The sequence below is a fragment of the Christiangramia sp. 3-2217-3z genome, assembly GCF_051195275.1.
In the GTDB taxonomy this organism is placed as follows: domain Bacteria; phylum Bacteroidota; class Bacteroidia; order Flavobacteriales; family Flavobacteriaceae; genus Christiangramia; species Christiangramia marina.
Map to the genome: position 1 here is coordinate 346,029 of NZ_JBNJLI010000003.1, position 114,539 is coordinate 460,567.

Below are 114,539 nucleotides of genomic sequence, written 5' to 3' on the forward strand. Positions count from 1 at the left end.
CAACAGGTAGAATATCCCAGTAATTATCTGCATAGTTCTGGTTGATCTCTTCTTTTCCCTGTTCAAAAGCAAGACCACCATTGTAAAGCGTATTATATTCCGAAGTGATCGCGTGATAATTTCGGTATACAAAAGAGTTCTTTTTCCTGGAGCAGCTTAGAATTGCCGCGGCAGTTAGTATAAACAGTGAAATTCGGGTAAACGTATTCAATATGAACCTTTTATGGTATCATGAATAACTTTGATACAGCTGGTTTAGTATGTAAAAGTAAACTTCTTTTTGCAAAGTCCAATAGCTGCAATTCCTAGGCCTCAACGATCTCACTGGAAAAATAATCTTCCAGTTCTTTCAGGGTAGCTTCGGAAGTAGTTATATCACGAACCGGCACTCCCCTGTCCAGGACCACGATCCTTTCGCAAACTTCAGTAACATGGATAAGATCATGACTGGAAATAAGGACCGTTGTTCCAGAGGTATTTGAAAGTTCTTTCAGTATTTTTTTTAATCTGATTTGTGTGGTTGGATCCAGATTTGCAAATGGTTCGTCGAGAATAACCACTTCAGGATTCCCGATCAATGCGGCTACGATACCTACTTTTTTTTGGTTTCCTTTTGAAAGATCCCGAAGATATTTCTTGCGACCAATGATCTCTTCATTGAAAAAATCCTGAAACTGCGTTAAGAACGAGTCTACATCTGCCCGATTCCTATTCCGAAGATCTCCAATAAAGTAGAAATATTCTTCTGGAGTCAGGTAACCAATAAGAAAACTTTCATCGATAAAGGAAGAAGTAAAACTTTTCCAATCCTCGCTTTCGCTTACCGTAATATCCTTATTGAAGATGTTTCCGGAAGTGGGCTGAATTAGATCCAGCAGCAGGCTGAAAAATGTAGTTTTACCCGCACCATTGTTACCTACGAGTCCGAAATTTTGTCCTGAAGGAATTTCCAGATGCTCGATATCAAGCACTTTGTTTCCGTTATATATTTTTGAAAGATTGGTTGCTGTGATCATATTCCTATAAGTTTATTCTCCTTTTTGTTTAAATCCCTGGATCGTTACATATTTACGTCTTCGGTATCGTTGCGTAAGATAAGTTAGTAGTACCGGACGCAAAATAATACCTATAACACCCATTCCTGCAATGGTTCCCACGGCAACTTCATAGCTTATGAATTTATTTACCAGCCAGAAAATGAAGACTGGAAATGCCATAACCGGAATTCCAACGAGCCATTGTGAAACACCCATTCCCTGGTAGTTCATCACCGGGCTTTTGTCCAGATCGATGCTCTTCTTATTAAAACTTCCGGAGAAAATTAGCATAGGAACGTTCACTCCAATATTATAGATCGCGGCAGTAATGTTGAGCAAAACCACTTCCCATCCAAAGTATATATAGGGAGTTGTAAGAATTAAAAGTACCACCACACTTACCGTGATCAACCCCATTTTAGAAGCCAGGTATTGTCTCATGGGTATGTTTTGAGACATGATCATGGAGTAATAAGACGAATCCCAGGATGGTACAAATTGACCAAAATTCATCATAAATACCCCGGTCATAAAAATCCCCACAAATAGAAAGAATGCCGGCATATCCTGGTAGGTATCGTTCGGGTAAAAAATTAGTCCATAGCACAACAGCAACAGAGACATGAAAATGGTTGTTTTCGCTCTTTTATTCCGAAGAATAAGTTTGATATCCAACTGCAGGAAAGGTGCAATACTTCCAAATCTACGGGTCCAACCAAGATCCTGGGTGTTCACTTCCTTTGATTTAGCTTTTAGATCACGGTCGAGATAGAATTTTTTCCTTAGATCTGAAAGATTCCACTGATAAAGAATAATCAAAAGGATGAAAGGGATCACTGCTAAGTACGGTTGGTCATATAAATAATCTAGAGCCGCACCAAAGTAACTTCCAATATCGAATACACCAAAGTAGTCCAAAGCAGCGAGCATTGCCACACCTATGATAACCGGAATTAATTGCTTAAGACTTTCGTTGAACTTCTTCTTGACTATAAAATTAAAATAGTTTACACATAAAATAATAGCGTAAAACCCGAGCATCCAACCAAGTACATTCCAGGCAGGATAATCATACTTCAGGATACTTACCAGCCCGAAAGGAATGATCCAGAGCAGCGGCAGGATATTATAGAATGAGTATAGTGATTTTAGAAGTATGTAATTGACCGCTTTTTTCTTGGATACAGGAATGACCATAAGCGGTTTGATATTCATTACCGGCAGGCTTTGCAGCATAAACCGGAAAACAAACTCGAAGCCTAAATAAGTCAAAGCAAATTTATTCACGATCGCTAAGGGATCCTGTTCGGGAAAAGATTCTTTTAGCAGCGGGAATAATGCTACGCCCAGAAATAAAAACATGGCTGAAAAATAGAGCGCCAGGAATATCATGAGGATCTTTAATCCAAGACTTTTTCCAAAACTGGCCGACCTTGTGAATGATTTCCATTCCAGCCAGAGAAACTTACTAAACATAAAATCTGCTGTTTATTTAGATAGGTAGAGAAATTTAAACTTTTGTTACATTTTTAAAAGCTTCATACTTTGTATTTTTACGCCCAAATATTAAAAAATGAGTAATTTTTACCCGCTAAAAATAAAGGAAATAATTCGTGAAACTTCCAAGGCGGTGAGTTTATCTTTCGATATTCCTGAAAACTTGAAAGAAGAGTTCAAATTCAAGGCCGGGCAGTATATCACAATTAAATATGATGCTGAAAATGGGGAAATAAGAAGAGCCTATTCTCTTTGTTCGGCTCCTGCTTCTGAAGATTTCAAGGTAACCGTAAAAGAAGTAGAGGGCGGTAGTTTTTCAGTGATCGCAAATAATAAACTTACAGCCGGAGATATTCTGGAGGTGCATCCACCGGAAGGAAAATTTCTCTTTGAACCTGGAAACTCCGCTAACGATTACGCTGCTTTTGCAGCGGGAAGCGGAATTACGCCGGTACTTTCCATCATCAAATCTGTTTTGGAACAGGAACCTGAAAGTCGGTTTGTACTAACCTATGGAAATAAATCTGTAGACGATACGATCTTTTTTAAGGAGCTTCTGGAATTACAATCTAAGTTCCCCGAAAGACTTTTCGTCGAGTTTATTTACAGCCGTACGCGCGAAGAAAATGCACAATTTGGAAGAATCGAAACAAGCACGGTAAACTATATCCTGAAGAATAAATTCAAGGATCGCAATTTTGAAACATTCTATCTTTGCGGACCCAAAGAAATGATCGATCATGTTACCGAAGTATTGAAGAAGAACGATGTTCGTGATGAGCAGATCAAATTCGAGTTGTTCACGAGCACTTCAGAAGAAAAAGTGATCGAAGGCGATACTGATGGAAAAACTTCAGTAACCATTGTTGTGGATGATGAAGAGTATAGCTTTTCTATGGATCGTAAAGATGTGGTTCTGGACGTTGCACTGGAAGAAGATATCGATGTGCCTTATTCCTGCCAGGGCGGGATCTGTAGTAGCTGTATGGCTCGAATTACTGAGGGTAAAGCTGAAATGAGCAAAAACCAGATCCTTACAGATGCAGAGATCGAGGAAGGTTTTATTCTTACCTGTCAGGCGCATCCAACTACTTCTACGTTAAAAGTAGATTTTGATGATGTTTAAGAATTATTCAGCAGCTGCTGAATTTTAGAAACTACAACTTCCGGAGGAATGCTACGCATGACATCTTCGTAGCCCTCCGGAACTTTATTGCCATAAGCCGAAGTTGGGATCTTTGGATATTTTTCAAGATCCGGTAAGATACAATTCTCCATAGGCTGATTAAAAGCAGCAAATCCCATATAAGGATGGGTAACGCCCCAGATACTTAGAACCGGAATCCCGAATATCGCTGCGATATGAGCATTTCCACTATCCATGGATAACATCATGTCAAGGTTAGAGATAAGACTTAGTTCTTCTGCAAACCTCAACTTACCAACCACACTCACACAATTTTCAAATCTGGATTCCCATTCTTCCAGCTGTTTCTTTTCAGTTTCCCCCCCTCCAAACAGGAAGATTTTGGTATTTGTTTCCGAAGAAAGCTTGGAAATCACCTGTTCCATGAGATCTACCGGATAAAATTTTGAACTATGCTGCGTAAATGGCGCGATTCCAAGCCATCTTACGTTTTTCCGCTTACCGGTAACATCAGAAATTCTTGGAAGTATTTCCCTCCTTGCTGCTGCTGTGTAATTGGAAAGATCTATCGGGTATCCTAGTTTCTCAAAAACTTCAGCATAACGCTGATGTGTTGTTTTCAGCTGTTGAAAAATCTTATTGGTATCCCTTGTAAGAGCTTTCTTTTCAGCTCTGCCCTTATCTATTTGTTCGAAAGGAATTCCGTAGAAATAAAAAACTGATCGTAAAACATTAGTTCTTAGAACATCATGAAGATCTGCGACCATATCGATCTCCTCATCACGAAGTTCCCGGGCCAGGGTACCAAGTCCCAGTACACCTTCATGAACGCCATCGACATCTGCCTCGTAGAGACGCACATTTGGTAAATGACTGAACAGCGGAAAAAAGAAAGATCGTGTAAGTACTGTAATTGTTAGCTGTGGATAGGTTCTAACCAGAATGCTCAAAACAGGAACCACCATCGCCACATCTCCCATGGCAGAAAGACGAATCACCAACAGATGTTTATTTTCTGAAGTTGATGGATGCTGATTGCTATTCTGATCTTTCATTTCTACTTATTACCTCTTAGCACAGGGTTAAGCTCATCGTCATTGTACATCTTCATTTGCTTATACACTTTCATATACTTTTCACCTTTTTCGATATCTTCCAGAAGCTGATTGATCGCCGCAGAAAGGTCTACACGTTGTTCCAGAAGTATATCTAATTTAGCTTTACAGGCAATCTGGTGCTTTTCTGAAGCATCTGTACGCTGGGCTTCTTCGTTCATATGATAGATCTTCAGCGCGAGAATAGACAAACGATCGATCGCCCATGCCGGACTTTCAGAATTGATCGTAGCATCTGTATTTGCCTTTACATCCTTATATTTCTCAAGAAAGTAACTATCAATATACTCCACAGTATCGGTTCTATCCTGATTGGAAGCATCGATCTTACGCTTTAAAGTCAATGCTGCAACCGGGTCAATGTTTTGATCGCGGATAATATCTTCATAATGCCATTGAACGGTATCTATCCAGCATTTTCTGAAAAGTAAATGTTCCAGAAGATTCTTTTCAGCATCATAAGGATTTTTGAAATCCTGTTCTACGCTATCTTTTTGATGATAGAGTTCGATCACTTCTCTAAAAATAGTATTGGCTTTATCTGAAAACATAAAGTTATTTTAAATATAAATTGAATGCAAACTGGCCTGAAATACTCAGGTTTTGCAAAGATATTATTTTTATAAAGAGATTCCGGTGAATCTGAAGGAAATGGTTTAATCCAGGAAAACCAGGATAAATGGCATAAGAATTAGCACTGCCAGTAGTATTTCCTTGAATATGCGATCCTTCTTGCTATCAAAATAGTTAGAAGCAATGATACTAAGAGGTACGAAGAAGAATATAAGTTCACTTCCATTTTTAGTAGGCGCGAAGATCGCAACAGCAATAGAAATCACCAGGCAGAACAAGATCATGCTTAATACCGGTCTTCTGGTAATACTTGCCTTCTGTATCGCACTGAAATACTGAATAAGAGTCCAGAAAAGCAAGCCCAGAATAATACTCAATGGAACTAGTATCGATGCTACATTATACCGACGAAAGTCAAAATTACTGGTTTGAAACCAGTTATTTAAGGTGTATAATTCGTCATACACGAGTAGATGAAAAGTTACCGTTAGCATGGCTACCGCAAGGAAAGCTACAAAAGGTACCAGCCAGTTCTTGAATGCTGAAGCAAAATTAAGAATCGCGAAGAATATAAGCAGAAAGAATAATACCGACCAGAAATTATAAAGGGTGGCAATGGCTATCCAGAAAGTGGCATCAAAGATCTTTTGCTGTACGAATTTATGTGATTTGAGACTAATGATCCTCCTTAAAGCCAGCAGGATACAAAGATTGGAAATGATTACCGGTGTATTGGCCAGAAGTTCACTAAAACTAATCGCGAAAATTGCAAAAAGTAGGGTTTTATAAGCACTCCGCTTTGTGAGTTCATTTTTCTTTGCGATAAAATTGAGCACGAACAAGCTTAGAACAAGCAGACCCAAAACACCTATTTTTTGTAGTAAATCCAGTATCTCAAAACCATTTTCCAAGTGAAAAAAGTTCACGCCGGTATAAAAGATCACCAATAGCAGAACGATCACCGTTAAGTTAATAGGTTTGGATTTGCTAAAAAAGCTTGTTAGCATTGGTAGTTTTTATATTTTTGTAGTCACAATTAATGATACGATCATGAAAGATTTTTTTGAAGGAATAGAAGATTTGTTTGAGTTACTCCTCGCTCCATTAGACGAATTGAGAGCTTTGGAACTTGATTCCTGGTTTCTTGCCAATGGACTGAACTGGATCTTTATGGCTATTGGTTTTCTTGCTTTTCTTTACTGGATGAAGCAGCTAAAAACCTTTAACGATAATAACGAAGAAAACAGAGAATCTACTTCACATTCATTCTTAGGATAGGTCAAAACCTAAATCCTTTCTAAAATACATCTTATCAAATTGCAACAATGCTGCACTTTGGTAAGATTTTTTTAGTGCCTGCTTGTAATCATCCCCGAAGGAACTTACCGCAATTACGCGGCCACCACTAGTTACAACTCCTTCTGCAGTTCTACTCGTTCCTGCATGGAATACGAGAGATTCTGTCACCTTATCCAATCCTGTGATAGGATTTCCTTTTTCGTAAGATTCCGGATAACCTCCAGATACCAGCATCACCGTTGTCGCAGACCGTTCGTCAATTTCAAGACTTGCAGTATTTAGTTCACCTTTCCAGGTAGATTCCAGTAAGGCAACCAGATCAGACTTTATTCTTGGTAATACGACTTCAGTTTCAGGATCACCCATTCTAACATTATACTCGATCACATAAGGCTCATCGCCTACTTTGATCAAACCTATAAAGACAAAACCTTTATAATCGATATCTTCAGCTTTAAGACCATTTATCGTTGGTTTTACGATACGGTCCTCGATCTTTTTGATTAGACTTTCATCTGCAAAAGGTACAGGTGAAATTGCCCCCATACCACCGGTATTAAGCCCGGTGTCGCCCTCGCCTATTCTTTTATAATCTTTTGCAGTTGGAAGGATCTTATAATTCTCACCATCGGTTAGTACAAATACACTTAACTCAATCCCATCCAGGAATTCTTCGATCACCACCTTCTCACTAGCCGCACCAAATTTCCCTGAAAGCATGTTTTCCAGTTCCTTTTTAGCTTCGTCCAGATCTTCAATAATAAGCACTCCCTTCCCTGCAGCCAAACCATCGGCTTTCAACACGTAGGGAGGTTTTAAAGTTTCCAGAAAACGTTTCCCTGCCTGTAAACTTTCAAAACTGAAACTTTCATAGGCAGCAGTAGGTATATTATAGAGAGCCATGAATTCCTTAGCACGTTCCTTACTACCTTCGAGTAAAGCTCCACGCTGTGAAGGCCCGATCATTTGAATATGCTTTAATTGATCATCATTCTTAAAGAAATCCACGATTCCTTTTACCAGAGGATCTTCGGGTCCAACCACGATCATATCAATATTCTTTTCCAGGGCAACTTTTCCTACCTGTGCAAAATCAATCGGATTGATATCCAGGTTTTCAGCAATAGCTGCTGTACCGGCATTCCCGGGTCCTACATATAGTTTATCGCATAGATCACTTTGGGTAATCTTCCAGGCAAAAGTATGCTCGCGTCCACCGGAACCAAGAATGAGAATATTCATAGCTTCAAATTTTAATTGTTGCATCAAAAATAAATGTTTGTACATTGAAGCACCAATAAATTCGTTAAAAAAGCGCTTCTACACTTGGATTGGTTCAGATTATCTTTACAACTCAATAAATTCCCTATTCAGCGGGCTCAGAAAAAACTCGAGGAGGTTAAGAACATCCCCGAAGCCGAATATGAGAAGTATCAATACCGGCAGAGAAATCTATTGCTTGACTATCATATTCAGCATAATGATTTTTACCGCGACTTTTTCAAATGGGAAGGTTTTGACGATTGGAGCAAAGTCCCGATCATGAAAAAATCTGATCTGCAACAACCGCTCAGGGATAGGTTAAGTTCTACGTACACAACGAAGTCGGCTTATGTCGGAAAAACTTCAGGAAGCAGTGGGCATCCATTTATATTTGCTAAGAACAGGTTTGCTCATGCCTTGAGCTGGGCCGGTTTTCAGGATCGTTATTCCTGGTATGGGATCGATCTTAACACCTCTTTACAGGCCCGTTTCTACGGAATCCCTCTTGATTTCTTCGGAAACGTGCAGGAAAGACTGAAGGATAGAATAAGTCTGAGGCGGAGGTTCAATATTTTTGATCTTAGTGAACAGAAAATGGAATCTTTTCTTGAACGTTTCAAAAAGGCAGATTTCAATTATCTGAATGGTTACACCAGTGCCATCCTGCTATTCGCAAAATTTTTAAAGGATCGCGAAATCCTGCTGAAGTATCTTTGTCCAAGTCTCAAAATATGCATTGTAACTTCTGAAAGACTCTTTGAAAAAGATAAAGAACTGATCGAAAATGTTCTGGGAGTCCCTGTGATCAATGAATACGGCGCAAGCGAGGTTGGACTTATTGCTTTCGAGGATCCTAAACATGACTGGATCGTAAATTCTGAAGATCTTTACGTGGAGATTCTCGATGCGAATGAAAGGGTATTGCCCTATGGTGAGGAGGGCCGGATCGTGATCACGGCTTTATATAACTATGCTCACCCAATGATACGCTATGATATTGGGGATACAGGGGCTTTATCTACCAGAAGTACTCTTAAAAAGCCTGTTCTGGAAAAATTAGTGGGTCGTACTAATGATATCGCCCGTTTACCAGATGGGAAAGTAGTTCCAGGACTAACTTTCTATTACGTCACGAAAACCATTATAGAAGACAGCGGAAATATCAGGGAATTTATTATTACTCAAACCAGCCTGGATACTTTTCATATAGATTATGTGAGCGATATCGAACTTTCTGAGGTTCAGAAAAAAGGTATTATGAAGGCGATCGAAATGTATGTGGGAAAAGATCTGAAGATCGGCTTTCAGAAAAATGAGGTACTTAAACGCACTAAAAGCGGGAAACTAAAACAATTTACCTCGCTTATTCAATAGTTAGTTTCTGTTTCGATTTCACGAAGAATTGCTCATTCAGGAAAATAAGCATTTTTTTAAGCGATGCTCTTCGGCCAAAGCCCGCAAGCCGGTAAACCTTGTAATTATATTTCAGCATTTCCAGTTTATTGCCTGAAATGGAATTTTTCCGAAGTCTATAATAGGCCAGTGATTCCCAGATTCCTTCCATAGGTCCACCTTCTTCAATAACTCTTAGCCACATTGCCCAGTCCTGGCGCTTCCGAAGGTCTGGAGCATAGATCTTTCCTAACAGTCCGGCATTATAAATCCCAGTTAAGTTCCCAACATAATTTGCTTTGAGCAACCTGCGATGACTTAGAACTGGTAAGGCTTGAATGATAATATTGCTTTTTTTGCCAGTTTCATGCATTAACTGGTAACTGGAGAAACAAGCTGCGACATTAGACTTGGAAAGAACTTCTAGCTGCCTTTTAAGCTTATTTTCCTTCCAGAGGTCATCTGCATCCAGAAATGAGATAAACTGTCCCTCTGCAGCTTCAATCGCTTTGTTGCGGGAGTACGCGGTACCTTTATTCGCCGAATTGTTAAAAACTCTGATCCTATTTTCTTCGGAATTGAATTTCTGCAGGATCTGTGCGGTGGAATCATTGGAGGCATCATTTACGATAAGCAGTTCCCAATTATGGTAAGTCTGGGAAATTACAGAACGAATCGCATCAGCAATAAATGCTTCGCTATTGTATGCAGGCATTATGACAGACACCAGTCCCTCCTTCATTCTATCGTCTAATATGTGCTGAAAAATCCTTATGCTCTCTCTTATCCAGTTCCTCTTTACTCAAACTTCGGAAGTGGTCATAGGTGATCTTCATACCCTCACTCCTTGAAACTTGAGGTTCCCATCCCAGAATTTCCTTCGCTCTCGTAATATCGGGCTGGCGTTGCATTGGATCATCCTGCGGCAGTTCCTGAAAAATAATTTTCTGATCTGTTCCGGTTAGTTTAATGATCTCTTTGGCGAAATCAAGGATGGTGATCTCATCAGGATTTCCAATATTTACGGGATAGGTATAATCGCTAAGTAAAAGTCGGTAAATGCCTTCTACCTGGTCATCAACATAGCAGAAAGAACGAGTTTGCGAACCATCTCCAAAGACGGTAAGGTTCTCTCCCCTCAATGCCTGACCAATAAAAGCTGGGATCACTCGACCATCATTTAGTCGCATTCGTGGACCGTACGTATTGAATATTCTCGCAATTCTTGTTTCCAGTCCGTGAAATCGATGATACGCCATGGTGATGGATTCCTGGAAACGTTTTGCTTCATCATAAACTCCTCGAGGGCCTATCGTGTTCACATTCCCGTAATAATCTTCGTTTTGCGGATGTACTAAGGGATCTCCGTAAACTTCAGAAGTGGAAGCAATAAGAATCCTGGCATTTTTTTCTTTTGCCAGACCAAGACAGTGATGGGTTCCAAAGGAACCAACCTTCAAGGTTTGTATAGGAATTTTCAAATAATCTATAGGACTCGCGGGAGAGGCAAAATGCAATATATAATCAAGATCTCCGGCTACATGAACGAATTTGGTGATATCATGATGATGAAATTCGAAATTCTTTTCCTTGATGAGATGTTCAATATTCTTAAGATCACCAGTAATGAGATTATCCATTCCAATAACAGAATAACCTTCTTTAATAAACCGGTCACATAAATGAGATCCTAAAAATCCCGCTGCTCCCGTAATAAGTATTCTTTTAGCCATATTCTCGTTTTTAGACAACCTCATCGATCAAATCCTGCAGACTTTTCTTCCACTCTTTGATCTCACCGATCTCTTTGATTGCTTTTTCCTTGGAAAGCACACTATATTCAGGTCTTTGAGCCAAGGTCTTAAAAAATCCTGTTTTATTTAGAACTACCTGGTCTATTTTTCCTGAGTAATTCAATATTTCTTCGGCAAAATCATACCAGCTCGCCTGTCCCAGATTACTAAAATGGTAAATGCCGGTTGCAGACGAATCTTTCTGAATGCCATCGAGAACATACTTAGCCAAGTCGTTGGCATTGGTTGGAGTACCAAGCTGAGTGGTCGTAATATTTAAGCTTGCTCTTTCAGCAGCCTTTTTTAAAATGGTGCAGAAGAAATTATGTCCAAATTCTGAATACAACCAACTCGTTCTGAAGATCAAATGCTCATCAATAACTTCAGCGATTTGTCTCTCCCCCGCTAACTTGGATGCTCCGTAAATATTGATAGGGTTTACCTCATCGGTTTCCAGATAAGGTTCGGTTTTGCTTCCGTCGAAAACATAATCGGTTGAGAAATGGATCATTTTAACCTGTTTTGCAGCACAAACTTCTGCAAGTTTACCTGCCGCTTCAGCATTGATCTGGAATGCCTTCTCCTTCTCAGATTCAGCTTTTTCCACATTGGTATAAGCCGCGGCATTAATACAGAAATCGTAAGATTTCGAAGAGAATAGCCTTTCTACTTCTGCAAAATTGCTAATATCCAACTCCGCTGAACTTTTGAAATCAAAGTTAAAATCGGGAAATTTTTTCTTATGCTTTCTAAAACAAGAACCTAACTGACCATTTGCACCGGTTACCAGGATATTCTTCAAAATACATCTTTTAGAAATGGAAGCTCTTTGTCTTTATCTGATAAGATCATTTGATCTTCAGGAAAATTCCAGTCGATGTCCAAATCGGGATCATTGTATCTTATTCCGGCTTCAGAGCCCGGAGTATAATAGTGATCACATTTATATGCAAAAACAGATCGTTTGGAAAGCGTTACAAAGCCATGTCCAAAACCTTTCGGGACGTAAAGCTGAATCAAATTCTCATCGTCCAGTATTACTGAAAAAGTCTTTTTAAAACTTGGAGAATCTGGTCGTAGATCCACCACCACGTCCAGAACCTTTCCGTGGATCACTCTTACAATTTTGGTTTGAGCGAATTCTCCCTTTTGATAATGCAGACCCCGTAAAACACCATAATGCGACATGGATTGATTATCCTGAACAAATTCAGCATCAATACCACTAAAATCTGCCAGTCTCCTGCGATGATATGTCTCCAGAAATAAACCGCGATGATCTTCAAACATGGTAGGTTTGATGAGCAGGCAATCCTTTAGCGGAGTTTTTTCAATTTGCATACGTGGTTTTTAGGAGTTGAAGATCTGTTCCAGGATCTTTTCAGTAATGAGATAGGTTGGTTTTACTCCAGAAGTCCCAAGTCCTCCAGAAGCAAGTGTACTTCCTGTTTCTAATGGATTATCTGATGCGTAATAAGCATATCTTACCTGAACATCTTCATCAATACTTCCTCGTAATCTGGAAGCTGCCTGTATCGCCTTTTGATAATGCGCACCTTCCATTTCCAGTCCGCAAACGTTCCATGTAGAATCATGGAAAAATCTTAGGATATCCTTATTCTGAAGTGATGTACCCAGAACAGTGATCATTGCTCCGTCTACCACGCTAATTCCCTGGCCTTCAAGATCAGATTTCTTTAACTGGTTTTCGAAAGGGTAATTATCTGCTGTTCCTTCAAATAAATGCGCATCAGGAATCATAATATCTCCCTTTCCACCTTCAAGAATTCCGGCTTTCCCCATGATAGAAACCGACTTCACATTAAGCTTGATCTCTTTTCCGTCGTTATCAAATGGTTTAAGCAATTCATCCATAGTTTCATAGGCCTGCTCACCAAATGCGTAGTCCATGACCAAAAGCACCGGTTTTTCTGAAAGATCTATATCAGCGAATTTATCGGTTTGGAAACCACCTTCCAGTTGCGCAGTATCAAAGATCTGCACATCGATATTGGTTCCGCTTTTATCTTCAAGAAAGGTCATTCCATTATCCAGAGCAAACTTTGTAATCTTAGTTCTAAGGTTGCCATTGCCACTATCACTTAGTTCTTCGTAAATATCAAGGGGCTTTTTCTTTTTCAGCTCTGTTTTAAAAGCGCACGGAGTATACAAAGTGTTCATGACACTGTGCATATTAGCAGAAATGATATGAATTGGTCTTTTAATAAGTTCTTCTTTGGTAAGAAAACTCTTTATATCATTCGCCCAGACTTCTCCGTGAATGTGATGTCCCAGTCTTTCCCGCAGCACTGGGCTAAAAGTGATGATCCTTTTTTCATTCTGAACCGCTTCCTTGATCGCCATTTTTCCCAGTGACCAGATCACTCTAAGAAATCTATCCGGATTGTCTGGTGTACTGAATTTAGGATATAGTTTATTGATATCTGAAAAAGTTCTTCCCAAGATACTGGCGGTATGGGTAAGAGCTATTTCCCTCTGTGATTGTGTAAGCGGATCTTTTTGAGTTACTGCAAAATCGAGTTTTTCCCAGTCCCGGTTCACGCTCCCGTCTTCATCAATAATCACTCTTTTCATGATCTTATGCGATTCTATAAATAGAAAAGTAAGATGTGTAAGAATATCATAGATCTCTGAGCGGCCACGAGTGATCTCAATGTTCATTTGCTCATCATCGATTCTGTAGCAGTTTCTACGTCTTTTAGGCGGTATAATAGCCTTAAAATGCGAATTCCCATAACCTTCATCACTGGTAAGGTTTATAAATCTGCATTCTTCGATACCGTGTGGCAAACGATCTATAACATATAGCAAACCTTCCAGTTCTGCTTTTTCGTTCGCGATAGATCCATAAATTTCAGGACGAAGTGTAAGTAAGGATTCCCTTAAAGTTTCTCCGGAAACACCCATAGGCTTATAAAAACCACGGTTGAAAAGGTGTCTCATGGTGATATACATTCGTTCAATCGCTCCTGAACTTTCCTGAGCTCTTGTTCTTCCCTGTAACTTTAATATTGACATAGTTTTATTTTATATAATCTCGTTTAATTTATCAGCAATCTTCCTGTCGTTGGATAATCTTGGTAGTTTATTCTGTCCTCCAAGCTTTCCAATGGATTTCATGTATTGCTGAAATGTATTTGGTGGCAATTTAGTAATCTTGAGCCTTTGAAGAATGCTTCCATCTATAAGATCCTTATAATATGAATTTTGCTGTTGCATCGCTTTATCAATAACTCCGGCAAAATGATCCATATCCTGCGGTTCTTTTTCAAATTCTATAAACCATTCGTGGTACGGTAATTCATCATCATCCGGACTAATTTGTGGTGCTACCGTAAACTCGCTAATAGCAGCCTGTGAATCTTTTACTGCTTCCTGCAGGGCCTCCTCCACTTCCTTAGCGATGACATGTTCTCCAAAAGCTGAAATAAAATGCTTGATCCTTCCGGAGACTATGACTCTGTATGGCTTTACTGAAGTGAACTGTATCGTATCACCAATATTATATGCCCATAGACCAGCGGTAGAACTTATGATCATGACATAGTTCACCCCAATCTGTACATCCTTCAGAAGCAAACGTGGTGCATTTACTTCAAAAAATTTATCTGCTTCAATGAATTCATAAAAAATCCCGGAGTCCAGCTGAAGCAGCATACCATTAACATTCTGCTTATCCTGAAAAGCAAAAAAACCTTCCGAAGCAGGATATAATTCAATACTATCTACCCTTCTGCCAATTAATTTTTCGAATTTGGCGCGATAAGGTTCGTAATTAACTCCGCCATAAATGAACAGGTCAAAATTTGGAAAAATTTCTCCTACCTTTTTGCCAGTCTTATCGATCAGTCTTTCAAAATACATCTGTACCCAGGACGGAATCCCGCTTATTACCGACATATCTTCCTGTACAGTTTCCTCCACGATCGCATCCACCTTGGTTTCCCAATCGTCGATACAATTAGTATCCCACGAAGGCATTCTGTTCTTTTGAAGATAGCCTGGAACATAATGCGCCACGATACCTGACAACCTGCCTAATTTTACTCCGTTTTTCTCCTGTAACTCCGGACTTCCCTGCAGGAATATCATCTTACCATCCACAAACTTACTATTCCCGGTATCATGGATATAGCATAAAATCGCATTTCTGGCAGCTTCTATATGCGTGGGCATACTGTCTTTGGTTAGCGGAATATATTTAGCTCCACTGGTGGTTCCTGATGTTTTCGCATAATACAAAGGTTTTCCGGGCCATAATACATCCTCTTCTCCCGAAACCATCAGGTCCATATAATTCTTTAATTCTTCATAATCTCTTACCGGAACCTGCTTTGTGAAATCCTGATGAGTGTTGATATTCTGAAAATGGTGATCCTTACCGAATTTAGTATCTGCTCCTTTTTTCAATAATTGCTGAAAAACTTTCTCCTGAGTATCATGAGGATTCTCAGCCCATTTATTTATTTTATTTCTAACATAGGAAGCAAAGATCCCGGCAGCAAAAGATTTTATAGACATAAATTAATTGAAATCAATATATTCTGAAGGATCCACAGGGTTTCCTTCGTTCCAAAGTTCAAAGTGTAAATGCGGTCCTGTAGTAAATTCACCTGTATTACCAGCAGTAGCGATCACCTCGCCAGATCGCACTATATCTCCCTGACTTTTACTCAGAGAAGCATTATGTTTGTATACCGATAGCAAACCATAACTGTGTTCGATAATGATCACATACCCGGTTTCAGCAGTCCATTCTGCAAAGATCACCCGCCCATCTGCAACCGACTTTATTGGCGAATTCCTGGTGGTAACGATATCTATAGCATAATGCTTATTTTCGATATTATATCTTTCAGAAATAGTACCTTTTACTGGCGGAAACAGTGAAAAGTTGATGTCATCTGTAGCCGTTGGCAGGATATTATATTTGTCCTCCTGAGCTACTTCTTCACGCAACAGACTATCTGCCTTGATCCGGTTAATTTCCTGATATTCCAGTTCAGTGATTGGCTGGCTTAGAATAGAATCCCTGTCCAGTTGCTGTACATCAAAATCTCCTCGTAATGCGTCCTGTATAGATTGCAAATACTGGTCGTTCATGCGCATCTTATTTTGCAGGGAATCTGAGGTATAAGCCAGTTTTGTAGCCTTTTCCTTTAATGCTGGGGAAGAATACCCAGGAATATACTCTCTCAAGGGTGTAAACGCGATCAGGAAGGTAGTCATAGCGATCAATAAAATTGCTGAAATCCCAACAGCTACGAAAACGTTCAATCTGGTTAGACGAAAGGAGAACCTTTCTTCAAAAGTATCTTCGTTAAGAACCACCATGCGGTACTTATGCAGCAGTTTCTTAGTGAACTTCTTTTTAGGTTTTGTGTTTTCAGCCATAGCCGTGATTGAGTATTACAAAGATAAATTAAAATAATTCGAATTCCTGAACGACCATGACCGTTATTATGAGTGAGCAGGTATACATCAATTTATTGTCTTATTAACGTTTATATTAGGTTATTCTTGTTAAGTTTGTAGAACAAAATTATAACACATGAACGCATTTATCTTGCCTTTGGCTATAGGAGCACCACAAATTATCCTGATTGTAGTGGTAATATTGTTGCTTTTTGGAGGACGAAAGATCCCGGAATTAATGAGAGGCCTTGGTAGCGGAATTAAAGAATTTAAAGACGCTTCTAAGGATGACGAGAATCCTGCAACTACAGACGATAGTAAAAAAGTACCGGAAGAGAATAAATAAGCCGGTTTTTTATAATATACAAAAGCCCAACTTTGCAGTTGGGCTTTTTTTAATTTAGTTCAGTTTAGCCGATCGCAATATAGCATCGAGCTCGAAGATATTATCCCGTTTTGCTCGCGATGGTGAGAATACAAATCCTTCCAGAATTAAATATCTGTTATTTGCCTCATCCTTAACCGCGTAGTTCACAAAGGGTCCAGCCATGAAATCATTCTGTACTTCCCAGGTACCTCTTGTTTCATAAGCAAATTTGCCATCAACTGTAGATTCGAATAAATATGGAGCATATGCTTTTTCAGTGATCATATAAGAATCCTCCAGTCGGCCTGGGATCATCGACTCTCCAATAGAATCACGCATTTTAATGATATTCGCAACCACGCTGGAGTCATTATCTATGGAACTCATAGGAACCTCGTAAATTAGAATTTCCATGCTTCCTTTTGGGATCTCTTTTCTTATCCAGCTGAATTTATCCTCTTCCTTAGCATATCTGTAAGCTGAAGGAAACTTTAGATCTATACCAAATTTCTCTTTCAATGCTACGTCATCTGAAAGTGATTTTCTAATTCGGCGCTGCTTCTCTATTAGTTCGGTTTGTTTTAGAATGTCTATAATAGTATCAGACTTTCTTTTAATCACATCAATGATATCCTGTGAATTTTTCCCTTGAAGTACGATTCCTTTTTGTGGACGGGAAAACTCATCACTTATTACAGCCATTCCCTGTCTGCCATTTTCGATCTTTAAAAAGATTCTACTGTTACGTACAAATCCGGTGAATGTTTCTGGTGGTATCTGGCTTAAGCTGAAAAGTGGTTCTTCCTGGGGCAGTCCGTCTACCGGAGCTGCAAATCTGGTTCTTATGGTCTCTCCAACTTCACCTTCCCACATTTGGTTATCGATCACTACTGTGAGCTGATTGATGTTACCGGAAGAATCTGATAGGATTCGGGTGTCTTTCTTTTGATCTTTACTTTCCTCGCAGGCAAAAAACAGGAAAATACTGGCTAATACTAAAAGGCTACGTTTCATTTTTTCGGATTAGGTTTTTTTAGAACCTTAACCTTTGGAAATCTTGATCTTCATTCCAGGTTTAAGGCTGTTGGTATTCATATCATTCCAACTCCTCAAATTCTGTACCGTAACTCCCGGGAACTTTTTTGAAATGCTCCAGAGACTGTCTCCACTCTTAACCGTATAGATCTTTGCATTCGATGAATTAGAGGCTGTAGAAGTATTTGAAGAGGATGCTACGGGCTTTCTGGGATAGATCGTTAGATACTGTCCTATTCTTAAATTATTGCTACGCATGTTATTCCAACGCCGAATACTACTAACACCAACACCGTATTTTTCTGCGATCTTACCAAGGTAATCGCCTTTTCGCACTCTATAACGAACCTTATCCTCGGTTTTCACCAATTGAGGTAGTTCCTTTTCCTTTTCTTTTGCCTGAGTATCTACAAAATCATAGATCGCATTTTCATTGGATACGAATTTACCAATCGCAGGTTTAGGCAATCTTAACGTATATTTTTCGTCTTCAAGAAATGGAATGATATCAAGCTTATAACTAGGATTTAAAAACTGAAGCATTTCTTTCTCTACTCCAGTTACTTTAGATATCTGATCGAAAGTGATCAACTGCTTCACCTGTAATGTATCTGTTTCAAAGAACACAACATCTGGATTTGCAGGCTGGAACTTATGCTCATCGGCATACTCAAAAAGATATAAAGTAGCCAGAAATGCAGGAACATAACCTGCCGTTTCACGTGGAAGGAATCTTCTTAAGTGCCAGTAATCTGTAGATCCACCGCTTCTTCGTATTGCTTTAGATACATTCCCGGGACCTGAATTGTAAGAAGCAAGTACAAGGTTCCAGTCACCAAAAACCTTATATAAACTTGAAAGATATTGTGCTGCAGCTTCCGTAGATCTTGATGGATCCATACGCTCATCTACATAAGAACTTACATCAAGTCCGTGCATTTTCCCGGTTGGAAACATGAATTGCCATAAGCCTGTAGCTCCAACTCGTGATTTAGCTCTGGGATTTAAAGCCGATTCTACAATAGAAAGATATTTGATCTCTAAAGGAACATCGTATTTGTCCAATTCCTGCTCATAGAGCGGAAAATAGTAGGTACTTAGCGCCATAAGTCGCTCCATTCCCTTTTTATTCCTTTTCAGGTATGATTTTATGACCGATTCCAGTAGTGGATTATACTCTACGTTAAAAGGCGTTCTCGCATTCAGCCTGGCTAATCTTGCCTTGAGAGTATCTGTAGGAAGTTCATCATAAACTACTTTTTCATAATCCTGATCTTCTATAGACTTTTGCATGGTCTCAAAAAGATCTGAATTTGTTAGCTCCAGCCTCCAGAGAGAATCTATGGTCTTTGCTTTTGGAAGATCTGAAAGCGCCACTTTCGATGAATCCCTAATCACTGCGGAAATAGGCAATTTATTCTGAAATTCCGGATCTGGTTCGGTCAGTTTGATTTCAGTATCATCACTTTTCTGAAATATCTGAACTCTGAAATTCGCCTTTTCCTCACGAATCTTCTTATCTTTTTCCTGAGCAAAACCAGAAACTCCTGCTAATAGCAGCACTGCAAAAAATCTTCGTTTCAGCATAAAAATGTTTTGAATAACAAACGGCAATTAATCAAATTTCGTACCCGATTAATTCTTAATTGCCTCGATACCCGGAAGTGATTTTCCTTCAAGCATCTCCAGCATCGCTCCACCACCGGTAGAAACGTAACTCACCTTATCTGCAAATCCAAATTGTTTCACAGCAGCAACTGAATCTCCTCCTCCAACTAATGAGAAAGCACCATTTTCTGTAGCTTCTACGATCGCTTTACCAAGTTCTATAGTTCCTTTAGCAAAAGTTTCCATTTCAAAAACACCTAATGGACCATTCCAGAGAATGATCTTGGAATCCTTGATCACATTTGCAAAATTCTTAACCGTTTTTGGTCCTACATCAAGTCCCATCCATCCATCAGGAATATTATCCACACTCTCAACCTGTGTGCTTGCCTGTTCAGAAAAACTATCTGCGATCACTGAGTCTACCGGTAAATGAACTTCCACGCCTTTTTCCTTGGCCTTCTTAAGGATTTCAAGAGCCAGTTCCTGTTTATCATCTTCCACTAGTGAAGTTCCAATATGCCCGCCCTGAGCTTTAATAAAAGTATAGGTCATCCCTCCACCAATAATGAGGTGATCGATCTTATCAAGAATATTCTCTATTACGGTGATCTTAGAAGACACTTTTGCACCACCAAGTACAGCTGTCACCGGCTTTTCACTACTGTTTAAAACCTTGTCGAGACTTTTGATCTCTTTAGCCAATAAATAACCAAAGCACTTATCTTCAAAGAATTTTGCTACAATGGTTGTAGAAGCATGCGCTCTATGCGCAGTTCCAAAAGCATCGTTTACATAAATATCACCAAGTTTGGCCAGTTTTTCAGCGAAAGCTTCATTCCCGGCAGTCTCTTCCTCGTGAAATCTAAGATTTTCCAGTAAAAGAATCTCTCCCGACTTCAGGTCATTTGCAGCTTTTTCAACTTCCTCCCCAGTACAGTCTTCAACAAATTTCACACTTACTCCAAGAACTTCAGAAACCTTATCCTGTATATGTTGTAACGAGTAATTACTTTCTTTTCCTTTTGGACGACCCAGGTGGGACATCAAAACTACGCTCCCGCCATCTTCAAGAATTTTGATGATTGTTGGTTTAGCAGCCTCTATCCTATTGGCATCCGTCACTTTCATTTCATCATTCAAAGGCACGTTAAAATCTACTCGAATTAAGGCCTGCTTATTCTTAAAGTTGTAATCGTCTATAGTTTTCATAGGTTTGCTTTGTTACAAATATAAATTTTTCCGAAGATAATAAAGCTTATATAATTTTATATTTGCCTATGCTTTTTAGAGAAATAATAGGCCTTCCGCATATAAAAAATCATCTTGTAACCACGGCAGACCGGAGAAGAATTCCGCATGCTCAACTTTTTTCCGGAAAGGCTGGTAGCGGTACTTTACCCATGGCGATCGCCTACGCTCAGTATATATTATGTGGTAATTCCAATGGAGAAAATGATTCAGAAAGTGCAGCTTCCTGCAATCTGAAATTCAATAATCTTTCTCATCCAGATCTGCATTTCGCATTCCCGGTTGCAACCAATGAAAAGATCAAAAAGCATCCCGTTTCCTCACATTTTCTCGAGGAATGGCGACAGTTTGTTCAAATGAATCCCTACGGAAGTTTATATGACTGGTATCAGAGTCTTGGAATTGAAAACAAGCAGGGCAAGATTGGTGTAGATGAAGCTCATGAAATCGTAAAATCACTCTCCTTGAAAAGTTATGAAGGTGGATTTAAAGTGATGATCATCTGGATGCCTGAAAAGATGAACAATGAAGCTTCTAATAAGTTGCTGAAATTGATAGAAGAGCCGCCAAGCAAAACCATCTTTTTACTTGTTACTGAAGCTGAAGAACAAATTATTCAAACTATTAGGTCCAGATGCCAGCGTTTGCATTTTCCACCTCTTGGAGAATCTGATATAGAAGATTTTCTAATTCGCAAAGAAGATTGCGATCCAAAAATCGCCAGGAAGATTGCACATCAAGCTAATGGGGATTACACCAGGGCAATGCATATCCTAAGAAAAGATGCGGGAGACGAACAGTTTCAGGCCTGGTTTATTCAATGGGTACGGAGTGCATTTCAGGCTAAAGGGAACAAAGCTACAGTATTGGAGCTAGTAGCCTGGAGTGATGAAATAGCATCTCTTAATCGCGAAACTCAGAAAAGCTTCCTTCGATATTGTCTCGACTTCTTCAGGCAGGCAATGTTGCTAAATTATAAGGCTAAAGACTTAGTTTATATTGATATTAAACCGAAAGTCTTTAAATTCGATAAATTTGCCACTTTTATAAATGGTAAGAATATTGGAGAAATTTCCGAAGCAATAGAAACTGCCATTTATCATATTGGTAGAAATGGAAATGCTAAAATTATTCTGACCGATCTTTCTATTAAACTAACCCGATATCTACACAAAAAATAACGAATTATGGAAAATCTGAATACCTATATCACTGAGATTCTAATACTTCTATTCATTCTAATTACATTTCTACAATCTGGAGTGGATAAGATGATGGACTGGAGTGGAAATACTGGTTGGCTAAAGGAACATTTCTCAAAAACCTTTCTGGCAGGAATGGTTCCCCTCATGGTTGGAATTATCCTGGTGATCGAAGTACTAGTAGGACTTCTGGCGATTGCAGGTATCTACACATTAATATCTAATGGTGATTCTGGATTAGGGCTACTAGCTTCAATTCTGGCATGTGTTACCTTGCTTATGCTGTTATTTGGACAGAGAGTGGCTAAAGATTATGCTGGTGCATTTACGCTTACCGGATACTTTATCGTGTGTATCTTGGGTGTATGGATGATGAACTAGAAAAAAGGATTTAAATAAAAAAAGCTCCTTGTTAGGAGCCTTTTTCTTTATAAGCTATTCGTAGAAATTAGTCTTCTACTTCTTCATTTTCTTCAGTAGCAACATCAGATCCACCGTATTGCTCGTTTAATTCAGCGAGGACATCCTGGGTAATATCAAGACCTTCTTCAGCATACATAATATTTGCAGATTCATTGGAACCAAAAATATATGTATATCCATTATCCTTTCCGTAGTCTTTCACATAACCCTTTACTTTTTCAACTAAAGAATCCATAGCGGCCGTACTTTGCTCTCTAAGACGATTACTTTGCATTTGCTGTTGTTGTTGTAGCATTTGCTGTTTTTGCATAAGTGTACGTTCTTTTTCCTGTCTCTGAGCATCAGACATAGAATTCATTTCAGACTGGTAAGCCTGAACTTCTTCCTGGAAAGATTTTGCAACAGAATCCAATTGTTGACGCACTGAGTCTGATTTGGAAGTGAACTCGGCTTCCACTTCTTTCATTTCTTTATATTCTTGTACCAATACTTTAGTATCTACATAAGCTGTTTTTTGCTCGTTACAGGATACCATTAAAATTGCAACTGCAGCAATTCCGAAAACTTTTTTGATCATAGTTAAAAAATTTGATTGGCAAAGGTAAGAAACTAATCTTAGAGTGAAATAGGAGTTTGAATAGTTGTTATCGATAAGATTAATCAAATATACAAAGATTATAAGATTACTTTATAAATAATGAAGTATTTAGATTCGTTTTAAGAGCCTTTAAGTAATTTTTCAGGATTGATATCATAAGAACATATATACTGCTCTTAAAAGAGCTCAAATAAGCTTATTTATGACTTTCTGTACAAATAGGCGATGGAAGAGTATTCTCCGGTAGATCTTGCTTTAAGGTTGGAGATTAGACCGCGCCAGAATGCATTAATTTTAGAAGGCTTTGATTTTTGATTCTCCTCGCTTAATAGACTCACATAGAAGGAATCGAAAATTAATGGTTTTTCGCATACTTGAATAAGGTCGTTCGATTTCAAAAGTTGAGAAATACCACTTCTCGAAAAATGCCAGAGATGTCTTGGAACGTCCCAGGCAGCCCAATGGCTTTGATAGTAATAAGCATCATAAGATCTATGGTTAGGAACCGCAATTATAAGTAGCCCATTTTTGTTCAATTTAGCTACCAGTCTTTTCAGCACTTCCTCATAATCTGGAATATGTTCCAGTACATGCCACAGGGTAATGACGTCAAATGTTCTAGCATCCAAGCTATCCAGATTGTCCTCAATTGTGATTCCTTTTCTCGAAGCTAAATCCCTGGCATCTTCATTTGGTTCCACCCCAAAAACATTCCAGTTTCTATTTTTCATGTAGGCGAGAAAATCACCGGTTCCCGCACCGTAGTCCAGAAGTTTACATCCCGCGGTTTCCTGTTCAATCCACTTTGCTTTTTTCAAAAGCATTTTAGACTTTACAAACTGATAGATTTTATCCTGAAAATTTTCTTCTGAATCGGTGTGAGATATGTACCGATCACTCTTATAATATGCCGGTAATTTCTCTGGGACAGGAGATGTTTTCAAAATCCCAGGTTCGCTTTCCAATATAGAAAAGCATTCCTGCGATACAAGATGATCTTTACAGGTAAGTATAACTTCCTGTGTTTCCGGAGCTGATTTTATTTGATTCGATTCTATCAAAATACTAATTGTTCCACGTGGAACATGAGTAAATTACCGACCCATGTAAACCAATAATACTGAAATGTCGTTAGGACTTACTCCACTAATTCTAGAGGCTTGAGAAACGGTAGCAGGTTGTACTTTCTTTAATTTCTCCCTGGCTTCGTATGACATACTTTTTATACTGGAATAATCAAAGTTTGATGGAATACGTACATTCTCCAAACGATTTAGCTTATCGGCATTGTTTTTCTCCTTCTCGATATATCCAGAATACTTAACCTGAATTTCAGTTTGCTCTATCATTTCATTGTTAAGGTCATTCTCAAAAATAAACTCATTTACTCCAGAAAAACTACGTACATCTTCCATCGTGATTTGTGGTCTTGAAAATACTTTAAAGACTTTATCACTTTGTTTCATGGGTGAAGAATTTCTTTTCTCCAAAACAGGATTGGCTTCTTCTGGGACTACACTAAGATCTTTTAGATGCTGAACGAACTTGAAAGATTTCTCTTTCTTTTCCTCCATTTTCCTCATCCGTTCTACAGAAGCTAGACCGATATTATAAGATTTTTCAGTTAACCTGAAGTCGGCATTATCCTGTCTTAATAGAGTTCTATACTCCGCTCTTGAAGTGAACATTCGATAAGGTTCTTCTGTACCTTTTGTGATTAGATCATCTATAAGAACACCAATATATGCCTCGTTACGCTTCAGAATAAATTCTTCTTTTTCCTGCACTTTTAGAGCTGCATTAATACCAGCCATCATACCCTGGCAAGCCGCCTCCTCGTAACCTGTAGTTCCATTGATTTGGCCCGCCAAATATAAACCGTCAATTAGCTTGGTCTCCAAAGTATGCTTCAACTGAGTTGGTGGAAAATAATCATATTCTATTGCGTAACCAGGTCTGAAGAATTTCACATTCTCAAATCCAGCTACAGATCGTAAAGCATTAAATTGAACATCTTCCGGAAGTGAAGTCGAAAATCCATTCACATAAACCTCTACGGTATTCCAACCTTCGGGTTCTACAAACAACTGATGTCTGTCTTTGTCTGCAAATCTATTGATCTTATCCTCTATGGAAGGACAGTATCTAGGACCAAGACTTTTTATACGTCCGTTAAACATTGGAGATCGATCAAAACCATCTTTGAGGATCTCATGCACTTCATTAGAAGTGTAGGTCATATAACAGCTACGTTGTCTTTGTAATGGCTTAGTCTCATCAGAATAGGAGAATTTGGAAGGGATTTCATCACCAGGTTGCTCGGTCATTTTAGAATAATCCAAAGATCTACCATCCACACGCGGAGGAGTTCCTGTTTTCATTCTTCCAGCTTCAAATCCAACGTCAATCAAATCCTTGGTGATTCCAGTCGCAGCTCTCTCCCCTGCTCTACCACCACCAAATTGCTTATCACCTATATGGATGAGTCCGTTTAAAAATGTTCCATTAGTGCATATAACAGATTTGGAGCGAACTTCCAGACCTAGGGAAGTTCTTACGCCAGTAATCCTATCATTTTCGATAATCAAACCTGCTACCATCTCCTGATAAAAATCAAGATTTGGGGTTTGCTCCAGCTTTAAACGCCAGTCTTCAGCAAAACGCATACGATCACTTTGAACACGAGGACTCCACATTGCAGGTCCTTTAGATTTATTCAACATCTTAAACTGGATAGCACTGGTATCACTCACAATTCCACTATAACCACCCATCGCATCAATTTCTCTTACGATCTGACCCTTTGCAATACCACCCATGGCAGGATTACAGCTCATTTGAGCGATATTCTGCAAATTCATTGTAATTAAAAACGTACTACTACCCATATTAGCGGCAGCGGCGGCCGCTTCACTTCCTGCGTGACCAGCTCCAATTACTATAACATCATATTCCTTATCGAACATAAAATTCTCTTTTCATTACGATTGTTCCACGTGGAACATTTCCATTTTCTCGTCTTCCTTACGTCGCATTAATTCACTCTCACTTTCAGATTTATCCTTATATCCACATAAGTGTAACATACCATGAGCTATTACTCTTTTAAGTTCCTGAAGAAAATCTACATTATATTCCGCAGCATTCTCCTCTACTCTCTCTGTACTTATGAAAATATCTCCGTTTAAAGAATTACCTACAGTATTGTCAAAGCTGATAATATCTGTATAGGTATCATGATCTAAATAATTCTGGTTGATCTCCAATAAGTAATCATCATTACAAAAAATGTAATTGATCTCGCCTATATTCTTATGCTCAGATTCAGCAAGCCTGAATAACCAGTTTTGAAATAATACCTCATCCTTCAGGCTGAAGTTGTTTTCGTTGAAAAAATTAATCGTTCCTTTTACCAAAATATTCCTTAACCTTAGATCTGTAAATTTGCTGCAAAGGTAAGACTTGTCTGTTTAAAATTTCAGTTGAATGGAAATATTCTTTAGCGGTATTTATCTGGTTTTGAAGCCTGTTCTCATAGATCAGAGTATTCATGTTTGCTTTCCTCTTATTATCAAATCCCTGTTTTTGCGCAGCGCTCTTCATTTTCATTAATTCATAGTCCAACTGCTTCATTCTTTCAAGGGTTTTCCCATCCAAACCCTTCTCCAAAAGATCCTCCTCAATTTGTTGCATTTTCTTCTCGAGAGCGTTAGATGAATCATTATCCATTATTTCGTTTAATTTACGTCTGATGTTTTGCTGACGTTTATAAATTTCAAATATCTCACCTGAATTCTGCTGATCAGGCTTTCCTGATTTCTCAGGAATATCCATGTTTTGTTGCATATCCTGCTGAAGTTCTTTTTGCTCATCAATGATCTGTTGCAATTGAAATTCCTGTCCATCACCAGAACCAGATTGAGGACTGGACATCATGTCCTGCATAGAATCCAGAATATCAGAAAGCATGACTGCAAGATCATTTGCCCCGGTGACAACATATTGCTGACTAGCGGTACCCTGCCCTATTTGAATTTCAGCTAATCTTTCCAGCGATTTTTCTATATCAAAATCTATATCTGTAAGTTTGGAAGTTATCTTACTTGAGAACATTGGATTTTGTAGCGCGAGGCTGTAAATACTATCATCAATATGTTCGAAGTTCTCTCGTAGTTCACTTTGCTCATTTAGTTTGTTTGCGTAAGCAGGACTTGTTTGTTTGATACTCTTAAAGTCCTCTAACAGTTCTTCCTGTATCAAAGAAAATTTCACCAGATTATTCAAAATTTCGCGTAAAACCTTAGCATCTGCTTCCAACTTCTGCATGTCTGCCTGCATACCGGATTGTTGCATTTTAGCACTCAATCGTCGCATTTTCTTAGCAGCATTCTTTTGTTCCTGGCTGGCATTCTTTTGCTGTTGCAATTTTTCTGATGCCTTCTTTTGATCTTCTGAAATTTCCTTTTCTATTGCTTCATAGCGAGCTAAGGATTTTGGTTTCTTTAATTGCTGGTTATCCTTGGACAAAGCATCCATTTGCTGCTGAATCCTATCGAACTCATTATTAAGATTTTTCTGTTCTTCTGAAGTTGATTTAGATTCGTTTGAAATTTTCTCCTGTTCATCTGCAAGACGATTTAGATCCCTTGCTATCTTTCGCCGTTTCTCTTCAATATAATATCGTTTGGTTAGTTCTAAAAGTTGCTCAAGATTGCGCTCATTGTTCTTATTTTTCTTCGCCAGATCCTCCAACTTTTCTCCAAGATTTTCTACCTCGATTTTATGTGTATACTCCTGAAGTTCCTTTAATAATTCCTCATTCTCCTTTAGACTATTTTCGTTCTCATCAAGCCTTTTTTGTAAATCTTCTTTACTAGAAGATGGTTGCTCATTAGATTGTTCTTCTATGCTTTGCTGAAGTTCCTTGCTATGCTTTTGCATGAGCTTATTCTGAATCTTTTGCCTTTCTAAAAATTGATCCAGTCGCTGCTTCTCATTGTAATTCAGGTTTCTATTCTCCTTATTTATTCTCTGCAACTCTTCAAGTTCATTCGCATCTTTTCTAAATTCTTCCAGTTCTTCGGAAAATGTTTCGATAGAGTTTTGTTGTTTCTCCAGGTTTTGATCTTCCTTTTCAGTTTGGGTAATCTTTCGGAAGTTAAGGATCTCTGACCTGCACGATTTAGCGCCATTTACACCATCATTGTCAAATACTTCAAAATAATAAGAATAGGATATACCAGGTTCGAGGTCCAATTCATTTGGAAAGCTATAGTAGAATTCATCTACAAGAGCTGAGCTAACATCTAACTTTTGAATACGCTTTTTCTGAATCGAATCCTGCGGATAATATACCAACTGCAAGCTTGAAAGACCATGATCATCCTCTACCCGACCTTTTATATAAGTATTTTGTGAGTCTAAGCTATCTTTTGTGTGTTGCAAGCTTATTTCAGGATTAAGGTCGCGAACGACTTCAATTAGAAAATCTAACTTTTCATGATCAGTTTTATTAGCATTGGAAGAACTAACTGAATAATTAAAATCTCTAAATATTTGTTGCTCTATTTCAGCTTGCTGCTGACTTACTGGTAGGTTGCGGACTGAATCATTACTTTCAAATTGCACAAAATCTGTAGCTACAGTTGAGAAGTTCCAGGATAATTTTGAACCCTCAGGCACCTGAAAGGATCCTATACCTTTGAATACCTGGTCATCAAGATTTAGATAATTGGGGTAATTCACCTCAACGTCCATATTTGTGATCAACGGTAAAGCCAGAACCTTTAACTTATAAGTCCTAGAACTTATGCCTGCGCCAATCAATCTGAAATTTAGAGAGTTGTCTACGTTTTCGAACTTATATACAAAGCGTCCATGCCCTTCAGTAGTCAGGATACGTTTGTAGTCATCTGTAATGAGATGTAACTCTTCAGGAATCTGGTCTCCTTCAATCTGTACTACCAGTTCAAAATCTGAATTCTGAAATGTTTCCAGTTTATCATTCAGTATTATAAATTGAAATGGAGCTGGTTGTTCGTAAACCTGATCATAATTACTTATTCGATCAAATCCATCAGTAAAAACATGAGAGTTATTAGAGATCCATAAGGCAAGTATGATCAGCACAGGAAGAATGACCACCGGTAAAAATTTGAGGTTCTTCTTTAGCTCAATTGCCTCTGAAAAATTAAAGATCTTTAGACTTTCAGCTTTTTGATCGATGCTTGCAATAAGTAATTCAGATCTTTCAGAAGTACGATCAAGTTGTAATAAATTGAGTAACCTATCTCCTATTTCCTGAAAATGTGTTCCTATAATTTCTGAAGCCTGTTCTTTATTTATTCCCTTCCGAAGTTTAAAAAGTTTCAAAAGAGGGAACCCAATAAAGTAAATGAACAGGATAATTTCTATTGAAATAAATAACCAGAATAGAAATGCTCTCACAGATTCACTAAACCAGAAAAGGTGCTCGAGGCTTGCGGTAAGGAGAAAATACAACAACCCGATACCTGCAAAGAGCATCATGCCCTTTAGTATCTGGCTGAAATAATATTTTCGAACGAAAGCATCAAGCCTGGAAAGTATGCGATCAAAATTACTGGTCACTAGTTCTATAGTTTGTTTAAAAATACGACAATTAAGACACTTTAATTAGTAGTTGGCTGAGTTTAGGATTGCTTGAATAAGGTTGTATCTTTGCTTAAAAATTCACTATTTATGTCTTCTAAAGTTAGAGTAAGATTTGCTCCGAGCCCTACGGGACCGTTACATATTGGTGGTGTAAGAACCGCTTTATACAATTATCTATTTGCCAAAAAACATGGTGGTGATTTCGTTCTTCGTATTGAGGATACAGATCAAAACAGGTACGTGGATGGAGCTGAAGATTATATTATCGAATCCTTAAACTGGTGCGGAATACCTTACGATGAAGGACCGGGCAAGGAGAAAGGTTTTGGACCATACAGGCAGAGCGAGAGAAAAGACAAGTATCGCGCTTATGCAGAAGAATTGATAGCTTCTGGAAATGCTTACTATGCTTTTGATACTTCAGAAGAGCTGGACGCACATAGAAAGGATCACGAAGAAAAGGGTAAAACCTTTATTTATAACTGGCATAACAGAGAAAAGCTCAATAATTCCCTTACACTCTCTTCCGAAGAAACCAGGGAGAAAATTGAAAATGGCGATGCATATGTGATCAGGTTCAAATCTCCGCAGGATGAAACCTTACATTTAAAGGACGTGATTCGCGGTGAAATGGAAATTGATTCCAATATTCTGGATGATAAAGTTTTATTTAAAAGTGATGGAATGCCAACCTATCACCTCGCCAATATCGTGGATGACCATTTAATGGAGATTACACATGTAATTCGTGGTGAGGAATGGCTACCTTCTCTGGCTCTACACTATTTGCTCTATCGTGCGTTTGGATGGACCGCACCAGAATTCGCTCATTTACCACTTATTCTGAAACCTCAGGGTAAAGGGAAATTAAGCAAACGAGATGGTGAAAAAATGGGCTTCCCGGTATTTCCTCTTGAGTGGAAAGATCCCGCATCAGGCGATGTTTCTGCAGGATACAAAGAAGATGGTTATTACCCTGAAGCGGTGGTAAACATGCTGGCATTTTTAGGCTGGAATCCAGGAACAGAGCAGGAATTTTTTAGTCTTGAAGAGTTAACGAAGGCTTTTGAACTGGAACGGGTTCATAAAGGAGGTGCTAAATTTGATCCGGAAAAAACAAAATGGTTCCAGCAGCATTATATGCAGGAAGCAGATGAATCGCAGGTTACAAAGGAATTTCAAAAGATCCTGAAGGAAAAAGAGATCATGGTAGAAGAATCCTATGCTAAAAACGTTGTTTCCTTGATAAAAGAAAGAGCAGTGTTTGTAAAAGATCTCTGGGATCAGGGATATTTCTTTTTTATTTCTCCTACCTCTTTCGAGCCAAAAGATACCAAAAAAGCATGGAAAGAAGGTTCAGCAGAATTGATGAACGAATTAAAAACCTTTCTGGAGGGACAGGAAAATTTTGAAACCGAACAACTGCAGGCTGATGTCAAGAACTGGATTAAAAGTAAGGAGATTGGTTTTGGAAAAGTGATGATGCCCTTGCGTCTCGCACTGGTTGGAGCATTACAAGGTCCAGACGTTTATGAAATCGCAAGCTATATTGGAAAACAACAAACTTTAAGCAGGCTTACTAAAGCCATTGAAACTCTGCGATAATTGATCCTGAATATTATTTAAGCTGGTAAGAAATTTGATCTTACCAGCTTTTTTATGCTGATTAAATGCTGAAGAATACCTATTTTCAGTAAAAATTCTATTAGCATGATAAATTTTGTCTTAATACCCATATTCGCCATTTTTCTGTTGCTGCTTATCTTCTCCGGAATCTTTATAGTTCGGCAGCAAACTTCAGCAGTAGTAGAGCGCTTCGGAAAGTTTACCAGTATCCGGAATTCCGGATTACAATTGAAAGTTCCGCTCATTGATCAGGTAGCAGGAAGGATTAATCTAAAAGTTCAGCAACTTGATGTTCTGGTGGAAACTAAAACAAAGGACAATGTATTTGTAAAGCTGAAAATTTCTGTACAATTCCAGGTTAGAAAAGATAATGTGTATGATGCCTTCTACAAGCTTGAAAGTCCGCATGACCAGATAACAGCCTATGTTTTCGACGTTGTGCGCGCAGAAGTGCCTAAAATGAAGCTGGATGATGTTTTCGAGCGTAAAGATGACATAGCCATTGCTGTAAACCGTGAATTGAACGAAGCGATGCAGTCTTATGGATATGATATCATCAAAACCCTGGTTACAGATATAGATCCTGATGTACAGGTAAAAGCAGCCATGAACAGGATTAATGCTGCGGAAAGAGAAAAGGTTGCAGCAGAATATGATGCTGAAGCAGATCGTATCAAGATCGTCGCCAAAGCCCGGGCTGAAGCCGAGAGTAAGCGCTTACAGGGTCAGGGAATTGCCGATCAGCGAAGAGAGATCGCACGCGGACTGGAAGAAAGTGTAGATGTTCTAAACAACGTAGGCATTAATTCTCAGGAAGCTTCTGCTCTTATCGTGGTTACACAACATTATGATACTTTACAGGCTATTGGAGAGGAAACGAATTCAAATCTTATTCTTTTACCTAATTCACCACAGGCCGGTAGTGAGATGCTGAATAATATGGTCGCGTCCTTTACCGCTTCTAACCAAATCGGAGAGGCGATGAAAGAGCAGAACAAAAAAAGAATTGAAGAACAAAAAAGGAACAATGAAAATGACGCATAAAAAAAGCCCCGAATCGGGGCTTTTTAATTTTATGTATGATGACTATAAGTCGTAATCCATATTAGTCCTTTTGATTCCCATAATTTTCGAAACCGCACGGATCGATAGAATTTTATGGACTATCGAACCTACACCACTTCCCAGCAATGACATTGGTGTCATCTGGTCTTTGGTATGATCCATACTAAGACGAATCTCCTCTTTATCGATCTCTGTTTGTAACTTCAGAATTTTAAGATCTTTGTCGATATCTTTAAAGGATGAATAAACTCTCATTAATCATTTTTATCGTTAAAAACTGCTTTTGAAAACTTCTGAAGGATCAATTTCTCTATCGGTTCTTTTCCAAAGATATAAATCAACACCCCAACGATAAGGTAAAAACCACCTACGATAAAGTAACCGGAGCTGGGTACACCAATTGACTGACTAATAATAATTGCAATAGCGAAGGATAACATGATCCCGGCAATGCTTAACAAAAAACCCATAATTAAGAAACGAACGAGCGATGTTGCTCCCTTCATTCCCTGCTTAAAGGCTTTAAGCTTGTAGTATTCAGCATTACTGTGCAGAAATGCCTGAATATTATGATTTAAGTCGTCTACGTTGTTAGAAAGCTTTTCAAATGCCATAGAGAAATTATACTACCGCTTTATTTGGAGTGTTTCCAGATCCAGATGAAGTTCCCGGCTTATCTTTCTGCAATTTAGAATTTTGTTTTCTAAGTTCTTCTAATTTCGACTCCATTGCAGATAAAATATCATCTGCTTTATGACTTGCTGAAGATAAAGTCTCTTCCAGTCTTACTTCGAAATCTGTTCTTGCTTTCCTAGCCTTTTCAGAAAGATTAGAAGAAGTTTCATTGTACTTCTTATTTAGCCTTTCCTGAGCATTCTGAGCATCATCTTTAAGTTTCTTGCGAGTTTTATCTCCGCTATCTGGTGCATAAAGTAAACCTACACCAGCTCCAATTGCTGCTCCGGTAATTAATGCTAATAATGTATTTCCTGTACTTGCCATAAGTTATTGATTTTAGGTTAATAAAGCTCAAAGATAGCGGTTGGTTTCACCCTAGCTTGTTAATAACCGGTTAATATGTTAAAACTTGAATGCTAAATTATTCTTAAATAGCAAGATAAACTGTCTAAGATTTAATTTTAGCCCAGGAATCACGCAAAGTTACAGTTCTATTGAAAACAGGCTTTTCAGTCGTGGAATCTTTGTCCACACAAAAATATCCTATTCTCTGGAACTGTACCTTATCTTCAGGTTTCGCATCCTTCAGGCCAGGTTCAAGGTAACCGGTGACTACTTTTAATGATTCCGGATTTACGAAATCAAGATAATCTCTTTCCTTATCCCCATCTGGTGCTTCTTCAGTAAATAACCTGTCATAGAGTCTAACTTCCGCTTCCACAGCATGTTTTACCGAAACCCAGTGTAAAGTACCTTTCACCTTCCGAAGCGATTCTTCAGAGCCGCTTCCACTTTTACTTTTTGGATCATAAGTAACGTGAATTTCAGTAATATTCCCTTCAGCATCCTTTACAACATCCTCACCTTTAATGATATATGCATTTTTAAGGCGTACTTCCTTTCCTAGTGTTAACCTGAAAAACTTACGGTTTGCACTTTCTTTAAAATCTTCTCTTTCAATGTATAATTCCCGTGAAAATGGAATTTCCCTGCTCCCGGCAGCTTCATCTTCAGGATTATTTTCAGCTTCCAGCCATTCTTCTTCTCCTTCAGGATAGTTAGTGATCACCAGTTTAACAGGATCCAGAACACCCATAACCCTTGGAGCTATTTTATTAAGATCTTCTCTAACACAGAATTCAAGGTGAGAAACATCAATCATATTCTCACGTTTTCCAACGCCAATCGAATCGGCAAACTTCCGGATAGCTCCAGCGGTATAACCTCTTCTACGCAATCCTGAAATTGTAGGCATTCTGGGATCATCCCAGCTGTCTACAAAACCTTTTTCGACAAGTTGGAGTAACTTTCGCTTACTAACAATAGTATGACTTAGGTTTCTACGTGCAAATTCTCGCTGTTTTGGCTCAAATTCACCTTGTTTGCTTACTTTTTCAAGAAACCAGTTGTATAATTCTCTATGTGGTAAAAATTCCAGAGTACAGAAGGAATGAGAAACATGCTCAATAAAATCTGACTGTCCATGTGCCCAATCGTACATTGGATAAATCTTCCAGTTATCTGCAGTGCGGTGGTGTTCCTTATGCAAACAACGGTACATGATCGGGTCACGCATTAGCATATTTGAAGAAGTCATATCGATCTTTGCGCGAAGTACATGTCCCCTTTCAGGAGTATCGCCATTCTTCATCTGTTCAAAAAGCTCAAGATTTTCCTCTACTGAACGCTTTCTATACGGACTTTCCTTTCCAGGTTCGGTAGGTGTTCCCTTCTGCTCTGCGATTTCTTCTGAAGTCTGGCTATCTACATAAGCATCGCCATTTTTGATCATTTCTACTGCCCAGTCATAAAGTTTCTGGAAATAATCTGAAGCATAACATTCCTCAGCCCATTTGAATCCCAACCACTCGATATCTCTTTTAATAGCATCTACATACTCCTGCTCTTCTTTTGCAGGATTCGTGTCATCAAATCTTAAATTTACAGGAGCATTATATTTTTCACCCAATCCAAAATTTAAACAAATCGAGGATGCGTGACCAATATGCAAATACCCATTAGGTTCAGGAGGAAACCTGAATTTAAGTTCTTCTCTTGAATAATTAGAATTAAGATCTTCTTCTATGATCTGCTCAATAAAATTGAGGGACTTTTTAGCTTCTGCCATAACCTGTTTTAATAAGCTGCAAATTTATCAAATTTTAAATCGATAAAGACAGCATGCTAACAATAGTATCTTTAAAATTAATAACTTGGATTAAATTCAAGAATTATAAAATGGATGACCTGTATAAAATCATACTATACTCAGCATTTTCGGGGATTACTGTATTTATTGGCGGCTTACTTTCCAAATACTTTGGAAGCAATCCAGACATCACAAATCGAAGGAAAGAAATAAACCATTTCATTACGGCTTTTGGAGGAGGTATTCTTATGGGTGCCGTTGCTCTGGTATTAATTCCAAGAGGAATGGAAGATCTGGATCTCACGGTTCTGCTCTTAGCTTTTATAGCCGGTGCGCTGATTGTGTTTTTAATAGACCGGAAACTAGAAAGATCTGGAAGTACTTTATCGCAATTACTGGCAATGCTGTTAGATTTTATTCCTGAAGCGATAGCATTAGGTGCAATATTCGCGACAAATCCTAAGACTGGTATTCTACTGGCCGTATTCATTGGCTTACAGAATTTACCTGAATCTTTCAATTCCTACCAGGATCTTATAAAATCTGGGATGAAATCGAAAAAAGCACTTACAATTCTGTTTGTCTTGAGCTTCAGCGGAGTTTTAGGTGCGCTACTCGGTTATGAATTTCTAACAAACCTGCCTGAAATTACGGCCTTTCTTATGGTATTTGCCGGTGGTGGAATATTATATCTCATATTTCAGGATATCGCTCCAAATGTAAAGCTAAAACGAGCATGGATACCCGCATTAGGTGCAAATCTTGGTTTTTTAATTGGGATGATTGGAGAAAAATTAATTCAATAATTATTCTATTCTTCAGGAAATATATCTTTGTAAAAAAAGTTTTGGGAGTAATCACACTTAAGAACATTAGAACTTTCGCTTATCATGGATGTCTTGATGAGGAAAGTAAAATTGGAAGCGAATACCAGGTAGACCTTAAAGTTTCTGGAGATCTCTCCCATTCTGCAAAGACAGATGAACTTAAAGATACCATTGACTATGTTCATCTAAATCATATTGTGAAGCAGGAAATGGCAATTCGATCCAAATTATTGGAAACGGTTGCTGATAGGATTTTAACCCGTGTTCTTAGCGAACTTATTATGGTTCAGCAAGCTGAAGTAGAAGTTTCCAAGATCAACCCACCAATTGGAGGTAATGTTGCTATGGTTACTGTAAGCATGCAGAAATCAAGGTAGATTTTAGTTTTGATACTTAAATTTTTTATTACATTTGCCATCCCGCAAAGGGCATCGTGGCCGAGTGGCTAGGCAGAGGTCTGCAAAACCTTGTACAGCGGTTCGAATCCGCTCGATGCCTCAAAAAAAAGCTTCCTGAATCAGGAAGCTTTTTTTATTTCTGATCTTTTGTTTTAGTAAAATCCAGATCACCAATTAAAGAATCACTTGGTGTAATTTCTTCGATCTGATCCTTGATCTCATCTACCTGGTCTGGAAAGAGTCCCTGAAAGATTAAAACCACCCCGAATATCACCAGTATACAACTAATGAACTTTTTCATGATATAGATTCGGTTAGGCGTTAATTTCCGATTCAGTTTTTTTGCCAGTAAGATCTTGGCGACATCTACAATTAGATAAGTGATAAGCACTGTAGCAATAAACACTCCTATTCTATCCATCTGCATATCCAGCTTAGGACCAAAAACAATGATCACTCCCAGCCAGAAACCAAGCACTCCAATATTTATAAAATTCAGTAGAAAACCTTTTGCGAACAAGCTGAAATAAGCACTTTTTCCTAGTTTTCTAATTTCAGGAGTCTTATCATCTGTTTGCAGAGATTTCTTCGATTGTACAAAGGTCATCAAGCCATAAGTAGCGAGGATCATGCCGCCAAAAATGAACAAAGCTGGATCATCTTTGAGACTTTCCAATAGCTTGGTGGTGCTAAAGTAAGCGATGGTTATAAATACACAATCAGCGAAGATAACCCCAAAATCCAATGCAATAGCGGCTCTAAAACCTTTTATAGCAGCGGTTTCCAGTAATACAAAAAAAACCGGTCCAAATAGAAAAGCCAGAAAGAAACCTAAGGGTAAGGCAGCTAAAACGTCCTGTAACATACAGTTAAGTTGTTTTGCAAATGTAAACTTTTTGTGGTTTTAAAGTAAATATAGCAGTTAAAGCCTGAATGCGATACTTTTTCCTACTAATTTGCTTCTACATCTGCTCTGCTACCTAATAAAGTGAAATCTAAATGACGTTTGACCAGGTCTGCATTTTTAACTTTGACGTAAACCTCATCACCTAAAGTGAAAGTTTTACCGGTACGTTTGCCTGTTACAGCGAACTCATCAGCATCATACTCATAATGATCATCGTTCATATCACGCAACCTTATCATTCCTTCACATTTATTTTCAACGATCTCCACGAAGATTCCCCAATCTGTAACTCCAGAAATTACGCCCAGAAATTCTTCATCCTGATGATCCATCATGAATTTAACCTGCATGAACTTTATGGAATCTCGTTCTGCACTGGTTGCAAGATACTCGCGATCACTACTATGGTTACATTTGTCTTCGTACTCTTCTTCACTGGCAGATTTATGACCATCCAGGTAATGTTGAAGCAATCTATGCACCATGACATCCGGATACCTTCTAATTGGAGAAGTAAAATGAGTATAATGATCAAAAGCTAAACCATAATGTCCGATATTATCAGTGCCGTAATAGGCCTTGCTCATGGTACGAATAGCTAAAGTATCCACCATGTTCTGTTCTTTTTTACCCTGCACATCTTCCAGAAGTTTATTTAAAGAACTGGTCGTGGAATTACGGTCTGTAAGGTTCAGTTTATGACCAAACCTGCCTACTATACTTTGTAATGAAGCAAGTTTGTCTTCATTAGGTTCATCATGACATCTGTATACAAAAGTCTTTTTCGGCTTCTGTTTACCAATAAATTCAGCCACTTTTCGGTTGGCGAGTAACATGAATTCCTCGATAAGTTTATTCGCATCCTTGGCAGTTTTAAAGAAAACTCCTACTGGTTCATTTTCTTCGTTAAGGTTGAACTTCACTTCTACCTTGTCAAAAGAAATCGCACCATTTCGCATACGACGACTTCTCATCTTCTTAGCAAGCCTGTCCAGTGTGGAAATAGCATCTACTATTTCACCACTAACAGTATAGGCATCTTCACGAATTGAAATGTCTTTTGGAATACTCCCAGCATTCGTTTCGATAATATGTTGAGCTTCTTCATAAGCAAAACGCTCGTCTGAATAAGTCACAGTTCTTCCAAACCACTGATCTTTTACCTCAAGCTTATCGTTCATTTCAAAAACTGCAGAAAAAGTAAATTTTTCCTCATTCGGTCTTAATGAACAGGCGTTGTTCGAGAGTATTTCAGGAAGCATAGGTACTACGCGATCCACCAAATACACTGATGTTGCACGTTCGTAAGCCTCATCGTCGAGAATAGTTCCAGGTTGCAGGTAGTGCGATACATCTGCTATATGAATTCCTATCTCGTAATTACCATTTTCAAGTTTTCTGAAGCTTAAAGCATCATCAAAATCCTTTGCATCTTTTGGATCTATCGTAAAAGTCAGGATATCGCGCATATCCCTTCTTTTAACAATCTCATCTTTGTTGATTGAAGTATCTATCTTATTAGCGTATTCTTCCACTTCTTCCGGAAAATCATGAGGAAGACCATGTTGGGCAAGAATAGAATGAATTTCTGTATTATGTTCTCCTGGAGTACCAAGTACCCTGGTGATCGTAGCAAAAGGCGAATCTGCCTTATCCGGCCACTCTTCGAACTGGATTACTACTTTGTCTCCATCTTCAGCACCGTTCATTTTGTTGGCCGAAACAAAGAAATCTGTGTACATGGATTTATCATCCACTACCACAAATCCAAAATCTTTTTTCTTCTGAAGCGTTCCAACAAACTCTGTTCGCTTACGCTTGGTGATATTTACAACTTCACCTTCACTTTTCTTATTGCGACGGCGATTGTAAATGTAGATTTCCACAGTATCACCATCAAAAGCAGACTTTAGGTCTTTATTCGCGATGAATATATCCTCATCAAATCCATCAACGATCGCATATCCATAACCTTTGGTGGTTAGATCAAGTACCGCGGTATGATAGTTCTTGGAGCCTTCGATCTTAAATTTCCCACGTTCAACTTCTTCAATTTCCTTTTTTGCAGTGAGTTGAGCTAGTTTTTTTATGATCTGGTTTCTACTACTGGCATCATTAACACCCAGTATAGAAGCAATTTGTTTGTAGTTATATGTTTTTCCCGAATTCTTTCTAAGGATATCAATAATGCTTCGGGTGAGGTTGCCCTGTCCTTTGGGCTTATTCTTGTTCTGTTTCTTCATTCTCAAATAGTATGCGATAAAATTACGCCATAAAAATCAGTCTGCATCCTGTTGAGATTAAAGTTTTGTTAAGTCCAAAGAGTATTTAAATAGCTAAAATACTAAGCATCAATATTTTATTTTAAATTAATTTTAGTTTTATTAAGATTTAATCTTAATTTTTTCTTAATTTTATTTTAACATTAGCAATCAGTTCATCGTTTAAATTTGCTAACAGAATGAAATTACATAGGTCCTCATCTTATACAGCGGTCTTTTTTCTGATCTTTTTGATCGGACTTATAATTTTTGTTACCATTATTAACAAATCACTAAACGAGAAAAGTGATCTTCTGAATACTACTTCCACTGAAACTCCTGTAACTACTTTAGTATCTGCTTCTAACGATTAATGCGTATCTTAGGGAACTAATTTTTTCCCATGAAAGACTACGTTTGCCTGGCAACTTTTACATATCCGCACGAGACATTAATTCTAAGATCCAGATTCACTGATGAAAATGTAATGCATTATTTTCAAAACGAAACTTTAGTTGGTCTAATTCCATTCAGTTCTTCTGCTTTTGGCGGAATAAAACTAATGGTTCATCCACAAGATGTCTCAAAAGCAAAAGAGATCCTTGACTCTTTCAACGACAAATCTTCTTCTCTACGCATCGTATAGTTATGAACAGTATATACTATTATTATCTTTTCTTCTTTTTTAAAAAAATTAAATGATGGTATATGATGGCGTGTTCATTTGTACAATAATTTTACTCCTACTTCCTTGTTATTTCAGTTGTAATTATTTGATAACAGTTTATCAACAAGGCTGTGAATAGCTAACTAATTGATATACTTGGGTTTTTAAGATTTACTTAACAGAAGTTCTTAAATTTTATTAATGCCTGTTTATTGAAAAGTTTACTATCAACAATTGTCAACAACCGAATTTTAAGTGCTCATAAATTGATAAGAAATAACCTAGTTATAATTTGCTTTATTGATAGTAGTTCGAGTATTGTTATTAAAATCTTAAAAAGCAAATTTCTTTATCATTAAATCATCAGATGTTTTACACAATTGTATGTGGATTTTAAAGCCTTGAAAATGAGTCAAAACCTGAAAGTAATTAACAACGGGTTTTAAGCTTCTTAACTGCTTGTTTTTTTAACTTTGTATCAAACAACACAACTATGAAAATATCTATAGGAAACGACCATGCAGGTACTGGTTATAAACAAATGATCCAATCTGCCCTGGAAAAAGAAGGTCACAAGCTTACCAATTATGGAACAAATGAAGAGGATAGTGTAGATTACCCAGATTTTGTTCATCCAGTTGCAAACGATGTGGAAAATGGAAATGCAGATCTTGGTATCATTATATGTGGTAGTGGAAATGGTGCTAATATGACCGCTAACAAGCATCAGGGCGTGCGCTCTGCATTATGCTGGACCGTTGAGATCGCTAAGCTAGCCCGGGAACATAATAACGCTAATATTCTTAGTATTCCTTCGCGTTTTGTTTCTGAACAGCTTGCAAAAGAGATGGTAGAAGCATTCCTTGATACGAAATTCGAAGGCGGCCGTCATCAAAGAAGAATAGACAAGATTCCGGCAACTAAATAAGTATGGAATTGAATATTGAAATTAAAAAGTTCAGCGAACTGAGTCTCGCTGAACTTTATGCAATTTTACAATTACGTTCTGAAGTTTTTGTCGTGGAACAGGATTGTGTATATCAGGATATTGATGGTAAGGATGCTGAAGCTTTACATGTTCTGGGAACCAAAAACGGGAAGATCGTAGCGTATACTCGGTGTTTTGCTCCCGGATATTACTTTCCTGAAGCAGCTATTGGTCGTGTGATCGTAAAAGAATCTGAAAGAAAATTTGGATATGGACACGAGATCATGAAAGCTTCTGCCACTGCTATTTTTAAAAATTATAATACTTCAAATATTAAACTTTCTGCACAACAGTATTTGATTAAATTTTACGAATCTCACGGTTACCAATGTATAGGCGAAGGCTATCTTGAAGATGGTATTCCACATATAGCAATGATCAAAGACTAGTATTACTTCAGAATCTCAGCGTATTTGTTTTCGCTGTTCAGGATCTCCCTGGCTTTGGCAATCTCTGGATTGTTCACCGTATAATATTCATACAGGCCTTCTTTATAGAAATATCTCTTTATGATCTCATCTTTAAGAAGGCTTATAATTTCAGGTTTTCTGAGTTCCAGCTGCTGTTTTTCATGTTGCTCCAGTTGGGATCTTATTCCTGAAGCTTCAAATTTCAATTCCAGATTTTCCTCTTCAGAGGTAGCAATTAATTCATCCAGTTCCTTTTCCGTAGCAGTTACATAATCAAAATCAGATCCTCTCAGGTATACTTTGAATTCCTGGAAATCTGCATCGTTGAAATCAAAATCATTCAGATCTTCTATCTTGTGTGAGTAATAATATTCCGTAGCATAATTAAAGATCGCATCCTGCAGTAATAATGCCTGCGTGATCTCACTAAATTCGGAAGTTTCTAATTTTACATCTGGTAAAATTCCTCCACCATCATACACCTTACGCCCATTACGGGTATTAAATTCATTATAGTCTTCAACTTTAGTTCTAACTGCTTTGCCATTTTCATCCCGGCGACGATAGTCCAGCGCCTGTATACATCTTCCACTCGGAGTGTAATACCTGGAAATGGTAATTTTAAGCTGAGTTCCATAGGCTAATTCCCGTGGTCTTTGTACCAACCCTTTTCCAAAGGATCTTGCCCCAACAATTACTCCTCTATCCAGATCCTGTATTGCTCCGGCCACGATCTCACTGGCAGAAGCGCTACGCCCGTTTACCAGGACGACCAAAGGAATCTTAGTATCTATAGGTTCTCTCTGTGTATAATAATCCTTGTTATACTTTTCTATGGCAGATCGCGTGGTGACGATCAATTCATTTGCTGGAACAAAAATATTACTCACATTAATTGCTTCACTCAGTAATCCTCCCGGGTTCCCTCTTAGATCAAGAATGATCTTGTTAGCGCCCTGATTTTTTAGTTCTTTCAATGCTCTGGAAACTTCGGTTGAAGCTTTGGCATTAAACCTGGATAGAACGATATAACCTGAATTATCTTCGAGTAATTTGTAGAATGGCACTGCATTTAGATCTACAGATTCCCGTTTTAGCGAAGTTTTCTGTTCCTTTCCCTGTCTTACAAAGGTGATTTCCACGGCAGTTTCAGAAGCACCATTAAGCAGTTCTCCCGCATCATCTTTAAAATCTGCAACTCGTATATCCCCAATCTTAGTTATAAGATCTCCGGCTTTTAAACCGGCTTTATCTGCAGGATAATCTTTATAAGCTTCCACAATGGTGATTCCAGTAGCTCCATTTTTAACAGCCGCGCCAATCCCGGTATATTCACCAGAATTATTGATCCTCGCTGCTTCCACATCCTGCTCATTCCAGTAGTTGGTATAAGGATCAAGATCTGTAAGCATTGATTTTATCGCAGAATCCATTAATTGTGCAGGATTTGTTTCATCAACATAATTCATGTTGATCTCCTTGAAAAGTGTCGTGAAGATCTCGATCTGTTTAGCGATCTCGAAAAAATCTGATTTAAAACTTACAGTTCCTATGAAAATTCCTGCAAGAAGAACAGGTAAAAAGATAAGGTTTTTAAAGTTCTTTTTCATGAGTCGGCTGTTTTTCTGAAAAGTTCTTCAGCAATTTGATCATATTCTTTTCCATTTTAGAATGATCGATCTCATCCCTGGAAATATATATGAACATAAAAGCATGAGAAATTGCAAGATCGCTGGTAACAAGGTACTTATTTTTTCTGAAAGCTTCGCGCATCAACCGTTTGATCCTGTTGCGTTTTACTGCTGTTTTCACCAGTTTTTTAGGTACCGAAACTCCTGTTTTTAATTCTGGTTTATCTGAAGTCTGGATCGGGGCATAGATAAGTTTCAGCGGATAACTTTTCAGATTTCTACCTTCAGCAAAGAGCAGATCTATATGCTTTTTGCTTTTTAATTTTTCCAACTTTCCGAAGCTCTGATCCATGTTTCAAAAGTACCAATACTTTCAAATAAAAAAACCCTTCCGTAGAGAAAGGGTTTTATAATATTTCCTGGTAGAGTTTATTCTTCTCCTTCTTCTTCGGAAGACTCTCCGTCTTTGTTCCAAACGTTATCTGAAGGATTTACGTCTGCCATCATTTTCGAACTATCAATTTCTATAGTAGCAATGTCTTTGGCGGCATCGATCTCCAATTCGTAGGTAGGGAATCCCCAGGCCCAGTCTTCAGCTACAGTTCTATCTTCACCTTCACGTGCTTCTTTCTCCCAACGCATCATTTCCAGTGGGATATAGTAGGTTTTCTTAGAACCATCGGCATAGGTTACATCAATATCTATAGGCATTGGCATTAATCCATTTCTTTTCAAAGATACAGTTGCCTTGGCATCCTTCATTTCAACATCATCTATTGCGTAATCGATCGTATTGGTGGTTTGTGTCCAATCCATTAAATACCAGTCCAGCTCTGCTCCAGAAACCTTTTCAGCAATTCTTATAAAATCGTTAGGCGTTGGATGTTTGAATTTCCATTCATCATAGTATCTGTTCAAGGTTTTTGAAAGATTCTCTTCACCTATGATGTATCCAAGTTGTGCAAGAAATACAGCTCCTTTAGAATAAGCAGAAGTTCCATAAAGGGCATTCAGTTCATACCTGTCGGCATGCGTAGATTGCGGTTGCTCTCTTCCTGAATTCGCCAGGTACTGGTATCCTCTGTAAGAACCAGTGTGCGGATTCTCCTTATTTTCTCCAAGTATTACATTTTCAGCTTCCGAAGAAATGTACGAGGTAAAACCTTCATCCATCCACTCGTGTTTACTCTCGTTAGTAGCCATTAGATGCTGAAACCAAGCATGTGCCATTTCGTGAGCAGTAACGCCAACAAGACTTCCAAAAGAACGTTGACCAGTGATTAGAGTAAGCATCGCATACTCCATTCCACCGTCTCCACCCTGTACTACAGAGTATTGATCCCATGGATATGGTCCAATATGTTCGTTAAAATACAGAAGTAATTCTGCTGTTTTTGGCTGAAGATTTTTCCAGTTCTCTTTGATATTTTCATTGTCTTTATAAAGGAAATGCAGTACAGTACCATCTTCAGCAACCAACTTGTCATGGATATACTCAGGATCTGCTGCCCAGGTAAAATCATGAACTTTAGGTGCTTTGAAATGCCAGGTTAGCTTGTCCCCTTTTTTTCTCTTTACCTTAGTTCCTTCTTCTTCGTAGTTGTATCCGATTTCCTGAGGATTTTGAAGATATCCTGTACTTCCAAGTATATAATCCTTATCGATACTAATCTTTACATCAAAATCTCCCCATACTCCATGAAATTCACGGGCAACATAAGGATCTGCATGCCATCCCTGGAAGTCATATTCTGCCAGTTTAGGATACCACTGACTCATAGAAAGCGCTACACCTTCAGAGCTGTTTCTACCAGATCTTCTAATCTGTTCCGGAACCTGACCTTCAAATTCCATGTTGAATTTTACTTTTTTACCAGGAAGAATTGGCTCAGCAAGTTCTACTTCCAGAACAGTTCCAACTTCTTCATAATCTAATGAAGTTCCATCCTGAGTTAGAGAGTTTACTCTCAAATAACCAATCTGGTCTTCAGAAAGATCACTAATACGGCTTACTCTTTTTGGTTCTTCCTCAGTACCTTCATTTCTAACCATTCTACCATCTGGATCTGCAATACTTTCCAGTCTGGCATTCATTTCTGAACCTGGCTGAAAGGCATTAAAGTACAGGTGATAAAAAACTCGGTTCAAAGTGTCTGGGGAATTGTTGGTATAGGTCAATTCCTGAGTACCGGTGAATTTGAAATTCTCCACATTTACATCCACATCCATTTTGTAATCTACATGCTGCTGCCAGTAGGAAGTGTTGTTCTGTGCCTGAATTACTCCGGCGGTAAGTAGTATTAAGCTGAAAAAAATATTCTTCATTCTAGTTATTTTTTGAAATTTGATCTGCTAAAATTAAGGCGTTATATAGATTAGCCATTTTTCCTGAAGTCGAAATAGTCTGGAACTTCTTGGTATTGCTCGTATCTCCACCCAGAACTACCGTTGCTTTTGTAGATATACCACTATCCATAATTATTTGTTTTACCTGCCCCGCAGATAATTTTGGGTAATAACCTCTTATGATCGCCGCGATTCCTGCAACTGCTGGTGATGCCATAGAAGTTCCCTGAAGATACTCGTAAGTATCGTTTGGTGTTGTAGACCAGATCTTGGTTCCAGGCGCGAAAACATCTACGTTAGTAGCTCCATAGTTAGAAAATGTCGCGATAAGATTCGCTCCATACTCATAATTCAATGCACCAACTGTTAGAAAATTATCACTGATCTCTGTAGTTTCCTGCGGATTCTGGTCGTTAGGATAAACCCTTTTTTTGTCAAGATCTATTCCTTCATTTCCAGCGGCATTTACGATAAGAACATCTTTATCTGCCGCATATTTTATGGCATCGATCACCCATTCCGGGTTTTGAGAAAAGTATTTTCCAAAACTTGTATTGATGACTTTCGCACCATTATCTACGGCATAACGAATTCCCAGTGCGATGTCTTTATCATACTCATCACCATCTGGCACAGCTCTTACTGCCATGATCTTAGCATTGCTGGCAACTCCTTTAAGCCCTACGGAATTATTTCTGTTAGCTGCAATGATCCCGGCAACGTGTGTTCCATGCTTGGCATCTTCTTTCTTTGGATCTGGTCCTGAAACTTTGTTGTTTCCATAGTTGGTATCGGTGATATCATAAGGATCGTCACCCACAATAGCTCTACCATCCAGGTTTAGATTAAAGTGAGTATCAAGACGACCACCGAAATATTCCACACCTTCATTGATCTCCTTGATCACTTCTGGTATACTCTCGTCCACATTGCTCTGCATTTGCCCAACGATCATTTTTGCCTGTTGTAGTTCCTGGGTTTCAGGTTTGAAATCTAACACCTGCTTTTTAGTATAATCTTCAGTTCCCAGGGCTTTAGTCATAGCTACATGTGCATTTTTCACCTGCTGTAGGATCTGGGTATACTGCTGCTGAGTTTGCTGAGCTTCCTGGTATTCCTTATCGTATTCTTTTTTAGCTTCCAGGTACATATTGTATTCTTCCCTGTCTGCAGTGCTTATGCTACTCTGGGATTTCCCTTCATATTTGGGTTTTAAACGCTTGATGATACGAGTAAACTCCATGTTTTCTTCCACGGCATCCCCTAAAAAGTTCCAGCCATGCACATCATCAATAAAACCGTTCTTATCATCATCTTTTCCATTACCAGCGATCTCGTCCTCATTAGTCCAGATCACCCCTTGCAGATCTTCATGTGTGATATCTATACCGCTGTCCACCACTCCTACGATAACCGTTGAAGGTTTGTTGTTTTTAATAATTTCAGCATAGGCTCTATCCACGCTCATTCCCGGAATAGTGTCCCTGGAAAGATCTGAATTGGTCCAGTCTTTCAACTGGGCATCTGTAAGGTCCTTTACTTTTAAAGGAATAGAATCAATATTGCTTACTGGTGTGGAAACTACTCTTGGAGCAGTACTGCTACATGCAGTTAAAGCGCCGGCTGCCAGGATGGTCAGGAACGGCTTATAAACAGGTATTCTCATAGTTGTTTTAATTGAATAATTCGTTGAAGGTATAAGTCTGATCGTGTCTTACTCCCTTTTCGGTATTTTTTAGAGTTATTATTTCATTATGAGCGTCATGCTCCATGAACAGGTAATAATTTTCATTTGCTGCTGTTTGCAGAAATTTCTCTTTTTCAGCAAGCGTTAATAGTGGTCTGGTATCGAAGCCCATAACATAAGGCAAGGGAATATGTCCCACGGTAGGAAGAAGATCTGCCATAAAAACCAGTTTCTTACCCTTGTAGTCAATATGCGGAATCATTTGCTTATCTGTATGTCCGTCTACCAGAAGCGATTCGAAGCCAAGATGATCTGCTTTGCAAAATTCACTGTTTCCCTCCCGCTCCACGAAATGAAGTTTTCCGCTTTGTTCCATTGGAAGAATATTTTCTTTCAGAAATGAAGCTTTTTCGCGTGCATTTGGATTCGTAGCCCATTCCCAGTGATCTTCATTGCTCCAGAACCTGGCATTATTGAATGCCGGTTCATAACCTGTACGTTCTTTATTCCACTGGATACAACCTCCACAATGGTCAAAATGCAGGTGAGTCATAAAAATATCTGTAATATCATCACGATGAAAACCATGCTCCTTAAGTGAACTATCTATAGTATGCTCACCCCAAGGGTAGTAATAGCTAAAGAATTTTTCACTTTGCTTATCACCCATTCCGGTATCAATTAGAATAAGTTTATCACCATCCTCAATGAGCAAACATCGGGCAGCAATATCGATCATATTATTCGAGTCGGCAGGATTGGTACGGGTCCAGAGACTTTTCGGGACCACTCCAAACATAGCTCCACCATCTAATTTAAAATTTCCGGCTTGTATAGGATAAAGGGTCATTCAGAATAAATTTGAAGATTTCTCCGCAAAATAGAAAATCTCATAGCTAATTCGAATTATTTTCTAAATGATTTAACAGCCTCGTAATAATGTTAGGCTTTTAATAATAAGCTTTGATAGTAAAACATTTTTAATATTTTTAGCAATCTTAAGCAAATACAGAATCTATGGTTGAATTGGCAGGAATAGTGATCCTTGGGATATTGGCACAGTGGGCAGCATGGCGGTTTAAGATCCCTGCTATTTTGCCATTAATACTTGTAGGTCTTGCTGTAGGACCAATTTCTACTTTTTTTACTGAAGATGGTTCCAAAATTATTGAACCAATCTGGAATGGTGAGTCCGGACTATTTCCTGGTGAAAGCCTTTTCTATTTCGTTTCCCTGGCGATCGGGATCATTCTTTTCGAAGGTGGATTAACACTGCGGAAGGGCGAAATTCTTAATGTTGGCCCGGTGATCATCAAGTTGATAACCATAGCCGTGATCGTTACTTTCTTTGGAGCCGGTGTGGCAGCATACCTGATATTTGACCTTAGCTGGCAGATCTCTTTCTTATTTGCGGCGCTTATCATTGTAACCGGTCCTACCGTTATTACCCCTATTCTTCGGAATATTCCCTTAAAGTCTGATATCTCAACTATTCTGAAATGGGAAGGAATTCTAATCGATCCTATTGGTGCACTTGTAGCGGTATTAATGTTTGAGTTTATTAGCGCTGGTACCGGAACAGAATTCACAGAAACAGCATTGATAGAATTTGGAAAGATCGTCCTGTTTGGATTTACCTTTGGATTCACCTTTGCTCACGCTCTGGCTTTTGCCATCAAAAAGAATGTGATCCCTCATTATTTACTGAATGTTCTAACGCTAGCAACCGTGCTGGGAGTTTTTGTACTGGCAGATCTTTTCGCACATGAAAGCGGACTGTTAGCCGTGGTAGTAATGGGAATGGTGATGGGAAACATCAACCTTCCAAACCTGAAAGAATTACTTTATTTTAAAGAATCTCTAAGCGTACTGCTTATTTCGATCCTGTTCATACTACTTGCTGCGAATATCAATGTTGAAGATTTGATGCTGGTTTATGATATCAAAGCATTGATCCTGTTTGCTACGGTGGTACTCATCGTTAGACCTCTGGGCGTATTTGTGAGCAGTATAGGCTCTTCACTTAAATTCAACGAAAAACTATTTATAAGCTGGGTTGGACCACGTGGTATCGTAGCCGCAGGTATCGCTTCTCTCTTCGGAATTGAACTTTCTAATCAAGGCGTTCCTGGAGCAGAATATATCACTCCGCTTGTGTTTATGATCGTACTGGGAACAGTTCTTCTGAATGCGACCACAGCCCGATTATTTGCTCAATTGGTGGGAGTTTTTCTGAAGAATTCTCAGGGAATCTTAATCATTGGAGCATCTACTATTTCAAGATTGATTGGTAGTTATCTGAAGAAGAACAACAGACATGTAGTCTTGGTTGATAGTAATGGCACAAATATTAAAAAAGCACAGGAACTTGGATTGGATGCGATCCAGGAAAATGTTTATTCAGATGATCTTATCAATAATATTGAATTAAGTGATATCGGTTACTTGATGGCCATGACTGGAAATACGGAAGTAAACCTGAATGCCATTGAAAAGTTCAGAAAGCATTTTGGAGAAAATGGGTCTTTTAGAGTAGTTTCTTCAGATGAAATGTATGATCCTGAAAACAATCCTAAAGAAGGACTGTTCTCGCAAACCGATGATTATATTAAGCTAACAAATCTTGCCAGAAAGTATCCTTCAATTCATGAAATTGAACTGAATTCCAAGGAGCACTATGAAGGGCTTATAGAGATAAGTAAAACCGATTCTGATATCATTCCACTATTTGTAAAAGATGAGGAAGGAGAACTTAGTATTATTCCTTCTAACAGCCTGGAAGTAGAAATTGAGGAAGGTTTTATGATGGTTTATCTTGGAAAGGAACTGGAAACAGGAGACAGCGAAGAAAAAGAGAACATTGAAAGGAATATCCAGGAGGAAAATTAATTACTCCTCCTCTAATTTTTCAATTAGTTCATCGGTCACTTCCAGTGTATGAAATACGTTCTGAACGTCATCGTCATCTTCAAATTTTTCGATGAGGTTCAGGATTTTGGTAGCATCTTCCACTGGCAATTCAGTAGTATTTAAAGGTATACGCTGTACTTCAGAATTTTTAGGTTCTATTTTAAGTTCTTCAAGTTTTGAAGACATCATTCCAAAATCATTGAAATCTGTATAAACTGTTAGATAATCGTCTTCCTTATCAAAACTTGATGCACCACCTTCAATAAGCTCCAGTTCCAGTTCTTCAAGTTCTATTTCGATATTTTTATTTTCTAATACAAAAACTCCTTTTTTATCAAAAAGAAACTCCAGAGAACCATTGGTGCCTAGACTTCCGCCATTTTTACTGAAGATGGAACGAACTGAAGCTACAGTTCTATTGGTATTATCTGTTGTAGCTTCCACAAAAATGGCAATTCCATTTGGTCCATAGCCTTCAAAAGTGACCACTTCATAATGATCGGCATCTGCGCCACTAGCTTTCTTGATCGCACGTTCTATGGTATCCTTGGGCATATTGACGCCCTTGGCATTCTGGATGGCATTACGCAAGGCGGGATTAGCTTCAGGATCTGGTCCTCCGCCTTCTTTTACGGCAACTGTGATCTCTTTGATTGCCCTGGTGAATTGCTTCGCTCTTTTCTTGTCCTGAGCTCCTTTACGATGCTTGATATTTGCCCATTTGCTATGTCCAGCCATTTGTAGTCTGTAGTTTTTGGTTTGTAGTCGATAGATTTTCTATCGAAAAATCCCTTATCACAAAATTAAAAAAATGGAGCAGAATGAATAAAAGAAGAAGACCTCACAAGTTTTGAAACCTGTGAGGTCTGTTTAATTTTTGCGTTAGGGATAGCAGTGACAGCTTTTTGGAAGCCTTAGCGACCAAAAACTAAAACGAATAGCCCGCCGCCTTAGGAAGGCGGAACGCCCGGATGATAACAATATAAAAGTTATGACTAATCGTTCAGTTTAAGAACCGCCATAAATGCTTCCTGAGGAATTTCAACGTTTCCAACCTGTCTCATTCTCTTTTTACCTTTTTTCTGCTTTTCAAGAAGTTTACGTTTACGGGAAATATCACCACCATAACATTTCGCGGTAACATCCTTACGTAAAGCTTTTACCGTTTCACGGGCAATGATCTTCGCACCAATTGCCGCCTGGATTGGAATGTCGAACTGTTGTCTCGGGATCAATTCCTTCAGTTTCTCGCACATTTTCTTTCCAATATCATACGCGTTATCCACGTGTAATAGAGCAGAAAGTGCATCTACCGTATTCGCATTCAGAAGTACGTCTACTTTTACAAGTTTAGACTGGCGCATTCCAATTGGAGAATAATCGAAAGAAGCATAACCTCTAGATACAGTTTTCAACCTGTCATAGAAGTCGAAAACGATCTCTGCCAAAGGCATGTCGAAAGTCAGCTCAACCCTTTCTGTAGTAAGATAGGTCTGGTTGGTAATTTCTCCACGCTTTTCAATACATAGAGACATTACATTCCCAACATAATCTGACTTTGTAATGATCGTAGCCTTGATAAATGGTTCTTCAACCCTGTTCAATGTAGAAGGTTCAGGAAGGTCAGACGGGTTATTTACCAGTAAAGCCTCATCTGGATTTTTATTGGTGTAAGCCTGGTAAGAAACGTTAGGAACCGTTGTGATCACGGTCATATCGAATTCACGTTCCAGTCTTTCCTGAATAATTTCCAGGTGTAACATTCCAAGGAATCCACAACGGAAACCAAAACCTAAAGCTGCAGAACTTTCAGGAGTAAAAACCAGCGAAGCATCGTTCAATTGTAATTTCTCCATAGAAGCTCTTAGTTCTTCGTAATCTTCAGTATCTACAGGATAAATTCCGGCGAAAACCATTGGTTTTACATCCTCAAAACCTGCGACAGCTTCCGTAGTTGGATTTACGGCGCTGGTAATAGTATCACCAACTTTCACCTCGCGAGCATCTTTAATACCCGTGATGAGGTAACCAACATCACCGGTTTTGATCTCTTTTCGCGGGAATTGTTTTAAACGAAGTGTTCCCACTTCATCGGCATCATATGTTTTATTGGTTGCAACAAACTTGATCTTTTCACCTTTTTTAATAGATCCATTAATAACTCTAAAATAAGTTTCAACACCTCGAAAAGGGTTGTAAACAGAGTCAAAGATCAATGCTCGAAGTGGAGCATCAACTTTTCCTGTTGGAGCAGGAATTCTGGAAATAATAGCATCAAGAATCTCATTGATTCCAATACCTGTCTTTGCACTTGCCGGGATAACATCTGAAGCATCACAGCCTAAAAGATCCACAATATCATCTGTCACCACCTCAGGATTTGCACTAGGGAGATCCACTTTATTTAGTACCGGAATGATCTCAAGATCGTTCTCAAGAGCAAGATAAAGATTCGAAATAGTCTGAGCCTGAATACTTTGAGCTGCATCTACTACCAGTAAAGCACCTTCACAAGCAGCAATAGAACGGGATACTTCATAAGAAAAATCCACGTGTCCCGGAGTGTCGATAAGGTTTAGCGTGTATTCTTCACCTTCATGAACATAATCCATTTGTATCGCATGAGACTTAATAGTGATTCCGCGTTCCCGTTCCAGGTCCATACTGTCCAGCAGTTGTTCCTGTTTTTCACGCTCGGTTACAGTCCCGGTAAAATCCAGCAGGCGATCTGCCAGTGTACTTTTCCCGTGATCGATATGCGCGATTATGCAAAAATTTCGAATGTTCTTCATCTCCAGTATTTGTATCCTTAGGCCTAAAAATTCAGGTAATTTTAAGACTACAAATATAATTGAATTAATAGTCTTATATAAAATTTCAAGTTTATGTTTGTTTCGCTGTGTGAAAGCTTTCGATAATGCTATTTTAGAGCTTGTAAATTTCTTTGCTGAAGTCTATACCACAAAGGCATTGCATCAAAAAACTGACTATGGATTTCCTGAAACCCGATACTGAAAAGACATCAAATTATGATCATCTTGAAAAGATGAATACTGTAGAACTTCTGAAGAATATCAACAAGGAAGATCAAATGGTGGCTGAAAGTGTGCAGAAAGCAATTCCGGCAATTGAAGTTCTGGTAGACAGGATCGTGGAAAAAATAGGAGCAGGAGGAAGGCTTTTTTATATTGGAGCTGGTACGAGTGGCCGGCTTGGAGTTCTGGATGCTTCAGAATGTCCGCCAACATTTGGGGTTGAGCCTGGAATTGTAATTGGTCTCATTGCCGGTGGCGACATTGCTTTGAGGAATGCTGTTGAAAATGCAGAAGATGATAGGGAGGAGGCATGGAAAGATCTTCAGCAATATGAGATTTCTTCAAAGGATGTCCTGGTAGGCATCGCTGCTTCGGGAACTACCCCTTATGTCATAGGCGGAATTGAAAAAGCCAAAGAGAATAATATAATTACGGGTTGTGTTACCTGTAGCTCTGGAAGTCCGTTGGCAAATGCTTCAGAATTTCCATTAGAAGTGATTACCGGGCCAGAATTTGTTACGGGAAGTACCAGGATGAAAGCAGGAACAGCGCAGAAAATGGTGTTGAACATGATTACAACTACTACTATGATCAGGTTAGGAAAGATCAAAGGAAATAAAATGGTAGATATGCAGTTATCCAACAAAAAGCTGGTGGGACGTGGCACCCAGATGATCATGGATGAATTACATATAGACGAGGAGCAGGCAAAAGCATTATTATTAGAGCATGGCAGCGTAAGACTGGCGATCGCTAATTTTCAACAGCACAATTAATGATCAGATCTTTAAAATTTTATAAATCCTTATCGCTGATTCTTCTGGCGTTTTTCGCCTATTCCTGTAAATCCACCAAAAATGTTGCTGTAGCTGAAGAGCGATCTGAGACAACAGACACGCTGGTTCAGAAGGAGATGGAAAGTCCTGAGGTTTCAGAAGAAATTACTGAAAATACGTTTATTGAGCCGCCTCTTAATATAGCCGAATTTAGAGCAGCCTGGATCGCAACGGTTGCAAATATCAACTGGCCGAGTAAAGCAGGATTATCTACTGAAGTACAGAAAAAGGAAGCCCTGGAAATGCTTGATTTTCTTGAAGAGAATAATTTCAATGCGGTCATTTTACAGGTTCGGCCCCAGGCTGATGCACTATATCAAAGCGAACTGGAGCCATGGTCCTATTTTCTTACCGGCAAAAGTGGCAAGGCACCAGAACCCTATTACGATCCGCTCGATTTCTGGATAGAACAGGCTCATTTAAGAGGTCTGGAGCTTCATGTCTGGCTCAATCCTTATCGCGCGCATCATACCACCGGAAAAGAGATTGGTGAAAAATCTATTGTTAAGACCCATCCTGAACTCGTAATGGAACTGAAGAACGGGATGTGGTGGATGGATCCAGGAAGTGAAAAGGTGCAGGAACATTCAGCAGCAGTAGTAATGGACATTGTGGAACGCTATGATATCGATGCCGTTCATTTTGATGATTATTTCTATCCCTATGCTTCCTATAACGGAAAAAACGGATTCCCCGATGATGCAAGTTTCCAAAAATATCTAAATAGTGGAGGTGAACTTTCCAAAGCCGATTGGAGGCGTAAAAGCGTTAATGATTTTATTGAAAGAATTGCCGGTGAAATTAAAGCTGAAAAGTCTTTCGTAAAATTCGGGATTAGTCCGTTTGGGATCTGGAGACCTGGTTTTCCTGCAAGTATCAAAGGAATGGACCAGTATGAAGAATTATATGCAGATGCTAAATTATGGCTGAATAAGGGCTGGATCGATTATTTCACTCCGCAACTCTACTGGCCCACGGCAAAAGTAGGGCAGAGCTTTCCAGTTTTACTGGGTTGGTGGGAATCTGAAAATGTAGTGGGAAGACATTTGTGGCCGGGAATTAATCTTGCCCTAGATGAAGAAAAACCAGGTGAAATTGCCTCACAGATCATGATCTCTCGTGGAATTCTTCCGGATAGCCCGGGTGTGGTTCACTGGAACATTGGACCGTTGATGAAAAGTGAGAAATTAAGAAATTCTTTAAAAAACGGACCTTATCAACAAAATGCTTTGGTGCCAGCGAGTCCATGGTTATCTTCTGAAAGTCCTAAAATTCCAAGCATTGAGCTGGCTAAAACAGCTTCAGAATATACTATAAAGAATTCCAGTTTAGAGGAGCACTTCAGGTGGGTGGTATATTACCAGTACGAAAATAGTGGCTGGAACTACAAAATTTTGAATAAGGAGCAGGATTTGCATTCGCTCCCAATTCAGAATAAAGACAACAATAAACTGATTAAAATAGGGATTACTGCGGTAGATCGCACCGGAGCTCAAAGTAGCTTCCAGCAATATGATCTTCAAATCCTTGATCGTATAAAATCTTAATTATGAAAACCAGATCTACAATATATTTTCTAGCAGCAATTTTCTTCCTTTCCTGTGGAGAATCCAAAAAAGAATCGGCTAAAAATAGTCAGGTCGAAGAAATCGTAGAACAAACCAGAACTGAATTTGCTCCAGACAAACGGGTGGCACTTTTTGATATTTCTGCGGAAGAAGATAAGAACGGAATCATTCTCAAAGGTGAAACCAATTCAGAAGAAGCTAAAAATAGACTTTTATCAGATCTTGATTCGGCAGGGGTTAATTATAAAGACAGTATTCAGGTTTTACCTTCCGAAGCATTGGGAGAAAAGCTTTACGGGATCATCGACGTTTCGGTAGCTAATTTAAGAGGAGATAGCAAGCATTCTTCTGAACTGGTGACTCAGGCCACCCTCGGAACTCCTGTAAAGATCTGGAAACGAACCGATGAATGGTATTATATTCAAACTCCAGACGATTATCTTTCGTGGGTCGACCACGGAGGAATTACGACCATGAACGAAAGTGATTTTAATAACTGGAAAACTTCAGAAAAGATCATTATCACCAAAGCTTATGGGAGTTCCTATGCTAAGCCTGATCTTGATTCTAATCCCGTTACAGATCTGGTAACCGGTGCAGTCCTGGAATTGCTGGAAGATTCAGGAGATTTTTTTAAAGTAAGATATCCCGATGTTCGCGAAGCCTATGTTTCTAAAAACGATGCGAAGAACTACGTGGAATGGTTACAGAATTTGGAACCTGATGGCGAAAGTCTAACGAGGGTTTCAGAAAAACTGATGGGATTACCTTATTTATGGGGAGGCACCTCGGCGAAAGGAGTGGATTGCAGCGGATTTACCAAAACGATCTATTTTATGAATGGCATGGTTATTCCCAGGGATGCTTCTCAACAGGTTAAGGAAGGAACGCTGGTAGATGAACAATCAGATTTCAGTAAACTGGAAGTAGGGGATCTAATGTTCTTTGGGAGACCGGCAACAGATTCTACTTCGGAAAAAGTTGTACACGTAGGAATGTGGATAGGTAATAACGAATTTATTCATTCCTCAGGAGATGTTCATATTAGCAGTGTAGATGATAAAGCTGAAAACTTTGATGAATTCAACAAAAGCCGATATCTGAGAACTAAGAGATATCTTGATCAACAATCCAGTGGACTCAAATACTTAAAAAACCAGGATTTTTATAACGGTAACGCAAAGTAATTTTAGGCGAAACAGTACTTTATGAAGTATTTAGGCTGATTTGTTGAACAATTGCTAATTAATTTAGCTTGAGGTCTATATAAAAGCTTTTTCTTGGTTAGAAACTCATTAAAGCTATATTTGCCATTGTTACCAAACAAACCGAACTAACCAAACATGAATATTAGAACATCTCTAAGCATTTTTCTTTGCTTTTTAAGTACGCTGGTATTTTCACAAAATGAACTTTCAGGAAAGTTAACCGACCTTAATAATGACCCACTTGCATACGCCAATGTCATACTTTTAAATGCCCAGGATTCAGTTTCTGTTGTGAAAGGAACGGTGAGTGAAGAGGATGGAAGCTTTTTGCTGAAGGATATCAAGGACGATAATTACGTTTTAAAAATAACCTACGTTGGTTATGAAGACCTGCTGAAAAAGATAAGGGTAAAAGGAGACACCAATCTTAAGACTTTGAAAGTTTCACCATCTTCGGGAGATCTTGATGAGGTAACGATTCAAGCTAGAAAACCAAGAATTAGCAGGGAAGTGGATCGTATCGTGTTTGATGTGGAGAATTCTACTTTATCCTCTGGAAATACCTGGGATATTCTAAAGAAATCGCCGGGTGTGATCGATAATCAGGGACAATTAATGGTTCGAAATGCGGCGGTTCAGGTATATTTGAATGATCGCAAGATCTATTTATCTGCTTCAGAATTGCAGACCTTACTGGAATCTTATTCCGCAGAAAACATAAAATCCATTGAGATCATTACAAATCCTCCAGCAAAATATGATGCTGAAGGTGGAGCGATCCTTAATATCACAACCAGTAAAAGTATTACTCCGGGTTACAAGGGTAGCGTAGAAGGAACTTATACCCAGGCAATCTATTCAAAATACAAGATTGGGACCAGTCATTATTTCCAGGGTGATAAGGTGAATGTATTCGCGAATTACAATTTTAGTCCGCGTAAGGATTATAAGAACGACGATTCCTATATCAATTTCATACAGGATGGGCAGTCCTTTTCCAGGTGGGACACAGATTTTACAAGGGAAACTACAAGCCAGGCACATAATGCCAACGCGATCATAGATTTTGAACTTTCAGAAAAGAGCAATCTTAACTTTTCTGTGAATGCCAATTTTTCACCAAACCGTGAATTTGATAATGATGTAATGACCGAGATGAGAAATGCTTCCGGAGCACTAGACTCCACTTTGGTCACAGACTCCGGCGTTTTTACAGATCAAAATAACGTTGCATTAAATCTTGATTATACCACCTCCTTTAAAAATGGTAGCGATCTTTCCTTAAAAGCCCATTATACAAGGTTTGACCAGGATCGTGAGCAAACTGTCTTTTCTCAATATTTCAATCCTCAGGGTCAGCGTCTCAATGCACTTGAATTTGAAACCGATGCCAGCCAGGAGATTGATATATACACAGCGCAGGCAGATTATTCCACGATGATTGGGGAATCTGTTTTTGAAAGCGGACTCAAATTTTCGTCCATAGAATCTGAAAGCGGGATCGAGTACATGAATGAGCCACGTTTAGAATCGTTGTATGATCAACTGGGAGATGTATTTTTATATGATGAAAATAGCTATGCGGCTTATCTTTCTGTAAGTCACGACTGGACAAACTGGAGTGGTAAATTTGGACTTCGCGGGGAATATACAGATAGAACAGGGGAGAGCATGAGTATTGAAACTATCAATGATCGCGAATACTTTGAATTATTTCCAACGGCATACCTGCAATATCGAGCTTCAGACAATCACAGTTTCACTTTGGATTATAGCCGTAGAATTCAACGACCACGGTACGAAAGTCTGAATCCATTCAGATACTTCCTGAATGAGACAAATTTCAACGCTGGAAACCCAAATCTTATCGCTTCCGTTAGTAATAATGTTACTTTAAACTATACACTTAACAACGCCTGGTTCTTTGATTTCTACTATAAGGATCTTGGCGAAGCTCCGGAAACTCTCGTTTTTCAGGATAATCAAAATCTTACCATTCGTAACGTGAACCAGAATTTGCTGGATTCGAAATCCTACGGAATTGATATTTTTCACGGGACGTCTATTACAGATTTCTGGTATGCACAATTCTTTACTTCGCTATTCCGTATGGAAAATACGTTGCTTGCCCTCGAGAGTAATAATGCTGAAGTAACGATAGAAGCTGAAGGTGTTCAGGCTTATGTGTATAATATCTTTACGTTGTCCCAGGATGGTACTTTTGAGGGAACTTTGTTTGCGCAATATCTTTCAGATTATCTATCTGGATCTTACAATCTGGAGCCAATGACCACTGTAAGTATTGGTTTAAGAAAGACGTTATGGGATAATAGAGCAGAGCTAAGTTTAAATGTGAACGATATATTTAATTCTACGAACACACGCCTTACTTCAGAATATTTAAACCAGAGCAACAGTTTCTTTTCTTTTTCTGAGAACAGGAATGTACAGATAGGTTTCAAATATAACTTCGGAAACTTCAGGCTGAGTGACAATCAGCGTACGATCGATGAAGCTGAAAGAGAACGATTAAGACCATAATTTTTACTTCCGGTTTATTTCTTAATTTTGCAGCATAAAACTGAAAGGCTGTGGCTAAAATTGGAAATATAGATGTAGGAGACTTCCCGTTGCTGTTAGCACCAATGGAAGATGTGAGCGATCCACCATTTCGCGCATTATGCAAGGAGCAGGGCGCAGATGTGGTGTATACTGAATTTATTTCTTCTGAAGGACTTATTCGCGATGCTGCGAAAAGTACCATGAAACTTGATATTTACGAAAAAGAACGACCAGTTGGGATACAGATATTCGGGGCCAACCTGGAGTCGATGTTACAGTCTGTTGAGATCGTTGAAAAATCTGGTCCGGATATTATAGATATCAACTTTGGTTGCCCGGTGAAAAAGGTGGTTTCCAAAGGCGCCGGAGCCGGTATTCTGAAAGATGTGGATTTAATGGTTTCTTTAACCGAAGCAATGGTGAAGCATACCAATTTACCAATCACCGTAAAAACCCGTTTAGGTTGGGATCACGATTCTATAAAGATCCTTGAAGTCGCTGAAAGATTGCAGGATGTAGGCTGCCAGGCTATTTCTATCCATGGTCGAACCAGAGCTCAAATGTACAAGGGCGAAGCCGACTGGAATCCAATAGCACAGGTAAAGAATAATCCTCGTATGCATATTCCGGTTTTCGGAAATGGTGATGTGGATTCTCCAGAGAAAGCCATGCTAATGCGTGATGAATTTGGACTTGATGGTGCGATGATTGGTCGTGCAAGCATTGGATACCCGTGGTTTTTCAGGGAAGTAAAGCACTATTTTGAGACTGGAAAACATATGGCACCTCCAACGCTGGAAGAGCGCGTAGATGCTGCGAGACGTCACTTGCAGATGTCTATCGACTGGAAAGGAGAACGTCTGGGTGTTTTCGAAACCCGTCGTCATTATACCAACTATTTTAAAGGAATTCCGCACTTTAAGGAGTATCGTATGAAAATGGTGACCAGTGATGATTCTGTAGACGTATTTAAGGTTTTTGATGAGGTAGAGAAGGAGTTCGCAGGTTACGAATTCGCTTAATTATTTTAAAGCTTTTCTGGTAGTTCCTGCCGCAATGTAGGAAGCAATAAAACCAAGAGTAAAGATCGTAGCTACAACGATAATTACATTTTTCGCACGCATTTGTACAGGATAAGGCAGGCTTGGGGTGATCATGACCAGGTCAAACTGCATTTGTAAAAGAATAAGGACAATGGCAAAACCAAGGCCTAAAAGTCCGCCCAGAACGGTCATCAACATCCCCTGGTAAAAAAAGATATTTCTTATTTGTCTTGTGGTAGCACCAAGACTGTGCAGGGTCTTCATATTTTCCCGTTTATCCAGGATCATTACGATTATTGAACCTACCACATTAAATAACGCGATGGTAAGTACCAGCGTGAAAATAAGGTAAACAAAGAGGTTTTCAGAATTTAGCATTTTGTTCAGCGCATCATTCAATTCTTCACGGGTTTTGATCTGTACATTATCGCCCAGTACTGCAATTATCTCTTCTGAAATTCTGTCGAGATCTGCTTCCGAAGAAATTTTAAATTCCACGCCTGTAACTTCATCAGGCTGCATACTTAGCAGATCACGGGCAAAATTGATATTGGTAAAAACATATTTTGAATCCAGTTCCTCATTCACGCTATAAACCCCGCTAACAATGGTCTGCCGGGTGGAAAAAGCATTCTGGATATTGGTCATGGTTACCTGTCCTTTTCCCGGTTTGGGAACCATGATCTTCAGTAAATTCTGATAATTGAATGTGCCAATATCAAGCAGGCGGGAGAGTCCGTTTCCAATAACCACCTGCGGCTCGCTTTTAGTAAGCCATGTGCCAAAAACAATGGCACTATCGATCTTGTTAACCTGCTGGTAATTGGCGTCCACACCTTTGATATAGGCAGGATTTGGCTTCTGTTTATAGCTAAGAATGACACGTTCCTCAATAACCTGAGTTAGCTCTTCGATCCCTTTGATTTTCAATAACCTGTCTTCCTGCTCCTCAGATAACTGAATGATTTTTCCAGTATCTGGTAAGGCTTTAAGATCGGGATCGAATTCGTTCGAAAAGGAAAGGCTGAAATCACGTAATCCTGAGAATCCGCTTAAGACGATAAATAATGAAAATGCTCCCGCAAAAACTCCAATTGCCGCGATAATAGTAATGATATTGATTGCATTGCTCTTGCTCTTAGTGAACAGGTAGCGTTTGGCAATATAGAGTGGGAACTTCAACTTAAGATTTTTTCCTCTTGTCTAATAGATCTGGATTGGATACAGGATCCTCTTTTCCTTTGATTGATTTTTCAATTCCGTCGATATATTCCAGAGAATCATCTACAAAGAAACTAAGATCGGGCATTTTTCTTAGCTGATGCCTGGTTCGCTGCGCCATTTCATGCTTAATCTTATATTTATTCTCATTGATTTCCTCAATGACTTCCTGTTGATGTTTAGAAGGGTAAATGCTAACATATGCTTTGGCGATCGAGAGATCTGTAGTTACCCGAACCTTTGAAACCGAGATCAAAATTCCTGTACGCCCGCTTTCTCTTAGTGAGTTTTGCAGAATGTCTGCCAGGTCCTTCTGCAACAATCCACCTATCTTCTTTTGTCTGTTTGTTTCTTCCATACTACAAAAGTAAAATTTTTAACTGTGATTCTTCTTCATTCGTATGAATTTGAATAGTCTAAGCTGAAATATAGATATTTGTAACTCAAAATGTGAATTCATGAAAAAGATAGAACATATAGGTATTGCGGTAAAAGATCTGGAAGCTGCTAACCGAACTTACAAAGCGATCTTAGGTGCAGAGCACTACAAAACCGAAGAGGTAGATGGGGAAGGTGTAAATACTTCTTTTTTTAAGATTGGTGATAGTAAGATCGAATTACTTACGGCTACCAGGGATGATAGCCCGATTGCAAAATTTCTGGAGAAGCGGGGAGAGGGTATACATCACATGGCCTTTCTGGTAGACGATATTGAAAAGGAGATAATCCGTTTAAAATCTGAAGGTTTCAGATTGCTAAATGAGAATCCAAAGCAAGGCGCCGATAATAAAATAGTAGCATTTATGCATCCTAAGGATGGTAACGGAGTACTGGTTGAGCTTTGTCAGGAAAAATAGAATTAATTTGTTTGGTGCGTAAGAGGCATTTATCTAAATTTGCGCTCGCGATACGAATACGTATCAGGTCCCATAGCTCAGTTGGTTAGAGCACCTGACTCATAATCAGGTGGTCCTTGGTTCGAGCCCAAGTGGGACCACTTTTAAACTCAAGCCTTGCAGAGATGCAGGGCTTTTTTTATAGAGTTCCGGGATTCGATTTTGGTAGTTTGCACTCAACTTTTAGAATATTTTACCAGGGTTTTGGTTTTTATTTTTGAAAAAAATCTGAAAGTGATGATATCTTAGCTTTCATAAACTTAGAAGAAATGGTGAATTTGAGATTAAAAACTGATAATGGCGAAATAGCTGAATATCATAGTGGCCAGAAGATCCTGGACGACCTTTATTTAAATATGGATAAAACAGAGATCGATGAAAACCTTCAAAATTTCAATATAGATTTCGAAGTAATTCCAAATCAGGTAGCCATAAATACGACGCTAAGAGATAAGGTTGCTATTGTGTCTATAATAGTAAGCGAAGATCGAAAGTATCAATATTTGGTAGGTCCCGACCTTAATCTGGAGCAATTTGAAAAACTCGATCAAAGCCAGATGCCGGAAATGATCAAAGGACAGGTTAGAGAAGCCTTTCAGCTCATTCAGTCCAAATAGTTGACTTTAGATATTCTTAAATAATAAATCCTGCACTTCATCGTGCAGGATTTATTATATCAGGTACTTTTCTATCTGCTTCTAATCAATAAGTATTTTAATAACATAGAATACTTCAGATTCCTTTATTCTTCAAGACTTTAGCGTCTAAACCTTTTATTGACCTGATTTCGTCTTCTCTTCTGAAGAAACTTCAGAAGAGAAGATTTCCTCTAAGCTGACGCTTGTCATATTTCCTTTTGCAACCTGTTCATAGTTTTGAAATCAAAATTTTACTATGACTCATTCTGCCTTAGTTCAAAAGTATAATATCCAGGGTCCCAGGTATACCAGTTATCCAACTGTGCCTTACTGGGATCAGGACAGCTTTTCAGGTGATGCCTGGAAATCCTCGCTTATTCAAAGTTTTAAAGAATCAAATTCATCTGAAGGTATAAGCCTCTACATACATCTACCTTTCTGTGAAAGTCTTTGCACATTTTGCGGTTGTAATAAGAGAATTACAAAAAACCATGGAATGGAAGTTCCCTATATCAATTCGGTTCTAAAAGAATGGGAGATGTACTGTACTTTATTTCCAGAAAAACCGGTCATCAGGGAACTGCACCTGGGAGGAGGAACTCCCACTTTCTTTTCTGCTGAAAACCTGGGCTGTCTGTTGGAAGGAATATTCAAACGCGCTAAAAGATCTCAAGCTGCCGAATTTAGTTTTGAAGGGCATCCCAATAATACCAGCAGGCAACACCTCGAGCTGTTTGCAAAGTTTGGATTTACACGGGTAAGCTATGGGGTTCAGGATTATAACCCAGAAGTTCAGAAAGCTATTCATAGAGTTCAGTCGTTTGAAAATGTCCTCCTCGCAACGCAAAACGCGAGGGAAGCTGGCTTTACTTCAGTAGGTCATGATATCATCTTTGGATTGCCATTTCAGACCAGAAACGATATCATTTATACCATGCAACGTACCCTGGAGCTTATGCCAGACAGGATCGCATTTTATAGTTATGCCCATGTTCCGTGGATTAAAGGTAGCGGTCAGAGAGGTTTTAATGAGAAGGATCTTCCCACTGCGGCTCAAAAACGCGTGCAATATGAAACTGGTAAACAAATCTTACTGGATGCTGGTTATGTAGAAATTGGGATGGATCACTTTGCTCTAAAAACCGATACTCTCAGTATGGCATTAGATAATAAAACGCTGCATAGAAATTTTATGGGCTATACGGCTTCAAAAACTCAGGCTATGATCGGGCTTGGTGTTTCTGCGATTAGTGATAGCTGGTATGGTTTCGCGCAGAATGTTAAGGGTGTGGAAGAATACCAGAATCTGGTGAATAATGGGATGTTACCCTTGTTAAGAGGACATATTCTAAACGAAGAAGATCTGGTTATTAGAAAACATGTTCTCAATTTAATGTGTAAGCTGAAAACTTCCTGGTATACGGCAGATCAGACTTTCAAGGAATTACCCGACGTGCTTATTAGTTTACAGGAGATGGCAGATGACGGACTCATAGAAAGAGATTCAAATTATATCATTGTCACCGAGAAAGGAAGGCCATTCGTTAGAAATGTATGTATGGCATTTGATCTTAGACTGAACAGGAAAAGACCTGATGCACAATTATTTTCAATGACGGTATAATTAGTAAGCGATAGTTTTTAGTCCAAGATTCAAAAGTTTTTATAACAAGTATACTAAAAAGAGGAATTGATCGATCTCTGAATCACGTCAGAAACTAAAGCAATACAAAAACCATGAGTATACATATAGAAGCGGAAAAAGGTGAAATAGCCGAAACGGTTTTACTTCCCGGGGATCCTCTACGGGCAAAGTGGATCGCTGAAACCTTTCTCGAAGATAGTTTTTGTTATAATAATATTCGGGGGATGCTAGGCTTTACCGGAACATACCGGGGAAAAAGGGTGTCAGTCCAGGGAACGGGAATGGGCATTCCATCTACGCTCATTTATTGTCACGAATTACTGGAGACCTATGAAGTTCAAAACCTTATCCGGGTTGGGAGCGCCGGTGCTTTCCAGCCAGAGCTAAAATTGATGGATATTGTGATCGCCATGTCGGCTTCTACAAATTCTTCCTTGAACAGAGCTGTGTTTGGTAATGCCGACTTTGCTCCAACCGCCAATATCGACCTTTTACTAAAGGCCATAAATTTCGCTGAGAAAAACACTATTCCATTTCATGCTGGTAACGTTCTGTCATCTGACTTCTTTTATGATGAGAAGCCTGATTATTTTAAACAGTGGGCTAAATATGGAGTGCTTTGTGCTGAAATGGAAACGGCGGCGATCTACACGCTGGCTGCCAAATTTGGAGTAAAAGCATTATCCATTTTAACCATTTCTGATTCACTGGTAACTACTGAAGAGATTTCCGCAGAAATGAGAGAGCAGAAACTCAACGAAATGGTGGAAATAGCACTGAATTCTTTCTAGTATCACATAATTTCAGAATAAAAAAGGGAGCTAACAATTTATAGCTCCCTTGTTCATTTTCAGATCTTAAAGGTGATTACTGGAATATCAGCATGATTTGCTACATCTTCTCCCACACTGCCATAAAAGAAATGACCCAGGCCTTTTCTTCCATGCGTGGAAATGGCGATGGCATCTATTTTCGCCTCTTCACAATAATTGAACACACCTCTTTCAGCGGTATAATCAGCATAAAATCGTACGTGTTTGTCGAAGTCTGCAGGATCTATCCCTGCGGTATTCATAAAATTATGCGCATTGCGTTTTATTTCGGCCGTGCTCATAAATTTTTCAGGAATATTGATATATAGCAACTTAGGCTCAACGTCAAAATAACTAAAGAACTTTCTGGCCTTTTTAAAAGAATCCTGATTGCTGTCATCAAAATCGGTTACGAACACCGCATTATTAATATCGAAGTCTGGAATTCTTTCCTTGATAACAAGTACGGGAATATTTGCTGTACGTACCACCTTTTCAGTATTGGAACCTATAAAAACTTCCTTTACTCCCGTCGCTCCGTGGGAGCCCATCACGATCAAATCGCTATCATGTTCTGCAGCGATGGTATTAATTTCAGAGAAAATTCGATAGGGCTTCATGACTTCCACTACTTCAATCCCTTTGAGATATTCCTTTTTCCGAAGTTCTTTAAAATGCTGTTCTGCGATCTTGATATAATACATCACGTTGAATACTTCCTGCTGCTGGTCTTTGGTGAGATAAGAATTGGCTATTCCCAGCATATGTATGAGAATGATCCGGGAACCATGCTTTTTTGCGATGCCTGTGGCCACCTCGAGGGCGTTTTCAGAATATTTCGAAAAGTCAACTGGTACGAATATAGTTTTCATGATACTTAGTTTTTAATTAGACAATCTGTATTACGGCGTTTCTCTTTTCAAGCTGTTTTACCAATTCTTTCACAGCCATCTTTACCGCGTGCTCAAAATATTCCCTGCTAGCACTGGCATGAATCCTGGAGCCCGGAATTGTGCATTCTATCTCGCAAACTTTAGTATTTCCCTGCCTGTCGTTTTACCAGCTTAAAATGAACATGCAAATTCTGTATGGTATCATATCTTCGACGAAGAAGATCTAATTTTCTGTTCGTAAAGTTGCTCAGTGCGGGGCTTTCAGGAATTTTAAATAGTGTATCTGGTTGATACGTAAAGCTAAAAGATACATACGTGAAAAAATATGATAGAAATCATGAATAGATTGATCTATGCTCAAACATTTTAGATAAATATTGTGAATCGTTTTTTCTAAATATTTGTAAATTAAGGAGAAAACGATGAAAGTTACAGGCATCACTTTTTTGATCATTACCAGTGTGATCTTATTGCTGCTCACCATACTGGCTTCAACAGGAACTAGTTTCGCACCGGTCTTTTATCTTATGATCGCATGTCAGGCTCTTTTTCTCATTACAGTTTATAAAGTCCTTACCGATGATTATAAAACCAGCAAAACATTCAATGATGGGTATGAGGATCATACTCCGGGTTTAGACGAATAAGGTTTCAACTTTATGGGTATCAACAAAAAGATTTTAACTTAGTGATCTTAAACGAAACCCATTTTGCAGGAAAATTTTTTCGACAATAAGAACATTCTTAATTTACTGTTCCAGGCCGCTTCGGAAGGTATTATCGTAGTAAATTCCAGTCAGATCGTTGTGGCAGCTAATCTTGCTGCTGAAGAAATGTTTGGTTACCAGCAAGGCGAACTATTGAACCAACATCTCGATCGTCTTGTACCCAAAGATTACCATCATGTACATCATAAACATGTAGATCAGTTTATCGATAATAGTGAGAAACGCCAGATGGGACACGGTCGGGATCTTTACGGAGTACGAAAGGATGGTTCACTTTTTCCTGTGGAAGCAGGTCTTAATCCATTTGAGATTGAAAGTGAAAGGTATGTGATGTCGCTAATCATAGATATTACAATTCGTAAAGAGAACCAAAGGCAAATTAGAGAGCTAAATACTGAGCTGGAAGAGAAAATTGAACTCAGGACCCGGGAACTAAGCGAAAGTGTAGAAGATCTTAAAAACCTGAATGTCGAACTGGGCGAAGAGATCAATCGCAGAAAAGAAGCCGAAGAAAAGATCAAAGATGCTCTTCAAAAAGAAAAAGAGCTTAATGAACTTAAAACAAAGTTCCTGTCCCTGGTATCACACGAATTTAAAACTCCTTTAAGTGGAATTCTTACTTCTGCAACTCTTGCTGAAAAATATACCAAAGAGGAACAGCAACCCAAACGAGAGAAACATCTCGTAACCATTAGGAATAAGGTACATTACCTCAATAATATTCTGAATGATTTTCTTTCCATTGAACGTCTGGATAGTGGAAGAGGACAATACAAATTTTCAAAATTCGGATTAAAGCGACTTATCAATGAGGTCATTTACAATGCGAATATTACCCTTAAGGATGGTCAGGAGATCTCATACCCAAAAGATATAGAGGATGTAGAGCTTTTTATGGATGAAAAGATCCTTGAATTGATCCTTTCCAATTTATTAGGGAACGCGATCAAATATTCCCCGGAAAATACTTCCATTCAATTTATGGTGGATTTTCATGATGATCTAATTGTTTTTAAAATAATGGATCAGGGGAGAGGGATTCCGAAGAAAGATCAAAAACATATTTTTGAACGATATTTTAGAGCCGAAAATGCATTGTTGGACCAGGGAACAGGAATTGGGTTGAACATTGCGAAAAGTCATCTAGAGAATCTTGGAGGAACGATTCAGTTTGAGAGTGAAGAAAATATAGGGACCACTTTTACCATAGAAGTTCCTATGGATAAGTCCTAATCCGATAAAATTTTAAGCCGACCTATGAAAAAATTGTTGCTAATAGAAGATGATGTTACCGTACGGGAAAATACGGCAGAATTGCTTGAACTTTCCAACTACGATGTGATCACCGCATCTAATGGAAAACTTGGAATCGAGACTGCAAAGCAGGAAGTTCCTGATATCATTATTTGTGATATCATGATGCCAGAGATCGACGGTTATGGAGTTTTAGAAGCTCTTAGTAAAAACCCTTCAACTCTAAATATTCCATTTATATTTCTTTCAGCAAAAACCGAACATAAGGATATTCGTAAGGGAATGGACCTGGGCGCCGATGATTATTTGACCAAACCTTTTGAAGAAGAAGAGTTGTTAAGTGCTATTGAAAGCAGGCTCGCAAAAGTGGCAATTCTAAAATCTTATATCAAAGAAGAAACTCAAGAGGATGAGGAAAAGCTGAAGAACCTGAATGATCTCAGGGAACTATTCTCGAAACAGGAACTCCAGTATTTTAAAAAGGGAGAAACTATTTATGAGAAAGATAAACACGCCAATTATTTCTATCTCGTTAAACGTGGGATCGTAAAGGCTCATCGTCTGGATAATCAGGGAAAAGAGCTGATCACCGAGTTATATAAGGAAGATGATTTTTTCGGAAACCACGCAAATGATCCTCAGTCATCCTATGAAGATTATGCCACCGCTATGGAAGAAACGCAGCTGTATACGGTTTCGAGAGAGGAATTTCAAAAGATCCTTGCTGGTAACCCCATGATCACGATGCAACTTGTGGAGGTTTTGAACAATAACCTTTCTGAGCTCAAAAACCAGTTAATGGATATGGCCTACGGCTCAGTTCGAAAGAAAACGGCCAATACTATTCTTCTATTTGCTGAAAGGATCGAAAAACATCCACTAAAAAGTATCAGGATTTCACGGGCAGACCTGGCTGGAGTTGCAGGAATGGCTCCGGAAAGTTTAATTAGAACCCTTTCAGAATTTAAAAAAGAAGGACTTATTGAGATCGAGGGTAGAAATATAAAACTACTGGATTCACAGGCCTTGAAAATGGTGAAATAATCACCAGCTCATTAAATTTGTAAGAACTGATTTTCATCATTTTTTCGCAGAAGGACTTCACCTAATTTCGCTGTATTAAGTGAAGATAGATGAATGTTCTAATACTAACCGATTTTTCAGAAACCTCGACCAATGCAGGTAAATATGCGGTAGATTTCCTTCAGGATAAACAAGTGAATTTCCATATTCTGAATATTCACAATTTCAATTTTGAAAGATCTGCCAGTAAAGGCCTTGAAAAGGAACTGGTTTCAACGCTCGATGCGCTACAAGACACCGTGGATTTTCTTGGCGAGTATTCTAAACCAAAACTGCATAAATTCGATCTTATCCTGTCTTCAGAAAATCTTATAGGTGCTATTAGAAAAGCACTCATAGATAAAAAAATCGACTTGATCTTTATTGGCGCAGTAAGCCAGAATGAGCATGCGCATCCAATACTTGGAGATCACGCTTATGAGGTAGTTAGGAAGATCAAGTGCAATATTATTGCCGTACCTGGAGGATGTATTTATGAGAAACCTGAAAAGACGGTTTTCCCAGTAGATCCCGCAGTTTTAGCAGTTCAGGAGCAGAAAAATATTCTTCAAAAAATTCAATTCTTACAATCATCTCAATTCACATTGCTTGAGATCAAAGATGGTGATGTAAAATATCCAAATCAGGATAACAGGGATATTCCGTTTGAAACACCCGTACCATTCACCAGGGATCTATTCAGAGATATTCAGAGACAGTTTCATATCATATTCGTGGTTGGGAAAAACCTGAGCATCTGTGATAGGTTACTTCATTCTAGGCATGGATTTTCCGCAGAAATGAATGTGGAGATCCCTATTTTCGTGTACCACGGTTAATACTTCTGAAGCTTTATCTTAGTCAGCTTCATGAGCACAATTACTACTGTTTTCCATTTAAGAATATAAAGAAGTGTAGCCGATAGTTCCAGCATTGACTGAATAATTCAGCTTGAAAATAAGAAGTATGACTATCTAATTTTTGATTGCCGGCCCTGGTAGATCCTTAGAAAGAGGTGGGTGGACATTTTGCGGGCATTGTTCTTAAGACGGGATGCCATTTCTCCATTAAAAAGCTCATCTATGGTTTGGAACCAAAGGTTGAGCCAGATACCAAAGTGATATTCGGTAATGGTATTTTGATGTGCCTTGTCAACTTTCACGTGGGCAATGGCAGGATTTCCTTGAAAACTACCGGTAAAAAAGAGGTTACTTTCCCAGAAATCGGTGATCTTTTCCAGGTGCGAATTCCAATCCTGAATGGTCGTGTTGAAAAAGTAACCTATTTCCTCGTTCTCTCGAACTTTACTGTAAAATTCCAGTACCAGCTTATGAATATCCTCGCGATCCTTTACATCTTTCTTCATTTACTGAAAGATATTGATAAGAATAAAGGTAGTACTCATTAATATGCTAATAATTAAAGAATTGAAAACAAACTTTGCTTTTAACTGTGCCAGGACTGAAGCATTGTACCACATGCAGGCCACTACGATCATTCCAAGCTGGATCATATCTGCCAGTCCGTGACCATTCATTAATATAAGCATGGCTGCAATAGATCCAAGACAACTTGAAACTATGATTCCTGTAGATGCTCCTGCGTAAAAATCTCTTGTAAATTCTGAAAGTTGTTTTTGATAAAAAGTCATGATTTCTAGTTTTAATGATGCTGTAAAATTAAGATGAGCCATACTTTTAAAATATGACCACAATCATGAAACAGCACTTAAATCATTGAAAGATTATTTCTGAAGTATTTGATCTTCAGTATTAGACAATTACAAAAAAAGAAGCGGAACGCTTTCAGTATAAATTCGTTCCGCTTGCGGTAGTATAGAAATCAGTTTAATTTTAAGCGTTCAACCGCTCAAAAGCCTGTCTTGCTAATTCATCCTGGTGATCTGGATGTGCTATCGAGATCAATGCCTCGGCGCGTTGTTTTAAATTCTTCCCGAAAAGATCAACCACTCCATATTCAGTAGCAATATAATGTACATGGGCACGGGTGGTGGTCACTCCGGCACCTTCTTTTAAATAAGGAACTATCTTGGAAACTCCATTTTTGGTGATAGAAGGCATCGCAATAATCGCTTTTCCTCCATTAGAAAGTGAAGCACCTCTTATAAAGTCCATTTGTCCACCCACTCCAGAATACTGTATCTTCCCAATGGTATCTGCACAAACCTGCCCGGTAAGGTCAATTTCTATGGCCGAGTTGATCGCGGTCACCTTTGGATTTCTCCTTATGATGGCCGTATCATTGGTGTAAGCAGCTTCCTTGAAATGCACCAATGGATTATCATCTACAAAATCATATAACTTAGCAGAACCAACCGCGAAACAAGTGACCAGTTTTCCGGTTTTGACCTCTTTTTCCTCTCCGGTGATAATTCCCTTTTCGATGAGTGGTAAAATTCCGTCAGAAAACATTTCCGTATGAATTCCCAGTCTTTTATGATTGGTAAGATTATTCAGCACCACATTCGGGATTCCTCCAATTCCCATTTGTAGCGTTGCGCCATCTTCTACAAGACCTGCCACGTGCCTGCCTATCTGTTTTTCAATTTCTGTAGGTTCAGCAAGATGCGCCGCATGAATAGGCTGGTTTACCTCGATGGCAGCATCAATCTGACTTAAATGTATAATTCCATCTCCATGTGTTCTTGGGACATGAGGATTCACCTGGGCGATCACTTTCTTTGCATTTTGAATGGCAGGTAGCGTAATATCTACGGAAACTCCCAAAGAACAATATCCATGCTTGTCTGGCGGTGAAACCTGGATAAAAGCAAAATCAATAGGTAGAATATTTCTTCGGAAGAGTACATGGATCTCACTTAGAAAAATAGGAATATAAGCTCCATGATCTGAATTCACCGCCTTTCTAACGTTTCCACCCACAAAACAACTATTGGTCTTAAACGAATCCTGGTAGGGAGCTTCAGTATAAAGAGCTTTCCCTTCCGTATGGATCTGTATGACTTCTACGTTCTTAAGGTCCTGGTAACGCTCACAAAGTGCGTCTATTAAGATGTTTGGGGTCATCGCAGCTCCCTGCAGAAACACTCTCTGGTTAGATCTTACTTCCTTTACAGCGTCCTGGGCTGATACAATTTTTAGATCATTCATTTTTTATGTTTTGGTAAATTTTGACAGCATTATAATTTAACGAAAATCTTAGAGCTATTCTAGCGCGCTAACTTCAAATCGAAAGCTACCTCTATATGCTCATCGACTATGATAAGACCCAGCGCTTTTTTAGGAGGCTCAAGGCCAAAGTCTCTAATATTCATTCTGAATTTTCCTTTAAAACGTTGTTCATGTATGCTAACTGGCAACCTATAATAATTGGTTTGACCAGCCAGTTCTACTCGAATTTCTGCTACCGGTTCTTCTGAAGCTAAATACCTAACCTGCACTACATCGATCACGATCTGTGGATGCGAATCGCTCTTTAAAAGATCCTGAAAATCTGAATTCATCTTTTTATTACCGCAATCAAATCCTTTGGTAAGCAAATTTAGCTGCAGGTTATGAAACTTTATAAGATCCTGCTCATGCAGAAATTTCACCTGTTTACTATCTGATATCAGGTCTATATCGAACTCGCAATGAAACTTATTCACGTTCGTACTTCCCGAGATGATCAGTTCACTGTCTGGAAGCAGCCGTATTGTTTCTTTTTCGAAATCGTTCTGAGCCTGGATAGACCATCCAAAAAGCGCAAATACAATGCATATTAAAAGTCGTTTCATGATCAGAAAATTTTGAGGTTATTATAAAAGAGGGTAGCATATTTAGTCCCTGGTGGTCTAATTATGCTACCCTTAAAAGCATTAATTCTGGATTAGAAACTTATTGCCGCCTCCACCATCAAGCCATCAAACTTTCCTCCGTGGTGAATGTCGGTAACAGGATACCCATCGTAGTCCTGGGTTACATATTCCAGTTTCATTAGAATATTCTTGGTCATGAACCATCCTGCTGCAAGTTGAAATCTATTCACATCGATATCCTCACCGCTGCTAAGTTCCCCGTCTACCATACCGTAACGTCCACCTACATGAAAATCGTTGTTGTTTCCAAATCTGTAAAGAAGCTCTCCACTATACTGGTTGTAGGTTCTGTTATCAGACTGGCCACCATCTCTACCTGAAGTTGTTTCAAAGATTCCGAAGAATTCAAGTCCGCCAACTTTCACGAACGGGTTGATCATGATAGAGGTCATTTTGTTCTTGAAATCCGGTACTACCATACCACCTCTAAAACCATCACCTCCGCCTTCTACATCACTCAATACTTCGTAATATCTGGATCCGGCACGGTCACCTCTGTAAAGATAAACTCCTCTGGCATCATTATGAGCACTGTGGTATACAGATCCTGTAAGTCTGAATCTTCCATTTTCAGAAAACTGGTTATCAAATCCTAATTTAGCAAGGAATGAAGGGCTGGTTTGGCCTTTATCAGATACATTTTGATTAAGCTTACCATTGGTAATACCAACCATTCCTAACCATGGACCATCAAAGTAATATAGTTCTGCTCCAACTTCAGTAGTAAACGCATCCATGATGTAGTTACCAATAAAAGGGTTGTAAGTAGACATGGCATTATCTGTTCTTCTAAAGTGAGCATCACCGTAGTTATTTTCCATGTGACCAATCTTGATTCTTAAGTGATCCATTAGATCTTCAGCAAAACCTTCGCTAATGAAATTAAGTTTATCCACCTGGATGTATCCACCTTTTACATAGGCTTCGTTGTGGTGTTGAGAAGAAAGGTAAGTTCTCAAGTGCATTCTTACTCCATCGTATAGCGCTACATCAAGATCCAGGTTGGCTGTTGCCAGGTTGAAATTGTTTCCAAGATCTACCAGTTCTAATGGTCCGTCATTTTCCTGGCTTAAAGTCTGGAACTGGATAGTGGAAGCACCACCAACTCTTACATGTACACCATCGAATGTGGTTACGGTATCCTTTGGAGCTTCAAATTGATTGATACCTCTCTGGTCACGGTAACGGAAATTATCAAGATCACGTTGCGTCTGAGCCATTGCTGGCATGGCCATAAGGGCCATTAATACGATACTTAAGTATGTGGTGAAAGTTCTCATAATTATTGATTTTAAGGTTGAATTATTTTCTATTGAACTGGGATTCGAATTTAACAACGACATCTTCTCCTGTGGTGATGGTTCCAAACATTGCTGTTGGGGCTTCCACACCAAAACTGGTCATGTTAAGCTTATGCTCCCCTGTAAGCGTGATCGCGTTGGAGGAAAATTTTAGTTTGAAATCGAGCTGTATATCCCGTTTTGTTCCTGCGATCTCCAAACTTCCTGTGGTCTTTACATTATAGATACCTGTGGAAACTTTCTCGATACTCTGTACATCCTTAAGTTTGAAGGAGATCTGCTTATATTTATTCGTATTTAAAGCTTTATAGGTATTCTTGTCCATCCCGCTTTTTCCACTCATCAGGCTTTTGGCCATTACCGTAAATTCCAGTTGTTTGATATCTTCCAGGCTGGAATCCTCAAAATCCAGGCTTAGGTTTCCACCGGTGTTTTCGGCTTTTATGGTCCAGTCGTGAATGTTAGAGGTTCCATCTATGTTAAGAGTGGAAGCTTCATTATTCAGTTGGTAGGATTGAGCATTTACTCCAGTACTTATAAGGAGTATTGCTGCGAACTTCATTAAAATGCTGTAAGGTTTCATATTATTTACATTTTTAAATCTGTACAAAGATGCTGTAGGGATAGGACGTAAATTATGATGAATGTCAGCTTTGGAAGTATTTTAAAACCTCGTGAGCTAGCGAAAACCTTTTAGTTGTAAAGAATGTATTCAATGACGCCCGTCATATTTTAAGGAGATCAAATTGGGCAGTTTTGTAGCCTTAATTTTATTTGCGAGATATGGAATCATGTTTTCATTGCGGCGAGGATTGCCTGGAGGAATTGATCACCTATAATGATAAATCATTTTGCTGTGCCGGTTGTAAGACTGTTTTCGAGATCTTAAATAGTAATGATCTCTCCTATTATTATGACCTGCAGGAAGCGCCCGGAATTTCTCCAAAACTACAAGAGAATAAATATGAATACCTCGAAAATGCAGAGATCGTAGACAGGCTTCTGGAATTCGATCATGAGAGAACACAAATAGTATTCTTCAGCATTCCATCCATACATTGTAGTTCATGTATCTGGATCCTTGAAAACCTTCACAAACTTCATAGCGGAGTGAAAAGTTCGCAGGTAGACTTTCCGAAGAAAACGATCAGAATAAGCTTTACTGCTGAAAAGATCAGCCTGAAAAACCTGGTAGTTCTACTTAGCAGGATTGGATACGAACCAAATATTTCTCTGGACAATTTCGAGAAAAAAGAATCTGAGCATGATCGAAGCCTGGTCTATAAACTCGGCGTGGCTGGTTTTGCTTTTGGAAATATCATGTTTCTTTCGTTTCCTGAATATTTTGAGATCAATGAATTCTGGCTGGATCAGTTCAAATATTTGTTTCGCTGGTTGATGTTCGCTTTTTCACTACCGGTGGTATTTTATTCGGGTAAGGATTATTTCATTTCTGCCTATAAAGGACTTAGATCTGGAATGCTGAATATCGATGTTCCCATTGCCCTGGGAATTTTTGTGCTATTCGTGAGAAGTACTGTAGAAATCATACTTGACCTGGGAACAGGATTTTTCGATAGCCTTAGCGGACTCGTATTTTTCCTTCTCCTCGGAAAGTTCTTTCAACAAAAAACCTATTCGTTTCTTTCTTTTGAAAGAGATTACAAATCATATTTTCCTATTGCTGTTACTCGAATTTCTTCTGAAGATGAACAAATTGAAGAACAGGTTCAGGTCTATAAGATCAGGAAAGGCGATACCGTACTCATAAGAAATGAAGAGCTTATCCCGATGGATGCTGAAATCCTTGAAGGACAGGCGAACATTGACTATAGTTTTGTCACCGGAGAAGCAGACCTTGTGAATAAAGCTGAAGGAGATAAGGTCTACGCCGGAGGAAGGCAAAAAGGGAGCATTATAAAACTAAAGGTTCTTAAGCCGGTAGAGCAGAGCTATCTTACTGAATTATGGAGTAATGAGATATTTCAGAAGGACAGATCTTTCGGTTTCCAGTCGCTTACCAACAGAATCAGTAAGAATTTTACGATTGCCGTGCTAAGTATTGCAGTCCTGGCTACCACTTTCTGGTTGTTTGCAGATGTAACAAAAGCATGGAACGTATTCACCGCGGTATTGATCATTGCCTGTCCCTGTGCGATCGCCCTCGCCGCACCTTTTACCCTTGGTAACCTGCTTAGAATCTTCGGAAAGAAAGGAATCTATTTAAAAGACGCTTCGGTAATAGAAAGAATGGCGGCGATTGATACGGTGGTTTTTGATAAAACAGGAACGATTACCACGACGGGACAAACCACGGCTGAATATGAAGGACTTGAACTAAGTGATAAGGAACTTCAAATGCTGGGCGGTAGTCTTAAAGCATCTTCACATCCATTGAGCAGATCATTGTATTCAATCCTTCAGCATCACGGGATACGAACGCCCGATAGCTATAAAGAATATGTGGGCGCAGGAATTGAATGTGATTTTGAGGGGAATCGTATAAAAATCGGCTCAGCAAGATTTACCGGGGAAATTGATTCCGAAGAAATTAGTAATGGGAAAACTGCCGTACATATAAGTTCGAATGAGCAATATAAAGGTTGCTTCAGTTTTAGAAATACTTATAGAAAGGGAATGTCTGGCCTGTTCCAGCAACTTTCCAGGGACAAATACATCGTTGTGCTTTCGGGAGATAATGAAGGGGAGCACGATCGTTTGCAAAGTTTACTTCCTGTTGAATCAGGTATCCATTTTAACCAGAAGCCCGGTGATAAGCTTGAGTTCATCAGGCAACTACAGCATGGTGGCCGCAAGGTAATGATGGTTGGAGATGGCTTGAATGATGCCGGAGCCCTTGCGCAAAGTGAAATTGGAATTGCAGTTTCTGAAGATATCAATGTATTTTCTCCAGCCTGTGATGGCGTGATGGATGCTTCTATATTATCGAATTTAGCCGATTATTTTCAGCTGGCTAAAAAGGGAGTAAGTATCATCCAGGCGAGCTTTATACTATCTCTTGTATATAATATTACCGGACTTGCCTTTGCGGTCACCGGGAATCTTATGCCCGTGGTCGCTGCGATCCTCATGCCGCTAAGCTCGATAAGCATCGTGATCTTTACAACGCTGGCTACTCAAATTCTCTCAAAAAAGCTTAAAAAATAAAATAAGATCTCAAAGCTGACAATCGTCATTTTTTAGAGCCTTCCTCCAGAATACTTTTACACCCAGATTAACAGAATAATGAGCATTATCTACATGTTACTGGCTATTAGTGTTGTGGTGGCCATCATCTTTTTCGTAGCCTTTATAGTTTCAGTCAGGAAAGGCCAGTATGATGATGTGTATACACCCTCTGTGCGAATGCTGTTCGATGATGAACTTGTTAAATCTCCAGTGAAAGAAAATCAACCCGTCAATAAAGAGAAATTTAAATAATTATGGATCTACAGCAATTCTATTACGATAATAAGATCGTAAAGAAATTCATCATTGCCACCATGTTCTGGGGCATTATTGGTATGAGCGTTGGCTTACTGCTCGCTTTTATGTTCATTTTTCCAAATATAACCGAAGGCATACCCTGGCTTAGCTTTGGTAGATTAAGGCCGCTGCATACCAACGCGGTAATCTTTGCATTTGTAGGGAATGCGATTTTTGCCGGGGTATACTATTCTACCCAGCGTCTTTTAAAGGCAAGAATGTGGAGCGACGCTCTTAGTAATATTAACTTCTGGGGATGGCAGCTTATAATTATTGGAGCAGCGATCACTCTGCCTTTGGGGTATACTTCCTCTAAAGAGTATGCGGAGCTGGAATGGCCTTTTGATATAGCGATCGCTGTGATCTGGGTAGCGTTTGGTGCCAACCTGATTGGTACGATGATCAAAAGGAGACAGCGGCACCTGTATGTGGCGATCTGGTTTTATCTTGCTACGTTCGTAACCGTTGCTGTACTTCATATCTTTAACAATATTGAAATTCCTGTAAGCGCTTTTAAAAGTTATTCTTTCTACTCTGGCGTTCAGGATGCATTGGTACAATGGTGGTATGGTCATAATGCCGTAGCATTCTTCCTAACCACGCCTTTCCTTGGATTGATGTATTACTTCGTTCCAAAGGCTGCTAACCGTCCTGTATATTCTTACCGACTTTCGATCATTCACTTCTGGTCACTGATATTTATCTATATCTGGGCTGGACCTCACCATTTACTATATACTTCGTTACCAGACTGGGCGCAGAATCTTGGAGTTGCCTTTTCTGTAATGCTTTTATTCCCATCCTGGGGTGGTATGATCAATGGTTTGCTAACACTTCGTGGAGCCTGGGATAAGGTTAGAGTAGACCCTGTATTAAAATTTATGGTAGTGGCAATTACCGGGTATGGAATGGCAACTTTTGAAGGTCCAATGCTTTCCCTTAAAAATGTGAATGCCATCGCCCACTTTAGTGACTGGATCATTGCGCACGTACATGTTGGAGCACTGGCATGGAATGGTTTTATGACCTTTGGGATGATCTACTGGCTGGTACCAAGATTGTTCAAAACCAAACTATACTCACTTAAACTGGCGAACACGCATTTCTGGATAGGAACGCTGGGAATTATCATTTACACGTTGCCAATGTATGTTGCGGGATTCGTACAGGCTTCTATGTGGAAACAGTTCAATCCAGATGGAACCCTTACCTACGGAAATTTTCTGGAAACAGTAACGCAAATTATTCCAATGTACTGGATGAGAGCTATTGGTGGAAGTTTATACATCGTAGGGGCTTTCGTAATGCTATACAATATTGTAAAAACGATACGCCAGGGTAGTGCCGTGGAAGACGAACTTGCTGAAGCTGCTGCATTGCAACCGGTGACCAGTAAAAGAACTGCCGGTGAAGCTTACCACAGCTGGTTGGAAAGAAGACCTGTAAAACTTACCATTTTTGCTACCATCGCTATCCTTATTGGAGGTATTGTGCAAATAGTTCCTTCATTAATGGTGGATGAATATGTACCGGTAATTTCCAGTGTAAAACCATACACACCTCTGGAATTGGAAGGCCGGGATCTTTATATACGGGAAGGTTGTGTTTCCTGTCACTCGCAGATGGTACGACCTTTTAGAAGTGAGGTAGAACGTTATGGAGAATATTCCAAAGCTGGTGAATACAGGTATGACTTCCCATTTCTTTGGGGAAGTAAAAGAACCGGACCAGATCTTCATAGGGTGGGAATGAAATATTCAGATAACTGGCACCTTAATCATATGTATGATCCTCAAAGTACTTCTTCAGGTTCTATCATGCCTTCTTATACCTGGCTAATTCAGGATGAACTTGACAAATCTGACACTGAAGATAAAATGCGGGCGATGCAAACTCTTGGAGTGCCTTATACAGATGCGGAGATCGAAAGAGCCCAGCAATGGATGACAGAACAGGGAACTCAAATTGAAAAAAATCTTTATCAGGATCCAGATTTTGTCAACAGTTATGAGGCAGATAAAAAGTTTGCCGCAGAGAACGGCGAGGAGTTCACAGAAATGAGAGATCGTGAGATCGTAGCTCTTATTGCATACCTGCAGCGACTGGGAACAGATATCAAAGCCGAAGATTTAAAACAAGTATCAACTAACTAAAACCTGAGACCATGTTGAAATTCGTAAAAGGTCCATTGGAAAGTATAGAAGGGGTAGCGATCTATCCCATCATCTCACTGCTTATATTCTTCATCTTTTTTACCGCGCTCTTCTGGTGGGTGTTCACTGCTAAAAAGGATTATATCAGGAAAGTGAGCGACATTCCTTTAGACCAGGAAGATGAACTAATGATGCCTATCATCGTAAAAGATAACAAATCATGAAAAATACATTTTCAGTATTAAGAATTAGCGGACTTATCGCCCTGGCGATCATACTGGCAGAGCTTACCATTGAAACCGGTGATAAATCTGTTTTGGAAGTCTATCCAATTTTCTGGCTTGTTCTTGGAGTGATCCTGTTTCTAGCAATTGCCATCGAAGTTTCGGTAGCAGCTTTGGACAAGACCTTATATATGTCTTTGAAACCCGATGATCGTGCAGCTTACGATGCAGCCATGGCGGTAAGGGAAAAGAATCGCTTTGCCTGGTTCAAGGAAACTTACGACAAGCTGCTGGACAAAAAGCCAATTGAAAATGAAGATGAGATCATACTTGATCATAATTATGATGGGATCAAAGAGCTGGATAACAATCTTCCACCCTGGTGGCTTTATGGTTTCTACGCCAGTATAATTTTCGCCGGAATTTACCTGGCAAGGTACCATGTTTTCGATGGTGCTACTCAAAAAGAGGAATATCTGGCTGAGGTTGCAGAAGCTAAAGCAGCCGTGGAAGCTTATAAAGAAAATGCCAAAGGTCTTATTGATGCTAATACTGTTGAATTGCTTACCGGGACTGAAGATATCAATGCCGGGAAAGCAATATTCTCAGGAAATTGTGCCGCCTGTCACAAGATTGATGGGGGAGGTGGAATTGGTCCTAATCTAACCGATTCTTACTGGATCCTTGGTGGTGGTATCAAGAATGTCTTCAATACAATTTCTGAAGGAGGACGTGCGGGGAAAGGGATGGTTTCCTGGAAAACCGATCTAAAACCTGAAGAAATGGCGCAGGTCGCCAGTTATGTTCTGAGTTTACACTCCACAACTCCTCTAGATCCCAAAGAACCTGAAGGGGAACTATGGGTAGATCCAGATGCGAGAGTGGATGAGGTTGAGGTGGAAGCGATAGATTCAGCTTCTGTTGAAATAGAAATGAGTTACGAGGAAGAGTAAAATCTGCATATTTTGGAAAAAGAGGAGCACGAAAGGTTTAGGGACAGTATAGGAACGGTTACTTCAGAAGGTAAACGTTCCTGGGTGTATCCCAAAAAACCTGATGGTATATTATATAAATATCGGCAGTGGGTAAGTTATTTTTTACTGGCCATACTTTTTGCAGCTCCCTTTTTAAAGATCAATGGGAATCAATTTCTCATGTTCAACGTACTGGAACGTCGCTTCAATATCTTCGGAACAATTTTCTGGCCGCAGGATTTCTATCTCTTTGTTCTCATGATGTTGATAGGAGTTGTGTTCGTGGTTTTATTTACGGTAGCCTTCGGAAGAATATTTTGTGGCTGGATATGTCCCCAAACGATCTTTATGGAAATGGTTTTCCGAAGAATTGAATACTGGATTGAAGGGGACAGGGGCAAACAAATACGATTGGACAAGCAGCAATGGAATGCTGAAAAGATCAGGAAAAAAGCAACCAAATGGTTCATTTTCTTTGTGATCTCCTTTCTTATCGCCAACGTGTTTCTGGCTTATCTTATAGGGAGTGATAGATTGCTTCTTTACATACAGGAAGGACCGCAGGCACATCTTAGCACCTTGATCTCCTTGCTGCTTTTTACCGGAATCTTCTATTTTGTATTCGCCTGGTTTAGAGAACAGGTTTGTATCATAGCCTGTCCATATGGTAGGCTTCAGGGTGTTCTGCTGGACAATAAATCTATTGTTGTTGCCTACGATCATAAACGTGGAGAAAAGGAAGAAGGTAGAGCGAAATTCAGAAAAAATGAAGATCGTGAAGCAAGTGGGAAAGGTGATTGTATCGACTGTTTTCAATGTGTGCAGGTTTGCCCTACAGGAATAGATATTCGAAATGGAACCCAGCTGGAATGTGTGAATTGTACAGCATGTATAGACGCCTGCAATCATATGATGGATGCGGTGGATCTTCCGCAGGGATTGATTAGATATGCGAGTGAAGAGAATATTGAGAAGCAAAAGAAATTCAGGTTTACCCCGCGTATTAAAGGCTATGCTGCAGTTTTATTTATCCTCGTTACGGTATTAAGTGGCATGTTGTTTTTGAGAAGTGATGTGGAAGCCAATATTCTCAGGCTACCCGGCCAGCTTTATGAACATAAGGATGGCAATATCATTAGCAATGTATACACCTTTAAACTTATTAATAAAACTTCTGTGGATTACGATAATGTGAGGTTTGAAATCAAGTCGCATCCCGGAACTATAAATACTGTAAAAGGGAATTCCATGAGCATTCCTGCGAACGGCATGGCCGAAGGAACATTGTTCGTGGAAATAAACCAGGCAGCACTGGAAAACGAAAAAGATAAGATCGTTATTGAAGTTTATAACGGCGAACAATTATTAGAAACTACCGGTACCACTTTTCTGGGACCAAGGAGTTACCATTAATCAGTAGAAATTATGAAGATAAACTGGGGAACAGGAATTGTAATTGGAATGCTCGCATTCGTTAGCTTCATTATGTACTTTGTCGTCACCATGATGAGCAGTTCAGACTATGACCATGATCTTGTGGTAGAGGATTATTATAAGGCAGAGTTACATTATCAACAGGATATAGATGCGCAGGAAAATGCTCTTGCACTCAATGAACAGATCAGCCTTGAAAGAAGGGGTGATAGTTTAATAGTACTTTTTCCTGAAGGGATTGACCTTGAAAAAACTACAGGTATGGTAAGCCTGTACAGACCTTCCAACAAGAATCTCGATTTTAGTATTCCCTTTTCTGAAATTAAAAGTTCTGAATTTGAGATCCCGGCAGATCAACTTGTGAATGGGAGATGGAATGTTAAGGTTACCTGGCAGAATAGCGAAAAGGAATTCATGTTTAAAACTGAAATAGTCTATTAAATGTTGTTTTCTGCGCTTATATTTGGATTACTTGGAAGCTTCCATTGTATTGGTATGTGTGGGCCTATAGCATTTTTGCTTCCTCTGGATCGGGAAAATAAATTCAGGAAATTCCTGCAGATATTTCTCTATCACTCTGGTCGTCTTTTTTCCTACGGAATCATAGGACTGTTATTTGGAATTGCCGGGAAAAGCCTGTCTCTTTTTGGCCTTCAACAGCAATTATCTATCATTATCGGGATCATTATGCTGTTTCTTGTACTTATTCCGAAGAAAAAACTAGGTAGATTCAATCCTGAAAATGCCAATTTCAAAGTAGTGAAGGACCTGAAAAACTACCTTGGTAAGGAATTGAAAAAGAAAAATCCAGACACTTATTTTACCGTTGGTTTTTTGAACGGTTTCTTACCCTGCGGACTCGTATATATGGCAGTTTTTGGAGCGGTTGCCGGAGGTAGCGCACTATACGGTAGCTTATATATGGTCATTTTTGGAATTGGAACCATCCCGTTGATGACCAGTGCGATCTGGTTGAGTAACGTGATTTCTGTAAAAAACAGAATATATATTCGTAAGCTAATCCCTGTTTTTATAGCTATCATCGCCATACTATTTATCATTAGAGGAATGGGGCTTGGTATTCCTTACCTCTCCCCGGGAGAACCTATCATGAAAATAGGCTCAGTCATGGAATGCCAACCTTGAAAAACTGCTAAGCGAGGCTTGATTTAAAAACAGGTGAAATTTCGCTTTATCTCCGAAACTTCAGTCCTCATACTTGAATTTTGTGGAGATGCCTTGAATATTTCAAATACCCTTAGACTCCACGATATCCAGTTCTGCTAGTTTCTCCCTCGTAAGCGGTTTTCTAATTACTTTCTGAACATATGGATGCGAGCGGATTTTCTCTACTTCTTCAGCATCACTGGAAAAGGTAAGTACGTAAACAGTTACATTATAATGAATTCCGGATTCCTGTAATTTGTCCAGTAATTGCTGCCCGGAAAGAATAGGCATATTGAGATCAACGAAAATCAAGACCTCTTTTACCTCCTGGTCCATGCTAGTAAGTTTATCCAGCGCCAGGCTGGAATCATCATATCGTTCCAGAGAATTTTCAGGAAAAAATTCCTGAATAAAAAGTTTTTGTATCGAGTTTATGATTGATTCATCATCAATTATAAAAATTCTATCAAATTTGGTATTCGCCATCAGTCTTCCATTCTTTCAATAAGCTCCACCAATGCCTGCATAGTCATTGGTTTCACCAGATAATTTTTTACCGCATTATAATCAGAAGCCTTTTGCCTGTCGGCTTCATTGATACTACTGGTCAGGATATAGATTGTAATCTGCTTCTCAATAGGTAATTTGGTAAATTCATCTAAAAATTTCCATCCGTCCCATACCGGCATGGTGAGATCTAAAAGAATGATTTCCGGGAGTGTTTTCTTGCTTTCCCAGTCTAGTTTGAGTCCATCGTAGGCTTCTTTTCCATTGTTATAGATCCGGATATTATCTATATATCCTGAAGATTGAAGGTATCTTTTAGAAAGGTAAATATGAACCGGGTCATCTTCTATTAGACAGGCTAAATTAATTTTGCTCATTAGGTAGTTTGATTATAATTTTTGTTCCAACATTCACTGTACTTTCAATTTCAATAGATCCGTTCATATTTTCAACTTGATTTTTTACCAGGAATAAACCTACGCCTCTCGCATCCTCATGTTTATGAAAAATTTTATACATTTTAAAAAGATCCTTGCGGTGCGTATCCAGGTCGATACCAATTCCATTATCCTCAATTTCGATTCTTACCAGCTTATTTTGAAGATCCTCTTTAGCAGTGATCTTAATCGTACTATCTCTATCTGACGAAGAATATTTGATTCCATTAGTGACCAGGTTCAGCAGGATACTCTCAATATAAGCCCTGAGGCCATACACAGTAACTGTTTCCTCAACTTCAGTACTTATATCAATATTTCCGGTTTTCGTAAGAGGTTCTACGCTTTCCACGATTTTGTCTACTGCAGCTTTTAATTGCACGATTTGGAAATCTTCCTGTCCGGATACATTTACTTTCACAATATCATTAAGATCATGAATGGTAGATTCCAGGTTTCCTGAGGCTGTTTTAAGATGTTTGAAAGGTTCTTCTACTTTAATCTCCGGGTTGGATTCACTTAAGAAATCAAGTAATAATGATATACCACTGGAATGAGAACGTAAATTATGAGAAACGATATGTGCGAAATTTTTCAATCTGTCATTCTGCTTCTCGGTAATGGAAAGCAGCTTTTCGATCTTCTGAAAGTTCAATTCCTGTAACTCTTCATTTTCTTTTTGCTCAGAGATGTCTTCAATAAAACTCCAAATGATCTTCCTGCCATTGGGGTCTTTGGCTAAAACCCCTCTCAACAATACCGGGTATTTTGTTCCATCTTTTCTTATATATTCTTTTTCATAAGGCCCGTACTTACCTGTATCATCCAGTTCTTTGAGTTGCTCTTTCTCCATCTCCAGATATTCCTCCGGTGTCAACTCAAAGTAGGTGAGATTTAGAAATTCCGACTGGCTGTAACCTGTAGGCTCTACCAGTCTCTTATTAACTTCGATAAAAGCTCCAGTTTCGTAATCGTTTAAGGCGATCCCTAATGGAGACAAATTGTATAGAGATTCAAGCAGTTTTTCCCTAAATTGTATCTCAACATCCACTTTCTTCTTTTCAGTAATATCCCGATGCAGCCCATACATTCTGGTTGGTCTTCCAGAGGCATCTCTTTCAAAGATCTTACCCTGGCTGGAAATCCATAAATACTCCCCGTTTTTGTGCTTTATTCTGAATTCACTGCTGAACTTTTTCTTCTTTCCGTCAAAATGTAATTGCACTTGTTGCTGAAGAGGCTGGAGGTCTTCAGGATGAACGATCGTTCTCCATGAATCAACCATCTGGTTAGGGAACTCGCTTCGAGAGTAGCCGGAAATTTGAAACCAGACATCACTAAAGCTTATCTGGTCATTTACGATATCCCAGTCAAAAGTGGCAGTCTCGGTACCTTCAATGATATAATTGTCTTTTGTTTGCTCCCTGAGAAGGTTGTCATTGAGCTGTTTTAACTCATTAGTCTTTCGGGAAAGCTCGATTGACTTCATCACCTGGTTCGCTACCATTTTAAGCTTCTCTAATTGTTCTTCGGAAAAGCTTTTACGTTTAAAATCTATAGAGCATAAAGAACCTATGGAATAACCGGCAGAATTGGAAAGCGGAACACCTGCATAGGAAAGAATTGGATTTTCTCCCGTTACAAATGGATTATTTCTGAATCTTTCATCTTTACGGGCATCTTCTACCACCATAAATCCTTCCGAAGAACTAATAGTATGAGCACAAAATGTAAACTCCCTCGGGAACTCTCTTGTTTCGAGGTCCATACCATAAGCCGACTTTATATATTGCGTATTCTGGCCAATTAAAGTGATCAGGGCACTGGGAGTACCGCAAATCTCAGCAGCCATAGCGCTCAAAAAATCAAGATCTTCATCATCGATTTTTTGTTGCGGCTTATATTTTTCAACTTCGAGATTTCTTCTCTTGTCGTTGTCAGGAATTGGAATATTCTTCATTGGTTACGAATGTTGGGGCTGTACATTGGAACCTTAAAACTAAAACATTTATTTTGAACCCGACCTTCAATTCGTGCGCTATGATTTTTTATAGTTCTGAATAATGCTTAAGTGAAGACCGAATATGAAGTTGCAGAAGAAAAAATTCCTGAAAAGTATAGCTTCTCAGGCAGAACGAGAATACAGGAATTCCCGGTTTTGCTGAAGTAGAAGTTCTGACCCGAAAGTGAAATATAGACGGAGCCTATTGTTACAAAGGCTTTTATTGCCTATTTTTGAAAGGACAGAGAGTTTTTATGTCTCTGTAATTCAGGGTGATGCATAGATGAAATTTTAATTCTAAACTGATCTTTACGTATTTACGTAAATATTTCAGAAATTCACTCACTAACAAATGACATATCGTTCATTTAATAGTATGTGTTTTCGGGTTAGTTGCCTGAATCTTTAGGTGTTATACTTTTAATTATGAGCCGTTTGAGAATTTTGCTTCTTAGCTTGGGTCTATTCTGTGGAATAGCCTCATCGGCTTATGCCCAGATGTCACCTCCAGAACCTATGGCTAAAAACAATAATGAAAATCGTAAAGGTCCTCCATGTGATCCTGGTAACGGGAACGGGAACGGTCCCGGCGGTAATGGAAACGGAAATGGCGTTCCTCCACCAGTAGGGCTTTGCCTTCCTATTGATGGTTATGTATATATTTTAATGGGTGCGGGTCTGGTAGTTGGTTGTTACCAGCTTAGAAAATTTGATCTCGCCTAGGAAAGCTCGGTGATTCGCTTGACATATTTCCCGATCACATCAAACTCAAGATTAACGGTATCTCCCTCTTGCAGATCTTTAAAGTTCGTGTGCTCATAAGTATACGGAATGATCGCTACAGAAAATTCTGTCGCTTTACTGTTCACCACTGTAAGACTTACTCCATTAACTGTAATAGATCCTTTCTCAATCGTAAGATTTCCAATCCTCGGGTCGTACTCAAATGTAAAAAGCCAGCTACCTTCTGTTTCTTTCACCTCTGTACAAGTCGCTGTCTGGTCAACATGTCCCTGCACTATATGCCCATCAAGACGTGCACCTAGTTTCATTCCTCGTTCAAGATTAACAGAATCTCCCTTCTTCAGATTTCCTATATTCGTCTTATTTAGGGTTTCCTGAACTGCAGTAACTGTATATGTATTATCTTCAATAGAAACCACTGTAAGACAAACACCATTATGAGAAACACTCTGGTCTATCTTTAATTCCGGAGTCATTTCCGCAGAAATCTTTAGATTCACATTGCCTTCCGACTTCTCTATAGCTACAATTTTTCCTATTTCTTCTACAATCCCTGTGAACATGCTATTCTATAATAATGGTTACATTTGTGTGTAAAATTAAAATATTATATCGGGAAAGTTTATGAAACAGGAGGAAATGATCAAACTGGGGATTAGTATTGGAGATCTGAATGGAATTGGGAGTGAGATCGTACTGAAGACTTTCGACGATGCGAGAATGCTGGAATTTTGTACTCCTATTATATTCGCATCTTCTAAGATCATCAATTTTCTTAAAAAACATTACAAGCTCTCGTTGAACTTCCAGGGGATCGACGATCCTTCCAAAGCAATTGATGGAAAGATCAATGTAATGAATGTCTGGAAAGAGAATGTAAATATCAAGTTTGGTGAAGAAGATAATGAGATTGGTAGTTTTGCATTTAAATCTCTTGCTGCGGCTACTTCAGCATTAAAAAATGATAAGATCGATGTGCTGGTTACCGCACCTGTTAATAAGTCGACTATTCAGTCTGAAGATTTTAAGTTTCCGGGACATACAGATTATTTAGCCAGGGAACTGGGAGGTGAAAGCTTAATGTTGATGATCACAGATAATCTGAAGGTTGGTTTACTTACAGATCATGTTGCGTTGAAAGATATCGCTTCCGTTATAACTCCGGAACTCATAGAATCAAAGATTAATACCATCAGTAAGACCTTAAAACAGGATTTCAGGGTTCAGAAACCTAAGATCGCTGTGCTGGGCATCAATCCGCATAGCGGTGATAATGGTGTGATTGGGAAAGAAGACGAGGAAACTTTAAAGCCCACAATTCAAAAACTGAGAGATAAAGGACAATTGGTATTCGGCCCTTATTCTGCAGATAGTTTCTTCGGCTCAAAAAATTATAAGAATTTTGATGCCGTTGTGGCTTCTTATCATGATCAGGGTTTAATTCCTTTTAAAACGCTATCCTTTGGAAGAGGAGTAAATTTTACAGCAGGATTGAAAAAGGTTAGAACTTCTCCAGATCATGGAACAGGTTTCGATATTGCGGGGAAGAACGAGGCAAATATTAATTCTTTTAAAGAGGCTGTATTCAAAGGGATCGAGATCTATAAAGCTCGTGAAGAATATAAGGTGCTCACAGAAAATCCGTTGAAGAAACAAGGCAGGAAGATATAAACAAAAATTTGTTTATAAAAAGAGCATAATTCATTAATTTTTATATCTTTGCACCCGCCTTAACGGAAACGTGAGGCACTCAAAACTGAGGAGAGATGAGGAATTTAGCGGAGTTTACGATCCCCTTCAAGGGATTAAAGCTTGGGAAGCACCAGTTTGAGTATGAGTTAGATAACAGGTTCTTTAAACATTTTGAGTACGAGGAATTCAACAGTGCAGATGTAAAGATCGACCTGCTGTTTGAAAAGAAAAGCACCATGATGGAGCTTACTTTTAATGCAGGGGGAACAGTAAATGTTAATTGCGATCTTACTAATGAGCCTTATGATCAACCAATAGAAAACACGCTTTTCCTGGTGATTAAGTTTGGCGATGAATTCGACAATGAAGATGAAGATCTACTTATTATTCCCCATGGAGAATATGAGGTGAATATCCAGCAATATATTTATGAGCTGGTGGTACTTGGAGTACCAGCAAAGAGAATTCATCCGGGTGTTGAAGACGGCACATTAGAATCTGATGTACTTGATAAGTTGGAAGAACACAGTTTGAAAAGTCAGAAAAAGAGAAATGAGGATGATATAGATCCTCGCTGGGACAAATTAAAAAATTTATTAAACGAATAATTAATAGGAAGCCATGGCACATCCAAAGAGAAAAATCTCGAAAACCAGAAGAGATAAGAGAAGAACACATTATAAAGCTTCAGCTCCAAAAGTTGCTGTAGATGCTGTAACAGGTGAAGCACACTTGTATCACAGAGCTCACTGGCACGAAGGTAAACTTTACTACCGTGGTCAGATCTTAATTGATAACGCAGAAGAAGTAGAGGCTTAGTAAAGTCTTAGAGCTTCAAGAATTATAGGAAACTCTCACGTTGTGGGAGTTTTTTGTTTTTAGTTGATTAAGTCCCAAAAAGACCTTAATTTGCACGCCGGTTTGATTAATATTTAGTAATTTTCTAAGAATGAAGCTATTATATTTCCTGCCGATGAGGGGTGAATTAAATCCAAATTTATGAGCAAAATCACAGCAGCGATTACAGCTGTAGGTGCTTATGTACCTGAAGATATTTTGACCAACAAAATGTTGGAAGAATTGGTGGATACCACAGATGAGTGGATTCTCAGCAGGACAGGAATTAAAGAAAGACGAATACTCAAAGATCCCTCTAAGGGAACTTCTTACCTAGCCGTAGAGGCAGCCAAAGATTTGATTAATAAGACAAATCTTGATCCGGCAGAAATAGACTTAATCATTTTGGGAACAGTAACTCCAGATATGCCTGTAGCGGCTACAGCCGTTCATGTGGCTTCTGAGATTGGTGCTGTAAATGCCTTTGGCTACGATCTGCAGGCGGCATGCTCTAGTTTCCTTTATGGAATGTCTACCGGAGCGGCTTATATAGAATCTGGAAGATATAAGAAGGTTCTGGTTATTGGTGCAGATAAGATGTCCTCTATCCTTGATTATACAGATAGAACAACCTGTATTATTTTTGGTGATGGAGCGGGAGCTGCGCTAATGGAACCTAATTTTGAAGGTCTGGGATTACAGGATGAATTACTAAGATGTGATTCCATTGGACGTAATTCTCTTAAAATAGCTGCAGGTGGATCTCTATTACCACCATCTGAAGAAACTGTCGCTAAAAAACTTCATTATGTACAGCAGGATGGAAAGACCGTTTTCAAATTTGCTGTCTCGAACATGGCCGAGGTTAGCGCCGAAATCATGGAAAGAAACAATCTTACGAATATAGATGTAGACTGGCTGGTGGCACACCAGGCAAATAAGCGCATTGTAGACGCGACTGCCAAGAGAATGAACCTTACAGAGGAGAGCAAGGTATTAATGAATATAGCGAGGTATGGCAATACTACTGCTGCAACCTTACCTTTGTTACTCAGTGATTACGAAAAACAATTTAAAAAAGGAGATAATTTAATATTTGCCTCTTTCGGAGGTGGCTTCACTTGGGGAGCTACTTACCTTAAATGGGCTTATAACTCATAAAAACCAACACCAATATTATGGATTTAAAGGAAATTCAGAATCTGATTAAGTTTGTGGCCAAATCTGGCGCAAGTGAGGTTAAACTTGAAACAGGTGATGTAAAGATCACAATTAAAACAGGTTCAGACGATAAGGAAACTACCATAGTACAACAGGTTCCTATGGGAGGACAACAACTTCAGCAAATGCCAGCACAACAGCAGGCTCCAGCTCAACAAACTGCTCCTCAGGAAGCTGCTCCAGCTGCTGAAGAAAAGCAGGCCGCAGATGATGATTCTAATTATATCACTATAAAATCTCCTATTATCGGGACATTCTACAGAAAGCCATCTCCAGACAAGCCAACATTTGTTGAGGTAGGAGACTCTGTAAAAGAAGGTGATGTGCTTTGTATCATTGAAGCGATGAAACTTTTCAACGAGATCGAAAGTGAAGTATCTGGAAAGATCGTAAAAGTACTGGTAGATGATTCATCTCCTGTAGAGTTCGATCAACCACTTTACCTGGTAGATCCGTCATAAATTACTGCCCATTTTAACACCTGTAAGCCCATTTATGGGCTTCAGAACTTTAAAAGCAACTAGGTATGTTTAAAAAAATATTGATTGCAAACAGGGGAGAAATTGCACTTCGTGTGATTCGTACCTGTAAGGAAATGGGAATCAAAACGGTAGCGGTTTACTCTACTGCAGATGCTGAAAGTCTACACGTTAGATTTGCAGATGAAGCGGTTTGTATTGGACCACCACCAAGTAACCTTTCCTATCTTAAAATTTCGAATATCATCGCTGCAGCAGAGATTACCAATGCTGATGCGATCCACCCAGGATACGGTTTCCTTTCTGAAAATGCTAAATTTTCCAAGATCTGTGAAGAGCATGATATTAAATTCATTGGAGCTTCACCAGAGATGATCAGTAAGATGGGAGATAAGGCAACGGCCAAAGCTACAATGAGAGCGGCTGGAGTACCATGTGTTCCTGGATCTGAAGGGATTATAAAGGATTTTACAGAATGCCAAAAACTGGCCAAGGAAGTTGGATACCCTGTGATGCTGAAGGCGACTGCCGGTGGTGGAGGTAAAGGGATGCGAGCTATCTGGAAAGAAGAAGAGCTGGAACCAGCCTGGGAATCTGCCCGTAAAGAAGCAGCAGCATCTTTTGGAAATGATGGGATGTATATGGAAAAGCTTATTGAAGAGCCACGCCATATCGAGATCCAGATCGTAGGAGACAGCAGCGGGAAAGCCTGTCACCTTTCTGAAAGAGATTGTTCTGTACAAAGACGTCACCAGAAACTTACTGAAGAAACTCCGTCACCTTTTATGACAGATACGCTCCGTAAGAAAATGGGTGATGCTGCGGTAAAAGCTGCTGAATATATTAAATATGAGGGTGCTGGTACTGTCGAATTCCTTGTTGATAAGCATAGAAATTTCTATTTTATGGAAATGAATACGCGTATCCAGGTTGAGCATCCAATTACAGAGCAGGTGATCGATTACGATCTTATTCGTGAGCAAATCCTTGTAGCTTCTGGAGTGCCAATTTCAGGAAAGAATTATATTCCGCAGTTGCATTCTATCGAGTGTAGAATCAATGCAGAAGATCCATATCATAACTTTAGACCATCACCTGGGAAGATCACTAATCTTCACGCACCGGGAGGACACGGAGTTCGTATCGATACCCACGTTTACAGTGGCTATGTGATTCCTCCAAATTATGATTCAATGATTGCGAAATTGATCACTACCGCTCAAACAAGAGAGGAAGCGATCAACAAAATGAAGCGTGCACTGGACGAATTTGTGATAGAGGGTGTGAAAACCACGATTCCATTCCACCGCCAGTTGATGGATCATCCAGATTATATTGAAGGTAATTATACTACTCAATTCATGGAGGATTTTAAAATGAAACCTCTGGAAGAATAAAAACTAACCCCGGAACTTCCGGGGTTTTTTATGCGCTACTTTTTGTAATTTGACCTGAAACTAAAAACGAACATGAATCTTTCCTTCTGGGAACATGAATCCTGGTTCAATAGTGTCGACTATTGTATTGTAGGCAGTGGTATCACGGGTTTAAACTGTGCTCTGCACCTGCAAAGATCAAGACCTTCGGCTAAAATTATTATTCTTGAGAAAGGGCTGCTTCCAGAAGGAGCTAGCACCAAAAACGCCGGTTTTGCCTGCTTCGGAAGTATTTCTGAAATCCTTGATGATCTTAAAACTTTATCTAAAGATGAAGTGGTTGAGCTAGTAGAAAAGCGTCGTAACGGACTCGCATTACTTCGGAAAAATCTGGGTGACACACAGATCGATTTTCAGCAGAACGGAGGATACGAGCTTTTTACCAGAGCAGATAAAGAATTGTACCAGCACAGTATGGAGGCTATTCCGCGAATTAATAAATTTCTGAAGCCTGTTTTTGGAGAGTCCGTTTTTAGAGAAACTTCCAATTCTTTTGGCTTTAGTAATATCATGCCGAGACTTATTGTGAATCAATTTGAGGGACAGATCGATACCGGTAAGATGATGCAAACACTATTGAAAAAAGTATCTTGTGAAAATATACAGGTGCTCAGCGGTATCAAAGTAAATTCGTTTTTCGATGAAGAACATTTCGTTAGGATCGAAACAGATAAATTTCAAATTTCAGCTAAAAAATTATTGATCGCCACTAATGGGTTTGCATCAAGCCTTGGACTTGAAGATGTAAAACCTGCCCGTGCACAGGTATTGATCACCAAACCCATCCAAAATATGAACCTTAAAGGCACTTTTCATCTGGACAGAGGTTATTACTATTTTCGAAATATCGGTGATCGAGTGCTTATTGGAGGTGGTCGTAACCTGGATTTCGAAGCTGAAGAGACCGAACACATGGGCACAACCCCGCTTGTCCAGAACAAACTGGAGCACTTATTAAAAACCTGTATCTTGCCTGAAACCAAATTTGAAATAGACAGAAAGTGGAGCGGAATCATGGGGATTGGATCCTCAAGGCAACCAATGGTGAAGGCACTTTCCAGAAATGTAAGCTGCGGAGTTCGCCTTGGCGGTATGGGGATCGCAATTGGTAGCCTGGTTGGAAGAGACCTGGCCGAAATAACATTGAATTCATGATCAGAAAATTTTTCAGATTTATCATCAAGATACTTCTTGGACTGTTCCTGTTTAGTATTGCTATCGTAGTGATCTATAAATGGGTGCCAGTTCCTTTAACTCCTTTAATGGTGATACGTTACTTTGAAAATCCAGAGGAAGATATTCAGCACGACTGGGTAGCAATGGATGAAATATCAGGCCATCTCCAAAAAGCGGTTATCGCTAGTGAAGACCAGAATTTCCCTACTCATAGTGGCTTTGATTTTAAAGCGATCAAGGAAGCTATGGAAGATAATCGCAATGGAAGAAAGATTCGTGGAGCCAGCACAATCTCACAACAAACTGCGAAAAATGTTTTCCTGTACCCGGGAAGAACCTGGTTACGGAAAGGTCTGGAAGCATATTTTACATTCCTGATCGAAATAATTTGGGGTAAAGAACGAATTCTGGAAGTCTATCTAAATAGTATTGAAATGGGTAAAGGAGTTTACGGAGCGCAAGCGGCGTCATTGCACTGGTTTGGTAAGGACGCGGTAAAGCTCGGTGCGTATGAAGCTGCGGCCATTGCCGCTGTTTTACCGAATCCAAGAGTATATCGAGCAAGTCCGGCATCTTCTTTTATTACCAATAGAAAAAACTGGATCGTAAGGCAAATGCAAAATCTTGGTAAACTCAGCTTAGACTAAATGGAAACGATTAAACAGGAGTTGCTAGAAAAATGTGAGCATTTTATTCAGCAGAAAACAGCTGCTTTGCATAATGCGATGCAGGGATTAAAACAGGATCTGGAAAATGAATCCAAGAGTAGTGCCGGAGACAAGTTCGAGACTGGTAGAGAAATGATCAATATCGAGTGGAACAAAATTAGCAACCAACTACAGCAGTATGAGCAAATGCGGTCTGTTTTAAAGCGGATCAATGTACAGGTTGACTCTGGGATTGCAAAAGCAGGCAGTATCATTTTTACTGAAAATGCTAATTATTTTATTTCTATTCCAGCTGGGGAAATCATCGTTCAGGATACAAGATTCTATGCCATAGGTAGCAAAGCTCCTGTTGCCATCGCCATGCTTGGAAAAACTGAGAATGACAGCTACACTTTCAATCAGCAAAATGTCCTAATTAAAAAGATTATTTAATTCGGCTTTCCAACACTCCATCTTTCACTTTAAAACAAATTTTTTTGCCGGCGATTAATTCTTCATGGTGATCTATTAATATAGATCTATTTCCAGCTGAAACTTCAACCAGGAAAACTTCACCTTTAAAATATGATTTGCTTACTGTAGCTTCGATGCCAGATTCTGCGATCTTTAATTCATGAGGATATACCACAACTTTGTTACTATTTTTATGATCTGTTTTCAGTAATGTGACAGGAATATAGTTTACGTCTCCAAACAGGCTGGCGACATAGTGATTTTTCGGTTGTTCATATAATTCCCGCGGAGTTCCCTGAGCATAGATCTTTGAGTTTTTTAGAACAAAGGTTCTATCGGCAAAAGCCAGTGCATCGGTACTGTCGTGTGTGGCAATGATACAGGTGATTTTCTGCTCCTTCAGGTAAGAAAAAAGCTTTCTTCTCAACTTATTTTTTCTGAAGTGATCAATATGGCTAAAGGGTTCATCGAGCAAGAGGATTTCTGGTTCTTTAGCGAGAGCACGCGCCAAAGCGATTCTTTGCTGCTGCCCGCCACTTAGTAATTTCGCTTTTTTATCAGCAAGGTCGGTCATTTCTACAACCTCCAGCAATTCTTTGATTCGGCGTTTTTTCTTGACAGGATAAAAATTACTTAGATATTTCCCCACATTATCAGCAGCGCTTAGTGGCAACATCAAATCAAAATCCTGGGCGAGATATTTAATAAAGTCTTCCCCGGGAACCAGGTTGAAATTAGGACCCAGAAGCTCTTTATCTTTCCAGGTGATCTTTCCTTCTGTATGTAGGAGGCCGTAGATGAGTTTAAGCAAGGTGCTTTTACCACAGCCACTTTCACCAATGATCGAGATGTTCTCAGCCGGTTTTATGTTCATATTGATATTCTTCAATACAGGCTCAGTATCATAGGCAAAGGAGACGTTCTTAAGCTGAAGCATAGGTTAAATTCTTGTTGAAATTATCATAATATAAGTTTCCGGATATGGCTATTTCCGTAACTTATTTTAAAGCTAAAGAACATAAATTAGAATAGAATCATCGAATGCAAAAAATAGTCGTTTACGATCTCAATAAGACCTTATATCAAAAATCTTCCAAAGATGAATTTTTCAAATTCGTATGTTATAAAAATGGGTATAAGTTGATAAGACTTGCCCAACTTGGATGGTTGAAAATGCTGGGAAACATGCGGCTTGTCAGCAAAACTGATTTCAAAGAGAATTTCTACGATTACCTCAAAAATCTGCATCCGGAAACGGTGAAAAAGTATGCAGAGCAATTCTGGAACCTGGAATACCCAGAATTCTTCAGAAATAAAATGCTGGAAGATATTAGGAAATTTGATGAGCAGGGTATCAAGGTGTTTGTGGTTACCGGCGGATTCGAAGTCTACACGAAATATCTGGAACAAATTCTTCCCGTTCAGGTACTTGGAACAAGAACGACCTATAAGAATGGTAATTATTCTATTGATGGCAAGGCTTGTAACGATGAAGAGAAAATAAGACGTTTAGACGAAGCGCTGGGAGAGTATGAATTGCTGGAAGCTTATTCAGATGATGATGAAGAGATCCTGCATAAAGCTAAAAAAGGGTTTCTGGTGGACGAAGAGTCTGGGGAATTAAAACAGGTAAATTAAAGCTTCCTGAAATACAATAAAAAAAAGCGCGGCTGAAGAGCCGCGCTTTTTTTGTGATCCAATTGATCAATAATATTACTATTCTTTAGTAATCTCTTTCAGTTCATTTGGAAGTGCTTCAAACCCCATATTATACAAAGTGAACCCGAAGATATCTGCATATTCTTCAATGATCTTACTGGTTGGCTTTCCTGCACCATGACCGGCATTTGTCTCGATCCTGATAAGCGTAGGATTAGTTCCTTCTTGCTTATCCTGTAGTTCTGCAGCATATTTAAAAGAATGCGCAGGCACTACACGGTCATCATGATCTCCAGTAGTTACAAGCGTCGCAGGATATTCGGTACCCGCCTCAACACTATGCACTGGAGAATAGTTATATAGATACTGGAACATTTCTTTATTATCTTCCGAAGTACCATAATCATAAGCCCAACCTGCACCGGCAGTAAATGTATGATATCTTAACATGTCCATTACTCCAACTGCAGGCAATGCCACTTTCATAAGATCAGGTCGCTGAGTCATCGTAGCTCCTACCAGCAGTCCGCCATTAGAACCACCTCTTACAGCGAGATAATCGCTGGAAGTATAATCATTGTCGATCAGGTATTCCGCAGCGGCAATGAAATCATCAAATACATTTTGCTTTTTAAGCTTTGTACCTGCATCATGCCATGCTTTCCCATATTCACCACCACCTCGAAGGTTAGGTACAGCATAAACACCGCCTTGTTCCAGCCATACGCTCATCGCAGTGCTAAAACCTGGAGTCAGGCTCACATTAAATCCTCCATAACCATAAAGGATCGTTGGATTCTTTCCGTTAAGCTGAGTTCCTTTTTTGTAGGTAATGATCATTGGGATCTTCGTACCATCCTTTGATTCATAGAATACCTGTTCGCTGGTAAACTGTTCCGGATCAAAATCTATGTTTGGTTTATTGTAAACTTCAGAAGTACCATTTTCAATATCATATTTATAAATAGTACCCGGAGTCACGTAATTTGTAAAGCTGTAGTAAAGTACATCTTTGTCTTTTTTAGCTCCAAAACCTCCGGCAGAACCTACACCTGGAAGTTCTACTTCACGTACAAGTTTTCCGTCATAATTGTATTGTTTCACTTTTGAGATGGCATCTACCATATACTCTGTAAAGAAATAACCACCACCGGTTGAAGGACTCAATACATGCTCAGTTTCCGGGATAAAATCTTCCCAGTTCTCCGGACTTGGATCGCTTGCGTCAACGGTTACGATCTTCTTATTTGGAGCATCAAGATTGGTCACGATAAATAATTTGCTACCTTCATTTTCGATCACATAAGAATCGGTATCCTGATTATCTAAAATTGTAACCAGTTCCGGATTTTCCTTCTGAAGGTCCATCATGTAAAGTTCGCCACCAGAAGTTGAATTACGTGCCGAAATGATCAGGTAATGATTATCTTCAGTAACACTTCCTCCTACATAACGGCGTTTTTGTGCTTCAGAATTTCCGAAGATGATCTGGTCGTCACTTTGCGGAGTTCCCAGTTTATGATAATATAATTTATGCTGATCTGTCTTTGCTGAAAGTTCACTTCCATCAGGCTTATCATAGCTGGAGTAGTAAAAACCTTCATTACCTTTCCAGGAAATTCCGCTGAACTTTACATCTTTAATGGTATCGCCTAGGATTTTTTTATCATCAGCATTCATGACAATGATCTTTCTCCAGTCACTTCCACCTTCAGAAATAGCATAGGCTAGCTTTTTTCCATCTTCGGAAAAGCTCATTCCTGCAAGAGAAGTAGTGCCATCATCACTGAATTTATTCGGATCTAAAAATACTTTTGCTTCCGCTTCTTCTGATTCACGGCGATACAAAACACTTTGATTCTGAAGTCCGTCGTTTTTGAAGAAATAGATCTTTCCGCCTTCAGTAAAAGGAGCGCTCAATTTTTCATAATCCCATAACTTGGTAAGACGGTCCTTAAGTTTATTTCTGTACGGAATGTTCTCAAGGTAATCGAAAGTCACCTCGTTCTGTCTTTTTACCCAGTTCTCGGTTTCCTCACTACGATCATCCTCCAGCCAGCGATATGGATCCTTTACCTCGGTTCCAAAATAATCTGTTACAGTATCAACTTTCTTGGTCTCAGGATAGTTCAATTTGCTTTGGTTTTGACTTTGTGCACTTAGTGAGCCGGCAACTAACCCCAGCCCAATAATGCCTGAATAGATTTTCTTCATACAATTCTTAGTTTAGACACCTAAAATAAGAATAAAAAAGCCTGAATTTGTAGAGTTTCAGGCTTTTAAGTAAAATTTTAAAATTGTGGATTACAGTAGTTTCTGCTCCAGTAAATATTCTGCAATCTGCACCGCATTTGTCGCGGCACCTTTACGAAGGTTATCAGCAACGATCCACATATTTAATGTATTTGGCTGGGAATGATCTCTTCTAATTCTACCTACAAAAACATCATCTTTTCCTTCCGCATAAATAGGCATGGGATAAGTATTCAGTTCCGGGTTATCCTGAACCGTAATTCCTGGAAAATCACTCAGGATCTTTCGCACATCTGCTTCCTCAAATTCTTTGTGAAACTCGATATTCACCGATTCTGAATGTCCTCCAACCACGGGAATTCTAATTGCGGTTGCCGTTACGTTTACTGAATCATCACCGAGAATTTTCTTGGTTTCGTTCGTTAACTTCATCTCCTCTTTAGTGTATCCATTTTCCTGGAATACATCGCAATGTGGCAACGCATTTTTATGAATTGGATAAGGATAAGCCATTTCTTCTTTCTTACCCTCATACTCGTTCTCCAGCTGCTGTACGGCTTTCACACCAGTTCCAGTGATAGACTGGTAGGTTGAAACGACCACTCGCTTGATAGTATACGCATCATGCAATGGTTTTAGAGCCATTAATAACTGTATTGTAGAACAATTAGGATTCGCAATGATCTTATCTTCTTTTGAAAGCAGGTTCGCATTGATCTCGGGAATGATAAGTTTGTTTTTCGGGTTCATTCTCCATGCTGAAGAATTATCGATCACTGTAGTTCCTGCGGAAGCAAATTTTGGAGCCCATTCCAATGAAGTGTCTCCACCCGCTGAAAATATGGCTACTTCCGGTTTCATAGAAACTGCGGTTTCAAGACTTACTACTTCAAAATCCTTACCATTATAGGTCAATTTCTTACCTACAGATCTTTCAGAAGCTACAGGAATAAGTTCGGTAAGTGGAAAATTACGTTCTTCCAGTACTTTAAGCATTACTCTTCCTACCATCCCGGTTGCTCCAACTACAGCTACTTTCATAATTTGCTTACTTTAAAAAGTGAATTACAAAGTTATTGCTTGGAAATTATTCTGACTGCTTCCCTATTAAAAATTTCTGGAATTTTAAAAAATTGAACCAATTTTGGATTATTGTTAAAAAAAGACCCCTGGTTTTTGCCAGGGGTTTAGTTTAAGAATGAGTAATGTAGCGGTTAGCGTACGTCTTAAATATTGTTCTTTCTTAGTTCGTCACGAATCTCAGTAAGTAAAACCTCTTCTTTTGTTGGTCCTGCAGGAGCTGCAGCTTCTTCCTTCTTTTTAGTTTTTTCATAAGCTCTTAAAAAAAGGAAAATGAACAGACCAACAATGATGAAATAGATAACCGCCTGTATCACATTTCCATAGGTAAGAATTGCGGCTTCAGCTTCCTGAGCGGCTTCCAGGCTCTCATACTCCACTCCATCCAGGGCAATGAATTTTTGGGTAAGATCCACACCACCGGTAATCAAACCAATGATAGGCATGAAAATATCTGCCACTACAGATGAAATCACTTTGTTGAATGCAGCGCCAATTACCACAGCGGTTGCCAGTGCTACAATATCCTTCTTCAGAAGGAATGCTTTAAAATCTGAAAAAAAGCTCATACAATATAGTTGTTAGTTGATTTCAAATTTAAATAAATTTTGAGAAGTCTTCCCAATTATTTATTCCGGGATTACCAGGCGTGTCACTCTTCTTTGAATACCGGTGATCAATTCATAAGAAATAGTGCCTCCGGCTTCAGCAAACTTAACCGGGTGCTGAGGTCCTCCAAAAACGATCACTTCATCGCCTTCTTCACAGGATATACCCGTAACATCTACCATGATGATATCCATGCATACATTGCCGGCAATTGGCGCGTATTTTCCGTTTATGATCACTCCAGCCTTGCCTTTTCCATAGATCCGGTTGATCCCATCTGCATGTCCAAGAGGAAGTGTAGCGATACGTGTAGGTTTTTCTACTTTAAAAGCACGATTGTAACCAACGGTATCCCCTTTATCAAGACTCCTTATCTGCGAAATGATTGTTTTTAATGTAGAAACCGGTCTTAGTTCAGGATCGATATTTTTATCATTTCCATAACCATATAAGCCTATCCCGCTACGCACCATACTAAAAGCAGATTTCGGGTAATTGATCACGCCAGAAGTATTGCAAATATGGAGTATTGGTTCGTAGTCCAGGTCGGCAATTAATTCCCAGGTCATTTTCCTGAAAAGGTCGATCTGTCCCACCGTGAAATCACGTTCTTTCCAGTCTTCACTTGCAGCGAGATGGGAAAAAACAGAAGCGATCTTCAGGCTGGAAGTACTACTAATGATTTCTTTGATGGTTCCAATCTCTGGATGATCAAAACCAAGTCTGTTCAAGCCGGTATTCAGCTTGATATGAACAGGGTAATTTTTTTGATTTTTAGCTTCAGCAGTCTCTACAAAAGAGCGTAATATTTTTTCGCTGTATAAATTAGGTTCGAGACAATGCTCGATAATATCTTCGAAATGTGTGAATTGTGGATGCAACACTAAAATAGGTTTGGTGATCCCATTTTTACGAAGATGGATTCCTTCTTCCACATAGGCAACGGCAAAATAATCGGTGCCAAGCTCTTCAAGTTTTCTGGCAATGATGACTGAATCATTCCCATAAGCAAAAGCTTTTACGACAGACAGGAACTTCACTCCTTCATCGATCTTTGCTCTTAAATATCTGTAATTATGTGCCAGTGCTCCAAGATCAATCTCAAGAACGGTCTCTTTGGCTTCAGGCATTTTCTTCGGTCTTTTTAGCATTCAATTCTTCGGCATTAACATCAAGCTTCTTCACTCGCTCCCGCAGCATAGCCTTGTAGTAAGCAGCCCGACTCAATGGTTCATATTCTTCATTTTCACCCAGAAAAACCAGGTCGTCATTGATAGCTTTACGATAGCTGAACTGAGCAAGATTTCCCGTTCTGGTACAAACAGCATGCACTTTAGTAACGTATTCTGCAGTGGCCATTAAATTGGGCATAGGTCCAAAAGGATTTCCTTTAAAGTCCATGTCTAGTCCGGCTACGATCACTCGAATTCCCTGGTTGGCGAGATCATTACAAACCGTCACAATCTCATCATCAAAGAATTGTGCCTCGTCGATTCCTACTACGTCACATCCATCTGCAAGCAAACGGATATTGGAAGCTGAAGGTACAGGAGTAGATCTTATTTCATTGGAATCATGAGATACGACCATTTCCTCGTCATACCTAATATCAATGGCAGGTTTGAAGATCTCAACATTCTGTTTTGCAAATTTTGCGCGTTTGAGTCGGCGTATCAATTCTTCCGTTTTTCCGGAAAACATTGACCCACAGATAACCTCAATCCAGCCAAATTGCTCTTCGTGATTTACTGTATTTTCGAGAAACATTTTGTATTTTTCAAATCGAAACGGGAAATACCTCTTTCGTATAAAGGTGGAACAAATTTATTAAAAATACAACCCGGAGAAAGAGCGAATCATGAAAGTTATGAAATGAGTAGTAACCTGATTTGTCTGCCTGAAAACTATAAAATAAGAATTTCTTCTGACTGGTAGAAAACATATAAAATTAAAGTGATGAAAAAGAAAATTGAAGCAGAACTGGCGGAAATCGCTGAAAAAATCCTTCGGAATAAAGGACATTTTACAACGATGGAGCTCAAGGAACATGCTTTGCATCTATATGAAAAACTGACTGTTCTGGCTTTTACTGAAAAACATCTTTCCGAAGAAGTTCCGCAGCAAAAGGAAATCGTGAAAAAGGAAGAAGCAATTGCTCCAGAGTCTCAGGTAAAAGACCTGCCTGAACCACCTGCGCAATTATCTGCATATGATGAATTTTATCCGGATGGAACTGAATTCAATGAAGATTCAGACGCGATCACAGAACCTAATACTGAAAAAATCAAAGATATTGTAGCGCAAATGCCACCTGAAAGTCAGTCTGTAGATCTTTTTATGAATCATATCAACGATGCGCCTGAAGTTTCGAATTCGGCACCCTATTCACAACAGGTTGAAGAGAAGAAAGATTTTAGAAATATTGGTGTGGATTATGATAATTTGCCAGATTTTGAACCGGTAAAACATGTTCCAGCCAACGATAAACCAAGATCCCTTAATGACCGACTGAAAAAAGGCATCAATATCGGGTTGAATGAGCGTCTTGCTTACATCAAACATCTTTTTGGCGGAGATACCGCAGATTACAATCGTGTACTTTCACAGTTAAATACCTTTACCAGCCTGGAAGAAGCTTCAAAATTCATAGATCTGGTTGTAAAGCCAGATTATAACAACTGGCAGGGCAAGGAAGCATATGAAGAGCGTTTTAGAGCTCATATAGAAAACAAGTTCGGGAAATAAATTATTATGGGTAAACTGTACCTGGTTCCCACGCCAATTGGGAATCTCGAGGATATTACTTTGAGAGCGATTCGTATTCTTAAGGAAGTTGATCTTATTCTGGCTGAAGATACCCGAAATAGTGGTAAACTACTAAAGCATCTGGATGTACAGACTCCCATGCAGAGTCACCACATGCATAATGAGCATAAAACAGTAGATCATATTGTTTCCCGAATTAAAGCTGGCGAGACCCTTGCATTAATTAGTGATGCGGGAACTCCGGCAATTTCAGATCCCGGGTTCTTATTAACCCGGGCCTGTGTGGAAGCTGGTATTGAAGTAGATTGCCTTCCCGGGGCCACGGCCTTTGTTCCGGCACTGGTTAATAGCGGACTTCCAAACGATAAATTCGTATTTGAAGGTTTTCTTCCGGTGAAAAAAGGAAGACAAACCAGACTCAAAATACTGGCTGAAGAAAGTCGCACGATGATTTTTTACGAATCACCACATAAACTACTTAAAACATTAGGCCATTTTCAGGAATATTTTGGTGAGGATCGTCGTGTTTCCGTTTCCCGTGAGATCACCAAAATGCATGAAGAAACCGTTCGTGGAAGTATTCCTGAAGTTCATGCACATTATAACGCAAATCCGCCAAAGGGAGAGTTGGTAATAATAGTTGCAGGAAAAGCCTGATTTGGAAGACTTATTATCCACCATACGAGACTGCAAGGTTTGTAAAGAACATTTACCACTTGGGCCAAGACCTATTATTGAAGCAACATCAAATTCTAAGATTATTCTTATTAGCCAGGCGCCAGGAAGAGTGGTGCACGAATCTGGTGTAGCCTGGAAAGATCAAAGTGGTAAAAAGTTAAGGGAATGGCTGGGAGTGGATGACGATACCTTTTATGATCACGACAATTTCGCTATTCTGCCCATGGGTTTCTGCTACCCCGGGAAAGCAAAGACCGGCGATCTACCGCCCAGGAAAGAATGTGCTCCATTATGGCATGAAGAGGTTCTTCAGTATTTAAAAAATGTGAAGCTGAAGATCCTTATTGGAGCATATGCTTCCAATTATTACCTCGGAAAGAACAATAATCTTACGGCTAAAGTTCATGAGTATGAGCAATACCTTCCAGAGTACTGGCCGTTGCCGCATCCTTCTCCGGTAAACCGATTCTGGAGAATGAAAAATCCGGAATTCGAGTCGGCCATAGTTCCTGCACTTCAGCAAAAGATCAGCTCAATATTAGGGGAATAAGTCGCGTAGATTAGAAGTAGAATTTTATTACTTTCGGCTGAAATTTGAACGACTATGAAGACGCGCTGGACCCTGAAGCCAAAACCCAATCCTATCACAGCACAGGCTCTTGCCGAAAAGCTTGGAAGTGGACTGGCAGTTTCGAAATTACTGGTTCAGCGGGGAATTACCACCTTTGAAGAAGCAAAGAAATTTTTCAGGCCACAATTAGGTGGTTTACATGATCCCTTCCTGATGAAGGATATGGACAAGGCGGTGGTGAGGATAGAACAGGCGATGGAAGCTGGAGAGAATATCATGGTTTATGGAGATTATGATGTAGATGGAACTACCAGTGTCGCGCTAATGTCTTCATTTCTGAAATTCAGATATCCCAATGTAACCACATATATTCCAGACAGGTATGCTGAAGGTTATGGTGTATCCTACCAGGGAATCGATTATGCTGAAGATAATGACGTGAGTCTTATTATTGCCTTAGACTGCGGAATTAAAGCGATTGATAAAGTAGCTTATGCAAAGAAAAAAGGAATTGATTTCGTGATTTGTGATCATCACCGCCCAGGCAATGAAATTCCAGATGCGGCTGCGGTACTTGACCCAAAAAGGAGCGATTGCAATTATCCTTATGACGAACTATGCGGCTGCGGTGTTGGTTTTAAATTAATCCAGGCGATCACTCTTAAGAATAATGAACCTGAAGAAACTTTACTTCCCTACCTCGATCTGGTAGCTACGGCCATTGGAGCAGATATTGTTCCCATCACTGGCGAAAACAGGATTCTCGCTTATCATGGTTTGCATGTGATCAATGTTGCACCCCGAAAAGGAATTAAGAGTTTGCTAGGTGAACGTAAAAATGTAAGTATTACAGATGTTGTTTTTATCGTAGCTCCAAGGATTAATGCTGCGGGCAGAATGAAACATGGTTTGCATGCGGTAAATCTGCTGACTGAAGAAGATGAAGCTATCTCTGCAACTTATGCGGAAGAAATTGAGACCTATAATACCGATCGGCGAAGTACCGATAAAAGTATTACAGAAGAAGCGAAACAGCAAATTCTGGAGCTTCAGGAAGAAAGCCGACTAACCACCGTAGTCTATAATGAACAGTGGCACAAAGGTGTGATTGGGATCGTAGCTTCCAGGTTAACCGAAACCTGGTATCGCCCAACGCTCGTTTTTACAAAGAGCGGGGAACGTCTTGCCGCCTCTGCGCGATCTGTAAAAGGTTTTGATGTCTACGAAGCTCTGGAAAAATGTAGTGAACATATTGAGCAATTTGGAGGTCATAAGTACGCAGCGGGATTGACCCTGCTCGAAGCAGAGTATGATAATTTTAAAAGAAAATTTGAGGAGGTCGTCTCCGAAACGATCGACAGGCAGCTTCTTACTCCTGAAATTGCCATAGATGCCGAGTTGGACCTTAAAGATATTACGCCAAAATTCTACCGGATCCTGAAGCAATTCGCTCCCTTTGGGCCAGGAAATATGTCGCCGGTTTTCCTCACGCGGAACTTAACCGATACTGGCTTCGGAAAATGTGTGGGCGCAGATAAAACTCACCTGAAATGCCAGGTAAAACAGGAAGGCTCAAACGTAAAATTTGATGTAATTGGCTTTAACCTTGGCGAAAAACTGAATTTGATAGAACAGGGAAAGAAGTTCGATGCTGTTTTTAGTCTCGATGAAAATACCTGGAATGGTAATACCACGATTCAGCTTAGACTGAAGGATATACGAGAAAGTCTTTAGAAAACCAGCTTTTCAAGTTTAAGATCCTTTCCGTCGAATTGCGCAAATGTGTAATGATTGATCCAATCACCAGTATTAATATAAGTGGCTTTACCGTCAAGATCGATCTCCATAGGTAAATGCCTGTGACCAAAAAGAAAGTAATCATAGTCTTTTTGCTCCAGCTTACGCTTGCAGTATTGTATAAGCCATTCTTTTTCCTCACCTAAGAACTTCATGTCTTCTTCTCCTGAGATCGCTTTATTCTTTACTGAAAAATACTGTGCTAAGGGAACTCCAAGATCAGGATGAAGCCAGCGGTAAAACCATTTGGAAAGTGGGTTGGTAAATACCTTTTTCATTCTTTTATAGCCATGATCTCCTGGGCCTAATCCATCTCCATGACCAACGAGAAATTTCTTGCCTGAAAATTCGAACTCCTTAGGTTTATGATAGACTGGAATATTTAATTCCTTCTGAAAATAATCCTGCATCCATAAATCATGATTTCCTACAAAAAAATAAATAGGAATCCCTGAATCTCTAATTTCGGCCAGTTTACCTAATGTTCGAACAAAGCCTTTAGGAACAACATGTTTATATTCAAACCAGAAATCGAAGAGGTCTCCCAGAAGGAAAATTGCCTCTGCATCTTCTTTGATCTCATCAAGCCATTTCACAAACCTGGCTTCGCGCGGCCTGCTTTCTTCCTGAGTAGGTGCACCAAGATGATTATCACTGGCGAAATATATTTTTTTTCCCGGGGAAACTTTCATGTTTTACAACTTACAGCGAAGATAGAAATTCTACTGAAACTTCATTTTTAAAGTAAGACTTAAAGCATTCTAAAAACGCATCGCCAGAAGCTCAGAAATTATTATTTTAGAGAATAAATCCATAAATATTGCTAATATGAAATTTACGAAACTATTTTCAATCGCTTTTTTAATGATTTGTGGTTTAGTGAGCTATCAGGTAAATGCCACAAATATTGACACTAATCCGGAAATTGGTGATCGTCTTCTAATACAGTCCCCGGAAAATACCACGTATACAGCTGTGAATATGCCAAAGCTAAACTTCGTCGTGAAGAAAGGTGGAGTGGCGAATTATAAGTCGGTTCAAAACACCCTGGTTGAGGTGGTGAAGATTTCGCAGAACAAAAAAGGTGAAAATATTGTAACACTACAGCGCGTAGATGGCGCTAAGATCCTTGGTCTAAAAAAATCTGTAAGTGCCAACTACGATCAAGCTTTGCAGATTGGAGAATTGAAAAAGGCATAATTCAGAATTTGCGCAAGGGATAGCAGCGAAAAGCTCCCGTTTTTCACGGGACTTGTAGCGTATAGCCCGACCCGAAGGGGTGCGCCCTAACTATTATCACTGGCATACCACTCTGCAAATGAAGTTTCAGTTTCCTGTAATTTCAAAGAGTGAAGCTTAATATGCTCAGGTAAATGTCTGGAAATTTTGGCTGCAAAATCGATCACCATATTCTCACTGGTTGGCTGGTAATCGACGAGAATGATATGGTGACCACGTGATTTCAACTCTTTTGCCAACTCTAAGTGCGGTGTATTTTTGTTAAATACGGTCGCATGATCAAACTGGTCTACAATCTCAGATTTCACGATCTTTTTAAGATCTCCAAAATCGATCACCATCCCCAATTTTACGTGTTCGCGGTCTGTAATAGGTTCGCCAATAACTGTGACGCCAAGTTTATAAGAATGTCCATGTACGTTACGGCATTTGCCATCGTAACCATACAGGGCGTGACCGGTTTCAAAAGTAAATTGTTTGGTGATTCGAATCTTGCTCATTACGCAGTTATTTTATGCAAAGATAATTGGAATTTTTAAGGCGAAATTTTTAACACCAACGAATTGAATTAAAATTTACATTTGCGAAATTTTTCGCACATGATCCTTAAAGAAAAGGAATTATTTGAACAGGTAGATTTCGAGCTCAATGAGCTTTACGAGACAATCATTGATGACATAGCGCAGCAAAAATATAGCATCGTTGATGGTTTCTTCAATCCTGCTGAGGTAGACCTGCTTAGGTCTACACTTATAGCCAAACATAAGGAAGATTCTTTTAAGAAAGCTGCAATTGGGAATAGAACCAATGAGCTTATTGAAAAATCTGTTCGAGGAGATTTTATTCTATGGATGAATGAAGCTACAGCTGAACCTGCTGAATCCATATTTTTTCAAAAGGTCAATGATCTGGTGCAATACCTGAATCGTACTTGTTTTATGGGGATACTTCATAAAGAATTTCATTATGCGCTTTATCCTGAAGGAACTTTCTACAAGCGGCATCTAGATACCTTTCAAAATGACGGGCGACGTAAATTATCCATGGTTTGTTATCTGAATAGTGAAGACTGGACTCCGGAAAATGGGGGAGAACTGAGTATTTATACGACTAAGAATGGACAGGAGGAGGAATTGAAGATCTATCCTTTGCCCGGGAGAATGGTGATTTTTGAAAGTCAGGAATTGGAACATGAAGTCAAAACTGTGAAGGTTCCAAGGCTAAGCATTACAGGCTGGTTGAAAACGAGGTAATTACTTTTTAAACTTTTTGTAAAGGACGACTACAATAAGAATGATGGTGAGAAGGATCCAGAAGCCCATTCCGCTTAAAAAACTCAGAAACTCCCAAGTATCCTGCTCCATTAGTTCTTGTATTTTCGATTGTTACGAACTCTCCAGCGGTAACGTGCGTAAACGAATATGACTATTAAAAATAGTATTGCCAGTAGATACCACAGGTTTTCTGTGATAAATTCCTGAAACGTCCAGCCCCATTCCTGGGATTCGTTTGGATCTTTATCTTTCGGGAGGTGTTCCTGCATCGGGTGTGTTTTTAATGTATTTCCACATGAATATTACTGCGATCAATCCAATAATCAGGGCAATTAAAAGATAGATGTTCTCACCAAGGAAAGTTCCTATCGTGTAACCCATCTCGTAAGCTTCATCTTTTTCCGGTTTAATAGATTGTATCGAACTCATCTATTTTCAGAATTTTGAAAGTGCATTTTTTGTAAAATCTGAAAGTACCAGTTCTCCAGAAATAGCCGCTCTTTCTTCCAGCAGTTGCGGCCAGTGATCGGTGTCTTTCCAAAGGATCTGTTTCATTTCAGTAAGTGCCTGAGGATTGTAGGAAGCAAGCTTTTCAGTAAATAGTGATAATTCCTTGTCCATGTCCTTAACGGATTCAAAAACACGGGCGAACAAACCTTTTTCTTTAGCCCAATATGCATTCTTCCACTCATGAGCAGCCAGAGTAAGTTCTGCCAGTGCAGCGGTACCCATTTTTCTTTCTACCGCCGGAGCGATCACAAAAGGACCAATTCCAATACTCAATTCTGAAAGCTTAATCGAAGCGGCTTCCGTAGCGAAAGCATAGTCGCAGGCAGCGGCAAGTCCAACACCACCACCAACTGTTTTACCATGAATTCTTCCAACGATCAGTTTTTTACAAACTCTCATCGCATTGATCACTCCTGCAAAACCTGAAAAGAATTTCTTACCCTCTTCAAGATTAGAGATATTGATAAGTTCATCAAAAGAGGCACCGGCACAATAAGCTTTTTCACCTTCAGATTTTAGAATGATCACGGCCACATCCTTATTTTCGGAAAGGTTATGAATCTCATCTTCCAGTCTTTTCAGAAGCACCGACGGAAATGAATTACTGGCTGGGTGACCAAATTCCAGTGTTGCAATCTTCTGGTCTATATTGGTAAATAAACTTCCGTTCTCGCGGTTGGTACTCATAATGTATTACGATTTTACTCAAAAATAAGATTTCTAAGTATATCTCCTGATCGTCTTTAGACTTCTTTGTGAAGATATTTTCTTCTGAAATATATCACTAATGCACTGCTTCGAATGAGCATCCATACAAAGAACGCGATCCAGATCGCATAAAGTTTGAGTCCGAAATGATCTGCAAGCAGAAGGGCAGGAGTGAAGCCAAGGAAAGTCGCGACCAGTAAGACATTTCGCAAATATTTTGCTTCTCCCAGTCCTTTAAAGATTCCGTCGAACATAAAAGCGATTGCATTTACAGGTTGCATGATCAAAACTATCCAGAAAACTGAAGAGAATAATGCGAGTACACTTCCTTCTTTATTGAACAAAAACCCGATCTGATCATATAATGCGAAGCAAATCCCCATTAGAATTAGCGCGATAAGTACCGCATACTTGCTTATTTTCTTACTCAGTTCCCATAAATTTTTATAATCCCTGGCGCCCAGTAATTTTCCGCCGATTGCGTTTCCTGCATTGGCGTATCCATCTATAAAAAAGCTGAAGAACAGCCAGATGTTCATAAGAATGCTCTGGGCCGCGATGTAGTTCTTACCATAATCTGTCGCGTAAGCGTTGGCCAGATAGATCGCAAAATTAAGTGCAGCAGTTCTTATGAATAGGTTTGCGGCCATAAGTAATAAAGGTTTCATCTGCGGATTGATCTTTAGACTCAACTTCAAATGAAATGGTGTTTTCCTGAAATAAAACCAGAGAGCCATGATAAGCATAGTCGCCTGCGCAGCAAGACTGGCATACGCAGCACCCTCAAGATGCATAGCTGGCACCAGTCCTTCAATTCCATAAACCAGAATATAGTCCAGTACTATATTTACCACCGCTCCGGTAAGACTGCATTTCATTGCCCAGAGCGTATTCTGTAAACCTCGAAAAACGCCAAAGATCGCAAAGGTCACCAGTGTTAGTGGATATCCAAGTGCCCTAATCTTATAATAATTTTCAGAATATTGTAGAATAAGACCATCAGCATTATACGCGCTGAAGATTGCTTCAGCAAAGATCGCCGTGGTAGCATAAATTACCAGGCTAAACAGAAAATTAAAAAGAATGGTTTGGGGAATTAGAGTCTTGACAGCATGTAATCGGTTTGCTCCCAGATGTTGAGAAACGGTTGCTGAAATGGCAGTTTTGGTTTGCGCTACGATCCAGATGATAGCAGAAAGAAAGGAACCTACAATTCCTGCTGCGGCCAGTGCTTCTATGGAGTTTTCTTTTACATTCCCAATAATTGCAATATCGGTTAGTGAAATTAATGGTTCTGCAATACCTGCGATGATCGCTGGGATCGCGATCTTATTAATATTACCAAAACTTACTGAATTTCCCGAGTTTGAGGCCATATTCAGCAAATATAGAAGCCTTTATATTACAAAAGCAACTCGTAACAATAAAAAGGAGCTTCGCTTTGCTTCGGAAAATAAATATTACCCAATCGCTGGTATCTTCGGGCTTCGTAAAATTTATGATTCCGCTTATTTAAACTGAAGGTATCAAGTCTTACCGACTCATAATTCTTTTTTCTGGCAAGGTTTTCGGCAAAGTTCATTAACTGTTGTCCTATTCCAGAACCCCAATGTTTAGGATGTGTAGCCAGCCTGTGAACATAAAGATTATTCTCTGTTTTGCTCAACCAATTTATGGGTTCATACTCCTCATCCTTAACCGGAGTGAGGACAATGATGCCTAGAATTTCATCATTTGAAACTAACTTGAATAGTTCCTGTTTTTCAATATCGGCCTGTAGTTTTTCGATGGAAGGATAGTATTCATTCCATTGATAGATTCCCTGTTCGATCATCGCTTGGGCACAGGCTTCAGTTAGTTTTTTGATCTCCCGGAGGTCGCTATTTTTAGCTCTTTTGATCATTTGGTACTAATAAAATAAACATTTTCATATTTATGAAAAATCATTACATTTGCTCCGCTATGGGGGATTAGCTCAGCTGGCTAGAGCGTTTGGCTGGCAGCCAAAAGGTCATCGGTTCGACTCCGATATTCTCCACAAAAAAACCACTGAACTTCAGTGGTTTTTTGTTTTTCAGGATTAATCGTTATCGGCATATTCGGCATAAAGATCCTCCGCATCAGCATTCAGGAACTCGATCGTTTTATTGATCACATGTTTAAATTCCTTTGGAAGTTCTTGTTCCTCTTTCCAGGGATGAGATACCCCGAAGACATGATTAGCATTTTCGACTAATAATAGTTTTGGAGCAGGACTCCATTCAAAAAGATTCCCAGCCTCTCCAATAGATACACTGGTATCGCTACTTCCGTGGGCGATCAAATGTGGAATTTTCAGTTTTTGAGCCGCCTTTTTAATATTGAGCTTCTCTTTGTTTTCCTTAAAGTTTTTGTAGAACTGGTAATGGTGAGGCAGTTGCTGCCCAGTTCTTGAATTTACGATGTACTGCACCCCTTTCTTCTCCCATGCTTCCAGTTTTTTTCCTTCCGGAAATCTTGATCCAAAATCTGAAACTGATGCAAGAGTAATAAGTTTGGTGATTCGTTTGTCCTGAGCCGACTTTAATACAGTGATTCCTCCACCTCTGGAATGACCTATCAAACTAATATCTGAAGGATCCAGGTGTTGACCGAACTTGAAAGTTGGTAATAGAAGTGAGTCGATGACAGATTGTAGATCATCTAATTCGATGGTGTAATTATTATCACCAAATGCTTCTATCTGGTAGAATTCCGTTGGATTTTCTGGACTTGTTCCATTGTGACTAAAATTAAACTTCACAAAGAAATAGCCTGCTTCAGCAATCAGTTCGCCCATTTTATCCCAGGCACCCCAGTCCTTAAAACCTTTATATCCGTGACAAAAGATCACCACTGGTTTTGGTTTTCCATCATCCTTGAAAATAAGGTCCATTGGAATTGGTTTGTTGTGACGACCCTCGATGATGATATTCTGTTCCTTAGAAACTTCCATAATGTTTTTTAATTTCTTTTTCAATAAATGGAATTTCTGGATTGCAGATCTCCATTATTAATTTTTTTAGCTCTTTCTGAAAATTTTCCAGGGTTTCTTCCTGAATCAAATAGTCTGGTTTTTTGTCAATTTTCAGCTGAAATTTAAGAAATCCTGATCTAAGATTCTTGAAAGATATGATTCCTGCTTCAGCTGGGAATTTAAGATCTTTCTCAAGGGATATCAAGGTGGCGTAAGTTAAAACCTGAAAGCTTTTTGCGAATTTGTCATAATCTTTTGTTATTTCACTCCAGTCCTTTACGATCAGGTCTTTCGATTCGACTTTTCCGGTCTTGTAATCCACGATTCTGGTCACTCCATCCGTTTTTTCAACCCGGTCTACTTTACCTCTCAAAAAAACCGGAAATTGCAGATGATCTATTGGTAATTGGACTTTAAGATCTTTTTCGATCTGTAATATTTGAATTTCGCTACCATTTTCCAGTCTCTTAATTTCAATATTCAGAAAATTGCGCATATATCTTTTAGCTACTTCGAAGATCAGTAAATTCCGGCCTTTATCTAATGGCGCT

117 protein-coding genes and 3 tRNA genes (2 of these 120 cut by a window edge) are annotated in these 114,539 nt (G+C 39.2%); 56 read left to right on the forward strand and 64 right to left on the reverse strand.

The window, feature by feature from the left end:
- The 3 genes from ACSHZO_RS07470 to ACSHZO_RS07480 all read right to left on the reverse strand — a co-directional run.
- A protein-coding gene (locus ACSHZO_RS07470) for a tetratricopeptide repeat protein (RefSeq protein WP_298246877.1) crosses the window boundary here: on the reverse strand, positions 1–211 show its 5' portion. The gene continues 2,357 nt to the left of window position 1, outside the view; 211 of the gene's 2,568 nt are visible here — the first part of the coding sequence; its start codon is at positions 209–211; the stop codon falls past the left edge of the window.
- Positions 212–305: 94 nt separating this feature from the next.
- A complete protein-coding gene (locus tag ACSHZO_RS07475; RefSeq protein WP_298246878.1) occupies positions 306–1,016 on the reverse strand; it encodes an ABC transporter ATP-binding protein in 711 nt (236 codons plus the stop codon).
- Between the two features lie 12 nt (positions 1,017–1,028).
- Positions 1,029–2,513, reverse strand: a complete 1,485-nt coding sequence (locus ACSHZO_RS07480) for a DUF5687 family protein (RefSeq protein WP_298246879.1) — start codon at positions 2,511–2,513, stop codon at positions 1,029–1,031.
- A 97-nt stretch (positions 2,514–2,610) separates the two neighbouring features.
- On the opposite strand from ACSHZO_RS07480, the gene ACSHZO_RS07485 reads away from it, so the two are divergent.
- A complete protein-coding gene (locus tag ACSHZO_RS07485) occupies positions 2,611–3,660 on the forward strand; it encodes a ferredoxin--NADP reductase (protein WP_298246880.1) in 1,050 nt (349 codons plus the stop codon).
- Here ACSHZO_RS07485 and ACSHZO_RS07490 read toward each other — a convergent pair.
- The 3 genes from ACSHZO_RS07490 to ACSHZO_RS07500 all read right to left on the reverse strand — a co-directional run bounded on the left by ACSHZO_RS07490 (position 3,657) and on the right by ACSHZO_RS07500 (position 6,376).
- Positions 3,657–4,736, reverse strand: a complete 1,080-nt coding sequence (locus tag ACSHZO_RS07490) for a glycosyltransferase family 9 protein (RefSeq protein WP_298246881.1) — start codon at positions 4,734–4,736, stop codon at positions 3,657–3,659. The two genes, ACSHZO_RS07485 and ACSHZO_RS07490, sit on opposite strands and share 4 nt — an antisense overlap.
- A 2-nt stretch (positions 4,737–4,738) precedes the next feature.
- The gene (locus ACSHZO_RS07495) at positions 4,739–5,347 is read right to left on the reverse strand and encodes a DUF4254 domain-containing protein (protein ID WP_298246882.1); all 609 of its coding nucleotides are present in this window, start codon (positions 5,345–5,347) and stop codon (positions 4,739–4,741) included.
- Positions 5,348–5,452: 105 nt separating this feature from the next.
- Entirely contained in the window at positions 5,453–6,376 is a 924-nt protein-coding gene (locus ACSHZO_RS07500; RefSeq protein WP_295180390.1) for a DUF6427 family protein, read from the reverse strand.
- Positions 6,377–6,419: 43 nt separating this feature from the next.
- On the opposite strand from ACSHZO_RS07500, the gene ACSHZO_RS07505 reads away from it, so the two are divergent.
- Positions 6,420–6,647: a DUF6341 family protein gene (locus ACSHZO_RS07505; RefSeq protein WP_295180392.1), complete on the forward strand. Its 228-nt coding sequence runs from the start codon at positions 6,420–6,422 to the stop codon at positions 6,645–6,647.
- Here the strand turns inward: ACSHZO_RS07505 and purD are convergent.
- On the reverse strand, positions 6,639–7,910 hold the full coding sequence (gene purD, locus ACSHZO_RS07510; protein ID WP_298246883.1) for a phosphoribosylamine--glycine ligase: 1,272 nt from the start codon (positions 7,908–7,910) through the stop codon (positions 6,639–6,641). The two genes, ACSHZO_RS07505 and purD, sit on opposite strands and share 9 nt — an antisense overlap.
- A gap of 84 nt (positions 7,911–7,994) precedes the next feature.
- Here purD and ACSHZO_RS07515 point away from each other — a divergent pair, with 84 nt between their 5' ends.
- The gene (locus ACSHZO_RS07515) at positions 7,995–9,305 is read left to right on the forward strand and encodes a phenylacetate--CoA ligase family protein (protein WP_298246884.1); all 1,311 of its coding nucleotides are present in this window, start codon (positions 7,995–7,997) and stop codon (positions 9,303–9,305) included.
- Here the strand turns inward: ACSHZO_RS07515 and ACSHZO_RS07520 are convergent.
- Genes ACSHZO_RS07520 through ACSHZO_RS07550 form a run of 7 tightly spaced genes read right to left on the reverse strand, consistent with a single transcriptional unit; the run spans position 9,295 to position 16,531 of the window.
- A complete protein-coding gene (locus tag ACSHZO_RS07520; protein WP_298246885.1) occupies positions 9,295–10,065 on the reverse strand; it encodes a glycosyltransferase family 2 protein in 771 nt (256 codons plus the stop codon). The two genes, ACSHZO_RS07515 and ACSHZO_RS07520, sit on opposite strands and share 11 nt — an antisense overlap.
- Before the next feature lies 1 nt (position 10,066).
- On the reverse strand, positions 10,067–11,056 hold the full coding sequence (locus tag ACSHZO_RS07525; RefSeq protein WP_298246886.1) for a UDP-glucuronic acid decarboxylase family protein: 990 nt from the start codon (positions 11,054–11,056) through the stop codon (positions 10,067–10,069).
- 10 nt (positions 11,057–11,066) lie between these two features.
- On the reverse strand, positions 11,067–11,918 hold the full coding sequence (gene rfbD / locus ACSHZO_RS07530) for a dTDP-4-dehydrorhamnose reductase (protein ID WP_298246887.1): 852 nt from the start codon (positions 11,916–11,918) through the stop codon (positions 11,067–11,069).
- A complete protein-coding gene (rfbC, locus tag ACSHZO_RS07535; RefSeq protein ID WP_298246888.1) occupies positions 11,915–12,457 on the reverse strand; it encodes a dTDP-4-dehydrorhamnose 3,5-epimerase in 543 nt (180 codons plus the stop codon). The genes rfbD and rfbC overlap by 4 nt, the downstream gene beginning before the upstream one ends.
- Positions 12,458–12,466: 9 nt before the next feature.
- On the reverse strand, positions 12,467–14,155 hold the full coding sequence (locus ACSHZO_RS07540) for a DUF6909 family protein (RefSeq protein WP_298246889.1): 1,689 nt from the start codon (positions 14,153–14,155) through the stop codon (positions 12,467–12,469).
- Positions 14,156–14,164: 9 nt separating this feature from the next.
- The gene (locus ACSHZO_RS07545) at positions 14,165–15,658 is read right to left on the reverse strand and encodes a GH3 auxin-responsive promoter family protein (RefSeq protein ID WP_298246890.1); all 1,494 of its coding nucleotides are present in this window, start codon (positions 15,656–15,658) and stop codon (positions 14,165–14,167) included.
- Positions 15,659–15,661: 3 nt separating this feature from the next.
- Positions 15,662–16,531 carry a murein hydrolase activator EnvC family protein gene (locus ACSHZO_RS07550; protein ID WP_298246891.1) on the reverse strand — a complete coding sequence of 290 codons (870 nt, stop codon included), beginning with the start codon at positions 16,529–16,531 and terminating at the stop codon, positions 15,662–15,664.
- A 157-nt stretch (positions 16,532–16,688) separates the two neighbouring features.
- Here ACSHZO_RS07550 and ACSHZO_RS07555 point away from each other — a divergent pair, with 157 nt between their 5' ends.
- Positions 16,689–16,898 carry a twin-arginine translocase TatA/TatE family subunit gene (locus tag ACSHZO_RS07555; protein WP_026913640.1) on the forward strand — a complete coding sequence of 70 codons (210 nt, stop codon included), beginning with the start codon at positions 16,689–16,691 and terminating at the stop codon, positions 16,896–16,898.
- Between the two features lie 54 nt (positions 16,899–16,952).
- Here the strand turns inward: ACSHZO_RS07555 and ACSHZO_RS07560 are convergent, their stop codons facing one another.
- Genes ACSHZO_RS07560 through ACSHZO_RS07570 form a run of 3 tightly spaced genes read right to left on the reverse strand, consistent with a single transcriptional unit; the run spans position 16,953 to position 20,774 of the window.
- Positions 16,953–17,933, reverse strand: coding sequence for a DUF4837 family protein (locus tag ACSHZO_RS07560; RefSeq protein WP_298246892.1), 981 nt, complete (start codon positions 17,931–17,933; stop codon positions 16,953–16,955).
- A 27-nt stretch (positions 17,934–17,960) separates the two neighbouring features.
- Entirely contained in the window at positions 17,961–19,541 is a 1,581-nt protein-coding gene (locus tag ACSHZO_RS07565; RefSeq protein ID WP_298246893.1) for a lytic transglycosylase domain-containing protein, read from the reverse strand.
- A gap of 48 nt (positions 19,542–19,589) precedes the next feature.
- The gene (locus ACSHZO_RS07570) at positions 19,590–20,774 is read right to left on the reverse strand and encodes a phosphoglycerate kinase (RefSeq protein WP_298246894.1); all 1,185 of its coding nucleotides are present in this window, start codon (positions 20,772–20,774) and stop codon (positions 19,590–19,592) included.
- 68 nt (positions 20,775–20,842) lie between these two features.
- Here ACSHZO_RS07570 and ACSHZO_RS07575 point away from each other — a divergent pair, with 68 nt between their 5' ends.
- The gene (locus ACSHZO_RS07575; RefSeq protein ID WP_298246895.1) at positions 20,843–21,994 is read left to right on the forward strand and encodes an ATP-binding protein; all 1,152 of its coding nucleotides are present in this window, start codon (positions 20,843–20,845) and stop codon (positions 21,992–21,994) included.
- Between the two features lie 6 nt (positions 21,995–22,000).
- Positions 22,001–22,396: a DoxX family protein gene (locus ACSHZO_RS07580; protein ID WP_295181708.1), complete on the forward strand. Its 396-nt coding sequence runs from the start codon at positions 22,001–22,003 to the stop codon at positions 22,394–22,396.
- 67 nt (positions 22,397–22,463) lie between these two features.
- On the opposite strand, the gene ACSHZO_RS07585 is transcribed toward ACSHZO_RS07580, so the two are convergent.
- The 5 genes from ACSHZO_RS07585 to ACSHZO_RS07605 all read right to left on the reverse strand — a co-directional run bounded on the left by ACSHZO_RS07585 (position 22,464) and on the right by ACSHZO_RS07605 (position 29,645).
- Positions 22,464–23,015 carry an OmpH family outer membrane protein gene (locus tag ACSHZO_RS07585; protein WP_295181709.1) on the reverse strand — a complete coding sequence of 184 codons (552 nt, stop codon included), beginning with the start codon at positions 23,013–23,015 and terminating at the stop codon, positions 22,464–22,466.
- Positions 23,016–23,236: 221 nt separating this feature from the next.
- Positions 23,237–24,097: a class I SAM-dependent methyltransferase gene (locus ACSHZO_RS07590; protein ID WP_366877978.1), complete on the reverse strand. Its 861-nt coding sequence runs from the start codon at positions 24,095–24,097 to the stop codon at positions 23,237–23,239.
- A 33-nt stretch (positions 24,098–24,130) separates the two neighbouring features.
- On the reverse strand, positions 24,131–26,002 hold the full coding sequence (gene mnmG, locus ACSHZO_RS07595; RefSeq protein WP_298246896.1) for a tRNA uridine-5-carboxymethylaminomethyl(34) synthesis enzyme MnmG: 1,872 nt from the start codon (positions 26,000–26,002) through the stop codon (positions 24,131–24,133).
- A gap of 15 nt (positions 26,003–26,017) precedes the next feature.
- The gene (gene ybeY / locus ACSHZO_RS07600; RefSeq protein WP_298246897.1) at positions 26,018–26,452 is read right to left on the reverse strand and encodes an rRNA maturation RNase YbeY; all 435 of its coding nucleotides are present in this window, start codon (positions 26,450–26,452) and stop codon (positions 26,018–26,020) included.
- On the reverse strand, positions 26,433–29,645 hold the full coding sequence (locus ACSHZO_RS07605) for a hypothetical protein (protein WP_298246898.1): 3,213 nt from the start codon (positions 29,643–29,645) through the stop codon (positions 26,433–26,435). The genes ybeY and ACSHZO_RS07605 overlap by 20 nt, the downstream gene beginning before the upstream one ends.
- Before the next feature lie 111 nt (positions 29,646–29,756).
- Between ACSHZO_RS07605 and gltX the strand changes: the two genes are divergently transcribed.
- Both gltX and ACSHZO_RS07615 read left to right on the forward strand, forming a co-directional pair.
- The gene (gene gltX / locus ACSHZO_RS07610) at positions 29,757–31,274 is read left to right on the forward strand and encodes a glutamate--tRNA ligase (RefSeq protein ID WP_298246899.1); all 1,518 of its coding nucleotides are present in this window, start codon (positions 29,757–29,759) and stop codon (positions 31,272–31,274) included.
- 105 nt (positions 31,275–31,379) lie between these two features.
- Entirely contained in the window at positions 31,380–32,339 is a 960-nt protein-coding gene (locus ACSHZO_RS07615) for an SPFH domain-containing protein (RefSeq protein ID WP_298246900.1), read from the forward strand.
- A 42-nt stretch (positions 32,340–32,381) separates the two neighbouring features.
- Here ACSHZO_RS07615 and ACSHZO_RS07620 read toward each other — a convergent pair whose 3' ends face one another.
- From ACSHZO_RS07620 to ACSHZO_RS07635, 4 genes are all read right to left on the reverse strand, one after another.
- Entirely contained in the window at positions 32,382–32,615 is a 234-nt protein-coding gene (locus ACSHZO_RS07620) for a DUF6327 family protein (RefSeq protein ID WP_298246901.1), read from the reverse strand.
- Entirely contained in the window at positions 32,615–32,974 is a 360-nt protein-coding gene (locus ACSHZO_RS07625) for a phage holin family protein (RefSeq protein WP_141876422.1), read from the reverse strand. The genes ACSHZO_RS07620 and ACSHZO_RS07625 overlap by 1 nt, the downstream gene beginning before the upstream one ends.
- 7 nt (positions 32,975–32,981) lie before the next feature.
- Positions 32,982–33,362 carry a YtxH domain-containing protein gene (locus tag ACSHZO_RS07630; protein WP_298246902.1) on the reverse strand — a complete coding sequence of 127 codons (381 nt, stop codon included), beginning with the start codon at positions 33,360–33,362 and terminating at the stop codon, positions 32,982–32,984.
- Positions 33,363–33,486: 124 nt separating this feature from the next.
- On the reverse strand, positions 33,487–35,166 hold the full coding sequence (locus tag ACSHZO_RS07635; protein WP_298246903.1) for a glutamine--tRNA ligase/YqeY domain fusion protein: 1,680 nt from the start codon (positions 35,164–35,166) through the stop codon (positions 33,487–33,489).
- Between the two features lie 110 nt (positions 35,167–35,276).
- On the opposite strand from ACSHZO_RS07635, the gene ACSHZO_RS07640 reads away from it, so the two are divergent.
- The 3 genes from ACSHZO_RS07640 (at position 35,277) to ACSHZO_RS07650 (ending at position 36,512) form a co-directional block, all read left to right on the forward strand.
- On the forward strand, positions 35,277–35,993 hold the full coding sequence (locus tag ACSHZO_RS07640) for a ZIP family metal transporter (RefSeq protein ID WP_298246904.1): 717 nt from the start codon (positions 35,277–35,279) through the stop codon (positions 35,991–35,993).
- Positions 35,994–36,034: 41 nt separating this feature from the next.
- Positions 36,035–36,391, forward strand: a complete 357-nt coding sequence (gene folB / locus ACSHZO_RS07645) for a dihydroneopterin aldolase (protein WP_298246905.1) — start codon at positions 36,035–36,037, stop codon at positions 36,389–36,391.
- Positions 36,392–36,441: 50 nt separating this feature from the next.
- Positions 36,442–36,512: transfer RNA gene (locus ACSHZO_RS07650), tRNA-Cys, on the forward strand.
- 33 nt (positions 36,513–36,545) lie between these two features.
- Here the strand turns inward: ACSHZO_RS07650 and ACSHZO_RS07655 are convergent.
- On the reverse strand, positions 36,546–37,277 hold the full coding sequence (locus ACSHZO_RS07655) for a LysE family translocator (protein WP_295179533.1): 732 nt from the start codon (positions 37,275–37,277) through the stop codon (positions 36,546–36,548).
- Positions 37,278–37,363: 86 nt separating this feature from the next.
- Entirely contained in the window at positions 37,364–39,562 is a 2,199-nt protein-coding gene (gene rnr / locus ACSHZO_RS07660) for a ribonuclease R (protein WP_298246906.1), read from the reverse strand.
- 218 nt (positions 39,563–39,780) lie between these two features.
- Here rnr and ACSHZO_RS07665 point away from each other — a divergent pair, with 218 nt between their 5' ends.
- The 4 genes from ACSHZO_RS07665 (at position 39,781) to ACSHZO_RS07680 (ending at position 41,624) form a co-directional block, all read left to right on the forward strand.
- A complete protein-coding gene (locus ACSHZO_RS07665; protein ID WP_298246907.1) occupies positions 39,781–39,954 on the forward strand; it encodes a hypothetical protein in 174 nt (57 codons plus the stop codon).
- A gap of 29 nt (positions 39,955–39,983) precedes the next feature.
- Positions 39,984–40,226 carry a DUF2007 domain-containing protein gene (locus ACSHZO_RS07670; protein ID WP_298246908.1) on the forward strand — a complete coding sequence of 81 codons (243 nt, stop codon included), beginning with the start codon at positions 39,984–39,986 and terminating at the stop codon, positions 40,224–40,226.
- 514 nt (positions 40,227–40,740) lie between these two features.
- Positions 40,741–41,175, forward strand: coding sequence for a ribose 5-phosphate isomerase B (rpiB, locus tag ACSHZO_RS07675; protein ID WP_298246909.1), 435 nt, complete (start codon positions 40,741–40,743; stop codon positions 41,173–41,175).
- An 8-nt stretch (positions 41,176–41,183) separates the two neighbouring features.
- Entirely contained in the window at positions 41,184–41,624 is a 441-nt protein-coding gene (locus ACSHZO_RS07680; protein WP_295179541.1) for a GNAT family N-acetyltransferase, read from the forward strand.
- A 2-nt stretch (positions 41,625–41,626) separates the two neighbouring features.
- Here the strand turns inward: ACSHZO_RS07680 and ACSHZO_RS07685 are convergent, their stop codons facing one another.
- The 5 genes from ACSHZO_RS07685 to ACSHZO_RS07705 all read right to left on the reverse strand — a co-directional run bounded on the left by ACSHZO_RS07685 (position 41,627) and on the right by ACSHZO_RS07705 (position 48,159).
- Positions 41,627–43,255, reverse strand: a complete 1,629-nt coding sequence (locus tag ACSHZO_RS07685) for a S41 family peptidase (protein WP_298246910.1) — start codon at positions 43,253–43,255, stop codon at positions 41,627–41,629.
- Positions 43,239–43,628, reverse strand: coding sequence for a ribonuclease P protein component (rnpA, locus tag ACSHZO_RS07690; protein WP_295179522.1), 390 nt, complete (start codon positions 43,626–43,628; stop codon positions 43,239–43,241). The genes ACSHZO_RS07685 and rnpA overlap by 17 nt, the downstream gene beginning before the upstream one ends.
- A gap of 77 nt (positions 43,629–43,705) precedes the next feature.
- Positions 43,706–45,601, reverse strand: coding sequence for a M1 family metallopeptidase (locus tag ACSHZO_RS07695; RefSeq protein WP_298246911.1), 1,896 nt, complete (start codon positions 45,599–45,601; stop codon positions 43,706–43,708).
- Between the two features lies 1 nt (position 45,602).
- Complete coding sequence (locus ACSHZO_RS07700) at positions 45,603–47,288, reverse strand: S8 family peptidase (RefSeq protein WP_298246912.1); 1,686 nt, start codon at positions 47,286–47,288, stop codon at positions 45,603–45,605.
- A gap of 7 nt (positions 47,289–47,295) precedes the next feature.
- Positions 47,296–48,159, reverse strand: coding sequence for an MBL fold metallo-hydrolase (locus ACSHZO_RS07705; RefSeq protein ID WP_295179516.1), 864 nt, complete (start codon positions 48,157–48,159; stop codon positions 47,296–47,298).
- A 167-nt stretch (positions 48,160–48,326) separates the two neighbouring features.
- Here ACSHZO_RS07705 and ACSHZO_RS07710 point away from each other — a divergent pair, with 167 nt between their 5' ends.
- On the forward strand, positions 48,327–50,198 hold the full coding sequence (locus ACSHZO_RS07710) for a cation:proton antiporter (RefSeq protein ID WP_295179514.1): 1,872 nt from the start codon (positions 48,327–48,329) through the stop codon (positions 50,196–50,198).
- On the opposite strand, the gene ACSHZO_RS07715 is transcribed toward ACSHZO_RS07710, so the two are convergent.
- Both ACSHZO_RS07715 and lepA read right to left on the reverse strand, forming a co-directional pair.
- Positions 50,199–50,957, reverse strand: coding sequence for a YebC/PmpR family DNA-binding transcriptional regulator (locus ACSHZO_RS07715; RefSeq protein ID WP_298246913.1), 759 nt, complete (start codon positions 50,955–50,957; stop codon positions 50,199–50,201). It lies immediately after the preceding gene.
- 257 nt (positions 50,958–51,214) lie between these two features.
- A complete protein-coding gene (gene lepA / locus ACSHZO_RS07720) occupies positions 51,215–53,011 on the reverse strand; it encodes a translation elongation factor 4 (protein WP_298246914.1) in 1,797 nt (598 codons plus the stop codon).
- Between the two features lie 197 nt (positions 53,012–53,208).
- Here lepA and murQ point away from each other — a divergent pair, with 197 nt between their 5' ends.
- The 5 genes from murQ to dusB all read left to right on the forward strand — a co-directional run bounded on the left by murQ (position 53,209) and on the right by dusB (position 60,450).
- Positions 53,209–54,030: an N-acetylmuramic acid 6-phosphate etherase gene (gene murQ / locus ACSHZO_RS07725; RefSeq protein WP_298246915.1), complete on the forward strand. Its 822-nt coding sequence runs from the start codon at positions 53,209–53,211 to the stop codon at positions 54,028–54,030.
- On the forward strand, positions 54,030–55,637 hold the full coding sequence (locus ACSHZO_RS07730; protein WP_298246916.1) for a glycoside hydrolase family 10 protein: 1,608 nt from the start codon (positions 54,030–54,032) through the stop codon (positions 55,635–55,637). Before murQ ends, ACSHZO_RS07730 begins: the two co-directional genes overlap by 1 nt.
- 2 nt (positions 55,638–55,639) lie before the next feature.
- On the forward strand, positions 55,640–56,845 hold the full coding sequence (locus ACSHZO_RS07735) for an NlpC/P60 family protein (RefSeq protein WP_298246917.1): 1,206 nt from the start codon (positions 55,640–55,642) through the stop codon (positions 56,843–56,845).
- 156 nt (positions 56,846–57,001) lie between these two features.
- Positions 57,002–59,407, forward strand: coding sequence for an outer membrane beta-barrel protein (locus ACSHZO_RS07740; protein WP_298246918.1), 2,406 nt, complete (start codon positions 57,002–57,004; stop codon positions 59,405–59,407).
- A 50-nt stretch (positions 59,408–59,457) separates the two neighbouring features.
- Positions 59,458–60,450: a tRNA dihydrouridine synthase DusB gene (gene dusB / locus ACSHZO_RS07745; protein ID WP_298246919.1), complete on the forward strand. Its 993-nt coding sequence runs from the start codon at positions 59,458–59,460 to the stop codon at positions 60,448–60,450.
- Here the strand turns inward: dusB and ACSHZO_RS07750 are convergent, their stop codons facing one another.
- Together ACSHZO_RS07750 and rbfA are read right to left on the reverse strand one after the other, a co-directional pair.
- Positions 60,451–61,653, reverse strand: coding sequence for an ABC transporter permease (locus ACSHZO_RS07750; protein WP_298246920.1), 1,203 nt, complete (start codon positions 61,651–61,653; stop codon positions 60,451–60,453).
- Position 61,654: 1 nt separating this feature from the next.
- Complete coding sequence (rbfA, locus tag ACSHZO_RS07755) at positions 61,655–62,050, reverse strand: 30S ribosome-binding factor RbfA (protein ID WP_298246921.1); 396 nt, start codon at positions 62,048–62,050, stop codon at positions 61,655–61,657.
- A 100-nt stretch (positions 62,051–62,150) separates the two neighbouring features.
- Between rbfA and mce the strand changes: the two genes are divergently transcribed.
- The 5 genes from mce to deoD all read left to right on the forward strand — a co-directional run bounded on the left by mce (position 62,151) and on the right by deoD (position 65,662).
- On the forward strand, positions 62,151–62,549 hold the full coding sequence (mce, locus tag ACSHZO_RS07760; RefSeq protein ID WP_298246922.1) for a methylmalonyl-CoA epimerase: 399 nt from the start codon (positions 62,151–62,153) through the stop codon (positions 62,547–62,549).
- A 66-nt stretch (positions 62,550–62,615) separates the two neighbouring features.
- A tRNA-Ile gene (locus ACSHZO_RS07765) sits at positions 62,616–62,689 on the forward strand.
- A gap of 168 nt (positions 62,690–62,857) precedes the next feature.
- Positions 62,858–63,205, forward strand: coding sequence for a hypothetical protein (locus ACSHZO_RS07770; RefSeq protein WP_298246923.1), 348 nt, complete (start codon positions 62,858–62,860; stop codon positions 63,203–63,205).
- Positions 63,206–63,482: 277 nt separating this feature from the next.
- On the forward strand, positions 63,483–64,850 hold the full coding sequence (gene hemN, locus ACSHZO_RS07775; protein WP_298246924.1) for an oxygen-independent coproporphyrinogen III oxidase: 1,368 nt from the start codon (positions 63,483–63,485) through the stop codon (positions 64,848–64,850).
- A gap of 113 nt (positions 64,851–64,963) precedes the next feature.
- Positions 64,964–65,662 carry a purine-nucleoside phosphorylase gene (gene deoD, locus ACSHZO_RS07780; RefSeq protein WP_295179763.1) on the forward strand — a complete coding sequence of 233 codons (699 nt, stop codon included), beginning with the start codon at positions 64,964–64,966 and terminating at the stop codon, positions 65,660–65,662.
- Positions 65,663–65,721: 59 nt separating this feature from the next.
- On the opposite strand, the gene ACSHZO_RS07785 is transcribed toward deoD, so the two are convergent.
- Positions 65,722–66,555 carry a universal stress protein gene (locus ACSHZO_RS07785; protein WP_298246925.1) on the reverse strand — a complete coding sequence of 278 codons (834 nt, stop codon included), beginning with the start codon at positions 66,553–66,555 and terminating at the stop codon, positions 65,722–65,724.
- Positions 66,556–66,571: 16 nt separating this feature from the next.
- Positions 66,572–66,706 (reverse strand): hypothetical protein, encoded by a 135-nt coding sequence (locus ACSHZO_RS07790; RefSeq protein WP_366878013.1) that lies wholly within the window; start codon positions 66,704–66,706, stop codon positions 66,572–66,574.
- A gap of 292 nt (positions 66,707–66,998) precedes the next feature.
- On the opposite strand from ACSHZO_RS07790, the gene ACSHZO_RS07795 reads away from it, so the two are divergent.
- From ACSHZO_RS07795 to ACSHZO_RS07810, 4 genes are all read left to right on the forward strand, one after another.
- Entirely contained in the window at positions 66,999–67,223 is a 225-nt protein-coding gene (locus ACSHZO_RS07795) for a hypothetical protein (protein ID WP_298246926.1), read from the forward strand.
- A gap of 63 nt (positions 67,224–67,286) precedes the next feature.
- Entirely contained in the window at positions 67,287–68,537 is a 1,251-nt protein-coding gene (locus ACSHZO_RS07800) for a PAS domain-containing sensor histidine kinase (protein WP_298246927.1), read from the forward strand.
- A gap of 24 nt (positions 68,538–68,561) precedes the next feature.
- Positions 68,562–69,602: a response regulator gene (locus ACSHZO_RS07805; RefSeq protein WP_298246928.1), complete on the forward strand. Its 1,041-nt coding sequence runs from the start codon at positions 68,562–68,564 to the stop codon at positions 69,600–69,602.
- 89 nt (positions 69,603–69,691) lie between these two features.
- Positions 69,692–70,459 carry a universal stress protein gene (locus ACSHZO_RS07810; RefSeq protein ID WP_298246929.1) on the forward strand — a complete coding sequence of 256 codons (768 nt, stop codon included), beginning with the start codon at positions 69,692–69,694 and terminating at the stop codon, positions 70,457–70,459.
- A 131-nt stretch (positions 70,460–70,590) separates the two neighbouring features.
- Here the strand turns inward: ACSHZO_RS07810 and ACSHZO_RS07815 are convergent, their stop codons facing one another.
- From ACSHZO_RS07815 to ACSHZO_RS07840, 6 genes are all read right to left on the reverse strand, one after another.
- On the reverse strand, positions 70,591–70,986 hold the full coding sequence (locus ACSHZO_RS07815) for a group III truncated hemoglobin (protein ID WP_298246930.1): 396 nt from the start codon (positions 70,984–70,986) through the stop codon (positions 70,591–70,593).
- Positions 70,987–71,271: a hypothetical protein gene (locus ACSHZO_RS07820; RefSeq protein WP_026913718.1), complete on the reverse strand. Its 285-nt coding sequence runs from the start codon at positions 71,269–71,271 to the stop codon at positions 70,987–70,989.
- A 202-nt stretch (positions 71,272–71,473) separates the two neighbouring features.
- On the reverse strand, positions 71,474–72,751 hold the full coding sequence (locus ACSHZO_RS07825) for an acetyl-CoA hydrolase/transferase family protein (RefSeq protein ID WP_298246931.1): 1,278 nt from the start codon (positions 72,749–72,751) through the stop codon (positions 71,474–71,476).
- A gap of 59 nt (positions 72,752–72,810) precedes the next feature.
- Positions 72,811–73,377: a YceI family protein gene (locus ACSHZO_RS07830; protein ID WP_298246932.1), complete on the reverse strand. Its 567-nt coding sequence runs from the start codon at positions 73,375–73,377 to the stop codon at positions 72,811–72,813.
- A gap of 92 nt (positions 73,378–73,469) precedes the next feature.
- Entirely contained in the window at positions 73,470–74,738 is a 1,269-nt protein-coding gene (locus tag ACSHZO_RS07835) for a hypothetical protein (protein ID WP_298246933.1), read from the reverse strand.
- Between the two features lie 22 nt (positions 74,739–74,760).
- A complete protein-coding gene (locus ACSHZO_RS07840; RefSeq protein WP_295179744.1) occupies positions 74,761–75,342 on the reverse strand; it encodes a YceI family protein in 582 nt (193 codons plus the stop codon).
- 200 nt (positions 75,343–75,542) lie between these two features.
- Between ACSHZO_RS07840 and ACSHZO_RS07845 the strand changes: the two genes are divergently transcribed.
- The 8 genes from ACSHZO_RS07845 (at position 75,543) to ACSHZO_RS07880 (ending at position 84,176) form a co-directional block, all read left to right on the forward strand.
- Positions 75,543–77,927 carry a heavy metal translocating P-type ATPase gene (locus tag ACSHZO_RS07845; protein WP_298246934.1) on the forward strand — a complete coding sequence of 795 codons (2,385 nt, stop codon included), beginning with the start codon at positions 75,543–75,545 and terminating at the stop codon, positions 77,925–77,927.
- 78 nt (positions 77,928–78,005) lie between these two features.
- On the forward strand, positions 78,006–78,200 hold the full coding sequence (ccoS, locus tag ACSHZO_RS07850; RefSeq protein ID WP_298246935.1) for a cbb3-type cytochrome oxidase assembly protein CcoS: 195 nt from the start codon (positions 78,006–78,008) through the stop codon (positions 78,198–78,200).
- Positions 78,201–78,202: 2 nt separating this feature from the next.
- Positions 78,203–80,398 (forward strand): cytochrome-c oxidase, cbb3-type subunit I, encoded by a 2,196-nt coding sequence (gene ccoN, locus ACSHZO_RS07855; protein ID WP_298246936.1) that lies wholly within the window; start codon positions 78,203–78,205, stop codon positions 80,396–80,398.
- 11 nt (positions 80,399–80,409) lie between these two features.
- Positions 80,410–80,622, forward strand: a complete 213-nt coding sequence (locus ACSHZO_RS07860; RefSeq protein WP_026913726.1) for a cytochrome c oxidase subunit IV — start codon at positions 80,410–80,412, stop codon at positions 80,620–80,622.
- The gene (locus tag ACSHZO_RS07865) at positions 80,619–81,575 is read left to right on the forward strand and encodes a cbb3-type cytochrome c oxidase N-terminal domain-containing protein (RefSeq protein WP_295179736.1); all 957 of its coding nucleotides are present in this window, start codon (positions 80,619–80,621) and stop codon (positions 81,573–81,575) included. The genes ACSHZO_RS07860 and ACSHZO_RS07865 overlap by 4 nt, the downstream gene beginning before the upstream one ends.
- Before the next feature lie 12 nt (positions 81,576–81,587).
- Complete coding sequence (ccoG, locus tag ACSHZO_RS07870; RefSeq protein WP_298246937.1) at positions 81,588–83,009, forward strand: cytochrome c oxidase accessory protein CcoG; 1,422 nt, start codon at positions 81,588–81,590, stop codon at positions 83,007–83,009.
- 12 nt (positions 83,010–83,021) lie between these two features.
- On the forward strand, positions 83,022–83,471 hold the full coding sequence (locus ACSHZO_RS07875; RefSeq protein ID WP_298246938.1) for a FixH family protein: 450 nt from the start codon (positions 83,022–83,024) through the stop codon (positions 83,469–83,471).
- Positions 83,472–84,176: a sulfite exporter TauE/SafE family protein gene (locus ACSHZO_RS07880; protein WP_298246939.1), complete on the forward strand. Its 705-nt coding sequence runs from the start codon at positions 83,472–83,474 to the stop codon at positions 84,174–84,176. It begins immediately after the preceding gene.
- A gap of 102 nt (positions 84,177–84,278) precedes the next feature.
- Here ACSHZO_RS07880 and ACSHZO_RS07885 read toward each other — a convergent pair whose 3' ends face one another.
- Genes ACSHZO_RS07885 through ACSHZO_RS07895 form a run of 3 tightly spaced genes read right to left on the reverse strand, consistent with a single transcriptional unit; the run spans position 84,279 to position 87,101 of the window.
- The gene (locus ACSHZO_RS07885) at positions 84,279–84,683 is read right to left on the reverse strand and encodes a response regulator (protein ID WP_298246940.1); all 405 of its coding nucleotides are present in this window, start codon (positions 84,681–84,683) and stop codon (positions 84,279–84,281) included.
- Positions 84,683–85,081 carry a response regulator gene (locus tag ACSHZO_RS07890; protein WP_298246941.1) on the reverse strand — a complete coding sequence of 133 codons (399 nt, stop codon included), beginning with the start codon at positions 85,079–85,081 and terminating at the stop codon, positions 84,683–84,685. The genes ACSHZO_RS07885 and ACSHZO_RS07890 overlap by 1 nt, the downstream gene beginning before the upstream one ends.
- The gene (locus ACSHZO_RS07895) at positions 85,068–87,101 is read right to left on the reverse strand and encodes a PAS domain-containing protein (RefSeq protein ID WP_298246942.1); all 2,034 of its coding nucleotides are present in this window, start codon (positions 87,099–87,101) and stop codon (positions 85,068–85,070) included. Before ACSHZO_RS07895 ends, ACSHZO_RS07890 begins: the two co-directional genes overlap by 14 nt.
- Positions 87,102–87,569: 468 nt before the next feature.
- On the opposite strand from ACSHZO_RS07895, the gene ACSHZO_RS07900 reads away from it, so the two are divergent.
- Positions 87,570–87,866 (forward strand): hypothetical protein, encoded by a 297-nt coding sequence (locus ACSHZO_RS07900; protein ID WP_298246943.1) that lies wholly within the window; start codon positions 87,570–87,572, stop codon positions 87,864–87,866.
- On the opposite strand, the gene ACSHZO_RS07905 is transcribed toward ACSHZO_RS07900, so the two are convergent.
- Positions 87,863–88,450: a riboflavin synthase gene (locus tag ACSHZO_RS07905; RefSeq protein WP_298246944.1), complete on the reverse strand. Its 588-nt coding sequence runs from the start codon at positions 88,448–88,450 to the stop codon at positions 87,863–87,865. The genes ACSHZO_RS07900 and ACSHZO_RS07905 overlap by 4 nt on opposite strands.
- Positions 88,451–88,511: 61 nt before the next feature.
- On the opposite strand from ACSHZO_RS07905, the gene pdxA reads away from it, so the two are divergent.
- From pdxA to ACSHZO_RS07950, 9 genes are all read left to right on the forward strand, one after another.
- Positions 88,512–89,558, forward strand: a complete 1,047-nt coding sequence (pdxA, locus tag ACSHZO_RS07910; RefSeq protein WP_298246945.1) for a 4-hydroxythreonine-4-phosphate dehydrogenase PdxA — start codon at positions 88,512–88,514, stop codon at positions 89,556–89,558.
- A 95-nt stretch (positions 89,559–89,653) separates the two neighbouring features.
- Positions 89,654–90,187, forward strand: coding sequence for a YceD family protein (locus ACSHZO_RS07915; protein WP_298246946.1), 534 nt, complete (start codon positions 89,654–89,656; stop codon positions 90,185–90,187).
- 13 nt (positions 90,188–90,200) lie between these two features.
- The gene (gene rpmF, locus ACSHZO_RS07920; protein ID WP_141876327.1) at positions 90,201–90,398 is read left to right on the forward strand and encodes a 50S ribosomal protein L32; all 198 of its coding nucleotides are present in this window, start codon (positions 90,201–90,203) and stop codon (positions 90,396–90,398) included.
- Between the two features lie 180 nt (positions 90,399–90,578).
- Positions 90,579–91,577: a beta-ketoacyl-ACP synthase III gene (locus tag ACSHZO_RS07925; protein ID WP_298246947.1), complete on the forward strand. Its 999-nt coding sequence runs from the start codon at positions 90,579–90,581 to the stop codon at positions 91,575–91,577.
- A gap of 17 nt (positions 91,578–91,594) precedes the next feature.
- Entirely contained in the window at positions 91,595–92,098 is a 504-nt protein-coding gene (gene accB, locus ACSHZO_RS07930; RefSeq protein ID WP_298246948.1) for an acetyl-CoA carboxylase biotin carboxyl carrier protein, read from the forward strand.
- A 65-nt stretch (positions 92,099–92,163) separates the two neighbouring features.
- Positions 92,164–93,513 (forward strand): acetyl-CoA carboxylase biotin carboxylase subunit, encoded by a 1,350-nt coding sequence (gene accC / locus ACSHZO_RS07935; protein ID WP_298246949.1) that lies wholly within the window; start codon positions 92,164–92,166, stop codon positions 93,511–93,513.
- Between the two features lie 72 nt (positions 93,514–93,585).
- On the forward strand, positions 93,586–94,707 hold the full coding sequence (locus ACSHZO_RS07940; RefSeq protein ID WP_298246950.1) for an NAD(P)/FAD-dependent oxidoreductase: 1,122 nt from the start codon (positions 93,586–93,588) through the stop codon (positions 94,705–94,707).
- Positions 94,704–95,375 (forward strand): monofunctional biosynthetic peptidoglycan transglycosylase, encoded by a 672-nt coding sequence (gene mtgA, locus ACSHZO_RS07945; protein WP_298246951.1) that lies wholly within the window; start codon positions 94,704–94,706, stop codon positions 95,373–95,375. The genes ACSHZO_RS07940 and mtgA overlap by 4 nt, the downstream gene beginning before the upstream one ends.
- On the forward strand, positions 95,376–95,828 hold the full coding sequence (locus ACSHZO_RS07950) for a transcription elongation factor (RefSeq protein ID WP_298246952.1): 453 nt from the start codon (positions 95,376–95,378) through the stop codon (positions 95,826–95,828).
- Here ACSHZO_RS07950 and ACSHZO_RS07955 read toward each other — a convergent pair.
- On the reverse strand, positions 95,821–96,786 hold the full coding sequence (locus ACSHZO_RS07955) for an ABC transporter ATP-binding protein (RefSeq protein ID WP_298246953.1): 966 nt from the start codon (positions 96,784–96,786) through the stop codon (positions 95,821–95,823). The two genes, ACSHZO_RS07950 and ACSHZO_RS07955, sit on opposite strands and share 8 nt — an antisense overlap.
- A gap of 104 nt (positions 96,787–96,890) precedes the next feature.
- On the opposite strand from ACSHZO_RS07955, the gene ACSHZO_RS07960 reads away from it, so the two are divergent.
- The gene (locus tag ACSHZO_RS07960; RefSeq protein ID WP_298246954.1) at positions 96,891–97,487 is read left to right on the forward strand and encodes an HAD family hydrolase; all 597 of its coding nucleotides are present in this window, start codon (positions 96,891–96,893) and stop codon (positions 97,485–97,487) included.
- A gap of 78 nt (positions 97,488–97,565) precedes the next feature.
- Here the strand turns inward: ACSHZO_RS07960 and ACSHZO_RS07965 are convergent, their stop codons facing one another.
- The 5 genes from ACSHZO_RS07965 to ACSHZO_RS07985 form a co-directional block, all read right to left on the reverse strand.
- Entirely contained in the window at positions 97,566–99,722 is a 2,157-nt protein-coding gene (locus ACSHZO_RS07965) for a prolyl oligopeptidase family serine peptidase (RefSeq protein WP_298246955.1), read from the reverse strand.
- Between the two features lie 90 nt (positions 99,723–99,812).
- Entirely contained in the window at positions 99,813–100,802 is a 990-nt protein-coding gene (locus ACSHZO_RS07970; RefSeq protein ID WP_298246956.1) for an aspartate-semialdehyde dehydrogenase, read from the reverse strand.
- Between the two features lie 185 nt (positions 100,803–100,987).
- Positions 100,988–101,410: a large conductance mechanosensitive channel protein MscL gene (mscL, locus tag ACSHZO_RS07975; protein WP_298246957.1), complete on the reverse strand. Its 423-nt coding sequence runs from the start codon at positions 101,408–101,410 to the stop codon at positions 100,988–100,990.
- Between the two features lie 60 nt (positions 101,411–101,470).
- Positions 101,471–102,580, reverse strand: a complete 1,110-nt coding sequence (alr, locus tag ACSHZO_RS07980; RefSeq protein WP_295180692.1) for an alanine racemase — start codon at positions 102,578–102,580, stop codon at positions 101,471–101,473.
- Positions 102,573–103,217, reverse strand: coding sequence for a thymidine kinase (locus ACSHZO_RS07985; protein WP_295180693.1), 645 nt, complete (start codon positions 103,215–103,217; stop codon positions 102,573–102,575). Before ACSHZO_RS07985 ends, alr begins: the two co-directional genes overlap by 8 nt.
- A gap of 189 nt (positions 103,218–103,406) precedes the next feature.
- Here ACSHZO_RS07985 and ACSHZO_RS07990 point away from each other — a divergent pair, with 189 nt between their 5' ends.
- Genes ACSHZO_RS07990 through recJ form a run of 4 tightly spaced genes read left to right on the forward strand, consistent with a single transcriptional unit; the run spans position 103,407 to position 107,199 of the window.
- A complete protein-coding gene (locus ACSHZO_RS07990) occupies positions 103,407–104,195 on the forward strand; it encodes a hypothetical protein (protein ID WP_298246958.1) in 789 nt (262 codons plus the stop codon).
- Between the two features lie 6 nt (positions 104,196–104,201).
- Complete coding sequence (rsmI, locus tag ACSHZO_RS07995; protein ID WP_298246959.1) at positions 104,202–104,873, forward strand: 16S rRNA (cytidine(1402)-2'-O)-methyltransferase; 672 nt, start codon at positions 104,202–104,204, stop codon at positions 104,871–104,873.
- Between the two features lies 1 nt (position 104,874).
- Positions 104,875–105,444, forward strand: coding sequence for a uracil-DNA glycosylase family protein (locus ACSHZO_RS08000; RefSeq protein WP_298246960.1), 570 nt, complete (start codon positions 104,875–104,877; stop codon positions 105,442–105,444).
- A gap of 54 nt (positions 105,445–105,498) precedes the next feature.
- Positions 105,499–107,199, forward strand: coding sequence for a single-stranded-DNA-specific exonuclease RecJ (recJ, locus tag ACSHZO_RS08005; protein WP_298246961.1), 1,701 nt, complete (start codon positions 105,499–105,501; stop codon positions 107,197–107,199).
- Here recJ and ACSHZO_RS08010 read toward each other — a convergent pair.
- Positions 107,196–107,954: a UDP-2,3-diacylglucosamine diphosphatase gene (locus tag ACSHZO_RS08010; RefSeq protein ID WP_298246962.1), complete on the reverse strand. Its 759-nt coding sequence runs from the start codon at positions 107,952–107,954 to the stop codon at positions 107,196–107,198. The two genes, recJ and ACSHZO_RS08010, sit on opposite strands and share 4 nt — an antisense overlap.
- A gap of 136 nt (positions 107,955–108,090) precedes the next feature.
- On the opposite strand from ACSHZO_RS08010, the gene ACSHZO_RS08015 reads away from it, so the two are divergent.
- Positions 108,091–108,462 carry a hypothetical protein gene (locus ACSHZO_RS08015; RefSeq protein ID WP_298246963.1) on the forward strand — a complete coding sequence of 124 codons (372 nt, stop codon included), beginning with the start codon at positions 108,091–108,093 and terminating at the stop codon, positions 108,460–108,462.
- An 86-nt stretch (positions 108,463–108,548) separates the two neighbouring features.
- Here ACSHZO_RS08015 and ACSHZO_RS08020 read toward each other — a convergent pair whose 3' ends face one another.
- A complete protein-coding gene (locus tag ACSHZO_RS08020) occupies positions 108,549–109,001 on the reverse strand; it encodes a 6-pyruvoyl trahydropterin synthase family protein (protein WP_298246964.1) in 453 nt (150 codons plus the stop codon).
- A 99-nt stretch (positions 109,002–109,100) separates the two neighbouring features.
- On the opposite strand from ACSHZO_RS08020, the gene ACSHZO_RS08025 reads away from it, so the two are divergent.
- Positions 109,101–109,754, forward strand: coding sequence for a 2OG-Fe(II) oxygenase (locus tag ACSHZO_RS08025; protein WP_298246965.1), 654 nt, complete (start codon positions 109,101–109,103; stop codon positions 109,752–109,754).
- Between the two features lie 110 nt (positions 109,755–109,864).
- Here the strand turns inward: ACSHZO_RS08025 and ACSHZO_RS08030 are convergent, their stop codons facing one another.
- The 5 genes from ACSHZO_RS08030 to ACSHZO_RS08050 are packed head-to-tail and all read right to left on the reverse strand — an operon-like array spanning position 109,865 to position 112,896.
- Positions 109,865–110,044: a hypothetical protein gene (locus tag ACSHZO_RS08030; RefSeq protein WP_141876305.1), complete on the reverse strand. Its 180-nt coding sequence runs from the start codon at positions 110,042–110,044 to the stop codon at positions 109,865–109,867.
- The gene (locus ACSHZO_RS08035) at positions 110,019–110,204 is read right to left on the reverse strand and encodes a hypothetical protein (RefSeq protein WP_295180710.1); all 186 of its coding nucleotides are present in this window, start codon (positions 110,202–110,204) and stop codon (positions 110,019–110,021) included. The genes ACSHZO_RS08030 and ACSHZO_RS08035 overlap by 26 nt, the downstream gene beginning before the upstream one ends.
- A 6-nt stretch (positions 110,205–110,210) precedes the next feature.
- Positions 110,211–110,972 carry an enoyl-CoA hydratase/isomerase family protein gene (locus ACSHZO_RS08040; RefSeq protein ID WP_298246966.1) on the reverse strand — a complete coding sequence of 254 codons (762 nt, stop codon included), beginning with the start codon at positions 110,970–110,972 and terminating at the stop codon, positions 110,211–110,213.
- Positions 110,973–111,028: 56 nt separating this feature from the next.
- Positions 111,029–112,369 carry an MATE family efflux transporter gene (locus ACSHZO_RS08045; RefSeq protein ID WP_298246967.1) on the reverse strand — a complete coding sequence of 447 codons (1,341 nt, stop codon included), beginning with the start codon at positions 112,367–112,369 and terminating at the stop codon, positions 111,029–111,031.
- Between the two features lie 26 nt (positions 112,370–112,395).
- Positions 112,396–112,896 carry a GNAT family N-acetyltransferase gene (locus ACSHZO_RS08050; RefSeq protein ID WP_298246968.1) on the reverse strand — a complete coding sequence of 167 codons (501 nt, stop codon included), beginning with the start codon at positions 112,894–112,896 and terminating at the stop codon, positions 112,396–112,398.
- Between the two features lie 61 nt (positions 112,897–112,957).
- Between ACSHZO_RS08050 and ACSHZO_RS08055 the strand changes: the two genes are divergently transcribed.
- Positions 112,958–113,031 (forward strand) — tRNA-Ala (locus ACSHZO_RS08055).
- A 42-nt stretch (positions 113,032–113,073) separates the two neighbouring features.
- On the opposite strand, the gene ACSHZO_RS08060 is transcribed toward ACSHZO_RS08055, so the two are convergent.
- Together ACSHZO_RS08060 and ACSHZO_RS08065 are read right to left on the reverse strand one after the other, a co-directional pair.
- On the reverse strand, positions 113,074–113,967 hold the full coding sequence (locus ACSHZO_RS08060) for an alpha/beta hydrolase family protein (protein WP_298246983.1): 894 nt from the start codon (positions 113,965–113,967) through the stop codon (positions 113,074–113,076).
- A protein-coding gene (locus tag ACSHZO_RS08065) for a PD-(D/E)XK nuclease family protein (protein ID WP_298246969.1) crosses the window boundary here: on the reverse strand, positions 113,954–114,539 show its end. 2,165 nt of this gene lie beyond the right edge of the window; the window shows 586 of its 2,751 coding nt (coding positions 2,166–2,751); its start codon lies beyond the right edge, outside the window — the gene reads right to left on this strand; the stop codon is at positions 113,954–113,956. The genes ACSHZO_RS08060 and ACSHZO_RS08065 overlap by 14 nt, the downstream gene beginning before the upstream one ends.

Excerpts from the sequence above, each read along its gene's own strand:
- ACSHZO_RS07475 (WP_298246878.1), bottom strand. The coding sequence starts at position 1,016 with ATGATCACAGCAACCAATCTTTCAAAAATATATAACGGAAACAAAGTG.
- ACSHZO_RS07480 (WP_298246879.1), bottom strand. The coding sequence starts at position 2,513 with ATGTTTAGTAAGTTTCTCTGGCTGGAATGGAAATCATTCACAAGGTCG.
- ACSHZO_RS07485 (WP_298246880.1), top strand. The coding sequence starts at position 2,611 with ATGAGTAATTTTTACCCGCTAAAAATAAAGGAAATAATTCGTGAAACT.
- ACSHZO_RS07490 (WP_298246881.1), bottom strand. The coding sequence starts at position 4,736 with ATGAAAGATCAGAATAGCAATCAGCATCCATCAACTTCAGAAAATAAA.
- ACSHZO_RS07495 (WP_298246882.1), bottom strand. The coding sequence starts at position 5,347 with ATGTTTTCAGATAAAGCCAATACTATTTTTAGAGAAGTGATCGAACTC.
- ACSHZO_RS07500 (WP_295180390.1), bottom strand. The coding sequence starts at position 6,376 with ATGCTAACAAGCTTTTTTAGCAAATCCAAACCTATTAACTTAACGGTG.
- ACSHZO_RS07505 (WP_295180392.1), top strand. The coding sequence starts at position 6,420 with ATGAAAGATTTTTTTGAAGGAATAGAAGATTTGTTTGAGTTACTCCTC.
- purD (WP_298246883.1), bottom strand. The coding sequence starts at position 7,910 with ATGAATATTCTCATTCTTGGTTCCGGTGGACGCGAGCATACTTTTGCC.
- ACSHZO_RS07520 (WP_298246885.1), bottom strand. The coding sequence starts at position 10,065 with ATGAAGGAGGGACTGGTGTCTGTCATAATGCCTGCATACAATAGCGAA.
- ACSHZO_RS07525 (WP_298246886.1), bottom strand. The coding sequence starts at position 11,056 with ATGGCTAAAAGAATACTTATTACGGGAGCAGCGGGATTTTTAGGATCT.
- rfbC (WP_298246888.1), bottom strand. The coding sequence starts at position 12,457 with ATGCAAATTGAAAAAACTCCGCTAAAGGATTGCCTGCTCATCAAACCT.
- ACSHZO_RS07540 (WP_298246889.1), bottom strand. The coding sequence starts at position 14,155 with ATGTCAATATTAAAGTTACAGGGAAGAACAAGAGCTCAGGAAAGTTCA.
- ACSHZO_RS07545 (WP_298246890.1), bottom strand. The coding sequence starts at position 15,658 with ATGTCTATAAAATCTTTTGCTGCCGGGATCTTTGCTTCCTATGTTAGA.
- ACSHZO_RS07550 (WP_298246891.1), bottom strand. The coding sequence starts at position 16,531 with ATGGCTGAAAACACAAAACCTAAAAAGAAGTTCACTAAGAAACTGCTG.
- ACSHZO_RS07555 (WP_026913640.1), top strand. The coding sequence starts at position 16,689 with ATGAACGCATTTATCTTGCCTTTGGCTATAGGAGCACCACAAATTATC.
- ACSHZO_RS07560 (WP_298246892.1), bottom strand. The coding sequence starts at position 17,933 with ATGAAACGTAGCCTTTTAGTATTAGCCAGTATTTTCCTGTTTTTTGCC.
- ACSHZO_RS07565 (WP_298246893.1), bottom strand. The coding sequence starts at position 19,541 with ATGCTGAAACGAAGATTTTTTGCAGTGCTGCTATTAGCAGGAGTTTCT.
- ACSHZO_RS07570 (WP_298246894.1), bottom strand. The coding sequence starts at position 20,774 with ATGAAAACTATAGACGATTACAACTTTAAGAATAAGCAGGCCTTAATT.
- ACSHZO_RS07575 (WP_298246895.1), top strand. The coding sequence starts at position 20,843 with ATGCTTTTTAGAGAAATAATAGGCCTTCCGCATATAAAAAATCATCTT.
- ACSHZO_RS07580 (WP_295181708.1), top strand. The coding sequence starts at position 22,001 with ATGGAAAATCTGAATACCTATATCACTGAGATTCTAATACTTCTATTC.
- ACSHZO_RS07585 (WP_295181709.1), bottom strand. The coding sequence starts at position 23,015 with ATGATCAAAAAAGTTTTCGGAATTGCTGCAGTTGCAATTTTAATGGTA.
- mnmG (WP_298246896.1), bottom strand. The coding sequence starts at position 26,002 with ATGTTCGATAAGGAATATGATGTTATAGTAATTGGAGCTGGTCACGCA.
- gltX (WP_298246899.1), top strand. The coding sequence starts at position 29,757 with ATGTCTTCTAAAGTTAGAGTAAGATTTGCTCCGAGCCCTACGGGACCG.
- ACSHZO_RS07615 (WP_298246900.1), top strand. The coding sequence starts at position 31,380 with ATGATAAATTTTGTCTTAATACCCATATTCGCCATTTTTCTGTTGCTG.
- ACSHZO_RS07620 (WP_298246901.1), bottom strand. The coding sequence starts at position 32,615 with ATGAGAGTTTATTCATCCTTTAAAGATATCGACAAAGATCTTAAAATT.
- ACSHZO_RS07625 (WP_141876422.1), bottom strand. The coding sequence starts at position 32,974 with ATGGCATTTGAAAAGCTTTCTAACAACGTAGACGACTTAAATCATAAT.
- ACSHZO_RS07630 (WP_298246902.1), bottom strand. The coding sequence starts at position 33,362 with ATGGCAAGTACAGGAAATACATTATTAGCATTAATTACCGGAGCAGCA.
- ACSHZO_RS07635 (WP_298246903.1), bottom strand. The coding sequence starts at position 35,166 with ATGGCAGAAGCTAAAAAGTCCCTCAATTTTATTGAGCAGATCATAGAA.
- ACSHZO_RS07640 (WP_298246904.1), top strand. The coding sequence starts at position 35,277 with ATGGATGACCTGTATAAAATCATACTATACTCAGCATTTTCGGGGATT.
- ACSHZO_RS07655 (WP_295179533.1), bottom strand. The coding sequence starts at position 37,277 with ATGTTACAGGACGTTTTAGCTGCCTTACCCTTAGGTTTCTTTCTGGCT.
- rnr (WP_298246906.1), bottom strand. The coding sequence starts at position 39,562 with ATGAAGAAACAGAACAAGAATAAGCCCAAAGGACAGGGCAACCTCACC.
- ACSHZO_RS07665 (WP_298246907.1), top strand. The coding sequence starts at position 39,781 with ATGAAATTACATAGGTCCTCATCTTATACAGCGGTCTTTTTTCTGATC.
- ACSHZO_RS07670 (WP_298246908.1), top strand. The coding sequence starts at position 39,984 with ATGAAAGACTACGTTTGCCTGGCAACTTTTACATATCCGCACGAGACA.
- rpiB (WP_298246909.1), top strand. The coding sequence starts at position 40,741 with ATGAAAATATCTATAGGAAACGACCATGCAGGTACTGGTTATAAACAA.
- ACSHZO_RS07685 (WP_298246910.1), bottom strand. The coding sequence starts at position 43,255 with ATGAAAAAGAACTTTAAAAACCTTATCTTTTTACCTGTTCTTCTTGCA.
- rnpA (WP_295179522.1), bottom strand. The coding sequence starts at position 43,628 with ATGGATCAGAGCTTCGGAAAGTTGGAAAAATTAAAAAGCAAAAAGCAT.
- ACSHZO_RS07695 (WP_298246911.1), bottom strand. The coding sequence starts at position 45,601 with ATGAAGAATATTTTTTTCAGCTTAATACTACTTACCGCCGGAGTAATT.
- ACSHZO_RS07700 (WP_298246912.1), bottom strand. The coding sequence starts at position 47,288 with ATGAGAATACCTGTTTATAAGCCGTTCCTGACCATCCTGGCAGCCGGC.
- ACSHZO_RS07705 (WP_295179516.1), bottom strand. The coding sequence starts at position 48,159 with ATGACCCTTTATCCTATACAAGCCGGAAATTTTAAATTAGATGGTGGA.
- ACSHZO_RS07710 (WP_295179514.1), top strand. The coding sequence starts at position 48,327 with ATGGTTGAATTGGCAGGAATAGTGATCCTTGGGATATTGGCACAGTGG.
- ACSHZO_RS07715 (WP_298246913.1), bottom strand. The coding sequence starts at position 50,957 with ATGGCTGGACATAGCAAATGGGCAAATATCAAGCATCGTAAAGGAGCT.
- lepA (WP_298246914.1), bottom strand. The coding sequence starts at position 53,011 with ATGAAGAACATTCGAAATTTTTGCATAATCGCGCATATCGATCACGGG.
- murQ (WP_298246915.1), top strand. The coding sequence starts at position 53,209 with ATGGATTTCCTGAAACCCGATACTGAAAAGACATCAAATTATGATCAT.
- ACSHZO_RS07730 (WP_298246916.1), top strand. The coding sequence starts at position 54,030 with ATGATCAGATCTTTAAAATTTTATAAATCCTTATCGCTGATTCTTCTG.
- ACSHZO_RS07735 (WP_298246917.1), top strand. The coding sequence starts at position 55,640 with ATGAAAACCAGATCTACAATATATTTTCTAGCAGCAATTTTCTTCCTT.
- ACSHZO_RS07740 (WP_298246918.1), top strand. The coding sequence starts at position 57,002 with ATGAATATTAGAACATCTCTAAGCATTTTTCTTTGCTTTTTAAGTACG.
- rbfA (WP_298246921.1), bottom strand. The coding sequence starts at position 62,050 with ATGGAAGAAACAAACAGACAAAAGAAGATAGGTGGATTGTTGCAGAAG.
- mce (WP_298246922.1), top strand. The coding sequence starts at position 62,151 with ATGAAAAAGATAGAACATATAGGTATTGCGGTAAAAGATCTGGAAGCT.
- ACSHZO_RS07770 (WP_298246923.1), top strand. The coding sequence starts at position 62,858 with ATGGTGAATTTGAGATTAAAAACTGATAATGGCGAAATAGCTGAATAT.
- hemN (WP_298246924.1), top strand. The coding sequence starts at position 63,483 with ATGACTCATTCTGCCTTAGTTCAAAAGTATAATATCCAGGGTCCCAGG.
- deoD (WP_295179763.1), top strand. The coding sequence starts at position 64,964 with ATGAGTATACATATAGAAGCGGAAAAAGGTGAAATAGCCGAAACGGTT.
- ACSHZO_RS07785 (WP_298246925.1), bottom strand. The coding sequence starts at position 66,555 with ATGAAAACTATATTCGTACCAGTTGACTTTTCGAAATATTCTGAAAAC.
- ACSHZO_RS07795 (WP_298246926.1), top strand. The coding sequence starts at position 66,999 with ATGAAAGTTACAGGCATCACTTTTTTGATCATTACCAGTGTGATCTTA.
- ACSHZO_RS07805 (WP_298246928.1), top strand. The coding sequence starts at position 68,562 with ATGAAAAAATTGTTGCTAATAGAAGATGATGTTACCGTACGGGAAAAT.
- ACSHZO_RS07810 (WP_298246929.1), top strand. The coding sequence starts at position 69,692 with ATGAATGTTCTAATACTAACCGATTTTTCAGAAACCTCGACCAATGCA.
- ACSHZO_RS07815 (WP_298246930.1), bottom strand. The coding sequence starts at position 70,986 with ATGAAGAAAGATGTAAAGGATCGCGAGGATATTCATAAGCTGGTACTG.
- ACSHZO_RS07820 (WP_026913718.1), bottom strand. The coding sequence starts at position 71,271 with ATGACTTTTTATCAAAAACAACTTTCAGAATTTACAAGAGATTTTTAC.
- ACSHZO_RS07825 (WP_298246931.1), bottom strand. The coding sequence starts at position 72,751 with ATGAATGATCTAAAAATTGTATCAGCCCAGGACGCTGTAAAGGAAGTA.
- ACSHZO_RS07830 (WP_298246932.1), bottom strand. The coding sequence starts at position 73,377 with ATGAAACGACTTTTAATATGCATTGTATTTGCGCTTTTTGGATGGTCT.
- ACSHZO_RS07835 (WP_298246933.1), bottom strand. The coding sequence starts at position 74,738 with ATGAGAACTTTCACCACATACTTAAGTATCGTATTAATGGCCCTTATG.
- ACSHZO_RS07840 (WP_295179744.1), bottom strand. The coding sequence starts at position 75,342 with ATGAAACCTTACAGCATTTTAATGAAGTTCGCAGCAATACTCCTTATA.
- ACSHZO_RS07845 (WP_298246934.1), top strand. The coding sequence starts at position 75,543 with ATGGAATCATGTTTTCATTGCGGCGAGGATTGCCTGGAGGAATTGATC.
- ccoS (WP_298246935.1), top strand. The coding sequence starts at position 78,006 with ATGAGCATTATCTACATGTTACTGGCTATTAGTGTTGTGGTGGCCATC.
- ccoN (WP_298246936.1), top strand. The coding sequence starts at position 78,203 with ATGGATCTACAGCAATTCTATTACGATAATAAGATCGTAAAGAAATTC.
- ACSHZO_RS07860 (WP_026913726.1), top strand. The coding sequence starts at position 80,410 with ATGTTGAAATTCGTAAAAGGTCCATTGGAAAGTATAGAAGGGGTAGCG.
- ACSHZO_RS07865 (WP_295179736.1), top strand. The coding sequence starts at position 80,619 with ATGAAAAATACATTTTCAGTATTAAGAATTAGCGGACTTATCGCCCTG.
- ACSHZO_RS07875 (WP_298246938.1), top strand. The coding sequence starts at position 83,022 with ATGAAGATAAACTGGGGAACAGGAATTGTAATTGGAATGCTCGCATTC.
- ACSHZO_RS07880 (WP_298246939.1), top strand. The coding sequence starts at position 83,472 with ATGTTGTTTTCTGCGCTTATATTTGGATTACTTGGAAGCTTCCATTGT.
- ACSHZO_RS07885 (WP_298246940.1), bottom strand. The coding sequence starts at position 84,683 with ATGGCGAATACCAAATTTGATAGAATTTTTATAATTGATGATGAATCA.
- ACSHZO_RS07890 (WP_298246941.1), bottom strand. The coding sequence starts at position 85,081 with ATGAGCAAAATTAATTTAGCCTGTCTAATAGAAGATGACCCGGTTCAT.
- ACSHZO_RS07895 (WP_298246942.1), bottom strand. The coding sequence starts at position 87,101 with ATGAAGAATATTCCAATTCCTGACAACGACAAGAGAAGAAATCTCGAA.
- ACSHZO_RS07900 (WP_298246943.1), top strand. The coding sequence starts at position 87,570 with ATGAGCCGTTTGAGAATTTTGCTTCTTAGCTTGGGTCTATTCTGTGGA.
- ACSHZO_RS07905 (WP_298246944.1), bottom strand. The coding sequence starts at position 88,450 with ATGTTCACAGGGATTGTAGAAGAAATAGGAAAAATTGTAGCTATAGAG.
- pdxA (WP_298246945.1), top strand. The coding sequence starts at position 88,512 with ATGAAACAGGAGGAAATGATCAAACTGGGGATTAGTATTGGAGATCTG.
- ACSHZO_RS07915 (WP_298246946.1), top strand. The coding sequence starts at position 89,654 with ATGAGGAATTTAGCGGAGTTTACGATCCCCTTCAAGGGATTAAAGCTT.
- rpmF (WP_141876327.1), top strand. The coding sequence starts at position 90,201 with ATGGCACATCCAAAGAGAAAAATCTCGAAAACCAGAAGAGATAAGAGA.
- ACSHZO_RS07925 (WP_298246947.1), top strand. The coding sequence starts at position 90,579 with ATGAGCAAAATCACAGCAGCGATTACAGCTGTAGGTGCTTATGTACCT.
- accB (WP_298246948.1), top strand. The coding sequence starts at position 91,595 with ATGGATTTAAAGGAAATTCAGAATCTGATTAAGTTTGTGGCCAAATCT.
- accC (WP_298246949.1), top strand. The coding sequence starts at position 92,164 with ATGTTTAAAAAAATATTGATTGCAAACAGGGGAGAAATTGCACTTCGT.
- ACSHZO_RS07940 (WP_298246950.1), top strand. The coding sequence starts at position 93,586 with ATGAATCTTTCCTTCTGGGAACATGAATCCTGGTTCAATAGTGTCGAC.
- mtgA (WP_298246951.1), top strand. The coding sequence starts at position 94,704 with ATGATCAGAAAATTTTTCAGATTTATCATCAAGATACTTCTTGGACTG.
- ACSHZO_RS07950 (WP_298246952.1), top strand. The coding sequence starts at position 95,376 with ATGGAAACGATTAAACAGGAGTTGCTAGAAAAATGTGAGCATTTTATT.
- ACSHZO_RS07955 (WP_298246953.1), bottom strand. The coding sequence starts at position 96,786 with ATGCTTCAGCTTAAGAACGTCTCCTTTGCCTATGATACTGAGCCTGTA.
- ACSHZO_RS07960 (WP_298246954.1), top strand. The coding sequence starts at position 96,891 with ATGCAAAAAATAGTCGTTTACGATCTCAATAAGACCTTATATCAAAAA.
- ACSHZO_RS07965 (WP_298246955.1), bottom strand. The coding sequence starts at position 99,722 with ATGAAGAAAATCTATTCAGGCATTATTGGGCTGGGGTTAGTTGCCGGC.
- ACSHZO_RS07970 (WP_298246956.1), bottom strand. The coding sequence starts at position 100,802 with ATGAAAGTAGCTGTAGTTGGAGCAACCGGGATGGTAGGAAGAGTAATG.
- mscL (WP_298246957.1), bottom strand. The coding sequence starts at position 101,410 with ATGAGCTTTTTTTCAGATTTTAAAGCATTCCTTCTGAAGAAGGATATT.
- alr (WP_295180692.1), bottom strand. The coding sequence starts at position 102,580 with ATGCCTGAAGCCAAAGAGACCGTTCTTGAGATTGATCTTGGAGCACTG.
- ACSHZO_RS07985 (WP_295180693.1), bottom strand. The coding sequence starts at position 103,217 with ATGTTTCTCGAAAATACAGTAAATCACGAAGAGCAATTTGGCTGGATT.
- ACSHZO_RS07990 (WP_298246958.1), top strand. The coding sequence starts at position 103,407 with ATGAAAAAGAAAATTGAAGCAGAACTGGCGGAAATCGCTGAAAAAATC.
- rsmI (WP_298246959.1), top strand. The coding sequence starts at position 104,202 with ATGGGTAAACTGTACCTGGTTCCCACGCCAATTGGGAATCTCGAGGAT.
- recJ (WP_298246961.1), top strand. The coding sequence starts at position 105,499 with ATGAAGACGCGCTGGACCCTGAAGCCAAAACCCAATCCTATCACAGCA.
- ACSHZO_RS08010 (WP_298246962.1), bottom strand. The coding sequence starts at position 107,954 with ATGAAAGTTTCCCCGGGAAAAAAAATATATTTCGCCAGTGATAATCAT.
- ACSHZO_RS08015 (WP_298246963.1), top strand. The coding sequence starts at position 108,091 with ATGAAATTTACGAAACTATTTTCAATCGCTTTTTTAATGATTTGTGGT.
- ACSHZO_RS08020 (WP_298246964.1), bottom strand. The coding sequence starts at position 109,001 with ATGAGCAAGATTCGAATCACCAAACAATTTACTTTTGAAACCGGTCAC.
- ACSHZO_RS08025 (WP_298246965.1), top strand. The coding sequence starts at position 109,101 with ATGATCCTTAAAGAAAAGGAATTATTTGAACAGGTAGATTTCGAGCTC.
- ACSHZO_RS08030 (WP_141876305.1), bottom strand. The coding sequence starts at position 110,044 with ATGCAGGAACACCTCCCGAAAGATAAAGATCCAAACGAATCCCAGGAA.
- ACSHZO_RS08035 (WP_295180710.1), bottom strand. The coding sequence starts at position 110,204 with ATGAGTTCGATACAATCTATTAAACCGGAAAAAGATGAAGCTTACGAG.
- ACSHZO_RS08040 (WP_298246966.1), bottom strand. The coding sequence starts at position 110,972 with ATGAGTACCAACCGCGAGAACGGAAGTTTATTTACCAATATAGACCAG.
- ACSHZO_RS08045 (WP_298246967.1), bottom strand. The coding sequence starts at position 112,369 with ATGGCCTCAAACTCGGGAAATTCAGTAAGTTTTGGTAATATTAATAAG.
- ACSHZO_RS08050 (WP_298246968.1), bottom strand. The coding sequence starts at position 112,896 with ATGATCAAAAGAGCTAAAAATAGCGACCTCCGGGAGATCAAAAAACTA.
- ACSHZO_RS08060 (WP_298246983.1), bottom strand. The coding sequence starts at position 113,967 with ATGGAAGTTTCTAAGGAACAGAATATCATCATCGAGGGTCGTCACAAC.